General features: G+C 53.3%; 101 protein-coding genes, 1 tRNA gene, 1 other RNA gene, 5 pseudogenes, 1 riboswitch and 2 other annotated features (1 of these 111 cut by a window edge). Of the genes and pseudogenes, 54 read left to right on the forward strand and 54 right to left on the reverse strand.

Features of this window, described 5'->3' with window-relative positions:
• Positions 1-4,585: the 5' portion of an AvrE-family type 3 secretion system effector gene (locus tag I6N93_RS08015; RefSeq protein ID WP_085684068.1), read on the reverse strand. 449 nt of this gene lie to the left of the window's left edge; 4,585 of the gene's 5,034 nt are visible here — the first part of the coding sequence; the start codon lies at positions 4,583-4,585; its stop codon lies off the left edge, out of view.
• A 222-nt stretch (positions 4,586-4,807) separates the two neighbouring features.
• Between I6N93_RS08015 and I6N93_RS08020 the strand changes: the two genes are divergently transcribed.
• Positions 4,808-6,187 carry a pectate lyase gene (locus I6N93_RS08020; RefSeq protein WP_085684066.1) on the forward strand — a complete coding sequence of 460 codons (1,380 nt, stop codon included), beginning with the start codon at positions 4,808-4,810 and terminating at the stop codon, positions 6,185-6,187.
• Position 6,188: 1 nt separating this feature from the next.
• Positions 6,189-6,533: a DNA-binding protein gene (locus I6N93_RS08025; RefSeq protein WP_085684063.1), complete on the forward strand. Its 345-nt coding sequence runs from the start codon at positions 6,189-6,191 to the stop codon at positions 6,531-6,533.
• Positions 6,534-6,702: 169 nt separating this feature from the next.
• On the opposite strand, the gene topA is transcribed toward I6N93_RS08025, so the two are convergent.
• Positions 6,703-9,300, reverse strand: a complete 2,598-nt coding sequence (topA, locus tag I6N93_RS08030) for a type I DNA topoisomerase (RefSeq protein ID WP_085684061.1) — start codon at positions 9,298-9,300, stop codon at positions 6,703-6,705.
• A gap of 433 nt (positions 9,301-9,733) precedes the next feature.
• On the opposite strand from topA, the gene I6N93_RS08035 reads away from it, so the two are divergent.
• Positions 9,734-9,991, forward strand: coding sequence for a YciN family protein (locus I6N93_RS08035; RefSeq protein WP_085684059.1), 258 nt, complete (start codon positions 9,734-9,736; stop codon positions 9,989-9,991).
• 116 nt (positions 9,992-10,107) lie between these two features.
• On the opposite strand, the gene sohB is transcribed toward I6N93_RS08035, so the two are convergent.
• Positions 10,108-11,154: a protease SohB gene (gene sohB / locus I6N93_RS08040; RefSeq protein ID WP_085684057.1), complete on the reverse strand. Its 1,047-nt coding sequence runs from the start codon at positions 11,152-11,154 to the stop codon at positions 10,108-10,110.
• Between the two features lie 319 nt (positions 11,155-11,473).
• Between sohB and I6N93_RS08045 the strand changes: the two genes are divergently transcribed.
• Positions 11,474-12,235, forward strand: coding sequence for a YciK family oxidoreductase (locus I6N93_RS08045; RefSeq protein ID WP_085684055.1), 762 nt, complete (start codon positions 11,474-11,476; stop codon positions 12,233-12,235).
• Between the two features lie 89 nt (positions 12,236-12,324).
• Here the strand turns inward: I6N93_RS08045 and rluB are convergent, their stop codons facing one another.
• The 3 genes from rluB to rnm form a co-directional block, all read right to left on the reverse strand.
• Positions 12,325-13,206: a 23S rRNA pseudouridine(2605) synthase RluB gene (gene rluB, locus I6N93_RS08050; RefSeq protein WP_085684053.1), complete on the reverse strand. Its 882-nt coding sequence runs from the start codon at positions 13,204-13,206 to the stop codon at positions 12,325-12,327.
• Between the two features lie 141 nt (positions 13,207-13,347).
• On the reverse strand, positions 13,348-13,968 hold the full coding sequence (locus I6N93_RS08055) for an L-threonylcarbamoyladenylate synthase (protein WP_085684051.1): 621 nt from the start codon (positions 13,966-13,968) through the stop codon (positions 13,348-13,350).
• 71 nt (positions 13,969-14,039) lie between these two features.
• On the reverse strand, positions 14,040-14,933 hold the full coding sequence (gene rnm / locus I6N93_RS08060; protein ID WP_112092190.1) for an RNase RNM: 894 nt from the start codon (positions 14,931-14,933) through the stop codon (positions 14,040-14,042).
• A gap of 221 nt (positions 14,934-15,154) precedes the next feature.
• Positions 15,155-15,254, forward strand: a sequence feature (Trp leader region).
• A 21-nt stretch (positions 15,255-15,275) separates the two neighbouring features.
• Here rnm and I6N93_RS08065 point away from each other — a divergent pair.
• From I6N93_RS08065 to yciA, 9 genes and pseudogenes are all read left to right on the forward strand, one after another.
• Positions 15,276-16,838, forward strand: a complete 1,563-nt coding sequence (locus I6N93_RS08065; RefSeq protein ID WP_085684047.1) for an anthranilate synthase component 1 — start codon at positions 15,276-15,278, stop codon at positions 16,836-16,838.
• Positions 16,838-18,437 (forward strand): annotated as a pseudogene (gene trpD, locus I6N93_RS17495) (bifunctional anthranilate synthase glutamate amidotransferase component TrpG/anthranilate phosphoribosyltransferase TrpD). Before I6N93_RS08065 ends, trpD begins: the two are co-directional and overlap by 1 nt.
• 3 nt (positions 18,438-18,440) lie before the next feature.
• Positions 18,441-19,829, forward strand: a complete 1,389-nt coding sequence (gene trpCF / locus I6N93_RS08080; protein ID WP_085684041.1) for a bifunctional indole-3-glycerol-phosphate synthase TrpC/phosphoribosylanthranilate isomerase TrpF — start codon at positions 18,441-18,443, stop codon at positions 19,827-19,829.
• Positions 19,830-19,841: 12 nt separating this feature from the next.
• A complete protein-coding gene (gene trpB, locus I6N93_RS08085; protein ID WP_085684039.1) occupies positions 19,842-21,032 on the forward strand; it encodes a tryptophan synthase subunit beta in 1,191 nt (396 codons plus the stop codon).
• Complete coding sequence (gene trpA / locus I6N93_RS08090) at positions 21,032-21,844, forward strand: tryptophan synthase subunit alpha (RefSeq protein ID WP_085684037.1); 813 nt, start codon at positions 21,032-21,034, stop codon at positions 21,842-21,844. The genes trpB and trpA overlap by 1 nt, the downstream gene beginning before the upstream one ends.
• Positions 21,845-22,333: 489 nt before the next feature.
• Positions 22,334-22,708: a YkgJ family cysteine cluster protein gene (locus I6N93_RS08095; protein WP_085684035.1), complete on the forward strand. Its 375-nt coding sequence runs from the start codon at positions 22,334-22,336 to the stop codon at positions 22,706-22,708.
• 112 nt (positions 22,709-22,820) lie between these two features.
• Entirely contained in the window at positions 22,821-23,573 is a 753-nt protein-coding gene (locus I6N93_RS08100; protein ID WP_085684033.1) for a YciC family protein, read from the forward strand.
• 163 nt (positions 23,574-23,736) lie between these two features.
• On the forward strand, positions 23,737-24,309 hold the full coding sequence (locus I6N93_RS08105) for a septation protein A (RefSeq protein WP_085684031.1): 573 nt from the start codon (positions 23,737-23,739) through the stop codon (positions 24,307-24,309).
• A gap of 42 nt (positions 24,310-24,351) precedes the next feature.
• On the forward strand, positions 24,352-24,777 hold the full coding sequence (yciA, locus tag I6N93_RS08110) for an acyl-CoA thioester hydrolase YciA (RefSeq protein ID WP_085684029.1): 426 nt from the start codon (positions 24,352-24,354) through the stop codon (positions 24,775-24,777).
• A 67-nt stretch (positions 24,778-24,844) separates the two neighbouring features.
• Here yciA and tonB read toward each other — a convergent pair whose 3' ends face one another.
• Positions 24,845-25,573 carry a TonB system transport protein TonB gene (gene tonB, locus I6N93_RS08115; RefSeq protein WP_085684027.1) on the reverse strand — a complete coding sequence of 243 codons (729 nt, stop codon included), beginning with the start codon at positions 25,571-25,573 and terminating at the stop codon, positions 24,845-24,847.
• A gap of 192 nt (positions 25,574-25,765) precedes the next feature.
• Between tonB and I6N93_RS08120 the strand changes: the two genes are divergently transcribed.
• The gene (locus tag I6N93_RS08120) at positions 25,766-26,062 is read left to right on the forward strand and encodes a YciI family protein (RefSeq protein ID WP_085684025.1); all 297 of its coding nucleotides are present in this window, start codon (positions 25,766-25,768) and stop codon (positions 26,060-26,062) included.
• Between the two features lie 224 nt (positions 26,063-26,286).
• Here I6N93_RS08120 and I6N93_RS08125 read toward each other — a convergent pair whose 3' ends face one another.
• Positions 26,287-26,463, reverse strand: coding sequence for a YciY family protein (locus I6N93_RS08125; protein WP_099017383.1), 177 nt, complete (start codon positions 26,461-26,463; stop codon positions 26,287-26,289).
• Between the two features lie 196 nt (positions 26,464-26,659).
• On the opposite strand from I6N93_RS08125, the gene cls reads away from it, so the two are divergent.
• Positions 26,660-28,120: a cardiolipin synthase gene (gene cls / locus I6N93_RS08130; RefSeq protein ID WP_085684023.1), complete on the forward strand. Its 1,461-nt coding sequence runs from the start codon at positions 26,660-26,662 to the stop codon at positions 28,118-28,120.
• A gap of 55 nt (positions 28,121-28,175) precedes the next feature.
• Positions 28,176-28,499: an HI1450 family dsDNA-mimic protein gene (locus I6N93_RS08135; RefSeq protein ID WP_085684021.1), complete on the forward strand. Its 324-nt coding sequence runs from the start codon at positions 28,176-28,178 to the stop codon at positions 28,497-28,499.
• Positions 28,500-28,654: 155 nt separating this feature from the next.
• On the opposite strand, the gene oppF is transcribed toward I6N93_RS08135, so the two are convergent.
• The 6 genes from oppF to I6N93_RS08165 all read right to left on the reverse strand — a co-directional run bounded on the left by oppF (position 28,655) and on the right by I6N93_RS08165 (position 35,633).
• Positions 28,655-29,659 (reverse strand): murein tripeptide/oligopeptide ABC transporter ATP binding protein OppF, encoded by a 1,005-nt coding sequence (gene oppF / locus I6N93_RS08140; RefSeq protein WP_085684019.1) that lies wholly within the window; start codon positions 29,657-29,659, stop codon positions 28,655-28,657.
• Positions 29,656-30,648 (reverse strand): ABC transporter ATP-binding protein, encoded by a 993-nt coding sequence (oppD, locus tag I6N93_RS08145; RefSeq protein ID WP_085684017.1) that lies wholly within the window; start codon positions 30,646-30,648, stop codon positions 29,656-29,658. Before oppD ends, oppF begins: the two co-directional genes overlap by 4 nt.
• Positions 30,649-30,659: 11 nt before the next feature.
• Positions 30,660-31,568 (reverse strand): oligopeptide ABC transporter permease OppC, encoded by a 909-nt coding sequence (oppC, locus tag I6N93_RS08150; RefSeq protein ID WP_085684015.1) that lies wholly within the window; start codon positions 31,566-31,568, stop codon positions 30,660-30,662.
• A 12-nt stretch (positions 31,569-31,580) separates the two neighbouring features.
• On the reverse strand, positions 31,581-32,501 hold the full coding sequence (gene oppB / locus I6N93_RS08155) for an oligopeptide ABC transporter permease OppB (RefSeq protein WP_085684014.1): 921 nt from the start codon (positions 32,499-32,501) through the stop codon (positions 31,581-31,583).
• 82 nt (positions 32,502-32,583) lie between these two features.
• Positions 32,584-34,221, reverse strand: a complete 1,638-nt coding sequence (oppA, locus tag I6N93_RS08160) for an oligopeptide ABC transporter substrate-binding protein OppA (RefSeq protein ID WP_085684012.1) — start codon at positions 34,219-34,221, stop codon at positions 32,584-32,586.
• A 767-nt stretch (positions 34,222-34,988) separates the two neighbouring features.
• Entirely contained in the window at positions 34,989-35,633 is a 645-nt protein-coding gene (locus I6N93_RS08165) for a YchE family NAAT transporter (RefSeq protein WP_099017387.1), read from the reverse strand.
• Positions 35,634-36,172: 539 nt separating this feature from the next.
• On the opposite strand from I6N93_RS08165, the gene adhE reads away from it, so the two are divergent.
• Positions 36,173-38,857 carry a bifunctional acetaldehyde-CoA/alcohol dehydrogenase gene (gene adhE, locus I6N93_RS08170; protein ID WP_085684010.1) on the forward strand — a complete coding sequence of 895 codons (2,685 nt, stop codon included), beginning with the start codon at positions 36,173-36,175 and terminating at the stop codon, positions 38,855-38,857.
• Between the two features lie 70 nt (positions 38,858-38,927).
• On the opposite strand, the pseudogene I6N93_RS08175 reads toward adhE, so the two are convergent.
• Both I6N93_RS08175 and I6N93_RS08180 read right to left on the reverse strand, forming a co-directional pair.
• Positions 38,928-39,393: pseudogene (locus tag I6N93_RS08175) on the reverse strand (IS3 family transposase); the annotation flags it as partial.
• A 172-nt stretch (positions 39,394-39,565) separates the two neighbouring features.
• Positions 39,566-40,674 (reverse strand): IS3 family transposase gene (locus tag I6N93_RS08180; protein ID WP_373853693.1). Its coding sequence is split into 2 segments (ribosomal slippage): positions 39,566-40,413 and positions 40,413-40,674, totalling 1,110 coding nucleotides; the frame shifts between segments, so codons are not numbered across the junction.
• Positions 40,675-42,047: 1,373 nt separating this feature from the next.
• On the opposite strand from I6N93_RS08180, the gene hns reads away from it, so the two are divergent.
• Together hns and I6N93_RS17460 are read left to right on the forward strand one after the other, a co-directional pair.
• Entirely contained in the window at positions 42,048-42,455 is a 408-nt protein-coding gene (hns, locus tag I6N93_RS08185; RefSeq protein ID WP_026739418.1) for a histone-like nucleoid-structuring protein H-NS, read from the forward strand.
• A 263-nt stretch (positions 42,456-42,718) separates the two neighbouring features.
• Positions 42,719-43,340, forward strand: a pseudogene (locus I6N93_RS17460) (transposase); the annotation flags it as partial.
• A gap of 37 nt (positions 43,341-43,377) precedes the next feature.
• On the opposite strand, the gene galU reads toward I6N93_RS17460, so the two are convergent.
• The 3 genes from galU to rssA form a co-directional block, all read right to left on the reverse strand.
• A complete protein-coding gene (gene galU / locus I6N93_RS08190) occupies positions 43,378-44,283 on the reverse strand; it encodes a UTP--glucose-1-phosphate uridylyltransferase GalU (RefSeq protein WP_085687540.1) in 906 nt (301 codons plus the stop codon).
• 204 nt (positions 44,284-44,487) lie between these two features.
• On the reverse strand, positions 44,488-45,504 hold the full coding sequence (gene rssB / locus I6N93_RS08195) for a two-component system response regulator RssB (protein WP_085687538.1): 1,017 nt from the start codon (positions 45,502-45,504) through the stop codon (positions 44,488-44,490).
• Between the two features lie 73 nt (positions 45,505-45,577).
• The gene (rssA, locus tag I6N93_RS08200) at positions 45,578-46,483 is read right to left on the reverse strand and encodes a patatin-like phospholipase RssA (protein WP_085687536.1); all 906 of its coding nucleotides are present in this window, start codon (positions 46,481-46,483) and stop codon (positions 45,578-45,580) included.
• A gap of 128 nt (positions 46,484-46,611) precedes the next feature.
• Here rssA and I6N93_RS08205 point away from each other — a divergent pair, with 128 nt between their 5' ends.
• The 4 genes from I6N93_RS08205 (at position 46,612) to I6N93_RS08220 (ending at position 48,407) form a co-directional block, all read left to right on the forward strand.
• On the forward strand, positions 46,612-47,079 hold the full coding sequence (locus I6N93_RS08205) for a YchJ family metal-binding protein (RefSeq protein WP_085687534.1): 468 nt from the start codon (positions 46,612-46,614) through the stop codon (positions 47,077-47,079).
• A 72-nt stretch (positions 47,080-47,151) separates the two neighbouring features.
• Positions 47,152-48,000: a formyltetrahydrofolate deformylase gene (purU, locus tag I6N93_RS08210; protein WP_085687532.1), complete on the forward strand. Its 849-nt coding sequence runs from the start codon at positions 47,152-47,154 to the stop codon at positions 47,998-48,000.
• A 151-nt stretch (positions 48,001-48,151) separates the two neighbouring features.
• Positions 48,152-48,236: transfer RNA gene (locus tag I6N93_RS08215), tRNA-Tyr, on the forward strand.
• 46 nt (positions 48,237-48,282) lie between these two features.
• Positions 48,283-48,407: non-coding RNA, RtT sRNA (locus I6N93_RS08220), on the forward strand.
• Between the two features lie 214 nt (positions 48,408-48,621).
• Here the strand turns inward: I6N93_RS08220 and I6N93_RS08225 are convergent.
• A complete protein-coding gene (locus I6N93_RS08225) occupies positions 48,622-49,242 on the reverse strand; it encodes a trimeric intracellular cation channel family protein (protein WP_085687530.1) in 621 nt (206 codons plus the stop codon).
• Between the two features lie 19 nt (positions 49,243-49,261).
• A riboswitch (glycine riboswitch) is annotated at positions 49,262-49,357 on the reverse strand.
• Between the two features lie 232 nt (positions 49,358-49,589).
• Between I6N93_RS08225 and xthA the strand changes: the two genes are divergently transcribed.
• Positions 49,590-50,396 (forward strand): exodeoxyribonuclease III, encoded by an 807-nt coding sequence (xthA, locus tag I6N93_RS08230; protein WP_085687528.1) that lies wholly within the window; start codon positions 49,590-49,592, stop codon positions 50,394-50,396.
• Positions 50,397-50,436: 40 nt separating this feature from the next.
• Here xthA and I6N93_RS08235 read toward each other — a convergent pair whose 3' ends face one another.
• The 3 genes from I6N93_RS08235 to I6N93_RS08245 form a co-directional block, all read right to left on the reverse strand.
• Positions 50,437-50,742 (reverse strand): DUF1496 domain-containing protein, encoded by a 306-nt coding sequence (locus tag I6N93_RS08235; RefSeq protein ID WP_085687526.1) that lies wholly within the window; start codon positions 50,740-50,742, stop codon positions 50,437-50,439.
• Positions 50,739-52,670: a DNA topoisomerase III gene (locus tag I6N93_RS08240; protein ID WP_085687524.1), complete on the reverse strand. Its 1,932-nt coding sequence runs from the start codon at positions 52,668-52,670 to the stop codon at positions 50,739-50,741. The genes I6N93_RS08235 and I6N93_RS08240 overlap by 4 nt, the downstream gene beginning before the upstream one ends.
• A gap of 89 nt (positions 52,671-52,759) precedes the next feature.
• Positions 52,760-53,311, reverse strand: a complete 552-nt coding sequence (locus I6N93_RS08245; protein WP_085687522.1) for an NAD(P)H nitroreductase — start codon at positions 53,309-53,311, stop codon at positions 52,760-52,762.
• 184 nt (positions 53,312-53,495) lie between these two features.
• Between I6N93_RS08245 and sppA the strand changes: the two genes are divergently transcribed.
• From sppA to pncA, 3 genes are all read left to right on the forward strand, one after another.
• Positions 53,496-55,346, forward strand: a complete 1,851-nt coding sequence (gene sppA / locus I6N93_RS08250; RefSeq protein WP_085687520.1) for a signal peptide peptidase SppA — start codon at positions 53,496-53,498, stop codon at positions 55,344-55,346.
• 91 nt (positions 55,347-55,437) lie between these two features.
• On the forward strand, positions 55,438-56,454 hold the full coding sequence (ansA, locus tag I6N93_RS08255) for an asparaginase (protein ID WP_085687518.1): 1,017 nt from the start codon (positions 55,438-55,440) through the stop codon (positions 56,452-56,454).
• A 14-nt stretch (positions 56,455-56,468) separates the two neighbouring features.
• Positions 56,469-57,119: a bifunctional nicotinamidase/pyrazinamidase gene (pncA, locus tag I6N93_RS08260; protein ID WP_085687516.1), complete on the forward strand. Its 651-nt coding sequence runs from the start codon at positions 56,469-56,471 to the stop codon at positions 57,117-57,119.
• 34 nt (positions 57,120-57,153) lie between these two features.
• Here pncA and I6N93_RS08265 read toward each other — a convergent pair whose 3' ends face one another.
• Entirely contained in the window at positions 57,154-57,435 is a 282-nt protein-coding gene (locus I6N93_RS08265; protein WP_085687514.1) for a YeaC family protein, read from the reverse strand.
• A gap of 143 nt (positions 57,436-57,578) precedes the next feature.
• On the reverse strand, positions 57,579-57,995 hold the full coding sequence (gene msrB, locus I6N93_RS08270) for a peptide-methionine (R)-S-oxide reductase MsrB (protein WP_085687512.1): 417 nt from the start codon (positions 57,993-57,995) through the stop codon (positions 57,579-57,581).
• Positions 57,996-58,351: 356 nt separating this feature from the next.
• Here msrB and gapA point away from each other — a divergent pair, with 356 nt between their 5' ends.
• Together gapA and I6N93_RS08280 are read left to right on the forward strand one after the other, a co-directional pair.
• Positions 58,352-59,347 carry a glyceraldehyde-3-phosphate dehydrogenase gene (gene gapA / locus I6N93_RS08275; RefSeq protein WP_085687510.1) on the forward strand — a complete coding sequence of 332 codons (996 nt, stop codon included), beginning with the start codon at positions 58,352-58,354 and terminating at the stop codon, positions 59,345-59,347.
• Positions 59,348-59,727: 380 nt separating this feature from the next.
• Entirely contained in the window at positions 59,728-60,612 is an 885-nt protein-coding gene (locus I6N93_RS08280) for a D-hexose-6-phosphate mutarotase (protein ID WP_085687508.1), read from the forward strand.
• A 138-nt stretch (positions 60,613-60,750) separates the two neighbouring features.
• Here I6N93_RS08280 and I6N93_RS08285 read toward each other — a convergent pair whose 3' ends face one another.
• Positions 60,751-61,497 (reverse strand): MipA/OmpV family protein, encoded by a 747-nt coding sequence (locus I6N93_RS08285; RefSeq protein WP_373853589.1) that lies wholly within the window; start codon positions 61,495-61,497, stop codon positions 60,751-60,753.
• Positions 61,498-61,943: 446 nt separating this feature from the next.
• Between I6N93_RS08285 and I6N93_RS08290 the strand changes: the two genes are divergently transcribed.
• The 3 genes from I6N93_RS08290 to I6N93_RS08300 all read left to right on the forward strand — a co-directional run bounded on the left by I6N93_RS08290 (position 61,944) and on the right by I6N93_RS08300 (position 67,193).
• Positions 61,944-63,878: a PrkA family serine protein kinase gene (locus I6N93_RS08290; protein ID WP_085687506.1), complete on the forward strand. Its 1,935-nt coding sequence runs from the start codon at positions 61,944-61,946 to the stop codon at positions 63,876-63,878.
• A 37-nt stretch (positions 63,879-63,915) separates the two neighbouring features.
• Positions 63,916-65,190, forward strand: a complete 1,275-nt coding sequence (locus tag I6N93_RS08295; protein WP_085687504.1) for a YeaH/YhbH family protein — start codon at positions 63,916-63,918, stop codon at positions 65,188-65,190.
• Between the two features lie 470 nt (positions 65,191-65,660).
• Positions 65,661-67,193, forward strand: coding sequence for a SpoVR family protein (locus I6N93_RS08300; protein ID WP_085687502.1), 1,533 nt, complete (start codon positions 65,661-65,663; stop codon positions 67,191-67,193).
• Between the two features lie 64 nt (positions 67,194-67,257).
• Here the strand turns inward: I6N93_RS08300 and fadR are convergent, their stop codons facing one another.
• The gene (fadR, locus tag I6N93_RS08305; RefSeq protein ID WP_085687500.1) at positions 67,258-67,977 is read right to left on the reverse strand and encodes a fatty acid metabolism transcriptional regulator FadR; all 720 of its coding nucleotides are present in this window, start codon (positions 67,975-67,977) and stop codon (positions 67,258-67,260) included.
• Positions 67,978-68,597: 620 nt separating this feature from the next.
• Between fadR and dsbB the strand changes: the two genes are divergently transcribed.
• The 3 genes from dsbB (at position 68,598) to I6N93_RS08320 (ending at position 70,323) form a co-directional block, all read left to right on the forward strand.
• Entirely contained in the window at positions 68,598-69,128 is a 531-nt protein-coding gene (dsbB, locus tag I6N93_RS08310; RefSeq protein ID WP_085687550.1) for a disulfide bond formation protein DsbB, read from the forward strand.
• Positions 69,129-69,376: 248 nt separating this feature from the next.
• Positions 69,377-69,832 carry a cupin domain-containing protein gene (locus tag I6N93_RS08315; RefSeq protein WP_085687498.1) on the forward strand — a complete coding sequence of 152 codons (456 nt, stop codon included), beginning with the start codon at positions 69,377-69,379 and terminating at the stop codon, positions 69,830-69,832.
• 236 nt (positions 69,833-70,068) lie between these two features.
• Positions 70,069-70,323 (forward strand): hypothetical protein, encoded by a 255-nt coding sequence (locus I6N93_RS08320; RefSeq protein ID WP_085687496.1) that lies wholly within the window; start codon positions 70,069-70,071, stop codon positions 70,321-70,323.
• 32 nt (positions 70,324-70,355) lie between these two features.
• On the opposite strand, the gene I6N93_RS08325 is transcribed toward I6N93_RS08320, so the two are convergent.
• From I6N93_RS08325 to I6N93_RS08335, 3 genes are all read right to left on the reverse strand, one after another.
• Positions 70,356-70,802 carry a YcgN family cysteine cluster protein gene (locus I6N93_RS08325; protein WP_085687548.1) on the reverse strand — a complete coding sequence of 149 codons (447 nt, stop codon included), beginning with the start codon at positions 70,800-70,802 and terminating at the stop codon, positions 70,356-70,358.
• Positions 70,803-70,908: 106 nt separating this feature from the next.
• A complete protein-coding gene (locus tag I6N93_RS08330) occupies positions 70,909-71,565 on the reverse strand; it encodes a fumarylacetoacetate hydrolase family protein (RefSeq protein WP_085687494.1) in 657 nt (218 codons plus the stop codon).
• 338 nt (positions 71,566-71,903) lie between these two features.
• The gene (locus I6N93_RS08335) at positions 71,904-72,176 is read right to left on the reverse strand and encodes a YcgL domain-containing protein (protein WP_085687492.1); all 273 of its coding nucleotides are present in this window, start codon (positions 72,174-72,176) and stop codon (positions 71,904-71,906) included.
• A 135-nt stretch (positions 72,177-72,311) separates the two neighbouring features.
• Here I6N93_RS08335 and minC point away from each other — a divergent pair, with 135 nt between their 5' ends.
• Genes minC through minE form a run of 3 tightly spaced genes read left to right on the forward strand, consistent with a single transcriptional unit; the run spans position 72,312 to position 74,102 of the window.
• Positions 72,312-72,995 carry a septum site-determining protein MinC gene (minC, locus tag I6N93_RS08340; RefSeq protein WP_085687490.1) on the forward strand — a complete coding sequence of 228 codons (684 nt, stop codon included), beginning with the start codon at positions 72,312-72,314 and terminating at the stop codon, positions 72,993-72,995.
• A gap of 21 nt (positions 72,996-73,016) precedes the next feature.
• Positions 73,017-73,829, forward strand: coding sequence for a septum site-determining protein MinD (gene minD, locus I6N93_RS08345; RefSeq protein WP_026742418.1), 813 nt, complete (start codon positions 73,017-73,019; stop codon positions 73,827-73,829).
• A gap of 3 nt (positions 73,830-73,832) precedes the next feature.
• Positions 73,833-74,102, forward strand: coding sequence for a cell division topological specificity factor MinE (gene minE, locus I6N93_RS08350; RefSeq protein WP_085687488.1), 270 nt, complete (start codon positions 73,833-73,835; stop codon positions 74,100-74,102).
• 196 nt (positions 74,103-74,298) lie between these two features.
• On the opposite strand, the gene rnd is transcribed toward minE, so the two are convergent.
• From rnd to I6N93_RS08380, 6 genes are all read right to left on the reverse strand, one after another.
• Positions 74,299-75,420 carry a ribonuclease D gene (rnd, locus tag I6N93_RS08355; RefSeq protein ID WP_085687486.1) on the reverse strand — a complete coding sequence of 374 codons (1,122 nt, stop codon included), beginning with the start codon at positions 75,418-75,420 and terminating at the stop codon, positions 74,299-74,301.
• 257 nt (positions 75,421-75,677) lie between these two features.
• Positions 75,678-77,351 carry a long-chain-fatty-acid--CoA ligase FadD gene (gene fadD, locus I6N93_RS08360; RefSeq protein ID WP_085687484.1) on the reverse strand — a complete coding sequence of 558 codons (1,674 nt, stop codon included), beginning with the start codon at positions 77,349-77,351 and terminating at the stop codon, positions 75,678-75,680.
• Between the two features lie 250 nt (positions 77,352-77,601).
• Positions 77,602-78,186, reverse strand: a complete 585-nt coding sequence (locus I6N93_RS08365) for a Slp family lipoprotein (protein WP_139829927.1) — start codon at positions 78,184-78,186, stop codon at positions 77,602-77,604.
• A gap of 96 nt (positions 78,187-78,282) precedes the next feature.
• On the reverse strand, positions 78,283-78,984 hold the full coding sequence (tsaB, locus tag I6N93_RS08370; RefSeq protein ID WP_085687480.1) for a tRNA (adenosine(37)-N6)-threonylcarbamoyltransferase complex dimerization subunit type 1 TsaB: 702 nt from the start codon (positions 78,982-78,984) through the stop codon (positions 78,283-78,285).
• Positions 78,985-79,047: 63 nt separating this feature from the next.
• Complete coding sequence (locus I6N93_RS08375; protein ID WP_085687479.1) at positions 79,048-81,003, reverse strand: ATP-dependent DNA helicase; 1,956 nt, start codon at positions 81,001-81,003, stop codon at positions 79,048-79,050.
• Between the two features lie 223 nt (positions 81,004-81,226).
• Positions 81,227-81,418: a YoaH family protein gene (locus tag I6N93_RS08380; RefSeq protein ID WP_085687477.1), complete on the reverse strand. Its 192-nt coding sequence runs from the start codon at positions 81,416-81,418 to the stop codon at positions 81,227-81,229.
• Positions 81,419-81,568: 150 nt separating this feature from the next.
• On the opposite strand from I6N93_RS08380, the gene pabB reads away from it, so the two are divergent.
• From pabB to I6N93_RS08395, 3 genes and pseudogenes are all read left to right on the forward strand, one after another.
• The gene (pabB, locus tag I6N93_RS08385) at positions 81,569-82,933 is read left to right on the forward strand and encodes an aminodeoxychorismate synthase component 1 (protein ID WP_085687475.1); all 1,365 of its coding nucleotides are present in this window, start codon (positions 81,569-81,571) and stop codon (positions 82,931-82,933) included.
• Positions 82,934-82,970: 37 nt separating this feature from the next.
• Positions 82,971-83,569: pseudogene (locus I6N93_RS08390) on the forward strand (CoA pyrophosphatase).
• A 337-nt stretch (positions 83,570-83,906) separates the two neighbouring features.
• A complete protein-coding gene (locus tag I6N93_RS08395) occupies positions 83,907-85,268 on the forward strand; it encodes an L-serine ammonia-lyase (RefSeq protein WP_085687473.1) in 1,362 nt (453 codons plus the stop codon).
• 65 nt (positions 85,269-85,333) lie between these two features.
• Here the strand turns inward: I6N93_RS08395 and I6N93_RS08400 are convergent, their stop codons facing one another.
• The gene (locus I6N93_RS08400) at positions 85,334-86,893 is read right to left on the reverse strand and encodes a TerC family protein (protein ID WP_085687471.1); all 1,560 of its coding nucleotides are present in this window, start codon (positions 86,891-86,893) and stop codon (positions 85,334-85,336) included.
• Positions 86,894-87,488: 595 nt separating this feature from the next.
• Between I6N93_RS08400 and manX the strand changes: the two genes are divergently transcribed.
• The 5 genes from manX (at position 87,489) to mntP (ending at position 91,644) form a co-directional block, all read left to right on the forward strand.
• Positions 87,489-88,445 (forward strand): PTS mannose transporter subunit IIAB, encoded by a 957-nt coding sequence (manX, locus tag I6N93_RS08405; protein WP_085687469.1) that lies wholly within the window; start codon positions 87,489-87,491, stop codon positions 88,443-88,445.
• A gap of 66 nt (positions 88,446-88,511) precedes the next feature.
• On the forward strand, positions 88,512-89,312 hold the full coding sequence (locus tag I6N93_RS08410; protein WP_085687467.1) for a PTS mannose/fructose/sorbose transporter subunit IIC: 801 nt from the start codon (positions 88,512-88,514) through the stop codon (positions 89,310-89,312).
• A gap of 13 nt (positions 89,313-89,325) precedes the next feature.
• Positions 89,326-90,168: a PTS mannose transporter subunit IID gene (locus I6N93_RS08415; RefSeq protein ID WP_085687465.1), complete on the forward strand. Its 843-nt coding sequence runs from the start codon at positions 89,326-89,328 to the stop codon at positions 90,166-90,168.
• A 54-nt stretch (positions 90,169-90,222) separates the two neighbouring features.
• A complete protein-coding gene (locus tag I6N93_RS08420) occupies positions 90,223-90,681 on the forward strand; it encodes a DUF986 family protein (protein WP_085687463.1) in 459 nt (152 codons plus the stop codon).
• A 387-nt stretch (positions 90,682-91,068) separates the two neighbouring features.
• A complete protein-coding gene (gene mntP, locus I6N93_RS08425) occupies positions 91,069-91,644 on the forward strand; it encodes a manganese efflux pump MntP (RefSeq protein ID WP_085687461.1) in 576 nt (191 codons plus the stop codon).
• A 51-nt stretch (positions 91,645-91,695) separates the two neighbouring features.
• Here the strand turns inward: mntP and rlmA are convergent, their stop codons facing one another.
• From rlmA to I6N93_RS08440, 3 genes are all read right to left on the reverse strand, one after another.
• Complete coding sequence (gene rlmA, locus I6N93_RS08430) at positions 91,696-92,535, reverse strand: 23S rRNA (guanine(745)-N(1))-methyltransferase (protein WP_232099970.1); 840 nt, start codon at positions 92,533-92,535, stop codon at positions 91,696-91,698.
• 66 nt (positions 92,536-92,601) lie between these two features.
• Positions 92,602-92,811: a transcription antiterminator/RNA stability regulator CspE gene (cspE, locus tag I6N93_RS08435; protein ID WP_005968829.1), complete on the reverse strand. Its 210-nt coding sequence runs from the start codon at positions 92,809-92,811 to the stop codon at positions 92,602-92,604.
• A 22-nt stretch (positions 92,812-92,833) separates the two neighbouring features.
• Entirely contained in the window at positions 92,834-92,968 is a 135-nt protein-coding gene (locus tag I6N93_RS08440) for a DUF2627 domain-containing protein (RefSeq protein ID WP_085687546.1), read from the reverse strand.
• 440 nt (positions 92,969-93,408) lie between these two features.
• On the opposite strand from I6N93_RS08440, the pseudogene I6N93_RS08445 reads away from it, so the two are divergent.
• Both I6N93_RS08445 and I6N93_RS08450 read left to right on the forward strand, forming a co-directional pair.
• Positions 93,409-93,737 (forward strand): annotated as a pseudogene (locus I6N93_RS08445) (metal ABC transporter permease); the annotation flags it as partial.
• A 124-nt stretch (positions 93,738-93,861) separates the two neighbouring features.
• Positions 93,862-94,734 (forward strand): fructosamine kinase family protein, encoded by an 873-nt coding sequence (locus I6N93_RS08450; protein WP_085687458.1) that lies wholly within the window; start codon positions 93,862-93,864, stop codon positions 94,732-94,734.
• A 33-nt stretch (positions 94,735-94,767) separates the two neighbouring features.
• On the opposite strand, the gene I6N93_RS08455 is transcribed toward I6N93_RS08450, so the two are convergent.
• A complete protein-coding gene (locus I6N93_RS08455) occupies positions 94,768-95,316 on the reverse strand; it encodes a YniB family protein (protein WP_085687456.1) in 549 nt (182 codons plus the stop codon).
• 204 nt (positions 95,317-95,520) lie between these two features.
• Here I6N93_RS08455 and hxpB point away from each other — a divergent pair, with 204 nt between their 5' ends.
• From hxpB to I6N93_RS08475, 4 genes are all read left to right on the forward strand, one after another.
• Positions 95,521-96,186, forward strand: a complete 666-nt coding sequence (gene hxpB / locus I6N93_RS08460) for a hexitol phosphatase HxpB (protein WP_085687454.1) — start codon at positions 95,521-95,523, stop codon at positions 96,184-96,186.
• 241 nt (positions 96,187-96,427) lie between these two features.
• Positions 96,428-97,444, forward strand: coding sequence for an alcohol dehydrogenase AdhP (adhP, locus tag I6N93_RS08465; RefSeq protein WP_176222544.1), 1,017 nt, complete (start codon positions 96,428-96,430; stop codon positions 97,442-97,444).
• A 202-nt stretch (positions 97,445-97,646) separates the two neighbouring features.
• Complete coding sequence (locus tag I6N93_RS08470; protein WP_085687450.1) at positions 97,647-98,249, forward strand: metal-dependent hydrolase; 603 nt, start codon at positions 97,647-97,649, stop codon at positions 98,247-98,249.
• Between the two features lie 115 nt (positions 98,250-98,364).
• The gene (locus I6N93_RS08475; protein ID WP_085687449.1) at positions 98,365-99,756 is read left to right on the forward strand and encodes an L-cystine transporter; all 1,392 of its coding nucleotides are present in this window, start codon (positions 98,365-98,367) and stop codon (positions 99,754-99,756) included.
• 77 nt (positions 99,757-99,833) lie between these two features.
• Here the strand turns inward: I6N93_RS08475 and osmE are convergent, their stop codons facing one another.
• Positions 99,834-100,163 (reverse strand): osmotically-inducible lipoprotein OsmE, encoded by a 330-nt coding sequence (gene osmE / locus I6N93_RS08480; protein WP_085687447.1) that lies wholly within the window; start codon positions 100,161-100,163, stop codon positions 99,834-99,836.
• Positions 100,164-100,384: 221 nt separating this feature from the next.
• On the opposite strand from osmE, the gene nadE reads away from it, so the two are divergent.
• A complete protein-coding gene (gene nadE / locus I6N93_RS08485; protein WP_085687445.1) occupies positions 100,385-101,209 on the forward strand; it encodes an ammonia-dependent NAD(+) synthetase in 825 nt (274 codons plus the stop codon).
• Positions 101,210-101,358: 149 nt separating this feature from the next.
• Entirely contained in the window at positions 101,359-101,760 is a 402-nt protein-coding gene (locus I6N93_RS08490) for a nitrous oxide-stimulated promoter family protein (RefSeq protein WP_085687544.1), read from the forward strand.
• Positions 101,761-101,788: 28 nt separating this feature from the next.
• On the opposite strand, the gene ihfA is transcribed toward I6N93_RS08490, so the two are convergent.
• The 12 genes from ihfA to icd all read right to left on the reverse strand — a co-directional run bounded on the left by ihfA (position 101,789) and on the right by icd (position 115,301).
• Positions 101,789-102,085, reverse strand: coding sequence for an integration host factor subunit alpha (gene ihfA / locus I6N93_RS08495; RefSeq protein WP_026739352.1), 297 nt, complete (start codon positions 102,083-102,085; stop codon positions 101,789-101,791).
• 4 nt (positions 102,086-102,089) lie between these two features.
• The gene (gene pheT / locus I6N93_RS08500; RefSeq protein WP_085687443.1) at positions 102,090-104,477 is read right to left on the reverse strand and encodes a phenylalanine--tRNA ligase subunit beta; all 2,388 of its coding nucleotides are present in this window, start codon (positions 104,475-104,477) and stop codon (positions 102,090-102,092) included.
• A 15-nt stretch (positions 104,478-104,492) separates the two neighbouring features.
• Positions 104,493-105,476, reverse strand: coding sequence for a phenylalanine--tRNA ligase subunit alpha (gene pheS, locus I6N93_RS08505; RefSeq protein WP_085687441.1), 984 nt, complete (start codon positions 105,474-105,476; stop codon positions 104,493-104,495).
• A gap of 107 nt (positions 105,477-105,583) precedes the next feature.
• Positions 105,584-105,707 (reverse strand) — a sequence feature (Phe leader region).
• Positions 105,658-105,702, reverse strand: a complete 45-nt coding sequence (pheM, locus tag I6N93_RS08510; RefSeq protein WP_123225455.1) for a pheST operon leader peptide PheM — start codon at positions 105,700-105,702, stop codon at positions 105,658-105,660. Its footprint overlaps the feature before it by 45 nt.
• 133 nt (positions 105,708-105,840) lie before the next feature.
• Positions 105,841-106,197, reverse strand: a complete 357-nt coding sequence (rplT, locus tag I6N93_RS08515) for a 50S ribosomal protein L20 (RefSeq protein ID WP_026739349.1) — start codon at positions 106,195-106,197, stop codon at positions 105,841-105,843.
• Positions 106,198-106,237: 40 nt separating this feature from the next.
• The gene (gene rpmI / locus I6N93_RS08520) at positions 106,238-106,435 is read right to left on the reverse strand and encodes a 50S ribosomal protein L35 (protein ID WP_085687439.1); all 198 of its coding nucleotides are present in this window, start codon (positions 106,433-106,435) and stop codon (positions 106,238-106,240) included.
• A gap of 96 nt (positions 106,436-106,531) precedes the next feature.
• Entirely contained in the window at positions 106,532-107,074 is a 543-nt protein-coding gene (infC, locus tag I6N93_RS08525; protein ID WP_085687437.1) for a translation initiation factor IF-3, read from the reverse strand.
• 3 nt (positions 107,075-107,077) lie between these two features.
• On the reverse strand, positions 107,078-109,006 hold the full coding sequence (gene thrS / locus I6N93_RS08530; RefSeq protein WP_085687435.1) for a threonine--tRNA ligase: 1,929 nt from the start codon (positions 109,004-109,006) through the stop codon (positions 107,078-107,080).
• Positions 109,007-109,400: 394 nt separating this feature from the next.
• The gene (locus I6N93_RS08535; protein WP_085687433.1) at positions 109,401-109,673 is read right to left on the reverse strand and encodes a YebO family protein; all 273 of its coding nucleotides are present in this window, start codon (positions 109,671-109,673) and stop codon (positions 109,401-109,403) included.
• A gap of 205 nt (positions 109,674-109,878) precedes the next feature.
• Positions 109,879-110,760 (reverse strand): protease HtpX, encoded by an 882-nt coding sequence (gene htpX / locus I6N93_RS08540; protein ID WP_094107789.1) that lies wholly within the window; start codon positions 110,758-110,760, stop codon positions 109,879-109,881.
• Positions 110,761-111,116: 356 nt separating this feature from the next.
• Positions 111,117-113,282 carry a sensor domain-containing phosphodiesterase gene (locus I6N93_RS08545; RefSeq protein ID WP_085687431.1) on the reverse strand — a complete coding sequence of 722 codons (2,166 nt, stop codon included), beginning with the start codon at positions 113,280-113,282 and terminating at the stop codon, positions 111,117-111,119.
• A 765-nt stretch (positions 113,283-114,047) separates the two neighbouring features.
• Positions 114,048-115,301: an NADP-dependent isocitrate dehydrogenase gene (gene icd / locus I6N93_RS08550; protein ID WP_085687429.1), complete on the reverse strand. Its 1,254-nt coding sequence runs from the start codon at positions 115,299-115,301 to the stop codon at positions 114,048-114,050.
• Positions 115,302-115,343 lie beyond the last annotated feature (42 nt).

Genomic DNA, 115,343 nt, shown 5'->3' on the forward strand with positions numbered 1-115,343 from the left:
TACGTTCGGCGTTGGTGGGCGGCAGGTTATCGCTCACCAGCTTGCGCAACGCGTGCAGCACGCCGTTGCTGTCCAACTTCGATAAGTTGGCGTAGCTGGCGCTGTGGCTAACGCTGGAGAGCGTGACCGCCTGCTGCCTGGCCGCTGACTGCTGCCGAACGGCTTTGTCGAGCGACTGAATCGCGCTGTATTGCCCATCGCTCTGCGGCGTTTTGGCGTCAAAGTGTCGATTCATGATGGCCAGTTGCTCGTCGATGTCGTCCAGCTTTTTTACGCCGCCGAGCAGTTGTTGGGTTTCCACATCGCCAAAATCTTTCTCAAGCGAAGCCGTCAGTTCCTCAATGTCGCTCTTCTGTAGCGGCTCCGCCACTTTGATCTTCAGAGCGATACTGTGGCTGGTTTTGGTGTCGACAGACAGTGTGGCCGAGACGCCAGTGCCGAATCCTGCCGGCAGCGTACCTTTGCCCGGTTGCGTTGTCGCCATACCCGCCCAGAGCGCGGCGTTCGCGCCTGCGGAAGCCTGGTTAAAGAACCGCACCCGGTTATTGCTGGTTGTGTTTTTCTCATTCAGATCGCCTCGGATCGTGCTGTGTTCGTGACTGGCGGACAGCACGTTGACGCCCCCGCTGACGCCCAGCGAAGCCCGGGTAGTGGTGGAGAAGGTTTTGTTGTCGTTATCCGTCATGTTGACCGCAGCGCGGCCGTCGAGAGTGAATGCGCCGTCCACATCGAACTTCACGGAAAGCCCCTGCTTAACCTGGTGTTCTGTCCCTTTCTTTACCAGTTCCAGCGGATTGATTTCCCCTCGCGTCAACTCATCAATAAATGACGGCAGCTCTTTTTCGCTCAACGTGAAGCTGAGGCCGTTCTGTCGGGTCGAGCCAATCGTGGCGGAACCGCTGACGCCCATCCTCAGGTCGAACGTCAGCGTATGGTCGCCATCCAGTATGAGATTTTCTTTCGTGGCCTTGGGTTCATGACCGACGATCGCTCCAGCTTTGGCGCTCAGGCCGCCGGTGCGGCCAAAGCTCACATCAATGCCGTTATCCCCCCGGCTGAAACTCAAACTGTAGCCGCGCTCGCCCGTCACTCCGCCGCTGGCGATCAGCGGCGACGGAATATGGTTGATGGTTACCTTGGCCAGTTGAGTCGGCATCACATAGACCGAGCTCACCCCCGCGTTGTAATTCCGGTTGAAGCTGATACTTTCCCCGGCATTCAGCGACAGCACGGTGTCTTTCATTTTTTGGGCCAACTGCCCCTGATCGTCCGCCTGCAACGAGGTGCGCGACGTGACGCTGACGGCATGCCGTTCGTCCTTGAAGGCGCGGGTAAAGGTTTTCACCGCGTCGTAGTCCGCCTCCAGCGATGAGAAGCTGGTAAATCCCATGTCCGTGGCGCGCTTCACTTCGTTATGGCCGTATTGATGATCCCGCAGCAGCGCCAGCGCGTCCTGCATCGGCTGTAGCTCCGCCCTCGTCGGCGAGGCGCCGGAGAATCCCGCCAGCTTATCCACGATGCCATGCAGATCGCCGATAGTCAGCGTGTCCAGCGTCAGCCGCGATTTCGTCAGCGCCATCGCATCATGCACGTCGCGGTGCGCTCCCTGAAGCACCTTGTCGCTCTGGTAGCTCATATCCACCCTCTTCATGATGAACTGCTTTAACAACGCGGTCGCCTTGCTATCCGTCGATGAAGGATGCGCCAGCGTCGCCGTCATCAACGCCTCGCTGAGGTTTTTCCCGGAACGGTGCGAATTCATGCCTTGAATAGCGGATTTCAGCGCAGATGGGGTGAACTGATGGTTAATTTCGCCTTGGGCGTTGATCAGGCCCTGATGTTTGCCCAGCAACCGCGCCGCGTTGCCAGAACTGCGTTCCAAATCCTGATGGAACAGATGCAGCGCCTCCATCATGGGCTTGCCGGCGTCGCCCAGATCCAACTGGCTCAACTTGGTCTTCAGGTCGACGCTGTTTATCTGCGGACTCCGCTGATGTTGCGTATTCAGTACCTCCAGCCGCTTGAAGACCGAGGAATGAGCGGAATAGAGCGGATGCAGCCCCGCCCGGCCTTTAAAGTGGTGCTGAATGCCATCGCCCACGCTCTTGCCCAGCTCAGCCGGCAGCTTGATGACATTCGCGCGCATACGATCGACAAAACTGCTGTTGGTCTTTTTGTTTTCCTGCGCCATTTGCCCCAGAACTTGCGTATCCAGTTTCGCCGTCAATCCGGTTCCCGGGATAGCGATGGCTTTTACGTTGCCGCTCAATCGCTCGTAAACCGTTTCCGCCGCGCGCGGCTGAGTCGAGGTAATTGCCGTGTTCGGCTGATGCTCCTTCCATCCGCCTTGGGTTAGACGTTGCTGACGGTCATTCTGATGTACCAGCAGGTCATGTTCCAGCGTTGTATCCAGCCGTTCAATCTTACCCCCCCCTGGCGTTTCCACCGGTTGCCATCGCGCGCCGGCAGCGCCGGCGTGGTCGCCCTGCCAGGACTCGCGCGGCAAGGTAAATAAAGCGCCCTCTTTGTTGAGCGCGAACAGGTTGCTGTCGCGATCCAGCGCCAGATCGACAATCTCGCCCGTTAGTCCGTCCTTGGGCAACGCCGTGGCAGGCGCCGATTCCCGGTTTGTGCCGGGACGGACCTGATGCAGCTGGATTTCGCCCGCTGAATTGGCGGAGATAAACCGATTAACGTTCACCACGGTTAGCGCGACCGCACCACGCTCCTTTTCCAGTCCCGGCAGCGCATCGCCGGCCTTTGGCGTATTGCGCGCGTGGCTGAGAGCAAATACATTGCTGTCGCCATGAACGACGCTGTCCGCCTTCTGATTGATTGAGAGCGCTTTGACCTGACCGTCATGCAGGACGTAGGGCTGATTATCCAAACCACGTTTGAGCTGACTGGCGGAAATCGAGGTCGGCGTCCAGCTACGGGTGGTGCTGTCCACGTAATGCACTTTGCCTTCATGCAGCGCCATCACGCCGAGGCGTCCCATATCCATGACGGACGACGAGGGCGGCGCAACGTGAAGCAGCCCCATTTTGTGGTCCACCACCAGCGAATCGCTGAGATTCCACCCCGGCTTGAAGCCGCCGCCTTCCTGCGCTGGGGCGGCAAGATGCTTATGCCCGTGCGCATCTTTGACCAGCGCGAGCAGACTGCCTTCGCCGTTGCTGACAAAGCCCTCCGTGTGATGACCTTTTCCCAGAGAGCCCTCCAGATCCGGGCTGTGCAAGGGGGTTAAATCGACCCGCCGCCCTCCATCCTGAGGCAACGTTCCGACAAAAACTTGCCCCTCGTGATCGGCCACCAATAGCTGTTGCCGATCAAGCCCTACGGCTTTGGCATCCACCTGTTCGCTGCCGCGTTCCAACGCGCTCGCGCCGTTCAAAGCCAGTTGCAGCGTGCGGTGCTCGGCCTTGGGGGCGTTCAATGCCGGCAACAAATGAAGCGTGCTCGCCCCACGGTCTGGCGTCGTCAAGACCACCGTCTGTCCGTCAAGGTTGGAGGAGAATGAAGAAATATTGTCGGCAAAGGCCGCCGATTCTACGCCGGTCGACAGGTTGCTCAGCGTGTGACTTTCCTTCACCGCATAAAGTCCGCCGTCCGCCTGACGGGACAGCTGCGCGTGCTTGCGATCGTCTTTCTGCTGCCAGACGCCATCGGGGCTCAGGCTGAACAGTTTGCCATCGTGCAGGCGCAGCGCCTCGTCATGATCGTCCAGAAAAATCCCGGAAAGTTGCGACTGGAGTCCGCCGGGGGGATTCGGCAGCGACAGCGATCCGGCGTCTTTACCGTTGAGCTTGGCCTCGGTGCGCACCTGTGTTTCAGACACATGCAGGGAGTAGCCTGCCGCCCCTTTACTGTGCAGCAGCTCACTGTCTTTTCGCGAGGGTGCGCTGCTATGCAAACCGACCATACCGTGTTTGCCGTAATGAAGGCTAAACACTCGCCCTATTTTATCCATCAACAGATGATGGGTGCCGTTCGGGTTCTTGTGGTGCGCCACAAACGGCAGATCGTGTTTACCAATCGTTTGTGAGAGCACCGTTTTCAGCGGGGCTGGTACATCGTCGCCCATGATGACCTTACCTTTTTTATCCAAAGAGAGCCCCAGACCTACCGCCGCAGGTGCCTGACTGGCGTTCGAGCTCGACGCCTCATCGAAATGAGAAACCGCGCTATGCATGCTTGCCGTTCGGGATGAGCCGGCGCTGGATCCCCCCTCGCGCGACGGAGAACGCTGCAACAGATCTCGTAGCGTGGTGACGGTTTTGACCGGTGGTCCAGCCGCCGGATCGGTTCCGGGCGTGTGCTGCATCGCACGGTCGATGGCGTCTCTCATGTCGCGGAGATTGGGAGAGCGCCCGACCTGCGATCCCATCGCCTCAGGGTGTTTCGCGGGCTGGCTGACGCGAGGCGTTGACGCCAGCCGCATTCCCTCCTGCGCCAACGAGCCGGCCGCTTTCTGTCCGGCGACGGAGGTATGTCCCTGGGACACCGCCCGGCCTTCGCCGGATACGGTCGGCATAGGGACTTCTGCCACCGTCTTATGATCAATGTTTCTGATATTGCCCAACATAGTCGTCTCCCGGAGAGGTTCTTGGATAAAAGGTGATTGCCGAATAAGTGGTTAGGAGATCGCATTCAGTTCCGCAGAAAAAGAAAACGAGGGATGAATGCCATGGGCTTGGGTTTAGGGAACTGGGCGAACGTTTGAGCCACCCATAAAAAAAGCGAACCGCCTGTTCAGAATTCGCTACGGCCTGTTTTTCACTCAACGACATCCTACAAGGCACACGCTATGTCAGACCTGAACATTACGCTTACTCTGCCCAGCCCCGGCATGAATCACGCCAATCTGGACAGCATCACTCCTCAGAACCTCTCAACGGAACGGCAGGACACCGACAGCAACGCGACACAATATCAAACGGCATTAGAGAGCATGGCCAAGCTGCTGGCGGCACTATTGCTGACCCTGCAAGCCGGAAGCCAGACGCCGTCAGAAGGCGCAGGCCGCTCAGATAACAACGGCACCGCCTCAGGGGGCATTGGCGGTCAGGATAGTCAGAACCAGCAAAACCGGCTGGAGACGCTTGGCAAGCTGCTGGATACGCTGATGCCGCAGAGCGGGCAAAGCACACCAGAGTACGGAGCGTCCGCTGCGCATCCACAGGATCTGAGCCGCGACACATTGCAGAACGCCGGAAGCAACGCGCTGGCAGGCAGCCTGTTGCCGACGCTGGACGGCGGAGGCCAGCTTGGCACCGACAAACTGTCTCAAACGCTGCTACAGCTGATTGCCATACTGATGGACCACCAGAAGAGTCAGTTCGGCCAGCCGCAGGACGGAGACGTCGGTAACGGCGGCGCATCAGCCGTCCCCGGCTCGCTGCCGCTCAATAGCGCATCGGGTTCCCCTTCAGCGGCGCTTCAAACCGTAGAGACAGCGCCTGCGGCACGGGGCGAAACATCACTGCCTGGCTCTGATGGCAACAGCCCATCATCAACCCGTCTTCCGAATCAGCCGGGGGCTGCGCCGTCTGCGATCGGTCAGAGCGGAGCCGTCAGTTTTCCAACGGCCGATAACGCCAGTGCGGTCATCGTGAACGAACCGATCAAAGTCGGCGCAGGAGAAACCTTCGACGGTCAGGGCAAGACCTACATCGCCGGGGCTGGACTGGGCAACGGCAGCCAGACGGAAGGACAGAAACCGCTGTTCGAAGTTGCGGACGGCGGCTCGGTCAAAAACGTGATTTTCGGCGATAATGCCGCGGATGGCATTCACCTGTACGGCGACGCCACGATTGATAATGTCCATTGGACCAATGTCGGCGAGGATGCGTTAACCGTGAAGGACAATGCGGGCAGCCCTGCCAATGTGACGATCACCAACAGCAGCGCACAGGGCGCCTCCGACAAGGTCTTCCAATTGAATGCGGACGCCAACTTCACAGTGGATAATTTTAAGGTTAAAGACTTTGGGACTTTCGTGCGGACTAACGGCGGTCAGCAAGGGAACTGGAATATCAACCTCAGCCAGGTGGATGCGGAAAACGGCAAGTTCGCGTTTGTGAAAAGCGACAGTGAAGGGCTGAATGTCACCGCCCAAAATAACAGCCTGACCAACGTCAACCATCCGTTCAAAGTGCCGAGCTCGGCCGCACTCCAGGTGAGCTAAGATGGATGAGAAAACCCCTTCTTTTCCCCGTGATTCTTCCGCCCGTTGGCGTGACCACGTCACGCCGGGCGCTTATCTGTCTCCTGCCGAACGACGCGCATTCGAAAAGGCGATCCATTACGTGTCGGCACGCATTGATCAGGTACTCAGTCACAAGGATAAACCACGGACGGGAATATTTGATTTCGACGCATTCGTGGATTCACTGGAAGCAGACTTTCTGCGTAGTACGGGGGATTGTCTGACGTCGGGCTTGAATCGCGATATCGGGCAAACAGCATTCAGGATCATCCGAGGCATTGCCGACCATCTGATCGCCCTTCAGGCTCAGCGTCACGCGGATTAACGTCGCTGCCCGAAGCCTAACTTACGCTATGACGGCATCGGGTATCGCTTCGGTAATGCACGGGATAATGCGATCGTTCGACAAAAAAACGAGGCCGTCAAAAACGGCCTCGTCATCATCCTCTTGCCTGTCTGACGGAACGGCTCAACGCACACCGTCGCGGTAAAAATTATTTCTTGGTTTCAACCCATTGACCCTCCACATAGAATGCGGACCAGCCGGTCGTCTTACCGTCTTTTTCCGACGAGACGTACTGCTGTTTGGTTTTACGGCTGTAGCGCACCATGGTTTTATTGCCCGCACCGTCGTTGACGGGCGCATCGGCCAGATAGCGCAGTTTTTCCGGCAACCGATCCTTGAACCGCTGTAGTTCTTCCACCAGCGGCGCGCGCGTTTCACGCGATTTCGGGAACGTATTGGCGGCCAGGAACACGCCTGCTGCGCCGTCTCGCAGTACAAAGTAAGCGTCGGACTTCTCGCAAGGCAGTTCAGGCAACGGCACCGGATCCTCTTTCGGCGGAGCGACTTCGCCGCTACGCAGGATCTTACGTGTGTTGGTACAGTCATCGTTAGTGCACGCCATATACTTACCAAAGCGCCCCATTTTCAGGTGCATTTCTGCGCCGCACTTGTCGCACTCAACCACCGGACCGTCGTAGCCTTTCAGTCGGAACTCGCCCATTTCGATTTCATACCCTTCACAGGACGGGTTGTTACCACACACGTGCAGCTTGCGCTGATTGTCGATCAGATAGCTGTCCATCGCCGTGCCGCATTTCGGGCAGCGACGACGCGCGCGCAGCGCATGGGCTTCCGCCTCATCCCCTTCAAGGATATTCAGCACCTCCTCTTCCGGGATCAGGTTGATCGTCGTTTTGCAGCGTTCTTTCGGCGTCAGCGCGTAGCCGGAGCAGCCCAGGAATACGCCGGTGCTGGCGGTGCGGATCCCCATTTTACGGCTACAGGTCGGGCAGTCGATGCTGGTCAGCACCATCTGATTCGGCTTCATACCGCCCGCATCCGGATCCAGCTCGGCGGTTTCCAGACGCTTGGTGAACTCATCGAAGAACTCGTCCAGCACACCTTTCCACTTCGCCTGATTGTTGGCGACCTGATCGAGACTGCTTTCCATGCGTGCGGTAAAGTCGTAGCTCATCAGCTCGCGGAAGTTCTCTTCCAGACGGTCGGTGACGATTTCACCCATTTTCTCCGCGTAGAAGCGACGGTTTTCTACCCGAACGTAGCCACGGTCCTGAATCGTCGAAATGATGGAAGCATAGGTAGACGGACGTCCGATCCCGCGTTTTTCCAGCTCTTTCACCAGAGAGGCTTCGCTGTAACGCGCAGGCGGCTTGGTGAAGTGCTGACTCGGCAACAGTTTATCGAGCGTCAGGGCTTCGCCCACATCCACCGCAGGTAGAGAACGGTCTTCATCATTCTTGCGCAGTGCTGGCATCACTTTGGTCCAACCGTCGAAACGCAGCGTGCGGCCTTTAGCGCGCAGCTGGTAATCGCCAGCGCTGACCGTCAGCGTGGTGGAATCGTACTGCGCCGGCGTCATCTGACAGGCGACGAACTGACGCCAGATCAGCTGATACAGCCTCTGCGCATCCAGCTCCATATCTTTTAACTGTTCGGACTGCACATTGACGTCGGAAGGACGAATCGCTTCATGCGCTTCCTGAGAGTTCTCTTTGCTGCTGTAGTGGTTAGGCGCGTCCGGCAAGTAACGTTGACCAAATTCATCGCTGATAAAACCGCGTACCATGTCCAGCGCGTCCTGACTCAGGTTGGTGGAGTCGGTACGCATATAGGTAATGTGGCCCGCTTCGTACAGACGCTGCGCCATCATCATGGTCTTCTTCACGCCGAAGCTGAGGCGCGTACTCGCCGCCTGTTGCAGCGTGGAAGTGATAAAAGGTGCGCTGGGTTTACTGCTGGTCGGTTTGTCTTCGCGATCGGTTACCACATAGCGGGCTTTCTCCAACAGAGAAACCGCCGCGTGGGTCTGGTTTTTGTTGACCGGTTTGAAAGGCTTGCCGTTGTGATGTGTGACCTGCATTTTCAATGCAATGTCGCTTGACGCCAACAGGTCCGCGTGCAGTTCCCAGTACTCTTCAGGAACGAACGCTTTGATTTCACGTTCGCGATCCACCACCAGGCGCACAGCGACGGACTGGACGCGTCCGGCGGACAGACCGCGAGCGATCTTTTTCCATAGTAACGGCGAGACCATGTAACCCACGACCCGGTCCATAAATCGACGGGCCTGCTGAGCGTTAACGCGGTCGATATTCAGTTCGCCTGGATTTTCGAACGCCTGCTGGATCGCGTTTTTGGTAATTTCGTTAAACACGACGCGGCTGAAGCGCGCTTCATCTCCACCAATGATTTCCCGCAGGTGCCATGCAATGGCCTCACCTTCGCGGTCAAGATCGGTTGCGAGATAGACGTGTTCAGCGTTCTCCGCCAACGTCTTCAGCTCGGCAACCACTTTCTCCTTGCCCGGTAGGATCTCGTAATTTGCCGCCCAGTCATGATAAGGATCGACGCCCATACGATTGACCAACGCGGTCTTCTCGTCCTTCTTAGGCGCTTTTTTGGTTTTTCCCTGTGCAGAATCCGCGCTCTTTTTACTCGCAGAGCCGCTAGTCGGCAGGTCACGTACATGACCGACGCTGGATTTAACCACATAGTTATTGCCAAGATACTTATTGATCGTTTTGGCTTTTGCCGGGGACTCAACTATGACGAGAGCTTTACCCATAATTTATTGTTACCTACTGAATTCTTTGAGAAAAGAAAAAATCTTTACCAACACGGGATGATAACCGTCATCACCCCAGCTCAATTCGCTTTCGGCTGCGAGGAACATCGTTCTGTTCTTGTCTTCACGGGCTCGCAGGCACCACTGATCCGTCGCAACTCTATGATCCCGTGGGAATAGTCGTTTACCGCATTGTAACCATAGTTAACGGTTATCATCCACGGCGTAAATAAATTATTCTGCTTGACTATGGAAAATCCCACACTCTACCTGATAAATGCGACCACGCAACTTAATTAGCATGTAAAGGCGGTTTTCGCCACCGATCGCCCCGCGAGAACTTAAACGAGTAAGATAAAATCTGGCGATTTGCCGTGTAAAGGATCCAGGCAGTACAATGCCGCAGAATTTTACTCGCAGGAGCACAGGCGTTATGCACGCTAATAAAGAAAAGACCCCCATCGATCGCGCCACCTTGCTGGCGGAAGCCAACACCCTCATCAAAAATCACGACGACTATTTACAAGGTATTGAAGCCTCCGACGTCGAGCAAAAAAACGGCGTGCTGGTTTTTCGTGGCGACTACTTTCTAGACGACGAAGGGCTTCCTTCGCGCAAAACCACCGCCGTATTCAATATGTTCAAATACCTGGCGCATGAGCTATCTGAGAAATACATCCTGAAGGACTGAGCATGTCGGCTGGCGGAGACACGGCGGCTGAATCAGCGCGGAAGCGCCGATAAGAGTAAAAACAGGAAGTTTGATTCGGTCGTAGCCCGCCGCTACGACGGGCTACGACAGACAGGTTACAGGAGAGGATGTTGTCCTTTTTGCCACCAGCGCAGCATCAAGCGCTCCAGTGTGGCACCCGCGCTGCCGGTAAAGCGATCCATCAGACGCTTGCGGCGCGTGTAGTGCACTGACAGGACGTTGTAGGAATTCATCTCAGCGATCAGCAAATCGTCGCTGGTGCCAATCGCGTCCACCAGTCCCAACGCTTTTGCCTGAGTACCGAACCAGTGTTCGCCCGTCGCCACCGCATTAATATCCAGGCCAGGACGCATCTCACTGACGAACGACTTAAATAACTGATGCGTGATATCCAACTCTTCGCGGAATTTCTCACGTCCGGCATCCGTGTTTTCGCCAAACAGCGTCAGGGTACGTTTATATTCGCCTGCCGTATGAAGCTCGACATCAATATCGTTGTTTTTCAGCAACCGGTTAAAATTCGGCAGCTGCGCAACCACGCCGATGGAACCGACGATGGCGAACGGCGCCGCCACAATGCGATCCGCCACGCAGGCCATCATATATCCCCCGCTGGCCGCGACTTTATCGACTGCCACCGTCAGACGAATCCCCTTATCGCGCAAACGCCGCAACTGAGAGGCCGCCAGACCATAGCCATGCACCACGCCGCCGGGACTTTCGAGTCTTAACAGCACTTCATCGTTCTTACGGGCCACGGCCATTACCGCAGAAATTTCCTCGCGCAGCGAACTGACTTCAGAGGCGTCCATACTTCCATTAAAGTCGAGTACATACAGGCTAGGTTTGCCCTTGTCCTCATCGCCGCGCCGACTACGCTGCTTCTCCAATCGAGCCTTGGCCTTTTCCTCTTTCTTATGTTTTTTCTCCAGCGCCTTGCGTTCCGCGTCGCCCAGGGCGGCGCTCTCCATCTCCCGCTGCACGCCGCGATACTGCTCGCCGAGGTCGATGACCTGCAGCTCGCCGCCCCGCGGGCGTTTTCGCTGAGACAGCCCTAAGGTCAGCACCACCAGCGCGCCAATGGCGACCACCACGGTCAATGTTTTTGCCAGAAATAATCCATATAAAGCCACTAATTCCATGAATACCGCCTTTTATTCTGTGACTAGCAGGAAACTGACTCGGTCAGCGCTCCTGACTGGGTTGCCTAACATCAGTGTCATAACGTAGCTTATGCCCTGCGTTATGGCGATGCCTTAGCAATGAAATTCACATTTTTGCTGTTTTTTCCAACGCGCCTCCCGGAAATAGCGCCAGTCTGATTGAATATGCCTATCGTTTCAGGCATAAACCCTCCATTTATAGTTGCAAAATCGATATCGGATTCCGGTCGCCGCGCGTGGCCGACAGCAATCCCCTTTCGTTCAGCGTCTGAGTTGACGATGGTAAGAGGACATTGACGTGCACTATCAACCTAAAAATGATCTGCTGAAACAACGTATTATTCTGGTCACCGGCGCGGGAGACGGTATAGGACGCGAGGCCGCGCTGACCTATGCACGCTACGGCGCCCGGCTGGTGCTGCTCGGCCGTACCGAAAGCAAACTTCGCGCAGTAGAGAGGCAGATTCAGGAAGAGTGCGGCGCGCACAGCTATCTGATCCCGTGCGACATGCTGGAAGCTACGCCGGATCAGTCCCGCCAGATAGCGGAAGCGCTGAGTCAGGCGATGCCGCGTCTGGATGGCGTCCTGCACAACGCCGGGCTGCTGGGGCAGATCGCTCCCATGACGGAACAGTCCGTCGACATTTGGCAACAGGTCATGCAGGTCAACGTCAATGCCACCTTTATGCTGACGCAGGCGCTGCTTCCCCTGCTCCTGAAGTCGTCCAGCCCTTCGCTCGTCTTTACCAGCTCCAGCGTGGGGCGCGAAGGTCGCGCGGGCTGGGGCGCCTATGCCGTCTCAAAATTCGCCACCGAGGGCATGATGCAGGTACTGGCCGAAGAGTATCGCCATCGTAATCTGCGGGTGAACTGCATTAATCCCGGCGGAACAAGAACGGCAATGCGCGCCGCAGCCTTCCCTGAGGAAGATCCGGAAAAGCTGAAAACACCTGCGGATATCATGCCGCTCTATTTGTATCTGATGGGGGACGACAGTCGGCGCAAGACGGGTATGAGTTTTGATGCCCAGCCGCGAAGGAAACCCGGGGCGGCGGAATAACGCGGCAGAATGAAACGGTAGGGGGAAAGAACGGCGCGCCAAAGAAAATAAAACGGGATACCGTGTTGAATCGGGTATCCCTTAGTCAATCAGCCGTTACGCCTGGAAGGCGGGTTACGACGGCTTGGAGCCGCGCTTACCTGGCTGTGTCGTTTCACCGCACGGCGGATCTGATGGGCTTTCATCCGACGACGCTCACGCTCAACCGGCAATTTACTCACCGTTTCAGGCGGCAGTTGGACCAGCTCACGCAGATAGTTAACGTCTTCCAACTTCATTTCAGACCAGCCGCCACGCGGAAGACTCTTCGGCAGTTGGATGTCGCCGTAACGGACGCGGATCAGGCGGCTAACCTGAACGCCCACGGCCTCCCACAGGCGACGCACCTCACGGTTACGTCCTTCCGTTAGCGTCACGTTGTACCACTGGTTCATGCCTTCGCCGCCCTGATAGCGGATAGTGCGGAACGACGCGGGGCCGTCATCCAGCGGTACGCCTTTACTCAGCTGTTTGATTTTATCGTCATCGACCGTGCCGAAGACGCGAACGGCATATTCACGCTCGACTTCGCGGCTCGGGTGCATCAAACGGTTCGCCAACTCACCGTCGGTGGTGAACAGCAGCAGACCGGAGGTATTCACGTCCAGCCGACCGACCGCAACCCAACGCGCGCCCTGCATTTTAGGAAGACGATCAAATACCGTCGGACGACCGTCGGGATCGCTGCGCGTACACAGTTCCCCTTCCGGTTTGTAGTACATCAAGACCCGACATACCGTCTCTTCGGTATCGCGTACCGTCACTACGTGACCGTCGATACGCACTTTGGTCGCGTTGGTCACGTCGACACGATCGCCCAACGTGGCGATTTTACCATCGACGCTAATGCGTCCAGCCTGAATCATTGTTTCGATTTCCCGGCGTGAACCATGTCCTGCACGCGCCAGTACTTTTTGTAGCTTTTCGCTCATCGAGCAACCTCTGAGTGTCGCCTTCACAGGCGTCGGGGGGTAAATGCGCCGGCGTCGAAAACGCCCACGCATGAAATTTGCGGCGCGATTATAACTGCATTCGCGCCATTTGTATGCTGAATGTTGCCAAGGTGAGACGCGTCAGAGGAATGGGGTGATATCGCCAGTGCCTTCGCGAATCACCTCCGGCGAATCGCCGGTGAGATCGATAACCGTCGTGGGCTGTTGCCCGATAAAGCCGCCGTGAATAATCAGGTCGACCTGTTTGCCGAGATGTTCCTGGATCTCTTCCGGATCGGACTCGGCGAAGTCGTTGCCCGGCAGCATCAGCGTGGTAGACATCAGCGGCTCGTTCATTGCCGCCAACAGATCCAGCGCAATAGGGTTTGCCGGAACGCGCAGCCCGAGGGTTTTGCGCTTCTCGTTCATCAGGCGTCTCGGGACTTCTTTCGTGCCCTTCAGAATAAACGTGTAGTTACCCGGCGTGTTGTTCTTGATGAGTCGAAACGCCGCATTGTCCACATGCGCATAGGTGGACAATTCCGACAGATCGCGGCACATCAGCGTAAAATGGTGATTGCTGTCCAGATGGCGAATGCGGCAAATGCGCTCCAGCGCCGATTTATCTTCCAACTGACAGCCCAGCGCATAGCCGGAGTCGGTCGGATAAACAATCACCCCGCCCTTGCGCAAGACGTCGACCGTCTGAGCGATCAACCGCGCCTGCGGATTTTGGGGATGAATATAGAAAAATTGACTCATGTACCACCTCATCTCTTCAAAACGTGAAATTCGCGACAGCGATGCCCCGCGTTTTCACGTGCGGCTGACCATCATGCCGTCAGCTCGTCTCTCAGCGTCGGATGTTCCCAAACCGGTTCCACTCCGCCGGGCAACCACAGTTTGCGCCCAAGTTCTATCCAGGCGCAGGGATAGTGAAAGTCCGATCCCTGCGATCCCAGCAAATGATAGTCCTGTGCATAACGCGCCAGTTGCGAACGCTCATCGGGCGCCTGCTGACACTGCGCCACTTCCATCGCATCGCCCTGACATTCGGCAAAGTGCGCCAGCAGTCGTTTTAACCACTTGGTGCTGAGCGGGTAACGGCCGGGATGAGCCATGACCGCCACACCGCCGGACTCATGAATCACGTCGACGGCCTGCTTTATTGTACACCACTGCGGCGGAACGTAGCCGGTTTTGCCCTTCGCCAGATAGCGCTTAAATACCTGGTTAATGGCCGTGGCCTTGCCTTGTTCGACCAGATAACGGGCAAAGTGCCCGCGAGTAATTACCCCGCCATCCGCGAGACGGGTAGCGCCTTCCAACGCACCGGCGACCTGCGCTTTTTCCAGCCGGACCGCGATTTGCTCGGCACGTTGCTGACGATAGTCCGCCTGCCGTGCAAGCAGCGACTCCATCGCAGAATGATGAGAGTTGATACTTAATCCGACGATATGAATTTCATGATTTTCCCACATCGTGGACACTTCGACGCCGGCAACCAGTCGCAGCGGCAGCGCCTCAAGGCGAATCGTCTCCCGCGCTTCAGCCAGGCCAGAGGTGGTGTCATGGTCGGTGATGGCCAGCACGCCAACCCGCATAGCTACCGCGCGGCGCACCAGTTCAGCAGGCGTTAATCCTCCGTCGGAGGCCTTGGTGTGACTGTGCAAATCGTACAGTGGGAATGAAGCAAGGAGGGGGGTTTCTTCTGACACGCAGTGCATCCATCTTGTCGGACAAAGATAAGTTCAAACGGCATGATGCCATCAATAGCAATAAAAAGGTAAGAAAGATAATTATGGCGATGCGCGGCAGCGCCCCGCATCTCATCCTGATTAATTTTTGTTTTCAGGTTGACTTACCTTTGATGTTCCCGTTAACTAGTACGCAAGTTCAGTAACGGATTAGAGACAAACCCATGGCGATTCAATCGAAAGAGTACAGTGTAGGTTGGTGGCGTTTCTCCCTCTGAGGGCGAAACGATCGCGCATAACCATTATTTGGTATGCAGCATCCTTAAGCCCGCTTAACGCGGGCTTTTTCATGGATATAAATGAGTGACCATCATGCCAAAAACAAAACCAGAAATTGAATTACTGCGCGCCGAGACCGAATACCGGGACAACCCGAGCGCGATTTTTCATCAGCTGTGCGGCGCCAGACCGGCCACGCTATTGCTGGAGTCCGCCGAGGTCAACAGCAAGCTTAATTTGCAGAGTCTGCTGATCGTAGACAGCGCACTGCGCATCACGGCGATGGGAACGCAGGTTTCCGTTCAAGCACTGACGGCCAACGGCGCATCGCTACTGCCGTTACTGGACGGCGCACTGCCGCCGGAAGTGATTGTGGAAGCGCGGCCGAATAGCCGCGAGCTGACCTTTCCGGTCATAGACCAGATGCAGGATGAGGATGCGCGGCTGCGCTCGTTGTCCGCCTTCGATGCTTTGCGACAGATGCTTACGCTGGTGACTTGCCCGGGCAATGAACGTGAAGCCATGTTTTTCGGCGGCTTGTTCGCCTATGACCTGGTCGCCGGGTTTGAAACGCTGCCCCCGCTCAATCAACAGCAACGCTGCCCCGATTACTGTTTCTATCTCGCCGAAACGCTGTTGGTTGTCAATCACCAGCGCCAGATGACGCATCTGCAGGCGAGCCTGTTTACGCCGAATGCCGACGAACGTCAGCGCCTGGAGCAACGTCTTGAACAGTTGCAGCACCAGATGACGCAGCCCGCGCCTGCGCTGCCTAGCCAGTACGTTGAAAGCATGACGCTAAACTGTAATCAGAGCGACGAAGACTTCGGTGATGTCGTCAGACAAATGCAACAGGCCATCCGTCAGGGCGAAATTTTTCAGGTTGTGCCTTCTCGCTATTTTTCTCTGCCTTGCCCTTCTCCGCTGGCGGCGTATCAGACACTGAAAGAAAATAATCCCAGCCCCTACATGTTTTATATGCAGGATCAGGACTTCACGCTGTTCGGCGCCTCGCCGGAAAGCGCACTCAAATATGATGCCGCGAGCCGCCAGATTGAAATCTACCCCATCGCGGGAACCCGCCCGCGCGGCCGCCGCGCTGACGGATCGCTGGATCGGGATCTGGACAGCCGCATCGAGCTGGAAATGCGCACGGACCCTAAAGAGCTGGCGGAACACCTGATGCTGGTCGATCTGGCGCGCAACGATTTGGCGCGTATCTGCGAACCCGGCAGTCGCCATGTCGCCGATCTCACCAAAGTCGACCGCTACTCTTTCGTCATGCACCTGGTGTCCCGCGTGGTCGGTCAGCTACGCGCAGACCTTGACGTCTTGCACGCCTACCGCGCCTGCATGAATATGGGAACCCTGAGCGGCGCGCCTAAAGTTCGCGCCATGCAATTGATTGCCGAGAGTGAAAAAACGCGCCGCGGCAGCTACGGCGGCGCCGTCGGTTATTTTACCGCCAGCGGTGATTTGGATACCTGCATCGTTATTCGCTCTGCCTATGTCGAAGACGGCATCGCCACCATACAGGCGGGCGCCGGCGTCGTGCTGGACTCCGATCCTCAGGCCGAAGCCGATGAGACCCGCAATAAGGCTCGCGCCGTTTTGCGTGCTATCGCCAGCGCCCATCACGCCAAGGAGGTGTTCTGATGGCTGATATTCTGTTACTCGATAACATCGACTCGTTTACTTATAATCTTGTCGATCAACTGCGTGCCAGCGGTCATCACGTCGTGGTATACCGCAACATCATGTCGGCGGACGCGATTATTGAACGCCTGAAGGAGATGGAACAGCCGGTGCTGATGCTGTCTCCGGGACCGGGGGCTCCTGCCGATGCCGGATGCATGCCGGAACTGTTGCAGCGGCTGCAGGGACATTTGCCGATTATCGGCATTTGTCTGGGGCATCAGGCCATCGTCGAGGCCTACGGCGGCCATGTAGGACAAGCCGATGAGATCTTGCACGGTAAAGCGTCCAGCATCGAACACGATGGCCTTGCCATGTTCAGCGGATTAAGCAACCCGCTGCCGGTCGCCCGCTATCATTCTCTGGTGGGCGGCGATATTCCCGCAGCGCTGACCGTCAACGCACACTTCAACAATATGGTGATGGCAGTTCGACACGACCAGGACCGCGTTTGCGGCTTCCAGTTTCATCCGGAATCCATTCTTACCGCCCAGGGTGCCCGCTTACTGAATCAAACGCTGGAATGGGCTCTGGCATAAATTGAGCAAGGACACGACCATGCAAACCATACTTCAAAAGCTTTACTCTGCAGAAACATTGAGCCGCGAGGAGAGCCAGCAGTTGTTCGCGGCGATCATCCGGAATGAACTGGAGCCCTCACAGCTGGCTGCCGCACTGATCAGCATCAAAATTCGCGGCGAAACGCCGGATGAAATCGCCGGCGCTGCCAGCGCGCTCTTGCAAGACGCGCAGCCGTTTCCGCGCCCGGATTACCTGTTTGCCGATATCGTCGGCACGGGCGCCGACGGCACCAACAGTATCAACATCTCTACGACAAGCGCTTTCGTCGCGGCGAGCTGCGGCGTAAAAGTGGCCAAGCACGGTAGCCGCAGCGTCACCAGCCGCTCCGGTTCTTCGGACCTGCTGGCCGCCTTCGGCATCAAACTGGATATGTCGGCTGAAGCGTCTCGTCAGGCATTGGACGAATTGGGCGTCTGCTTCCTGTTTGCGCCGCAGTACCACACGGGATTTCGCCATGCGGCGCCCGTGCGCCAGCAGTTGAAAACCCATACGCTGTTCAACGTGCTTGGCCCCTTGAGCAACCCGGCGCGCCCGCCGTTGGCGCTGATCGGCGTTTACAGTCCCGATCTGGTGAACCCCATGGCGGAAACGCTGAAACTGCTCGGCTACCAGCGCGCGGCCGTCGTCCACGGTAGCGGGATGGATGAAGTCGCGATCCACGGACCCACTCAGGTGGCGGAGCTACGCGACGGTCACATTGAAACCTATGAATTAACCCACCGGGATTTCGGACTGGAAAGCTACCCAATGTCGGCGCTGATAGGCGGATCGCCGGATGAAAACCGGGACATGCTGGCGCGCCTACTGCAAGGAAATGGGGAGCCGGCGCACAACACCGCCGTTGCCGCCAACGTCGCGCTGCTGTTAAAACTGTTCGGTCAGGAAAACCTGGCGCAGAATGCGCAGCAGGCATTGGAAGTTATTCACAGTGGTCAGGTTTATCAGCGCGTGAAGGACCTGGCAGCGAGAGGACAGTAAACCATGCAGGACACCGTGTTAACCAAAATCGTGCGGGATAAAGCCGTCTGGCTCGAACAACGTCGTCAACAGCAGCCGCTGGCGGATTTCCAGTCACAGATCGTACCGAGCCAACGCAGCTTTTATCAGGCGCTGAAACAGACTCGACCTGCATTTATTCTGGAGTGCAAAAAAGCCTCGCCCTCGAAAGGGCTGATTCGCGAAGATTTCGATCCGGCGGCGATCGCGCAGGTTTATGAAGACTACGCCTCGGCGATTTCCGTCCTGACGGATGAAAAATATTTCCAGGGCAACGTTGAGTTTTTGGCCCGCGTCAGCGCGGCGGTTCACCAGCCCGTGCTGTGCAAAGACTTTATTATCGCTCCCTATCAGATCTATCTGGCCCGCTACTATCAGGCGGATGCGATTCTGCTGATGCTTTCCGTGCTGGATGATAGCCAATACAGGCAGTTGGCTGAGGTGGCGCATAGTCTGAAAATGGGCGTTCTTACCGAAGTAAGCAACCCGCAGGAGTTGGAGCGGGCGATTGCGCTGAAGGCTCAGGTCGTCGGCATCAATAACCGCGACCTGCGTGACCTGTCCATCGATCTCAACCGGACACGCACACTTGCGCCTCAGCTTCCGCCGGACGTGACCGTCATCAGCGAATCCGGCATCAGCCGCTATGCGCAGATCCAGGCGCTGAGCCGCTATGCCGACGGCTTTCTCATCGGCAGTTCGCTGATGTCGGAATCCGACCTGACTATGGCGGTTCGCCGGGTCATGCTGGGAGACAATAAAATTTGCGGATTGACGCGCGCGGAAGACGCCGAAGCCGCTTATCAGGCCGGAACCGTCTACGGCGGTTTGATTTTCGTCGAGTCGTCGCCACGCTGCGTCACGTTGCAGCAAGCTGCTGACGTGATGGCCGGCGCGCCGCTGCGCTATGTCGGCGTGTTCCGCAACGCGCCGTTAAGCGACATCGCCACCGCCGCCTATGAGCTTCGACTGACGGCAGTACAGCTACATGGCGACGAAGATGCGGCTTACATCGCGGCATTGCGTCAACAATTGCCTGCGGGCTGTCAAATCTGGCAGGCCGTCAGCGTCGGCGAATCCCTGCCCAACCTTGAGCGCGCCCATATTGATCGCATCGTATTGGATAACGCCCAAGGCGGCAGCGGCAAGGCATTCAACTGGCAAGTGATGGAAGGCGCGAAGCTCGATAACGTGCTGCTGGCCGGCGGTATTTCCCCGGATAACGCCGACCGCGCCGCCACGTTCGGGTGCGCGGGACTGGATATGAACTCCGGCGTGGAGTCGCAGCCGGGCATCAAGGATGCGCGAAAAATCCAGTCGGTGTTTAGAACGCTACGAATCGCGCAACAAAATCGTACCTCATTGCATAAATAAGACAGGCTGAATATGACATTACTTAATCCTTACTTCGGCGAGTTCGGCGGGCAATACGTTCCTCAGATTTTGGTCCCCGCCCTGCGTCAGCTTGAAGAAGCGTTCGTCAGCGCACAGCGCGATCCTGAGTTCCAGGCGGAATTCATTGACTTACTACAGAACTATGCAGGGCGGCCCACAGCGCTGACCCTGTGTAAAAATCTTACGGCAGGCACCCGCACTAAACTGTATCTGAAGCGCGAAGATCTGCTGCATGGCGGCGCGCACAAAACCAATCAGGTGCTGGGACAGGCGCTGCTGGCCAAGCGGATGGGCAAAACGGAAATCATCGCGGAAACCGGCGCCGGTCAACATGGCGTAGCGACGGCGCTGGCCTGCGCCCTGCTGGGCCTGAAATGCCGCGTGTACATGGGCAGCAAGGACGTCGAACGTCAATCTCCCAACGTGTTCCGCATGCGGCTGATGGGCGCGGAAGTGATCCCGGTACACAGCGGCTCTGCCACCCTGAAAGATGCCTGTAACGAAGCGATGCGCGACTGGTCTGGCCATTACGACAAGGCGCATTATCTGCTGGGCACCGCGGCAGGTCCGCATCCCTTCCCGACCATCGTGCGTGAGTTTCAGCGGATGATCGGTGAGGAAACCAAAGCACAGATGCTAGAACGTGAAGGTCGTCTGCCGGATATGGTGCTGGCCTGCGTGGGTGGCGGCTCTAATGCTATCGGTATGTTCGCCGACTTTATCGACGAGCCGTCCGTTAAACTTGTCGGCATTGAGCCTGCGGGACATGGCATTGAGAGCGGGGAGCACGGCGCGCCGCTAAAACATGGACGCACCGGGATTTACTTCGGCATGAAATCTCCGATGATGCAGACGGCGGACGGTCAGATTGAAGAGTCTTACTCTATCTCCGCCGGGCTGGACTTCCCGTCCGTCGGGCCTCAACATGCCTACCTTAACAGCATTGGCCGCGCCGACTATGTGTCGATTACCGATGATGAAGCGCTGGACGCGTTTAAAGCGCTGTCCCGCCATGAGGGCATCATTCCTGCGCTGGAGTCTTCCCACGCGCTGGCTCATGCGCTGAAAATCATGCAGTCCGACCCCGAAAAAGAACAGCTTCTGGTCGTCAACGTGTCGGGCCGCGGCGACAAAGACATTTTCACAGTGCACGACATTTTGAAAACACGGGGAGAGGTGTAATGGAACGTTATCACGCACTATTTGGATGTCTGGCAGAGAAAAAAGAAGGCGCATTCGTCCCCTTCATTACGCTGGGCGATCCTTCCCCTGAGATGTCTCTGCGCATCATCGATACGCTGGTAGAATCGGGCGCTGATGCGCTGGAACTGGGGATCCCGTTTTCCGACCCGCTGGCTGACGGGCCAACCATTCAGGGTGCCAATCTGCGCGCGTTAAAAGCGGGCGTCACACCGGACCACTGTTTCGACATTCTGGCGGCGGTGAGACAGAAGTATCCGCAGTTGCCCATCGGACTGCTGATATACGCGAATCTGGTGTTCAATAACGGCATCGATGCCTTCTACGCGCGCTGCGCGCAGGTTGGCGTGGACTCCGTACTGGTGGCGGATGTGCCGCTGGAAGAGTCGACGCCATTTCGCACCGCAGCGATGCGTCACGACGTCGCGCCGATCTTCATCTGTCCGCCCAATGCGGATGACGATCTGTTGCGCGCCATCGCTTCTTTCGGCCGCGGCTACACCTATCTGCTTTCGCGCGCCGGCGTAACCGGTTCGGAAAACCGTGCCGAGCTCCCCCTAAATCATCTCATCGATAAATTAACCGAGTACCACGCGGCTCCGCCGCTGCAGGGATTTGGCATCTCTGAACCTTCGCAGGTCGAGCAGTCGTTGAAAGCCGGGGCCGCCGGGGCGATTTCCGGTTCCGCTATCGTGAAAATCATTGAGCAATATCAGCAGCAGCCGGAAGACATGTTGAAACAGCTGGGCGAGTTCGTCAGCCGTATGAAAGCGGCGACACGCCAGCCGCGTTAAGCGATATCGCTTCCCTCTCGTCGGGCAACGCTGACCACATGGCGACGTTCATCACGTCGCCCTGACGTTATTCACGCAGCCGCGGTCATTTCCAGCCTCTCTCCGCTCGCACCCAATGAGTCCATCGTTCCCCGCTTGATTAGCCGACTGCGCGATTTCCCGTGCGGGAACCGATTCATAGTCTGTTGCCTTAATGCCAATGTCGCGCGACCGTCACAGGCCTAATCGTCACGCCTCCCTGCGGGGCTCTGATTCATCTCGTTGACCGGCATGGGATTACACAGAATGCCGCCCGTTTTTCGTTTCGATGCCCGGCTGATAATGTCAATGCTGCGCGCCCCCCATCAATCAAGCACCGATTTAACGGCGAACATCATAAAGACACAGAACGTGCTTCGCACAAAAATCCCTCTGCCCAATTCCCCGATTCTGAAGTAAATTTTGATTCCTAACCCAAATTTGAGCGGTCAAAGGCCGTAGGGATATTCGATGGCAGAAAGTGTGAATCCGTGTATACGGTGCGGCGCCTGCTGCGGTTATTTTCGTGTATCGTTCTATTGGGCCGAAGGCAACGATGCCGCGGGTCCGGTTCCGGTCGAACTGTCTGAGCCGTTAACCCCGTTTTTGCGCTGTATGCAGGGCACCAACAGCAAAACCCCGCGCTGTGCTGCATTAGACGGTACTATCGGCGAGTCCGTCAGCTGTCGCATCTATGCCAGCCGCCCCTCGCCCTGTCGTGAGTTCACCGCGTCCGGAGAAAACCAGCGTCCGAACGACGCCTGCGACCGGGCGAGAGCGCATTACGGCATGCCGCCGCTGACACTCAGCGATCTGATCCCGCCAGCAGAAGAAAGTCTGGAATAAAAAGAATTAGATAGTTGAGGTCACTGCCGGGGTGCCACTGTCTTGCCGAACCGGTTACAATTAGCGATTAACGACTGAGTTTTACCGCTAACCTTTTTGCCAAGGAGTTGTCATGCCTATCACGGCCAGTGCTTTGTACCGTGACACAATGAATTTCACGCGTAACCAATTCGTCAGCATCCTCCTGCTGTCGCTGCTGGCATCGCTTATTACCGTTGTTTTGGGGCATTTGTTTACTCCGGGAAGTGAACAACTGCAAATACTCAACGATTCTAATATTGGCCTCTCCGCGGGCGAACAGCTGGGTCTTAGCGATCTCATTCAGCAAATGTCTCCCGAGCAGCAAATGGTATTGTTGAAAGCGTCCGCAGCGGGCACCTTTGCCTCACTGGTGGGCAATACGCTGCTCGTTGGCGGCTTACTGCTGCTGATTCAGATGGTATCTGCCGGCACGCCCACCAGCGCATTGCGGGCTATTGGCGCCTCTCTGCCGATTTTGCCTCGCCTTTTACTGCTGATCCTTATCTGCACGTTGCTGATTCAATTGGGCATGCTGTTTCTCATTGTGCCGGGCGTTTTGTTGGCCATTGCCCTCAGTCTATCGCCGGTGATCAGCGGGACGGAAAAGCACGGTATTTGGGCTTCAATGCGACACAGCAGCAAACTGGTCTTCGCCAATTTTCGCATCACCGCGCCAGCCGTGCTGCTGTGGCTGGTCGCTAAAGTGGTATTGCTGCTGTTGGTCGCGCGTCTACCGTTGGCGGCGCCTACCGTGATGGCTATCGTCATTAACGGCCTGAGCAATTTCATCTCAGCGCTGCTGCTCATCTATCTGTTCCGTCTCTATATGCTGCTGCGTAACTGAGACCGGCCCGTCCTCCCGGCCTCTTACCTCTGGGTACGATTGTAATTTTCTGCAAATTATTACGATCTGACAGACGTATTCACACCGGGAGCGGCGATAATGCGCATTGAGCGCCAGCCTCTGGCTGGTTTTCATCGATGCCCCTTAAGTATGGAATCCCTTGATGAAGCAACTTCTTGATTTTCTTCCCCTGGTGGTATTTTTCGTTTTTTATAAGCTGTACGACATTTATGTCGCCTCCGGTGCGCTGATAGCTTCAACCGCGCTTGCTCTGGTGATCAGTTGGTTCATCTATCGCAAAATCGAAAAAATGATGTGGGTTACGTTTGCGATGGTGACGGTATTCGGAACGCTAACGCTGGTCTTTCATAATGATGAGTTCATCAAATGGAAGGTTACGGTGATTTACACCCTATTCGCATTAATCCTGCTGGTCAGTCAGTTCGTCATGAAAAAAAACGTGATTCAGCAAATGCTGGGAAAAGAGATCACGCTGCCCCATCAGGTGTGGGCGCGAATCAATGTCGCCTGGGCGGCCTTTTTCTTCCTCTGCGGACTGGCGAATGTGTATGTCGCCTTCAGACTGCCGCAAAGCACCTGGGTAAACTTCAAAGTTTTTGGATTGACCGGTGCTACATTGGTATTTACTTTACTCTGTGGGGTCTACCTCTACCGCCATTTACCCGCTGACAAAAACGCGGCGGAAGAGAACAGCGAGAACGACCACCATCCTTAAATTTTAACAACACCTTAATCTGGATGATGTATTGAACCCTTTATGAGCGACCAAGACTTTCTACCCCACGGGGAGCTGGTATTACGCACTCTGGCGATGCCTGCCGACACCAACGCCAACGGCGATATTTTCGGCGGCTGGATCATGTCGCAGATGGATATCGGCGGCGCCATTCTGGCCAAAGAGATCGCGCACGGACGCGTGGTGACCGTGCGTGTTGACGGCATGACCTTTTTAAAACCGCTGGCGGTGGGCGATGTGGTTTGCTGCTATGCACACTGTCTGAAGACCGGCCGAAGCTCCATCAATATCAACGTCGAAGTCTGGGTGAAGAAAGTGTCTTCCGAGCCCATCGGACAACGTTACCGCGCCACGGAAGCGTCATTTACCTATGTTGCGGTGGATGAAGCGGGAAAATCACGGGAACTGCCCGAGGGAAAAAGACACTTTATAGCAGGAAACCTTTAGTTAGACACGGGCACCCTCAGGTGCCCGTTTTTCAGTAAACCTCACAACGTACAAATACGTTTCAGCATCACTCCATTGCCGCCCCGCCGTTGATTTTAAAGACAATCGTCACCACCAGATTGTTAGACGGCTTGTTCTCTTCATATCGCCACTTCCGCATCGCCTGCCGGATATCGCGCTCAAACATATTCTTCGGCTCAGCAGACAGAATACGGATGTCGCTGACGCGACCTGAACCATCGATATCAAATTGAACTTTCACCCGACCTTCCACACGCAGGGCAAAGGCCCGAGCCGGATATTCAGGCTGAGAGCGGCTCAAGGGCCGAGGGCCGCTGGCGGGTGCGCTGGCCACTGGGGCTTGACGAACCGGCGCGTTATTCGGCGCCTTCGTCGGTTCGTTGCTGGTGAAAAGTGACGCCTTAGGCACTTCAACAGGCTTCGGGTTTTCCTTTTTCTTCACCGGCTTGGGTTTCGGCTGCGGCTTGGGCTTCGGTTTGGGTTGCGGCACGGGTTCAGGGACCGCGACGGGAACCGGCACAGGCTCCGGCGGCTGAATTTCTGGCTCAGGCTCGGGTTCAGGCTGCGGCGCACTTTCCGGCTGAGGCGCAGGTGCGGCATCAACCGGTGCCGGAGCAACCAGCGTCATGGTGATAGGCTGTGGCGCCTGCTGCACCATAGCCGAGCGATTAGGCGAAGCATACAGTATGGCTGCGACCAAAGAACCGTGAAATGCCACGGAAACGATCACAGGCCATGAATAACGGCGGGTAAGGAAATTCTTTTTTTGCGGCATAGTATTACGGTGTCCTCTCAGGCCGCATCAAGTTTAAATGCAAATAGCAATCATATTCAACATGAAGCCTTCTAATTGTAAAAATAAACCCAAGAACAGAAACATTCATTTTCAAATTCAAGGGGTTGCCCTTCTCCCGACATACCGTAAGATGAACAAACAAACCGCTTCCCGACAATGATAGGGGTCAATATGTTCTATGTTATCTTTGCAACTGACGCAGCAGACACTTCAGAGAAACGTCAGGCGTCGCGTCCAGACCATCTTGCACGACTGCAAACGCTGCGCGATCAGGGCCGTTTGTTGACCGCCGGACCACTGCCGGCCGTAGACAGCAACGATCCGGGCAGCGCCGGTTTTACCGGTTCGGTTGTGATTGCCGACTTCCCTTCTCTGGCGGCAGCCAAAAGCTGGGCAGATGCCGATCCTTATGTCGCCGCTGACGTGTATCAGCAGGTCATCGTGAAACCATACAAACAGGTATTCTAATCGGCTAACGCTTTTATTTTCAGAGAAGCATCCCACAGGCTTAATGAGTATCGTCGACGAGCCGCTCTCATCAAGCCTGTGGGATCACTCTGGAAAAACACGAGCAGCGAGCGAGCAGACACGCCAAGAATTCAGCCTCCCGCCAACGTCATGGAAGACCACCATTCGTCGGAACCTCAGGCCTGCGTTGGCGCTTTGTCGGAAAAACCTCTAGCGTCAGCAGATTACCATTCGTAGGCGACAGCGTAGAGCAGCGAACGGCGCTGTTTTTTCTGCTGTAAATACCGGGCGGAGTGGATATGACGATAGCTGCGGGACTGGGCCTCCAGCCAGCGGCGCCGGCGGCGCTGAACCTGGCGTTGCATGCGCCAGCGGCTGACTTCATTAGGGCTGCGTTTCATGAAAGACTCTTTTGTCAGGAAGCAGAACGACGCACATTATACCCGCCCGCATCATCCAAGTCGCCTTTGCGTTTTTCATCCCGTATTGCCTTCAGACGTCGTCTATTCTATTCAGACTCAAGACATTTCCTCTTTCGGTCAACTATGCGTACACTTTGCTGATAAGCATTCGCTGAAGGAAACGGTGCGCTTTGCCATGACAACTTTTTATACGGTATTGAGCTGGATGTTGGTATTCAGCTATTGGCTGTTAATTGCCAGCGTCACGCTACGCATTTTAATGAAGCGACGGACTGTTCCCTCCGCCATGGCCTGGCTGCTGGTGATTTTTATTCTTCCGCTTTTCGGCATCGTCGCCTATCTGTCTTTCGGCGAACTGCATCTGGGTAAACAACGCGCCGAACGCGCCCGCAAAATGTGGCCATCCACCGCAAAGTGGCTGCGAGAACTCAAAAGTTACAGCCGAATTTTCGCCACCGAAAACAGTGAAGTTGCGAGCGCCCTGTTTCAACTCTGTGAGCGGCGTCAGGGGATCGCCGGCGTCAAAGGCAACCAGCTACAGCTCATCACGTCCTTTCCCGAGACCATCAAAGCATTGGTACGCGACATTGAACTCGCGCGCACCAACGTCGAAATGGTGTTTTATATCTGGCAACAGGGCGGACTCGTCGATGAAGTCATGGCCGCATTGCAAACGGCGGCAAAACGTGGCGTCCATTGCCGCGTTCTGCTGGACTCCGCGGGCAGCAGAACCTTTCTGCGCAGCAGATGCCCGGACATCCTGCGCTCCTCTGGCATTGAGGTGGTCGAAGCGCTGCGGGTAAATATTTTTCGTGCGTTCCTGCGCAGAATGGATTTACGTCAGCACCGCAAGGTCATTCTGATCGATAACCGCATTGCTTATACCGGTAGTATGAACATGGTCGATCCTCGCTACTTCAAGCAGAATGCCGGCGTCGGTCAGTGGATCGACCTGATGGTGCGCGCGGAAGGGCCAGCAGCCACCACGATGGGTGTGATTTACAGTTGCGACTGGGAGATGGAAACCGGCGAACGCGTGCTGCCGCCACCGCCGGACGTCAATATCATGCCGTTTGAGCAAGAGCGCGGCCACACCATTCAGGTGATTGCCTCCGGGCCCGGCTACCCCGAGGACATGATCCATCAGGCGCTTCTGATTTCGGTTTACGCCGCGCGTCGCCGTCTGATTATGACGACGCCCTACTTCGTTCCGAGTGACGATTTGCTGCATGCCATCTGTACCGCGGCACAGCGAGGCGTAGACGTCAGCATTATCGTGCCGCACAAAAACGACTCGGTCCTGGTGGGATGGGCCTGTAAGGCCTTTTTCAGCGAACTACTCAATGCCGGGGTGAAAATTTATCAATTCCAGGGCGGCCTGCTGCATACCAAAAGCGTACTGGTCGACGATCAACTGTGCTTAGTCGGCACCGTCAATCTCGACATGCGCAGTTTGTGGCTCAATTTCGAAATCACGATGGTAATCGACGATGCGGACTTCGGCAGTGATTTAGCCTGTGTTCAGGATGACTACTTCGCCCGTTCGCGCCTGTTGGACGAGGAGAAATGGCAGAAAAGGCCCTATTGGCAGCGTATCGTTGAGCGCCTGTTCTACTTTTTCAGCCCGCTGCTGTAAACCACGCCCCCTTCATGGTCTAATAACCCGCCTTGTGGATGAATAGGACTGTCTCATGGATTTAAATAACCGCCTGACCGAAGACGAAGCGCTGGAGCAGGCATACGACATCTTTCTGGAATTAGCCCCGGATAATCTCGACCCCGCAGACATCTTACTGTTTAATTTGCAATTTGAAGAACGCGGCGGCGCCGAACTGTTTGACCCGTCAGAAGACTGGCAGGATCACGTCGATTTCGATCTGAATCCGGACTTCTTCTGCGAAGTCGTGATCGGCCTGGCCGAGAGCGAGGACGCGGAAATTAATGATGTGTTCGCCCGCGTGCTGATTTGCCGCGAAAAAGACCATAAGCTGTGCCACATTTTGTGGAAAGCGTAATTCCTCTTTTCGGTGCCACTCAGGCCTGAGTCAGGCCGCCACTATCTCCGCGAGACGCTGCCACGTAAGCCCCTGACCTATTCTGTATGACGACAGATCGCCAGGCGGCGACAGACTCTCGCTGCCGACGGGGAGAGTCTAGCGCAAACTGAGAGTTACGATAACGACTCCACTTTCAGACAAGAGACCGCGTGGTCAATCCCCCCCTCCAATTGCGGACGCGTTTGGCTGCACTCAGGTCCGACTATCGGACAACGTGTACGGAATACGCAGCCTGACGGCGGATTGATGGGTGATGGGAGATCCCCTTCCAGCAATTGAATCTGCTTGTTGCGCTCTTTGTCCGGATCCGGGATCGGCACTGCGGACATCAGCGCCCTTGTGTAGGGGTGCAGAGGATTGCGGTATAGCGCGCTGTCCTTCCCCAGCTCCACCGCATGTCCCAGATACATGACCAGAACGCGGTCGGAAATGTGCTTCACCACCGAAAGGTCATGAGCGATGAATATCAGTGCCAGCCCCATCTCCCGCTGCAACTGCTGCAACAGATTCACCACCTGTGCTTGTATAGACACATCCAGCGCGGAAACCGGTTCGTCGCAGATAATCAGTTTGGGCTGCAAAATTATCGCCCGAGCGATGCCGATGCGTTGGCATTGGCCGCCGGAAAACTCATGCGGATAGCGGTTGATGTGACTCGGCAGGAGTCCAACCTTGCTCATCATCGCTTTGACCCGCTCTTTGACCTCCGATCGGGAATGCGCCGGACGATAGGTTCTCAGTGGTTCGGCGATGATTTCACCCACCGTCATACGAGGATTCAGCGACGCCAGCGGGTCCTGAAATATCATCTGGATATCACTGCGCGCATCATGCCATTGCCGGTCGTTGAATCCCTGCAGATCCTGCCCCAGCCAGCTGATTCGGCCGCCACTGGCCTTAACCAGACCGATGATGGCTCGCGCCAATGTCGATTTGCCGCATCCGGACTCACCCACAATGCCCAGCGTTTCCCCTTCATAGAGACGAAATGAGACGCCGTCCACCGCTTTTAATTTTTGGGACGGCTGCCAGAACCCCTGTTTTTCGCTGCGCACATCGAAATGGACTTTCAGGCAATCGACCTCCAGCAGCGTCTTACGTTGTTCCACCGAAATCATAGCGCCATCTCCTCTACACGGCGGAAGCAAGCACGCATCCGCCCTACCTCGAATTCGGTCAATGCCGGCGTCTGCACACACTCCGGCTGGGAGTACGGACAACGCGGCTGGAAAGGACAGCCTAACGGCAAACGGAGTAAGTTCGGTGGATTACCGGGGATAGTCGCCAGCACCTCATTCTCCACATCCAGTCGCGGCACCGCATTTAGAAGTCCTACCGAATAAGGATGCGTCGGCGTATAGAATATGTCGCGCGCAGAACCGTATTCCATCGTGCGCCCGGCATACATCACCAACACCTTGTCGCAGATCCCTGCAACCACGCCAAGATCGTGCGTGATCATAATAATGGCGGTGTTGAACTCTCGCTGTAGTTCGCCGAGCAGCGTCATGATCTGTGCCTGCACGGTCACATCCAGCGCCGTCGTGGGCTCATCGGCAATCAGCAGTTTAGGCCGGCATAACAAGGCCATAGCAATCATCACGCGCTGGCGCATTCCACCGGAAAATTCGTGCGGAAACATACGCATTCGCTTTTTCGCTTCCGGCATTTTCACCGCATCCAGCATCTGTACCGACTGTGCGAAAGCGTCGCGTTGACTCAGCTTTTTGTGCAAAATCAGGACTTCCATCAACTGCTCGCCCACACGCATGTAGGGATTCAGGGAGGTCATCGGGTCCTGAAAAATCATGGCGATCTCTTGGGCGCGCAGGCGATTGAGCTGATGCTCTGGTAGGTTCAATATCTCGCGCCCATCAAAGCGCGCGGAACCGCTCACCTTTCCGTTGACCGCCAACAGCCCCATCAGCGCAAAAGCCGTCTGCGACTTTCCGGAACCGGATTCGCCCACAATACCAAGCGTTTCGCCTGCATTCAGTGAGAAGTTAAGGTCATTCACCGCCGTGGCCACGCCATCCGGCGTATTAAAAACCACCCGCAGGTCGTTGACGCTTAGCAGCGGTTCGCGGGGTTGTGTCGTTGTCGTCATCGCGACTCTCCTCAGCGGTCTTTCGGATCGAGGGCGTCACGTAAGCCATCGCCGATAAAATTGAAACAGAACAGAGTCACCACCAGGAAACCCGCCGGGTAAAACAGCAGCCAGGGCGCCACCTCCATCGAGTTGGCGCCGTCGTTCAAGAGCGCGCCCCAACTGCTCATGGGCTCTTGCGTGCCCAATCCCAGGAAGCTTAGAAAGGATTCAAACAGGATCATGTTGGGCACCAGCAGCGAGGCATACACCACCACCACGCCCAATACGTTCGGGATGATATGCCTGAGGACGATGCCGCGCGTCGAGACCCCGCCGACCAAGGCAGCTTCGATAAACTCTTTCCGTTTGAGGCTCAGCGTCTGGCCCCGGACGATGCGCGCCATATCCAGCCAGGACACCATACCGATGGCCACGAAAATCAGCAGCATGTTCTGCCCGAAAAACGTCACCAGAAGAATAACGAAAAACATAAAAGGAAATGAGTTGAGGATTTCCAAGATACGCATCATGACCGAATCGACGGCACCGCCTATATAGCCGGACAATGCGCCATACAGCGTACCTACCACGACCGCGACCAACGCCGCAGCCACACCCACCATCAGCGATATCCGACCGCCGACGGCCACGCGTACCAGCAAATCACGTCCCGATGAGTCCGTACCGAAATAGTGTCCACTCGCTATATCTGGCGCGGATGACATCATGTTCCAATCCGTATCATCATAACTAAACGAAGAAGACTGCGGCGCGAACGCCACAAACAGCGTGATCAATAGCAGCAACAGAAGGCTCGTCAGCGCCGCGCGATTGTGAATGAAACGGCGACGCGCGTCCTGCCATAGACTGCGGCCTTCCACATCCAGTTGTTCGCTAAAGCGGTCCAACGCGTCACGATTTTTTTTATTCCAAAACATCTGCGCCTCGACTTAATAGCGAATCTTGGGGTCGATTACCGCGTAAAGCACGTCAATAATCGCGTTAAACAAAATGGTCAGCGCCCCGACCAAAATGGTCAGACTCAGCACCAACGAATAGTCACGGTTCAGAGCGCCATTGACGAACAGTTGGCCGATACCCGGCAGGCCGAAAATAGTCTCAATGACCATCGACCCCGTGATGATGCCGACGAATGCAGGCCCCATGTAGGACAACACCGGTAGCAATGCCGGTTTCAGAGCATGGCGCAGGATAATCTTGCGCAAAGGCAATCCTTTGGCGCGCGCGGTGCGAATAAAGTTTGAGTGCAGCACTTCAATCATGGAACCGCGCGTAATGCGGGCGATACTGGCGATATAAGAAAGTGACAGCGCGACCATCGGCAAAATGATGTACCTGGGCATCCCGCCATTCCAACCGCCACCCGGCAACCATTTCAGCATAATCGCGAAGACCAGCACCAGCAGAGGAGCCACGACAAAGCTCGGGATCACGACGCCCGTCATCGCAAATCCCATCACCGTAAAGTCCCATTTCCCATTCTGATTCAGCGCGGCCACCACACCGGCGGACACGCCCAAAATGATAGCCAGCAAAAACGCAGCGGCGCCGAGCTTGGCTGATACAGGAAAAGCGCGTAGCACCAGGTCGTTCACCGAATAGTCTTTGTATTTGAATGATGGCCCGAAATCCCCGTGCGCAAGCTGCGCTAAATAACGCCCATACTGCGTGAGAATGGGATCGTTCAGATGGTATTTAGCCTCGATATTGGCCATGACTTCCGGCGGAAGATTGCGCTCACCGGTGAAAGGACTGCCGGGGGCAAGCCGCATCATGAAGAAAGAGATAGTGATAAGTACGAAGAGTGTCGGTATCGCTTCCAGAAACCGACGCAGAATAAATTTAAGCATGAGCCTTACCTATCAAACCGGTCAAAAAACGGTTTTTTATTATTGCAAGACTGCCGCCCATCATGGCACGGCAGCAATGAGCTTAGTGTTTGATAATGTAAAGATCTTTCACTTTCACATTGTCCAGAGGATCTTTCCCGGTCAATCCACCGACATACGGTTTAACCAACCGCAGATTGGCGTAATGATAAATCGGTGCGATCGTCGCATCTTTATCCAACTGCGCTTCAGCCTGCTGATAAAACCCGGCCCGTTCGGCATCGGTTTTCGCCGCCAGCGCTTTATCCATAAATTGGTCGAACTGCGAACTATTGTAGTGCGAGGTATTATTGCTGCTGTTGGATACCATGCTGTTTAAAAAGCCGGACGGTTCATTGTAATCGGCACACCAGCCTCCACGCGCCAGGTCATAATTTCCCTGATGACGATTATCAAGAAAGGTTTTCCATTCCTGATTTTCCAGTTTTACGTTGACGCCGATATTTTTTTTCCAGATGGAGGCCGCCGCGATCGACATTTTCTTATGCAGATCGGAGGTGTTGTACAGGAGTGACAACGTCAGCGGTTTTTCGGCGCTATAGCCGGCTTCTGCCAGTAATTTCTTTGCTTCTTCGTTACGTTTCTGCTGAGACCATGTCGCCCACTCCGGTTTTAGCACGGTCATGCCGTCGATATATGGCGGGGTATACCCATAGGCTGGCGTATCGCCCTGATTCTTCACTTTGTTGGTCAGAATGTTTTGATCCAGCCCCAGCCGCAGCGCGTTGCGGACTCTGACGTCGTTGAACGGCGCTTTCTGATTGTTGATTTCGAAGTAATAGGTGCACAAATAGGGGTCGGCGTGAACCTCGTTCGGAATCTCCTTTTTCAGCATCTGGAACAGTTCGATGGGCAGGTAGTTGTAGGTCATGTCGATTTCGCCGCTGCGATAGCGGTTGACGTCGGTCACTTCAGAACTGATCGGAAGATAGGTCACCTTGTTGATGACGGTGCGCGCGTTGTCCCAGTAATCAGGGTTTCGCTCCAGCACGATCTTCTCGTTGACGATCCACTCTTTCAGCTTATAGGCGCCGTTACCGACCCAGTTCGCGGGCTGCGTCCATTTTTCGCCGAATTTTTCGACGGCCTTTTTATGGACCGGGAACGTCGCCGGATAGACCAGCAGTTTATAGAAATACGGGACGGGCTGACTTAACGTGACCTGCAGCGTGTGATCATCCAACGCCTTTACGCCCAACGCATCAGTGGGCTTTTTACCAGCAACCACATCGTCGATATTGACGATATGACCGAATTGCAGGTAGGAGGCATAGGGAGATGCCGTTTTAGGATCGGTCACTCGTCGCCAACCATACACAAAATCATCTGCGGTCACCGGGTCCCCATTTGACCAACGGGCATCCTTTCGCAGATGAAAGGTCCAGACCGTGAAGTTCTCGTTATCCCAGCTTTCCGCCACGCCAGGAATGATCTTCCCGTCAGGATCGGTATTGACCAGTCCTTCCAGCAGATCGCGCGACACATTGGTTTCAGGTACGCCTTCAATTTTATGCGGATCTAATGACGCAACTTCTGCGCCGTTATTTCGCACCAACTCCTGCTTTTCCGCCAGTTGCACGCCGGTAGGAACCACGGCAGCCCAGTTCGACATTGATATCAATGCGCTAAACATGCCCAGTGCAATTATGACCAACCGCGGTTTTGATCTGAGTTTTGCCATTGTTGATTGTGCTCCTGTTTGACTTTTCTCATTGCACAACATCTACTCAAGCTGCGGTGCTTACAGGAAACGAGCCTGATTGCCACCACGCGCCAGGTCCTGGAGTTCATCATAAAGGAACGAGATACGTCACTTACCAACGAAATCCGTCCAGTAGAGTAGTCTCCGTCATGCGTCTACCCAAACCTTGCCATTTACAGGGAAACGTAACGGTTTACCACACCGCCGATGCATCCTGCCTCCCCCTGAAAAAACCCAAAAATAACCGGCATCGTAAGTTAAAATTAACTTACCTTTATTAATGATTAAACGCCTAATCAAGCCGAACGTAGCAAAAGAATGACACTTCGCCAATAGAATTCACGCGCTGTTACGTAATTTTCTTTCATGAGAAAGATATGCGTAAAAACCGAACGACACCGTCAACTGCCCCTCTAAAATAATAGCTTTATATAGGTCATGTTTTATATAAAACAGGACATCAGCCTGCCATAAGAAAGGGTTGTCACTGGTTTTACGTATTTAATTTCACAGACTCAATGTGTCAGTTTTGACAATCATTCGTCATTGCCTGTGGGAATAATCACAAAAATAAGGGAATACGCGCTCTACTCCACGCGATAACGTTGATGCTAATACATTAATTTCTTCCCTTTCACCTTAACAGACCATTAATTATTTTTATATTTTCATATAAAAAACCGGCTGCCGCATTGCGACAACCGGTAAGACAAGTGAGCCTATCACTAGGATAAGATAGACGGTGCTTATAATAATCCGGGAAACGTCGATCTCAGGCCGGTCACAATAAATTCGATACCGAGCGACATCAGTAATAGTCCCATGATACGGGTGACGACGTTAATACCGGTCTGACCCAATAACCGGACAATCATCGGCGCGGCGCGAAATAACAGCCAGCAGCAGAAAGAAAACAGCGCGATGGTTAAGGACAGGCCAACCAAATTCGGCCAGCCGTGGTAACGAGAGCTCCATACGATGGTGGAGCTGATAGCCCCAGGCCCCGCCATGAGCGGAAGCGCCAGAGGGACGACCCCAACGCTTTCACGGTTGGCATTTTCCGTTTTCTCCTGCTTGTTCTGCTTATGCTCACCCAGCTTACCGCCGATCATCGACATCGCAATCGTCATGACCAGAATACCTCCGGCAATGCGAAACGAATCAATGGAAATACCGAACAATCGCAGAATGCCATCGCCGAAAAATAAAGAGACCCAGAGAATAAGTACAACGGAAACATTTGCCGTTAAGTTAGTTCTGTCGCGTTCTTTATTATCTTGATAGCTGGTCATCCCTATAAATACGGGTAAAACCCCGATGGGATTAACGAGGGCGAATAAACCGACGAAAAATTTGATAAAGCTGGAAAAATCCAGCACAGAATGCATCACATCGCACCTCAGACAGTCTTCAGGAAGATAAGAGATCACGGGCGCATTGTAATGAAAATAAGACAATACGTCCCTCTCCATAATCGAATATTCCTCTGTTTTTTTCCTTGTAAGGGAAATAAACAGATAAATACACTTCCCAACAAAAAACGCAAACTTTTTTATAAACCATAAAATTAATCGCTAAAAACTATCAATTAAATTATGCTGAATGGAGTCAGCCAACAAAATATCAGACCAAGATCACAAAAACATAGTTGATAACTCTGTAGTCTGAGCGCAATTGCTAAATCAAGACATGCAGAATAAATAGCCAAAATAGTATTTTATTCTATGCCCTCACAAAGGGTAGCAAAGAAGCAGCCAACCACGACTGATGTTGACCACGGTAATGAGTATAGCGAGAGCTCTTTGAGTCAATGGGGCGCGGACAGATGCCACAGCATTGCCCCTTTAATACCCGCATGTCGATAGACGTGACTGCCCGGTTAAGCGGCAACCATTGACTGAAAGAGTTTGAATAATTACAGGAGATCATTATGGCCGTAACCAATGTGGCAGAACTTAACGCTCTGGTCGAACGTGTGAAGCACGCTCAGCGCAAGTTTGCCAGTTTCTCTCAAGAGCAGGTGGATGCCATCTTCCGTGCCGCCGCCCTGGCCGCCGCAGATGCACGAATCCCTCTGGCGAAAATGGCCGTTGCCGAATCAGTCATGGGGATTGTTGAGGACAAAGTGATCAAAAACCACTTTGCCTCCGAATATATCTACAATGCCTACAAGGATGAAAAGACCTGCGGCGTACTGTCCGTCGACGATACTTTCGGCACCATCACTATCGCAGAACCTATCGGTCTGATCTGCGGTATCGTCCCCACCACCAACCCGACCTCCACGGCGATTTTTAAAGCATTAATCAGTCTTAAAACCCGTAACGGCATCATCTTCTCCCCTCACCCACGCGCCAAAGACGCCACGAACAAAGCGGCTGATATCGTGCTGCAAGCCGCCATCGCGGCGGGCGCACCGAAAGACATCATCGGCTGGATCGATGCGCCTTCCGTCGAGCTGTCCAATCAATTAATGCGCCACCCGGATATCAACCTGATCCTGGCGACTGGCGGTCCCGGCATGGTGAAAGCGGCCTACAGTTCGGGTAAACCGGCGATTGGCGTCGGCGCGGGCAATACACCGGTCGTGATAGACGAAACCGCTGACATTAAACGTGCGGTTGCCTCCATCCTCATGTCCAAAACCTTCGATAATGGCGTGATTTGCGCGTCAGAGCAGTCCGTCGTCGTCGTGGATGAAGTCTATGACGCCGTACGTGAGCGTTTCGCCACCCACGGGGGTTACTTACTGCAAGGTCAGGAACTGACCGCAGTTCAGGGCGTCCTGTTGAAAAACGGCGCGCTGAACGCCGCAATCGTAGGTCAGGCGGCGGCAGATATCGCCAAACTGGCTGGAATCACCGTACCCGCGAACACCAAGGTGTTGATTGGTGAAGTCAGTAAAATTGATGAATCTGAACCATTCGCACATGAAAAACTGTCTCCTACGCTGGCCATGTACCGCGCGAAAGACTTTGATGATGCGGTGGTGAAAGCGGAACAGCTGGTGGCGATGGGCGGTATCGGCCATACCTCCTGCCTCTATACCGACCAGGACAACGAGAAAGCGCGCCTCAATACCTTCGGCGACAAGATGAAGACCGCGCGTATTCTGATCAACACCCCGGCGTCTCAGGGCGGGATCGGTGATTTGTACAACTTCAAACTTGCGCCTTCACTGACGCTGGGTTGCGGCTCATGGGGCGGTAACTCAATTTCAGAAAACGTCGGGCCGAAACACCTGATCAACCGTAAAACGGTAGCAAAGCGAGCTGAAAATATGTTGTGGCATAAAATTCCCAAGTCTATCTATTTCCGCCGGGGGTCTTTGCCGCTGGCGCTAGAAGAAGTCGCGACGGAAGGTGCCAAACGCGCATTTATCGTCACAGACCCGTTCCTGTTCAATAATGGCTATGTCGACCAGGTCACCAGCGTGCTGAAACGTCACGGCATGGAAGTGGACGTGTTCTTTGAAGTAGAAGCCGATCCTACGCTGAGCGTAGTACGACGCGGCGTGAAACAGATGAACGTATTCAAGCCTGATGTGATTATCGCGCTGGGCGGGGGTTCCCCGATGGATGCAGCGAAAATCATGTGGGTGCTGTACGAACATCCGGACACGCATTTCGCGGATCTGGCTCTACGCTTTATGGACATTCGCAAACGTATCTATAAATTCCCGAAAATGGGGATCAAGGCAAAAATGGTGGCGATCACCACCACTTCCGGAACGGGTTCAGAAGTCACTCCATTCGCCGTTGTCACCGATGATGCGACAGGTCAAAAATATCCGCTGGCAGACTATGCGTTGACGCCAGACATGGCCATCATTGATGCCAACCTGGTGATGAATATGCCGAAGTCGCTGTGTGCGTTCGGTGGTCTGGATGCGGTAACGCACGCGCTGGAAGCCTACGTTTCCGTATTGGCTAACGAATACTCGGATGGACAGGCGCTTCAGGCGTTGAAACTGCTGAAAGAAAATCTCCCGGCAAGCTACCGAGAAGGTGCCAAAAATCCGGTTGCCCGCGAGCGTGTTCACAACGCGGCTACCATCGCCGGTATCGCGTTTGCCAACGCTTTCCTCGGGGTGTGCCACTCCATGGCTCATAAGTTAGGGTCAGAGTTCCACATCCCACACGGGCTGGCTAACGCTATGCTGATCTGCAACGTCATTCGTTATAACGCTAATGACGCACCGACCAAACAGACCACATTCAGTCAGTATGACCGTCCACAGGCGCGTCGTCGCTATGCTGAGATTGCCGATCACCTTGGCTTGAGCGCGGCAGGCGACCGGACGGCGCAGAAAATTGACAAGCTGCTGGGCTGGCTGGAGTCGCTGAAGAAAGAGCTGGGCATTCCCAGTTCTATTCGCGAAGCGGGCGTACAGGAAGCGGACTTCCTGGCAAAAGTGGATAAGCTGTCTGAAGATGCTCTTGACGACCAGTGCACTGGGGCAAACCCACGCTTCCCGCTAATTGTCGAAGTGAAGCAAATTCTGCTGGATTGTTACTATGGCCGCACGTTCTCGGAACAGGATGACGCTGCACCAAGCGTTGATCATGTGAAAGCGCAGGCTAAAAAGCGTAATAGCGGCAAAGTAGTCAGTTAATTAAACAATCCTCGTTATTATTACTAAACCCCGTGTCGTTGGACTGACTCCATCATTTGGACAGTTCATATCAAGCGGCCTCCAGTGCCTGAGTTCGGTATCCTACCGGACTCAGGCCTTTTAGTTTCTGGCTTATCCGCTCGTAGTTGTAATAACGGATGTATTCCTCTATCGCTTTTTTCAGTTCTTCTATGTTGTTGAACTGACCAGGATAAAAACACTCCGATTTCAGTATTCCGAAAAATTCTCCACAATCGCACTATCCAGACAATTTCCTTTACAAGACATACTTTGCTCGACTCCCTGTGCTTTTCATTTTTCCTGATAGCTCGCCATCCGATACTACCAACCTTGCTTTGAGTGGAGTTTTCGTTAGCTTTTGACGAACTGAAACGACGATTCAGGATATTGGGAGCGGTTTTACCTGTTTCTCCTCTCCATGAGCGATATTTTTTCCTTCTGATCAGAGAGCGAAGCGACAGTTCTGCCATAAGACGTTGTACCGTCCTGTGATTCACTGACATACCCTGTTTTCTCGTTTTGAACTAAAGCCTTCAGCTTTTTTAGATAGGCATTCTCCGCCCGCAGATAGCGAAGTTCGGCTCGGAGTTGACCATGACCCCAAATCTGATCCACCCATAATCAGAAATAACCGGCTTCTGACCATGACCCCAAATCTGATCCACCCATAATCAGAAATAACCGGCTTCAGGTTGGTTGCATATTCTGGCAACCGGCAGATTTTTCGGCGAATTCAGCAGGGGTCATCCATCCCAGCGCGGAATGGGGACGGCCCTGATTATAGTGTATGCGCCAGGCCTCGATTTTGCACCGCGCATCTTCCAACGACATGAACCAGTTCTCGTTCAGGCATTCCTGCCGAAGCCTGCCGTTAAAAGACTCCACCGTGGCATTATCCGTGGGTGTCCCGGGCCGCGAAAAGTCAATCCTTATACCCCGTTCGTAAACCCATTTATCCAGCATTTTCCCTGCAAATTCAGAACCATTGTCGGTTTTCAGTAATAGTGGTAAAGGTCGCTTGAGCGCTATGCTGTTCAGCATCTCTGCAACTTCACCTGAGCGTAGATTCTGACCCACGCAGATCCCCAGGCATTCGCGCGTATAGAGGTCAATGACTGTCAGCAGACGCAGCCGACGCCCGTCGAATAAGGCGTCAGAGACAAAATCCATGCCCCACACGTGGTTCGGATAGAGCCCCTGAGGCTGCGGCTGACGCCGCTGAGCGGATTTATGGCGACGTGGGCGTTTGAGGCGCAGCGACAGTCCCTGTTCGCTGTAGAGCCGGTAGATCCTTTTGTGGTTATCACGCCAGCCTTCTCGCCTGAGCATCACGTGTACCCTGCGGTAACCGTAATGCACCCGGGTTTCGGTGATCTCCCGAATGCGCAAGCGCAGCGCGCTGTCGTCTGCAGCCACAGAACGATAGCGGAATGAGCTGCGACTGACGCGTAGCGCAAAGCAAACCTGCCTCTCGCTGGCTCCGTAACGGGCCTGCAAATCCCTGACCCATTCGCGCAAACGTGCCAGCGTCAGATCTTTTTTGCCAGTACGTCCTGTAGCATGGCTTTATCGAGGCTCAGGTCGGCCACCAGCTTCTTCAGCCTGAGATTCTCTTCTTCCAACTGCCGCATGTGTTTCAGCTCTGAAGGCGAAATCCCGCCGTATTTCTTACGCCACGCGTAAAAAGTGGCGTCGGAGATCCCCAGCTTGCGGCAGACGTCCGGCACAGAGGTCCCAAGCTCTGCCTGCTTGAGGGCAAAAACAATCTGCTCTTCAGTGAATCGTGACTTTTTCATCGGCACCGCCTCCATTCAGGGGAGTTTTTATCATGCCGGAATTCTGTTTCTGAATGGAGCAGGATTTTGGGTCAGGGTCAGTCTGATTTCAAGGGAATATTTAGGCTTTGCCATAAAAAACTGCATCTTACTTAGTTGGGTGTGCAACTTTGGGGGGTGCAGTTCACATTGATGCGGGGTTTTTTATTATTCGTCAGAAAGGGTCTACATAAGCCAATGGCACATCACGGGGATGAAGTGACATCTCCAAGGGAAATGGCGTCAGCATCGTCATTGAGGACGCTGATGGGATAGATTATGTGCGGGAGTAGTATCGACGCATTATTTATTAATCACTAGACTGCCGCCATATTGCGCGAAAAAAGATTTCGTTTTTTGCGATTAGCGGTTAGCGTACGAACTTTTTTTGTACGTGCTTTGAGTGTTAATATCTCAAATCACACCACACCGCTCAAACCGGCTCTGGATCCTTATGTCGGCCCCAAAAATGCGGAATAAAAATACCACAAATTCAGATCGAAGCTGCCAACGTCGAAGATTTATGAGACTTATTAATATGACTTAACTGCAAAGTGTGCGCGGGTTAAAATTTTCTTTGTATCAATAGTTACAAAAGTAAGCATGTCGTAAGGTTACTCAATTATCTCATCAGATTCTCTATAAAACCGTTAACGTGCGGACTCATTTGCATTGCAAATAAAATAGATAAATTAAGGGGGAATGCCGGGTATCAGCCTTCCGCATGCAGGAGGGGAGGATACTGACATATCGTTTATACAGGAATAGTTCCGACCCAATGTTCTTTCATTATTCGATTTAAAATAGACCATCATAGGTTTCACGCTACGTACCCAACCAGACCAAGAAACACGCCCACGACGCAATCTTTTCCAGCGTATTGAAATAGCGGTAACACCGCGGGAATCGCGTTATTAATGCCAGGAACGAATCGGTGGGCTCTGATTAGCCTTAAAATAAATTCGACCGTTATCAAATACAGCGCTGGTTCCAACAACGCGTGTCATGATTTGGAAATGATTGTAACAATCTTACTAAGCATACTTTACGCGAGCAGCATTTACCCTATTCCCTGCGAGGAGGTCGTGGTTAATTGAGCGCGTAAAACAGGAAAAATTGCGATTAATTGTTGGCTAAACAAACCGTGGCAACAGGTCAGACCATAATTCAGCCTGGAGTACGTAACCAAATGTATTAGCAATTCTTAAAGATTTATATCTGTCTGCTGATACGTGATAGCTGTATTAGATTTGTTATTTTTTCCGACAATACAAATCTACCTATTGCAGAAAATAAAATAGCGCTCTATCATCTCTCATACAGCCACTAATTAAATATATTTTGAGACTAATACAATGAGCGAAGCACTAAAGATTTTAAACAACATCCGTACCCTGCGCGCCCAGGCAAGAGAGTGTAGTCTGGAAACTCTGGAAGAAATGCTGGAAAAACTGGAAGTTGTGGTTAATGAACGCCGCGAAGAAGAAAGCCAAGCTCAAGCAGAAATTGAAGAACGTACTCGCAAATTGCAGCAGTACCGCGATATGTTAATTGCAGATGGTATCGATCCCAATGAACTGCTTCAGTCTTTAGGCTCTACTAAGGTTGCCGGTAAAAGCAAACGGGCAGCTCGTCCTGCCAAATACCAGTACACCGATGAGAACGGTGAAGTCAAAACCTGGACTGGCCAGGGCCGCACCCCGGCAGTGATCAAAAAGGCGATTGAAGAACAGGGAAAATCTCTGGATGACTTTCTGCTTTAATAGCATTGAATAATTAAGATTTATGAAATACCCCCTGCTCGCAGAGGGTATTTTTTATTTAATTTATGAAAGAATTATGTCAGGCGGGATAGTCTAAAAGTCATCTGCAATAGAACGAAGAACTGAAATTTATTAGCAAGCCTGTACATAAGTTATGTGCAATGACCTGATTTTGATATGTCCAATCCAACATCAAAACCATGTTGATTTATGGACGAAAAAACAGTTGTAACTTTGGCTCCGAACTGGCCAAATATCCCCCCCTGAAGACAATCAGCGCTGAGGCAACTCTTAACGCCGAAATGTCCCATCTCAGGGCTACGATAGAAATCAGAATAAATCTGGCTCTAATACCCACATGGGTACTCGACAAAGACCGTAACCACTATTAACGATCCACTGGCGCTGCATGCCCCTTCGCTCGAGAAGCCACCTTTGAACGGCTGCTGCGGAAGAAAAACCAGCCCCGGATTCGCGGGAAGGATAACTAAATATTGTCGTTGTACGCCAAGGCATGGCAACCCGCAAGATAGCGCTGCGTTAACGGGCTCAAAGGTTTCTCCGACGCCATAAACGCAGTGTATCGGCGGCTCGGACCCAGCTGCGTTTCCATCCACATGGGACACAAACAGCCTGAGGTGCTTCTGTTGGTGCGACTACGGCAGTCCTGGCCCCCAACGGAAGAGTCGGCGCTACAGGCCCCGGATGTGTGCTATGGCATGTGTTCAAAACATAAGGTGTTGCCGACGGATGACGCGGTGAAAAAGGTGGTGTGGCTGGCAATTCAGGCGGCCTCGCAAAAATGGACGATGCCGCTGAGGAAGTGGCGTAGGCAAGTTGCCTTTTATTATCAAGCTCAATGACCGCCGGAACGGTCACTTCTGAGAAAGGTCATTGACACAGAAGGTGCGTACCGCCTTTATTAGCTATCCTGAACGGCGGTTTTTAACCACTGATTGAATTCAGTGCCCAACGTTTTGTGACGCAATCCATATTCAACGAAAGCCGACATGTAACCCAATTTATTCCCGCAGTCGTGGCTGACTCCTTTGAGGTGATAAGCCTCAACGATCTCTTTGTCCATCAACATGGCGATAGCATCGGTGAGCTGAATCTCATTGCCAGCGCCTGGAGGCGTTTTTTTCAGGAAATCCCAGATTTGATCAGACAGAACATAGCGCCCAACCACGGCCAGATTGGATGGCGCTTCGTCTGCTTTAGGTTTTTCTACAACGCCGACCATTGGCGCGCTATCACCCGGCTTCAGTTCCCTTCCCTTGCAATCCACGACCCCATAGCTGCTGACGTCTTCAACGGGCTCGACCATTATCTGGCTGTGTCCTGTTTCTTCGAAGCGTTGAAGCATTTCGCTGAGGTTGTCTCTCTTCAGGTTGCTCTCGTATTCGTCGATGATAACGTCCGGCAAAATAACCGCCACGGGTTCGTCGCCCACAAGCGGATAAGCGCACAATACCGCATGCCCCAGGCCTTTAGCCACGCCCTGGCGCACCTGCATAATAGTGACATGCTCAGGACAAATAGATTTAACCTCATCCAACAGTTGTCGCTTTACGCGTTTTTCCAACATGGCTTCAAGTTCAAAGCTGGTATCAAAGTGGTTTTCAATCGAATTTTTGGAGGAATGAGTAACTAAAATAATTTCGTTAATGCCTGCCGCAATACATTCATTGACTACATATTGAATTAAAGGTTTATCAACCAGCGGTAACATTTCCTTTGGAATAGCCTTAGTGGCGGGCAGCATGCGCGTACCCAACCCGGCCACAGGAATGACCGCTTTTTTTACTTTTTTATTGACAGCTGACATAAACAACCTCGTATATTTCGTTCAAATAATGAGCTTTATTTAACATGTACACAGAAGCACTCAGTATACCAGTTCCGATACGCATTGCTCGGGACAGACTTCTGCTCGGAAAAATAAAGCGCATTACCCCTTAAATTGTAGAAATCTAAATAATCACAATGCGTAAATACAGGTTGAAGTATGCTTATCTCGATGACCATCAGATTAATCCGTAGAGACCATCAAACGTAACTGCCCACCACTTCCCCATATCTGGCACTGCCACGATTCGCACTGATAACCGAGTTGATTTAGATGAGCGCTATCCTTTGCCCCAAGCGGAATACCGCTGTGTAGCATCAACTGATTTTCTTTTACGCTGAGCGTCGCATGTAATCCTGCAGAAATAAGAATCAGCTTTTTCACACTGTGGTGGTAATACCCTACCAATAGTGGAAACTCGCCCTTAAGCCCGGCATGACGCAGTAATTGATTTACTTGTCTTAACAACATGGATAATTCAGGTTGCTTGCGCTGTTGGTTGGCGAGGTGCTCGCGTAACAGTCCGTTAAATAATGCGCGTAATAACAATGCAGCCACCACACCATTATTATGATCGGCCTGCGTTACATCCAGGCAGTAAAACGCCAGTTCATCTTCCGACAACGCAACGATGTCTAATACCAACCCTGGGTGGTCCGCAACGGTTAGCTGCCGATAATTAATACGGCACTGTGCAATCGTTTGATTAACAGGCGGCTGTAATTGCTCCAGCAGCTTGTTCACATCTGCCGGACATTGATTCAGCGATTCCATATCCTGCATTAATTTGTCGACTTCACTGACCTGGGAAGTGAACATATCGGGATAAAGGCATGACATTACCGTTTCACGTAATCGGTTATAATCATTGACTGGTTTGAGTAAGACGTCCTGAACGCCGAGCCGTAATATTTTAGCCACATCCGCCATATGACTGGTTGCCGATATGACCAAAATGGGCGTATCCGTATTCTGCTGACGAAATTGATCGACAAACTGAAATCCGCCCATCGTAGGCATATTTAAATCGCAGATGATCAGATCCGGCTGTTGGTGGGTAATCATATCGAAGGCATTCTGACCGTTGTCCGCCTCTATGACGTCGGCACCCAATGAGGTTAGATAACCAGCCAGTACAGAACGAAAAACAGCCTCATCCTCAACGATTAAAATATCTTTCCCCGTCAATGGTTGTGCCATTAGTTACCCCTTAAAACTCAGTCTGTTCATATTCATCTTGCTGGTGTTGTCATTCAGGCTACTCGACGGAGAGTCAGGTAGCCCGGTAAACCAATGGCAATAACATCTCTCGTTGTTTTTCCACCGCCAGTCTACCCGCGTCTATCGCTTCTTGAGCGCGATGGAAATCCAGCGTCGCTATCTGCGGACAGTAGGGTTGAATCAATACATCCGGCGGATCTCCGGCCATACGACTCATTTTCAGACGGTTCTCGAGCACCTGAATTGAGGTGCTCATAATCTCCATTGCCTTTGGTCTGACTTCCGCCGGCTGCCGCCCTCCCAAGTGAAGTCGTTCGCGTATTCGTTGCGACCACCCTCCCCCGGACACGACCTCCATCTCGGGTTGCGGCGGCTTTACGGAGAGCAAATCGTGACTCTTCAGACTTGCATCATGTTGTAAATCAACGGCAATCACGACATCCGCGCCCATCGCCCGCGTGAGGGATACGGGTACGGGATTGACAACAGCACCGTCCACTAGCCAAAAACCGTTGAACGAGACCGGGGATAACAAGCCCGGCATACTGCAAGAAGCACGTATAGACAAGTGCAAGTCTCCCTCTGTCAACCAGAGCTCACGACCTGTACTCAAATTGGTGGCGACCGCGCCGAACTTGATGGCGCAATCCTCAATCCGCTGGGTACGCAACAGCTGACGAACATGTTCGAAAACGCGATCGCCCCGCAACAATCCCCCGCGACGCCAGGACAGATCCATCAGTCGTATCACATCCCAATAGCCGAAACCACCGACCCAACGGGCCATGCAGTCCAACTGGTTGGTTGCATAAGCTGCGCCGACCAACGAGCCGACCGAGCATCCGGCGACAATCTCAGGCTCGATACCGAGATCTTTTAACGCGTTGATGACGCCAATATGTGCCCATCCTTTTGCAGCACCGGACCCCAAAGCTAATCCGATCTTGACCTTACGCATGCTTTCTCCCCTGCCTGCTTTATTCTAGACTACATTGCCATGCGTCAAACTCGCTGGGTACTATATGAAGCGTTTTTAAGATACGTCTCAATTATTTAATTCATTAAAAAATTATTAAGGTAGATATTGTGTCCGAATGTTGCATTTGCGGCAATCAACAACCTTTTTCGCGCTGCTGCCAAATTTATCTCCAGGGTGTAAAGGCTGCGCCCTCCCCCGAATCATTGATGCGATCGCGGTATAGCGCCTACGTTCAGCAAAACGTTGACTACCTAATCGCTACATGGCATCCGACATGCCATGCTGAGAACTTCAGAACAGAGATCGCGTTAACCTGCAATAACACTGAATGGCAGGGCCTTAACGTATTGACGAAAAGTGGGGGAAAAGAGGCCGATGAAGGATTCGTCGAGTTTGCGGTACGCTATGCAGACAGAGAGACGCCTCGGCACAGCATGTTGCTGAGAGAGCGCTCACGCTTCCTTCGCCATCACGATCGCTGGTACTATGTCGACGGCGTTCATCTGCCGACCGGCAGAAATGGAGGCTGTCCCTGTGGCTCAGGTAAAAAATACAAAAAGTGCTGCGGACAATAGAGTAACAGCCCGCAATTTCGGCGCGGCTGAATAAAATGATTGATATTTGCTTTAGACAGGATCGACACCCCCATGCAATTCCATAATATACAAAGAAAAATTCTACGAACTATCTGCCCTGATTCAAAAGGGTTGATCGCAAAAATCACCAACATTTGCTACAAGCACGAACTGAACATCGTGCAAAACTCCGAGTATGTCGACCATCGTACCGGGCGTTTTTTCATGCGCACCGAACTGGAGGGCATCTTCAACGATACTACGCTGCTGGAAGATCTGGACAGCGCCTTACCAATAGGCTCAGTACGTGAACTAAGCAACGCAGGCCGCCGCCGCATTGTGATTTTGGTGACCAAAGAAGCCCACTGTCTCGGCGATCTATTGATGAAAAACGCCTACGGTGGTTTGGATGTCGAAATTGCTGCAGTGATCGGTAACCATGAAACACTGCGCACGCTGGTTGAACGGTTTGGTATTCCGTTCCACCTGATCAGCCACGAGGGATTATCCCGCGACGAGCACGATCAACAAATGATCGCTCAGATCGACCCGTATCAGCCGGACTATGTTGTATTGGCGAAATATATGCGTGTCCTGACACCGGCATTCGTACAGCACTACCCGAATCAGATCATCAATATTCATCACTCATTCCTGCCCGCATTCATTGGTGCCCGTCCTTACCATCAGGCTTACGAACGTGGCGTTAAAATCATCGGCGCCACCGCTCACTATGTGAACGACAGTCTTGATGAGGGTCCCATCATCATGCAGGACGTCATTCATGTCGATCATACCTATACGGCTGACGACATGATGCTTGCAGGTCGCGATGTCGAGAAAAATGTGCTCAGCCGAGCACTTTATCAGGTGCTGGCTCAGCGTGTTTTCGTTTACGGAAATCGCACGATCATCCTGTAACGCATAGCCTCATGCCATCAAGCCGCTTAAGGCGACGGCAGACGGCATAAAAAACCGGCAAACGAATCTGATTTTACTGGTTCAGACTTTACAGGGGCGCGGTATTTGGTATGATGCGCCCCGCTTAACGAAAAACACGGTTCAGGCCAGTGGTGGGGTTCCCGAGCGGCCAAAGGGAGCAGACTGTAAATCTGCCGTCACAGACTTCGAAGGTTCGAATCCTTCCCCCACCACCATCTCGCAAAGAATGACTTCCCAGATGAATCCAACACGCTGAAGTCGCCTATTCCCGTTGGGGGAAGGTGAGAACCTTCGACAAGGTTCGAGTCGAGCGCAGCGAGACAACGTGCGCAGCACGGCCCGAAGGGCGAGGAACGTAGTGACGAGTCATCCTTCCCCCACCGCCCTACTCTAAGAGCCACTCCTTAAATTAATCCCACGCCTCAAAGTTACCTGTTCCCGTTGGGGGGAACCGAGATCCTTCGACAAGCTTCGCGTCGAACCCGATGACAATTATCGACCTGCTTTATAAAAGCATTCCCCGCTGGTGTTTCCGAGAAATACTATCTTTTGCCCCATGCAGTCCCGAGCATATATCCCGGGAGAACAGGTGATATTGGTTTACCCTTTCCATCGTCCGGGCATGTAGGTGAATACCGGTAATTGCCATGACCAACGAATGGCCGCCAGCCGTACAGCGAGCCCAATCAAAAAGGAAAGCAGTTGATTGAAATCGTGCTGGAGGCCGACATGCTGAAAACCGAGATAAAGGAGCGCCACCAGCAGAGAAACACTGGCATACAGCTCTTTACGCAGCACCATCGGCGTGCGGTTGCAGAAGATATCCCGCAAGATCCCGCCGAAAATCCCTGTCGTTACACCCGCGATGACCACAATCGTCAACGAATAATTCAGATGAAGCGCCACATTACAGCCAATAATGGTGAATGCGATGAGCCCCATCGCATCCAATACCAAAAACAGGCGATGCAGATGCTGCATGAAGCGCGCGATGATAACGGTGAACAGACCAGCGCTGACCGTGAGATAGATGTAGGCCGGATGTTGTGTCCAACCGATAGGGAAATTGCCGAGGAGAATGTCTCGAACGGTGCCGCCTCCCAACGCCGTGATGAAAGCGATCAGCGAAACGCCGAAAATGTCCATATTGCGGCGGCCTGCCGCCAGCGCACCGGACATCCCTTCAGCGGTAATGGCAATAAGATAGATATAGGTCAGCACACGAGCCTCTCGTGGTTGTGCCCCTCCCTCTGTCCTTTTACCTGAGAGTTTGTGCAGCTTACGCCGCTTGCCCCTTCGGTGGGTTGCCTGGCAACCGCTCTCCAGTTGGCGTCAATAGAATATGCAGTAAGGTGACCTGAGCGATTATGGGAGTTTGCGCCTTCGGCGGGATGGCCTGAAATGACCTCTTCTCTCCTGCGAAACGCGGAGTATACGGACTCTCCCGGCCGCCATCAACCCTCCAGCATCGATGGGTACTATCGGTGTTTACGCTGGGTCATGACCGTGACTCGCCGACGCCATTTCTGCTACCATCACGGCACATTTTCATTACAACGGCAGCGAACATGAAGTTTGTTTCTTTTAACATTAACGGCCTGCGGGCACGGCCTCATCAATTAGCCGCAGTGGTCGAACAACATCAGCCGGACGTCATTGGTTTACAGGAAACCAAAGTGCACGACGATATGTTTCCGCTGGAAGATGTCGCTCAGCATGGCTATCACGTGTTCTACCACGGACAGAAGGGCCATTACGGCGTGGCGTTGCTGACGAAGAAAGAACCGCTGGCGGTCCGACGCGGATTTCCGACCGATAAAGAAGACGCGCAGCGACGCATCATCATGGCGGATATCGACACCGCTCAGGGTCCGCTGACCGTCATCAACGGTTATTTTCCTCAGGGAGAAAGCCGCGACCATCCGACGAAATTCCCTGCGAAATCGCGCTTTTATCAGGATTTGCAGAACTATATCGAACACCATCACCCGCATGGACAACCGCTGGTGATCATGGGCGATCTGAATATCAGCCCGACCGATCTGGACATTGGAATTGGGGAAGAAAACCGTAAGCGTTGGCTGCGCACCGGTAAGTGTTCTTTCTTGCCGGAAGAGCGTGAGTGGCTGGCCCGACTGCAAAATTGGGGACTGGTGGACACGTTCCGCGCCGCCAATCCATCCTGCAACGACCAGTTTTCCTGGTTCGACTACCGTTCCAAAGGCTTTGATACCAACCGCGGTCTGCGTATCGACCTGATTCTGGCGAGCCAGTCTCTGGCGGAAAGCTGCACCGCAACCGGTATTGACCACGTCATCCGGGCGATGGAAAAACCGTCGGATCACGCGCCTATCTGGGCGGAGTTCTCACTCTAAAGCGCACGTTGGCGGGGCCGTCATTCAGCCCCGCCGGAGGTTATTTCACCATCCGCCACACCAAATTATTGGTGCTCAGCCGCTGCTTATCCTCAGCGCATTGCAACAGGGCGCCCTCCATCTTGATGACCGCCCCTTCGGAATACTGCTTATTTTGGTAGGTACAGCAGCGAATACATACCGGGCCATTATCCTGTTGACCCGTATTGTTGCCGTTGCCCCAAATCACCTGCGGTGGAACCGGCACCACGATATCGGTATTCGTATGACTCCCCGGATTGGCCTTCCCCCAGAGAGGCAGAACCACCAGCGTTGCCGCCAGAATCTGTCCCCATCGTACCGTCATGAATTATGCTCCTTAGCCTTGGGCGGCGACTTACGCCGCTTATTGGGTTTCGATTTACCGGGCGCGGGCGGCAGGCCTCGTAATAACGGCATACTGCCACGATGCCTGACCTGCTGGATGATGTCGCACAGCGACTCCGTCAAAGGCTGCATAAAGTCCTGATAGCGACACTGCTTTTCGCTGATTTTAGTCAGCGTGGACTCCCAGTGCGCTGTCATATCCGGATGCGCCGCACTGGGCGGCAACGAATGAATCAGCGCTCGCCCGGTTTCACTGGCGTGAATGTAACGCCCTTTTTTCACCAGGAAAGCGCGCTTGAACAGGAGTTCGATAATTCCGGCTCTCGTCGCTTCCGTTCCTAAACCATCGGTCGCACGCAGAATTTTCTTGAGTTCTTTATCCTGCACGAACCGGGCGATGCCCGTCATGGCCGACAACAGCGTCGCATCGGTAAAATGCCGCGGCGGCTGAGTCTGGCGTTCTACCACCTCCCCCCGCTCACACCATAGTTCATCGCCCTTGCTGACCACTGGCAGCGGCGTACCTTCGTTCTCTTCGTCCCGCTCTTTACCGCCCAAGAGCGCACGCCAGCCTGCTTCCGCCAGAAAACGCGCTTTAGCCACGAACTTCCCGCCAGCGATATCTAGTTCAATTACGCACTTGCGGAAGACGGCATCGGCGCAGAACTGCATCAGATATTGTCGGGCGACGAGTCCATATACCTGACTTTCCGGCTGCGTCAGCGTCGTCTTGGCCGTTCTCGCCGTCGGAACGATCGCGTGGTGAGCATCCACCTTGCCGTCATCCCAGCATCGGTTGCGACGTTCGCTATTGAAAATCGGTTCCGGCGGCTGTAAACCGGGCTGATGAACCCCAATAGCCTGCAACACCGCCTGTCGTCCTGCAAAGTGCTCTTCGGGCAGATAGCGGCAGTCCGAACGTGGATAGGTGATTAGCTTGTGGGTTTCGTACAGCCGCTGGCAGGTATCCAGCACCTGCTGCGCGCTTAAACCAAAGCGCCTGGCGGCTTCTATCTGCAGCGTGGACAGAGAATACGGCAACGGGGCGATTTCTGATTCCCGTTTATCATTATTGTCGGTGACTTGCGCAGGCTGTCCGGCAATGCGGCTCACCACATGTTCCGCCAGAGGCCGGTGCAGCAAACGTCCTTCTTCGTCTTGATAAGGTTCGCAGGATTCGCTGGGCTGCCACAGCGCCGTAAAGCGCTCATCCTCCGGCGTCACGATGTGCGCTTTGACGTCAAAAAAGTCTTTAGGCACGAAATTTTCAATCTCTTCATCGCGCCGAACGACCAGCCCCAGCACGGGCGTCTGCACCCGGCCCACCGACAGCACGCCGTCGTAGCCGGCATGGCGGCCGAGCAGAGTATAGGCGCGAGTCATATTGATGCCATACAGCCAATCCGCGCGCGAGCGGGCCAGCGCGGAGACGCAAAGCGGGATAAATTCACGGTTTTCACGCAGACGGGCGACGGCTCTTTCAACCGCCTGCGGGTTGAGATCGTTGATCAGGCAGCGCTGTACGCGCTGCCGTTTTTCGCTGGGCAGGTCGAGGTATTCCAGCACTTCATCGATCAACAGTTGCCCCTCTCTGTCGGGGTCGCCGGCATGAATGATGTCATCCGCCTGCTGTAATAGTTTTTTGATGGCATTGAGCTGTTTGCTGACGGAAGGCCGCGGCTGCAGCCGCCACTTCAGCGGCACAATCGGAAGATCGTCCAGCGCCCAGCGCGCATAGCGGGGATCGTAGGCGTCCGGCTGGGCCTGCTCCAGCAAATGACCCACGCACCACGTCACGACGTCGTGTTGCCCGCAGGCAATATATCCCTCACCCCGCCGATGGGGCTTAGGCAAAACATCGGCGATAGCTCGCGCCAGACTGGGCTTTTCGGCAATAAAAAGTCGCATGATTCACCGCACTACCGGCAGTTGTTATCGAGGTTCCCCTTATCTCGAGATAAAGAGAACGGCATAGCGATTCGCCGCAGCGAAGCGCATCAGAAATAGCGGACAATCCGATCCGGATCGATCGGCGTCAGCGTCGAGGAGGCTTTCAATTGAGGAGTACCCAAGTAGAGGAATCCGACGATTTCATCCTGTGGACGACAGTCGAAGGCATCGCGCACGCGCGCGCTGTGCGTCCAGGCGCCGCTGCGCCAGATGCCGTTGAACCCCTGCGCCTGCGCCGCCATCTGCATGGCATGGACGGCGCAGCCCGCCGATACCACCTGCTCCCACTCGGGAACTTTGTGATTCTCCTCGCAATGCGCGATGACGGCAATGATCAGCGGCGCCCGGAACGGCGACTTGCGCGCCTTTTCGATAGCAGACTCATCCAGATGATTCTGCTGCGCCGCCTCGACCAACACATCGCTGAAACGACTGAGCCCCTCGTCCTGAATGACAAAGAAGCGCCACGGCTGCAATGCGCCGTGGTCGGGAGCCCGCATGCCGGCATGAATGATATTTTCCAGCACCGTGCCTGTCGGGGCCGGCGCGGTCAGTCGGGAAGCCGAACGACGATTAAGCAATAATTCCAGGGCATCCATCACACATCTCCTGTATTTCGTCCGGTAGCAAAGATTGAGACGAGATTGCGCGCAACGGTAGCACAGCCAGAAGTTTTGTTACAAGTTAACAACCTACCGCACCGCGCCGGGCAAGATAAAAAGCTGACTTTTACCTGTCCGCTCATTAGGATACTAAACTGCTTTTTCCATTTTCGGAGTTATCATGCGCACGATGTGGCGGATTTTCAGCGGATTCTTTAAGTGGGGTTGGTGCCTGCTTAATTTCATCCGGGAATTCATCCTCAATATTTTTCTTATCATGCTGATCCTGGTCGGCGTGGGTATTTACACTCAGTTCAAGACGCCCCCTCCGGAAACCGCCAAGGGCGCGCTGATGCTGAACATCACCGGCGTCGTCGTCGACAAACCGTCAGTGAATAATAAACTGCGGCAGTTTGGCCGCGAGTTTTTTGGCGTTTCCGCCAATCGCAATCAGGAAAACTCGCTATTTGACGTGATTGACGTGATTCGGCAGGCCAAAAACGACCGTAACATCAGCGGCATGGTGATGGATCTTTCAGACTTCGTCGGCGCCGACCAGCCGTCTTTGCAGTATATCGGCAAGGCGCTGCGTGAATTCCGTGACGCGGGCAAACCGATTTACGCCGTAGGCGATAACTACGACCAGCCGCAGTACTACCTGGCCAGTTACGCCAACAAGATTTTCCTGACGCCGCAAGGCGGCATCGACCTGCATGGCTTCGCCACCAACAATCTTTATTATAAAACGCTGTTGGATAAGCTGAAGGTCACCACGCACATCTTCCGCGTCGGCACCTACAAATCCGCCGTCGAACCCTACATTCGGGATGATATGTCCCCCGCCGCACGGGATGCTGACGCTCGTTGGGTCAACGGCCTGTGGCAAAACTACCTCGCGACGGTCGCGGCAAATCGCAAGATCACGCCTCAGCAGCTCTTCCCCGGCGCTGAAGGCCTGCTCACCGCGCTGCGCGCTGCGGATGGCGACACCGCACGCTATGCGCTGGATAACAAATTGGTGGATGAAGTTGCTTCCCGCACAGTCATTGAGCAAAAGCTGATCAAAACGTTCGGCTGGGATGCTAAGAACAAAAACTTTAACTACACCTCCCTCTATGACTACACGCTGTCCGACCCTCAGCCAGATAACAACCAGATTGCCGTAATCTTCGCCAACGGGATGATCGTCGATGGTAATGAAGCGCCCGGCTATGTCGGCGGCAATACGACGGCCGGACAGATCCGCGACGCCCGGCTCGACCCCAAGGTGAAAGCCATCATCCTGCGGGTGAACAGCCCGGGGGGCAGCGTCACCGCATCCGAGAAAATCCGCGCCGAGCTGGCTACCGCACGCCAGGCGGGCAAACCCATTGTGGTTTCAATGGGGGGCATGGCCGCCTCCGGCGGTTACTGGATCTCCACGCCCGCTAACGCCATTATCGCCAGCCCCAGCACGCTCACGGGTTCCATCGGCATCTTCGGCGTGATTAACACGGTTGAGAATACGCTGGACAGCGTCGGCGTCCATACCGACGGCGTCGCCACCTCTCCTCTGGCCGATTTGTCCATGACTAAAGCGCTGCCGCCTGAATTCGGCCAGCTGATGCAGATCAACATCGAGCGAGGCTACAAAACTTTTCTTTCTTTGGTGGCCAAGTCCCGCAACAAAACCCCGCAACAGGTGGACGAAATCGCACAAGGCCACGTCTGGATCGGCCGCGATGCGAAAGCCAACGACCTGGTCGACACGCTTGGCGACTTCGACGACGCGGTGAAGAAAGCGGCTGAGCTCGCCAAGTTGGACCGTCATCAACTGGTGTGGTTCGAAGAGGACGAAGGGTTGATAGACGCACTCTTCAATCAGGTTCGGAGCTCGGTCTATGCCCAGTTCCCGGACGCCTTGCAGACGCTGATCCCCGCACCTGCCGCGGAGCTAAGCGAGATGCTTCGCGCTCAACCGTCCTTGTCGAATAAACTGACCGACCCGCAACATCGCTATGCCATGTGTCTAAGCTGCGGCAACGTTCGCTAATAACTAAGCCAGCCCGGGGGACTATCGTCGGGCTGCTTTTCACCTCGCTTCGCTTTATAATCCATTTTTTGATTTTGACATAATCACCTCCATGCAAAAGAAATCCATTTATGTCGCCTACACGGGCGGTACGATCGGCATGCAACACTCCGCTCAAGGCTATATCCCGGTGTCGGGCCATCTCCAGCAGCAACTGGCGCAGATGCCGGAATTTCATCGGCCGGAAATGCCGTCCTTCACCATTCATGAATACACGCCGCTGATCGACTCCTCGGACATGACGCCGGAAGACTGGCAGATCATCGCCAACGACATACGGCAACACGACGATGACTATGATGGTTTCGTCATTTTGCATGGGACCGACACGATGGCCTTCACCGCGTCGGCGCTCTCGTTCATGCTGGAAAATCTGGCTAAGCCCGTTATCGTGACAGGGTCACAAATCCCGTTGGCCGAACTGCGCTCTGACGGGCAAACCAACCTGCTGAACGCGCTGTATGTGGCGGCCAACCATCCTATCAATGAGGTCAGCCTGTTTTTCAACAACAAGCTGCTGCGCGGCAACCGCACTACCAAAGCCCATGCCGACGGTTTCGATGCGTTCTCCTCCCCCAATTATCCTGTGCTGCTGGAAACCGGTATCCATATTCGCCGTCTCTCTTCGGCACCACTGTTGGCGTCGAGCGAGCCGCTGATTGTTCATGACATCACCCCTCAGCCCATCGGCGTTATCACGATTTACCCCGGCATTTCCGCCGACGTGGTGCGCAATTTCTTGCTTCAGCCGGTCCGGGCATTGATTCTACGCTCATACGGCGTCGGCAACGCCCCCCAGAATAAAGCATTTCTGAAAGAGCTGCGGGAAGCGTCCGATCGCGGCATTATCGTCGTCAATCTGACGCAGTGCATGTCCGGCTGCGTCAATATGGAAGGCTATGCGACGGGTAACGCATTATCGCAGGCCGGCGTGATCGGCGGATTTGATATGACCGTTGAGGCGACGCTCACCAAGCTGCACTATCTGCTGAGCCGAGACGACCTGTCTCCTGATGATATCCGTCTTCTGATGCAGCAGGATCTTCGGGGTGAACTCAGCAATAGCTAATTTCTGGAGGTGATATGACGAAAGCGCTGTTACTGATCGATTTGCAGAATGACTTTTGTCCCGGCGGCTCACTGGCCGTTAGTGAAGGCGATTGCGTGATCCCAGTAGCCAACCGGGTCATTTCCGCCTGTCAAACTGCACATGCCGCCGTCGTAGCCAGCCTCGACTGGCATCCGGCCGACCACCGCAGCTTTGCCGTCAATTCTGGTACGACTATCGGTGAGGTCGGCGAGCTGGAAGGGCTGCCTCAGGTATGGTGGCCCGCGCACTGCGTCGCGGGCGAACCGGGCGCGGAGTTTCACCCCGCCCTGGAGCAGCAGGCCATTGACTGGATTGTCCGTAAAGGAACCGATAGTAGCATCGACAGCTATAGCGCCTTCTTCGATAACGGGCACCGGGTAAAAACAGAACTGGACGACTGGCTGCGCGCCCGCCACATCGACTCGCTCACCATTATGGGATTGGCGACGGATTATTGCGTGAAGTACACGGTGCTGGATGCGTTGGCGCTGGGGTATCATACCGAGGTCTTGGTTGACGGCTGTCGCGGGGTCAACCTGCAACCCGCAGACAGCCAAGAGGCGCTTCAGGAGATGCGGGCGCGTGGCGCGATCCTGACGGACTCACACGCATTCATCAGCGCGCTCGCCTCCTCACAGGGCTAGACCGGCTGTGGCGGAGACGATAACGTCAACGCCATTAGTCCTGTGGTTTCAGCACCGCAATCGACTCGGCTGTAGAGGCAAAACGCTGCTTGAGAGCCTGTTTGCTTTTGATTTCGATTTCTCCCTGCTGATTGACGCTCATATGATCGGCCTCCATGTTATGCCGTGACTGCCAGAGTAGAACCATCTGCATGGCGTTGTCTTTCTGATCTGAAGTCAGCGCCACGCCGTCGGGCCATTTACCCAACTCCACCGCAGTGACTAACCGCTGATAGACCTCCGGCGTCATCGCCTTCAGCACATCCTCAATCTGCATTCCCAGATGCCTCCTCGGTGCGTTTTTAGATTGTTATTGATACCCTCTGCAGGGCAGATTTTTCCCTCTGGTTTATCCTGCATTTCCGCCTCGAAAGCCCATAAAATTCATTATTAGCTGAAACGTTTCAATTAAATGGACATCTAGCCATCTATTTCCTGTTTGTTTTCAGCATCGATGAAACTCAGTGAGGCCGAATTCACGCAATAACGCTCACCGGTCGTCTCCTTAGGGCCATCAGGAAACACGTGTCCAAGATGGGCATCGCAATTGCCGCAACGAATTTCCATTCGATGCATATTGTGCGAATTATCATCCAGATAACGAATGGCCTCCGCAGATACGGGCTGATCAAAGCTGGGCCAGCCGCAGCCGGAGTCAAACTTGTTACCCGAATAAAACAACGGTTGCTTACAACATAGACAGTGGTAAAAGCCGGACTGCTTGTTATGCAACAATTTGCCGGAGAACGGCGGTTCAGTCCCCCGCTGTTGAGTGACATATTGTTGTATTTCGGTAAGATTATCGCGCTTAGGAGCGTCGGGAAGGTGCTTGTTCATAACATCGCTCATTAAAGAAGTTAAAACAGGTGTTAAACAGTATAGACTGTCAGCGCTACAAAAAATTAACACTCAAAGCGTTATTCGGTCTCTCATTACGATAGGCGAGAGTCTGACAGGGTACTAATTGTGATCTGGGTCACAATAATACCCCCGTCGGGTGTTCTCATCCCCGCCCAATGCTCCTATCATGATGTCCAACAACTTTAATGTCCCAGTAGATGATTTATCGTGCAAGGGTTGCCCATAGTTTTGACATACAGCAACTATTGACACGATTCCGCTTGACCCTCGGGAAGGTTTTTGTAATTTTACAGCCAACCTTTTATTCACAAACCAAATAGCTGGTGGAATATATGACTATCAAAGTAGGTATCAATGGATTTGGCCGTATCGGCCGTATTGTTTTCCGCGCTGCCCAGGAGCGTTCAGACGTTGAAATTGTTGCAATCAACGATTTGTTAGATGCGGATTACATGGCTTACATGCTGAAGTATGACTCCACTCACGGCCGCTTCAACGGTACTGTTGAAGTGAAAGACGGTCATCTGGTTGTTAACGGCAAAACCATCCGTGTTACCGCAGAAAGAGATCCGGCTAATCTGAAATGGAACGAAGCGGGTGTTGATGTTGTTGCAGAAGCTACAGGTATCTTCCTGACTGACGAAACTGCACGTAAACACATCCAGGCTGGCGCGAAGAAAGTCGTGCTGACTGGTCCTTCCAAAGACAGCACTCCGATGTTCGTTATGGGTGTAAACCATAAAGAATACGCTGGCCAGGATATCGTTTCCAACGCATCTTGCACCACTAACTGCTTGGCACCGCTGGCTAAAGTTATCAACGACAAATTCGGTATCGTTGAAGCGCTGATGACCACTGTTCACGCGACTACCGCTACTCAGAAAACCGTTGATGGCCCGTCTCACAAAGACTGGCGCGGCGGCCGCGGCGCATCTCAGAACATTATCCCGTCTTCTACCGGTGCTGCTAAAGCAGTAGGTAAAGTTATCCCGGCACTGAACGGTAAACTGACTGGTATGGCGTTCCGTGTTCCTACTCCGAACGTATCCGTAGTTGACCTGACTGCACGTCTGGAAAAAGGCGCTTCTTACGACGCCATCTGTGCTGCAATCAAAGAAGCTTCTGAAGGCGAACTGAAAGGTGTTCTGGGTTACACCGAAGACGCCGTCGTTTCTACCGATTTCAACGGTGAAAAACTGACTTCCGTATTCGATGCTAAAGCCGGTATCGCTCTGAGCGATAACTTCGTGAAACTGGTTGCTTGGTACGATAACGAAACGGGTTACTCCAACAAGGTCTTGGATCTGGTTGCTCACATCTCCAAATAATGAGCTGAAGATCGGTAACTGATATCAAGGGCGACGCAAGTCGCCCTTTTTAATGCGCGCTTGTCTTGAATGCGCGACCGCATGCCTCGCGCCCTACACCACGCTCCGTTTCAACGCTTCTACCGACTCACCCGACTGGCTCGTCGTTTTCATCAACTTAACCATGTCATTTTCCTGCCGCTGCGATTGTCTTGATTCGCCAGCAGCCTCGAACGCAGTCTGTCATGTCCTGGCTGAGGCAGCCCGATGGAGTAGCGTGATAGCTGATGATGCTGTTTTTAACGTGGTTCGACGAGACGGCGAATTCCTATTGGGCAACGGCGTTATGAGTGCCACAATAATCACTATCGATTTCTACTCATAGATGAATAGGACCGCCCATGACTGATGCTATTTTCTCCCTTCCCGTCAGCAAAACGATTTCCCCCCATATTACGTTACGCCAGCAGGATCAACTGCCGATTGTCGTCATTGACCATCCGCAGCTGAGAGCCGCCGTCGCACTGCAAGGAGCTCATCTGATCGCCTGGCAGCCCACCGACGCCGCACCGGTCATTTGGCTCAGCGACAACACGCTGTTTCAGGAAGGGAAAGCGATTCGCGGAGGCATTCCTATCTGCTTCCCTTGGTTTGGTCCCGTCGCCGAACCGAGCCACGGCTTCGCGCGCATTATGCCCTGGGCCTTCTCATCCCATATCGATGATGCAGACGGTGTTACGCTGACCCTGACGCTGCGAGACAACGAGGAAACGCGCGCCATCTGGCCGCAGGCGTTCAAAATAGATGCCCGCTTCGTATTAACCCAAACCTCGTGTGATGTGGAGCTGGCGTTCGAAGGGGAATACAGTATGACTAGCGCCCTGCACACTTATTTTAATATTGGGGACATTCGCCGTGTTCACATCAGCGGGCTGGGCGAGCGCTTTATCGATAAGGTCGACCCGGATAATACCGGCATCGAACGGGGCGATCTCACCTTCTCCGACCGCACCGACCGGATCTATACCGAGCCTGAAGCGATCAGCGTAATCCACGATCCGGTTCTTCAGCGCACTATACAAGTGCACCACTTTAACCACAGCGATGTCGTGGCCTGGAACCCGGGAGAGCAGCTGTCGAAGTCGATGTCGGATCTCACCGACGAGGGGTATAAGACGTTCGTGTGCGTGGAAACTACCCGTATCAGTCAACCATTTAACATGACACGCCATGCGCCAGCCAAATTGGCCACCTCTATACGCGTTCATTCCACCCATGCGAAATAACCCCTTTTAAAGCGCGAAACGGCACGGTCACGTTATACCGTGCTGGCTATCCAGACAGACCGCGCCTTATCATAAAGCAAACGCACCGTAAACTGACGTTTACGGTGCGTTTAAAGCACAAAAATAGTGCATTCTAACTTAAAAGGCGTAGCTGATTCCGCCTCCGAGCATCACACTATCGCTTTTCTCAACCATCGGGCTGCTTTTCACTTCATCGCTAAAACGGGTGTAGCGGCCGATAATCCAGGTGTTCCAGCGCGGAGTAATTGAATACCCCACGCTCAGTTCCAGATAGGGGTCCCAACTGTCTCCCGGACGGTAGCGTTGAATGCCCGAACGCGATGATTCTCCATTGCTGACACCGTAGTAGTAGCGGTTCTGACGCGCGCTCGACCAGTTAACGCCGATCCCCGGCGTGATATGCCACTGGTCGGCGTCAATGCGATAGAGATAGGCGGTATCCCACACGATGCCATCGCTGTTGCCCAGCGCGTCGGCGGTCAGGACGCTGCGGATAGCCCCCCATTGCGCATCATGACGATAAGCCAGGCCGCCCATCAGCGTGCCGCGGCGCTTGTCCAGCTGCTTCATACTGCCGTCGTCACTGTCGCCTGGCTTGAATCCGAACGGATTATAGTAGGCAGTCAGCGAAAGTTTATTTTGCGCGTCGTTCCACAGATAGTAGCCGCCGCCCAGCCCTCGAAAATAGACGTTATCGCTTTCATAGACCACCTGCGGGAATGGATAAATGTGGTTATCGTCGCCGCGATAAACCGACGTTTTTCCGATGGCCCCCATCCCCAGAGAAAAGGTATCCGCCTGTGCGGGCAACGTCGCGGTAACGCCTAGCATCAGCACGACACCTAATGATTGAAGTTTTTTCACTGCTGGCCTTCTCCTGTTCCGATCTGGCCTCCCGTAGGAGTAAGCTGACATCATGATCATGCCGGGAAATAACGCTACTACAGCCTGAAGCAGATAACTTATAACCATTTTTTTTAGTGTCAAAAGGGAGGTCTGTCATACTCGTTCAGACCCGCTGCAAAGGGGAATAGCCTCTACCTCGACGGACTGAGTCATTGAAATATATTAAAAAGCCCAAGGAAGAATAGAGGAAATTTCATCGTGACAAACTACGCTTTAAAGTGAAGAGGACATTCCCTTGCGGCGCACGTCGATGTTAAACCTGCGCGGTGCGTCACAAGTTGGCATAAGGGTTGCTGTACTCTGAGGGGGAATTCTTCTTTAGGAGAGCCAACCATTATATAGACGATATTCATACTCTCGCTCTCTTATTCTGTGTTGTTAATCGACGAAGGACGGGCATCGCTATGAACATATTTGATCATTACCGTCAGCGTTATGACGCTGCCAAGGACGAAGAGTTCACACTGCAAGAGTTCCTTAACATCTGCCAGCAAGATCGCAGTGCCTATGCAAATGCTGCCGAAAGATTGTTAATGGCTATCGGTGATCCAGTCATGGTGGACACCGCGCAAGAACCACGTCTTTCCCGTTTATTTTCCAACCGGGTCATAGCCCGCTACCCTGCTTTCGAAGAGTTTTACGGTATGGAAGAAGCGATAGAACAAATCGTCGCTTATCTCCGCCATGCTGCTCAAGGTCTGGAAGAGAAGAAACAGATTCTGTATCTGCTCGGCCCCGTGGGCGGAGGGAAATCATCTCTTGCCGAACGATTGAAAGCCCTAATGCAACGGGTGCCCATTTATGTACTCAGCGCCGACGGCGAACGCAGCCCGGTGAACGACCATCCGCTGAGCCTGTTTAATCCGCATGAAGACGCCGCCATATTGGAAAAAGAGTATGGCGTGCCGCGTCGTTATCTCGGCACCATTATGTCGCCGTGGGCAGCTAAGCGGCTTCAGGAATTTGGCGGAGACATCACCAAGTTCCGCGTCGTCAAAGTCTGGCCTTCCATCCTGGCGCAGTTGGCCATCGCCAAGACCGAACCGGGCGATGAGAATAACCAAGATATTTCCGCGCTGGTCGGGAAAGTGGATATCCGCAAACTGGAGCATTTCGCCCAGAACGACCCCGATGCTTACGGCTACTCCGGCGCACTTTGCCGCGCCAACCAAGGCATTATGGAATTCGTGGAAATGTTCAAGGCCCCGATCAAGGTGCTCCATCCCCTGCTGACCGCGACGCAGGAAGGTAACTACAACGGGACAGAAGGCATTGCCGCCCTGCCGTTCAACGGCATCATACTGGCTCACTCCAACGAATCGGAATGGGTACAGTTCCGCAACAACAAGAACAACGAGGCCTTCCTCGACCGTGTGTATATCGTCAAGGTGCCGTACTGCCTGCGCGTCTCGGAAGAGGTCAAAATCTACGATAAGCTGCTGCAAAACAGTGAGCTAAGCCAATCGCCATGCGCCCCTGGCACTCTGGAAACACTGGCGCGCTTCTCTATTCTGTCGCGGCTGAAAGACCCCGAAAATTCCAGCACCTATTCGAAGATGCGGGTTTACGACGGGGAAAGCCTGAAAGATACGGATCCGAAAGCTAAGTCTTATCAGGAATACCGGGACTATGCCGGCGTCGACGAAGGCATGCAGGGGTTGTCCACGCGTTTCGCCTTTAAGATTTTGTCACGCGTGTTCAACTTCGATCACAGCGAAGTCGCCGCCAACCCAGTGCACCTGTTCTATGTTCTGGAGCAGCAGATTGAACGCGAACAGTTTCCGCAGGACGTTGCTGAAAAATATTTGGAGCACTTGAAAGGCTATTTGATTCCTAAATACGCGGAATTTATCGGCAAAGAGATTCAGACCGCCTATCTCGAGTCGTATTCGGAATACGGTCAGAACATCTTTGATCGCTATGTCACCTACGCTGACTTCTGGATTCAGGATCAGGAATATCGCGATCCCGATACCGGCCAGTTGTTCGACCGCGAGGCGCTCAACAGCGAGTTGGAAAAAATCGAGAAGCCGGCAGGCATCAGCAACCCTAAAGACTTCCGTAACGAAATCGTCAACTTTGTACTGCGCGCTCGCGCGGGCAACAACGGTCGCAATCCGAACTGGACCAGCTACGAAAAATTGCGCACGGTGATCGAGAAGAAAATGTTCTCCAACACCGAAGAGCTGTTGCCGGTGATTTCATTCAACACCAAAACCTCTACCGAGGAGCAGAAAAAACACGATGACTTCGTCGACCGTATGATGGAAAAAGGCTATACCCGCAAGCAGGTTCGATTGTTATGCGAATGGTACCTGCGCGTAAGAAAGTCGTCTTAATGCGACAGACCGACAGGCAACGTCGTTTGGGGGAAACATGGCTTATTTCATCGATCGCCGGCTAAACGGTAAAAACAAAAGCGCGGTTAACCGCCAGCGTTTTTTACGCCGCTATAAGTCGCAGATAAAACATTCGATCGCCGATGCCATTAACAAGCGCTCGGTAACCGATGTGGACAACGGAGAGTCGATCACGATCCCTAATTCGGATATCAGTGAGCCGATGTTCCATCAGGGCCGCGGCGGCATACGCCACCGCGTACACCCTGGCAACGACCACTTCGTGCAGAATGATAAAATCGAGCGGCCGCAGGGAGGCGGTGGCGGCGGTTCCGGTCAGGGTGACGCTAGCCAGGACGGCGAAGGTCAGGACGATTTCGTTTTTCAGATCTCCAAAGACGAATATCTTGACCTGCTGTTCGAAGACCTGGCGCTTCCGAACCTGAAAAAAACCGAACACCGGCAGATGGCGGAGTACAAGAATCATCGGGCGGGCTACACCTCTAACGGCGTGCCCGCCAACATCAGCGTCGTGCGTTCGTTGCAGAACTCTCTCGCCCGCCGCATGGCGATGACGGCGGGGAAACGCCGTGAATTGAATGCGTTGGAGAAAAGTCTCGCGTTGCTGGAGAACGCCGAGCCAGCCCAACTTTTGGAAGAGGAACGGCTGCGCACGGAGATCGCCGAACTGCGGCAGCGCATTGCGCGCGTGCCGTTTATCGACACGTTCGACCTGCGTTACAAGAACTTTGAGCGCCGGCCGGAGCCTTCCAGCCAGGCAGTGATGTTCTGCCTGATGGATGTTTCCGGCTCCATGGATCAGGCCACCAAGGATATCGCCAAACGTTTCTACATCCTGCTGTATCTGTTTCTCAGCCGGTCTTACAAAAACGTGGACGTGGTTTATATCCGGCACCATACGCAAGCTAAAGAAGTGGACGAGGAAGAGTTTTTCTACTCGCAGGAAACCGGCGGCACGATTGTGTCGAGCGCACTGAAATTAATGGAGGAAGTCGTCAAAGAGCGCTACGACCCCGCGCTGTGGAACATCTATGCCGCGCAGGCGTCGGATGGCGATAACTGGGCGGATGACTCGCCGCTATGTCACGATCTGCTGGCCAGTCATTTGCTGCCGTTCGTGCGCTACTACAGCTACATCGAGATCACGCGGCGCTCTCATCAAACGCTGTGGCGCGAATACGAACGCCTGCAGGAAAAGCACGAAAACTTTGCCATGCAGCACATTCGCGATCAGGACGATATATACCCTGTATTCCGCGAACTGTTTCAGAAGCAAACCGTCAATAACTGACCTTTTTTCAGCCAGCCGCTTCTGCGCTGGCTGATTTTTCACCCTCGATCCTACGCAGAAAATCCTTTAGGCCTCCCTCACCATCGCCGTGAACGACTTTATCTTGCACGAATTAATTGTTGTGTTATCACATATCGATAGCAACCTATGTGAGATCGCCTTGTGCTTTAAGGAATGGGACGTCGTCAGTACCTGCTGCGCGAGCCATCCTCCCGTCTCAATAGCGCCAATGATCTCCGCGCACCGGCACTCACACGACAGGCTCAGCTCACCTCCCGACGCAGCACCCCGATAAAAGGATTATCTTTGATATAGCTTTTATTTATTACATGGATGAAACGGCGTCGACGTAAGATGAATCATTCGCCAACCGAATCATGCATATCCACGCCACTGATTTTTCAGATTGAACTACGATTAAAAAAGTGTCACACGCTAATGTGGTGACAAGTCATTGTGAGGGCGCGCAGATGGCTGTATCGATTAATGATCGGGTAATAAACCCACAATGTCTGAGCGATGGGCCAGACTGGACGTTTAATTTGCTTCAGGCCTATCTGGATGAAATCGACCGGATCGCCAAGTCATACCGGTTAGACACCTACCCCCACCAGATTGAAATTATCACTTCCGAGCAGATGATGGATGCCTATTCCAGCATCGGCATGCCCATCAACTATACGCACTGGTCTTTCGGTAAGAAGTTTATTGAGACCGAACAGCTTTATAAGCACGGGCAGCAGGGGTTGGCTTACGAAATCGTCATCAATTCAAACCCGTGTATCGCCTACCTGATGGAAGAGAACACCATGACCATGCAAGCGTTGGTTATCGCGCACGCCTGCTACGGTCATAACTCCTTTTTCAAAGGCAACTACCTGTTCCGCAGTTGGACCGACGCTAGTTCCATCGTGGATTATCTGATTTTCGCCCGTCAATACATTGCCCGCTGTGAAGAGCGCTATGGCGTGGTGGAAGTGGAACGTCTGCTGGACTCATGTCACGCCCTCATGAATTATGGCGTAGACCGTTACAAACGTCCGCAAAAAATCTCGCTGGAAGAGGAGCAACTGCGGCAGAAAAGTCGTGAAGCCTATCTGCAAAGTCAGGTGAACGATCTTTGGAAAACTCTGCCGCGCCGCGAACTCGAATCCGCGCCGGAAAAAATGCCGCGCTTTCCCGTAGAGCCGCAGGAAAACCTGCTCTACTTTATGGAGAAAAACGCGCCGCTGCTGGAGCCCTGGCAGCGAGAAGTTCTGCGCATCGTGCGCAAGGTCAGTCAATATTTTTACCCGCAGAAGCAGACTCAGGTCATGAACGAAGGCTGGGCCACCTTCTGGCATTACACCATCCTCAATCACCTGTACGACGAGCGCAAAGTCTCCGATCGCTTTATGATGGAGTTTCTGCACAGCCACACCAACGTGGTTTATCAGCCGCCGTATAACAGCCCTTACTACAGCGGCATTAACCCCTATGCGCTGGGCTTCGCCATGTTTCAGGACATCAAGCGTATCTGTCAGGAACCCACGGAGGAAGATCGCCACTGGTTCCCGGACATCGCCGGCACCGACTGGCTGGACACGCTGCATTTCGCGATGCAGAACTTCAAAGATGAAAGCTTTATCAGCCAGTTCCTGTCGCCGAAAGTGATGCGTGATTTTCGGTTGTTCACCGTGCTGGATGATGACAGCAATAACTACCTGGAGATTGCGGCAATCCACAACGAGGAAGGCTACAAGAAAATCCGTCAGGAGCTCTCCGCTCAGTACAACCTGAGCAATATCGAACCCAACATACAGATTTGGAATGTCGACCTGCGTGGTAGCCGTTCTATGACGCTGCGCTACATCCCGCAAAACCGGGCCCCACTCGACAAAAGCAGCCATGAGGTGATGAAACACGTTTATCGGCTGTGGGGATTTGAAGTGTTTATGGAGCAGTTAAATGACGATGGCAGCGTAGAACTTATTGACCGCTGCCCGCCACGCAATCAGCCCTAACCGTCCGACAGATAAAGCAACGGGTAACCGCTTTGACAAGGTTACCCGTTTTTATTTGTCCAGATCAGCGGGCTACCCCGGCCAGATCGTGAGGGATGGAGCTCTGCATGCCATGCCAGATGGCACCGCTCTCTTTACCGTACTGACGCACGGTCTCCTGAACCTGTTCGTAGCGCCCTTCGCGGCACAGGGTGCCGAGTTGGCGGTAAAACTTCAGCGCCAGCTCTCGGGCGTCAAGATTGGAAAAGTAGTAACGAGCAACGCGGAGGTACAACCCTCTCAACCCATTCAGAATCAGGCTGTAAATCGGGTTGGACGAAACAAAAGCCAGTCCTTGAAATATCGTGTAATCCAGCTCCGCAAAAGCATCGGCGGTATCGCTGACGGAATCAGCCTGCTGCAAAATCTTCAACGCCTGTTCGGGGTGTTGACGGACCGCAGTCCGAATGAAAATACCCGCGATATTGGTTCGGGCTGATAGGAGGTTATCGATCAACTGCGGCACGCGATCATGGTCGAGACGCGCCAGCGTTTCCAGGATGTTCAGCCCGGAGGTTTCCCAGAAATTATTGACCTTGGTCGGTTTTCCGTGCTGAATGGTCAGCCAGCCGTCACGAGCCAGACGCTGCAGCACTTCCCTCAGCGTGGTACGCGTTACGCCAATCAGCTCGGATAATTCCCTTTCTGCTGGTAGGAGAGTCCCGGGGGGGAAACGATTATTCCATATACTTTCAACAATATACTCTTCCGCGAATCCTGCCGGACCTTGCGCCTTTATAACCATAAATTTATATTCCGTAGCGATGTTTACCTATGAAAGTGGACACCATCATAACAAACCCCTTTACCATCACATAGTTTCCGGGAGTGACAAACCAATCCGGTAGCAACCCCCCCGCACACCGGCTCACACAGCGGCACTGAGGCTCACATCACCGAAAAATTCGTACTGAAGCATTATTTTATATTGTAAGAAGTTTTAAGGGGGAGAAAAATGCCGAGTTATGACATGAAACACATCCTGGTCAGCTTTTCTTTATTAGAGCGTCGTCAGGGTTGATTTATGCCTATTCTTGGACATGCCTTTGCAGTGAGACGGTAAGGACGCAGCCGTTACCTAAGCCGTTATTTGAGAATTTACAGCCTGACACATATTTGTTGTGATCGCCGCCGATATAACCTGCCCCTTTGATCCATCCAGCAGCCTATATCGTGTATAGTGATTCTCAGGTGAAAACAGCCTGTTCTTCCTGATATCACCTTTAAAAACAAAAGAGTATGGGCTATACGGCGAAAGATTTCCGCCCTGAAAAATTGCTGAGAGTACAACTCTTTGTCAGGACAGCGAAATCGATAGCGCTGTTATAATTCGAACGTTTTGCATGGAATACTTTTATGCTGCTGATGTTGCAATATTTAAACCGTTGCTCGCATGGCCGGGCGGCCTGGCTGCTTCTAGCGCTGACCAGCCTAATCTTCGAACTGATTGCGCTCTATTTCCAGCATATAATGCTGTTGAAACCCTGCGTTCTCTGCATTTATCAACGTAACGCCATTTTCGGCATCATGGCTGCTGGACTCCTCGGCGCTATCTCGCCGGGCAGCGTCGTCATCCGTTTGCCCGCCATCGCGCTTTGGCTCTACAGCGGTTTCGAAGGACTGCTCCTCGCTATAAAACATACTAATATTCAGCTTCACCCCTCACCGTTCGTCACCTGCGACTTCTTGGTCAACTTCCCCTCTTGGCTCCCGTTGGACAAATGGGTCCCGGCCGTGTTCAGCGCCTCGGGGGACTGCGCCGAACGTCAGTGGCACTTTATGGGGCTGGAAATGCCGCAGTGGATGATCGTTATTTTCGGCTTCTATCTGCTGGTTTGCGCGCTGGTGCTGAGCGCACAACTGTTTAGACCCAAACGCCGCGACCTTTTTCATTAATCATCACTTCTTTCGCCCGGCTGCCTGTCGACGTCCAGCCGGGTTGTTTTCGCCCCGATCAACATTCTTCTCTCACGCTCTATCCCCTTCTTTTACGTACCGTTATTAAGTCATCGACCGACTCTCGCTTCATCGGTTTTACCACTAGCAGCAATTAATAGCCTTTTTATCGCTTTGCTCTAACATCCTCCGCCAACCTGAGCACGATCAGGCGAATAAAACCACTATCCTTTTTTAGGCTTAAGTAGATGAAAAAAGCAAAAGCGTTTCTATTGATGGCGGCAGCTCTGGCCGTATCCGTGCAAGGCTACTGTGAATCTGGCAAGGTCACAGGCAGCGAAGAAGTTAGGATCCCTGCAATCAAACTCATTAACACCGAAGGCGACAATTCCAGCTTTGTTAAAGGCAGCATTCCTGCACTGGAAAAAATTCCCGCGCAGAAATTTTGGATTAGCAACTCGACCGAGGACTGGGAAAAAAATACCCATGCCGCTCCGAGAAAACAGTATGTGATCACGCTGAAAGGCACGCTGAAATTCAAAGTCAGCAATGGCTCTACCTTCATCATCGCGCCGGGTACCATCCTGTTGGCGGAAGATCTGAAAGGTCCAGGTCATAGCTGGGAAATCATTGACGGCAACGAGTGGGTTCGCGCTTACATTCCGATGGAAGGCGATAAAGACTACTTCACGTCTGACAAATAAAACTCGACATCGTAGAGGTCCTGAAATTTGGGGCTTTTTTATCACGTTATTCGTTGAAACAAAGCGCTGAGCCTTTCGGCCTCTGCAATCCAGTATATCCCTCTACTGACCCTGCCCCTTCTTACACTCGGCTGGTCTCACCCACGATCACAGCTACTCCCTGTGTTAATAACTCTTGAATTTATTGGCTATATTGAGGATTACACTCTATCGCCACGCTATGGGACATACCGACCATGATTACTGCCGATCTTTATCTGCTGAAAGAAGTCACCGCGCTCCGAACCGTCATTGGATTCATGATTTCCATCATGAACGACGAGCAAAGGGACAGCCTGCGAGAGCTGGCAGAAACGCGGGTGGTGAAATCCGATCATAAGCATTTGTCCAAGCTGGACGATGGAGATGCTGCCGCAGTGGCGGAAAATATCAACGATTTGATTGTTGCAACCACCAAACTGGGAACGGTCAATAAAGCCTCCCAGGATTAATAGCGCGCGGCTCGAACGCCGCGCTCAATACCTTATCGCGCCCAGTCAGGTTTGTTCAGGATATGGTCCTGCCAGTCAACCACGTCACGCTCGCGAACAGCAATATTGCGCACCGAGATACGTTCCTGATGCATCGTCTGTTTCGAACCGGCAATCAGCGGATGCCAGCTTGCGAGACCTTTGCCTTCGTGGATCCGGCGATAGGCGCAGGTTTCAGGCAACCATTCGAACGACAACAGATTTTCCCTTGTCAGCTTGATACAGTCCGGCTCGTATTCGAAGCGGCGGGCGTAGTTGCGACATTGGCAACTTTTGATGTTCAACTGATTACAGGCGACATTCGTGAAGTACAGATCTTCGGTATCAGCATCAATAAGCTTATTCAGGCAACAGCGGCCACAGCCGTCGCAGAGAGCTTCCCACTCTTCGTCAGACATTTCAGCCAGCGTTTTATGTTGCCAAAAAGATGATTGATTCATTGCAATAGTATCCAAGGTGACGGGAAACAGCCCGCCTAACAATTTTAACGAGGTCGTTGAGTAGGGATAAGCCACCTGCCACACCGGACAGATGGCCTGGGTATGACTAAATCACGCGGGTTTCCAGCGCATTATCGTTCAGGACAATTTTCAGCGTATCGCCCGACTGCAGCGGCCCGACGCCCTGCGGTGTCCCGGTCAGAATGATGTCCCCTGCACGCAGGGTGAAGAAGCGGCTCATGTAGGCAATCAACGGTAAAATCGGCGTTATCATATCGCGTGTATTTCCCTGTTGCCGGACTTCGCCATTGATACTCAATGTCAGATCCGTATTCTGCGGGTCGCCGAATTGTGCGACAGGAATGAAACCGGATACCGGACACGAACCATCAAACCCCTTTGCTTTTTCCCACGGCTGACCAGCCTTCTTGAAGGAAGACTGTAGCTCGCGCAGCGTCAGATCCAGCGCCACGCCGTAGCCCGCGATAGCCCGAGCGACGCGTTCTTCGTTTGCCTGCTTCAGCGGCGTGCCGATCAGGACGGCCAGTTCGATCTCATGGTGTACCGCGCCCAGATCGTGAGGAATGGATAAGGGCTGACGGAGATTACAAATCGCCGTTTCAGGTTTGATAAACAACACCGGCTCCGAAAAAGTGGCGCTGCCCATTTCCCGGACGTGTTCGGAATAGTTGCTGCCGACACACACTACTTTGCTTGCAGGGAAGTCCAGTAACGCGCCCTGCCAGTCTCTGTGCTGATACATGCATTATCTCCTGACCTGTCTGTTGAGATATTGACCCCGACACGCCCGCGGTGCCAGGTTCCCCATCATACCGATACTGATGACAAAAAGATAAGCACGCAAACGTGAGCGAATGCGTCGTCGGATTTCGTCTTTGCCCGTAGGAAAAAAAGCCGTTAGATAAATTTAAAGAGGCCTGATAAACAATTAATCCGATAAATTACTGTATATAAAATCAGGAAATAAATGCAGTCTGAATAAAAGTCAGCCTGTAGATTAATTTGCGACCTGACTATTTTTCGCCACATGGTCATTAATATCTCGTGGCGATAAGGTCTTGTCTGAAAATAATAACCCTATTATTTTTCAACTGCCGACTGATGTATATTTAGCAGATTTTCCGGCGGAGGCGGCACCTGGAGATAAAACCCTTGTTCTTTAAGCGATTGCCGCACCTTGTCGATGTCTGCCGAAGCCAATTTTTTCCTGCCATCCAGCGGTAAAAGCATCACGAATGTCGGCACGCCGAAGCTTTTCATCAGCGTTTCAGGAATGCGCGAAAAATCGTCTTTTTTTTCGACATAAAGATATGTCTGATCCCGTTTGTTACTTCTGTAGATCGCACAAAACATATTTTTACTCTAAATTAAATGGGTGTCATGTATTGCCTGTATATACATGTGACTATAACATGCTTATAGCGCTCTGGAATATCACAGTTAAATGTTACTCTGGGGTTTAAAGATGCCGAAACTGAGTCAGGATAGATGTCACAATCGCCCATTGAGTTAAAAGGCAGCAGCTTTACCTTATCGGTGGTTCATTTGCATGAATCTCAACCCGAGGTAATTTATCAGGCCCTGCAGGAAAAAATCGAACAGGCTCCCGCGTTTCTTAAAAACGCGCCCGTTGTCATCAATGTCTCAACACTGACCGCCGACACCGATTGGGTGACGCTGCAGCAAGCCGTCGCCGCTTCCGGTTTGCATGTGGTCGGCGTGAGCGGATGCAAGGACGAACAGCTCAAACAAGCTATCATCCGCGCGGGTCTCCCGCTGTTGAACGAAGGTAAAGAGCGCCGCCCCGCTGAACCCGCCGCCCCGCCTCAGGAACCGGTGAAAACCAAGGTGATCAGCGCCCCCGTTCGTTCCGGGCAACAGATTTATGCGCGCAACTGCGACCTTATCGTCACCAGCAGCGTTAGCGCGGGCGCCGAAATTATCGCAGACGGCAATATCCACATATACGGCATGATGCGGGGCCGAGCCCTGGCAGGCGTTTCTGGCGACGTTGACAGTCAGATCTTCTGCACCCATCTGGCCGCAGAGCTGGTATCCATCGCGGGCCGTTATTGGCTCAGTGACCAGATACCGCAAGATTTTTTTGGGCAGGCTGCACGGGTAAATCTCAACCTGCTGGACAATGTTCTGAACATTCAAACTCTAGACTAAGCCCTTGACAAGGAATCATTTATGGCACGCATCATCGTTGTTACATCGGGTAAAGGGGGCGTTGGCAAGACTACTTCAAGCGCGGCCATTGCTACCGGTTTAGCCCAAAAAGGCAAAAAGACAGTTGTCATCGACTTTGATATTGGCCTGCGCAACCTTGACCTGATCATGGGATGCGAGCGCCGCGTCGTTTACGATTTCGTCAACGTCATTCAAGGTGACGCAACGCTAAATCAGGCGCTGATTAAAGATAAACGCACTGAAAATCTTTACATCCTCCCCGCCTCTCAGACCCGCGACAAAGACGCACTGACACGCGAAGGCGTTGAAAAAGTGCTGGATGGCCTGAATGAAATGAATTTCGACTTCGTGGTCTGCGATTCGCCGGCGGGGATTGAAACCGGCGCGCTGATGGCGCTCTACTTTGCGGATGAAGCGGTGATAACGACCAACCCGGAAGTATCATCAGTACGCGACTCCGACCGCATTCTTGGTATTTTGTCATCCAAATCTCGTCGCGCCGAACGTGGCGAAGAACCGATTAAAGAGCATCTGTTGTTGACCCGTTACAATCCGGGGCGCGTCAGCCGTGGCGATATGCTGAGCATGGAAGACGTGCTGGAAATTCTGCGTATTCCCCTGCTGGGCGTGATCCCGGAAGATCAGTCGGTGCTACGCGCCTCTAACCAGGGCGAACCGGTAATTTTAGACGACTCGGCCGATGCCGGTAAAGCCTATGCCGACACTGTAGATCGCTTGCTGGGTGAAGATCGCCCTTACCGCTTTATCGAGGAAGAGAAGAAGAGCTTCCTCAAACGACTTTTTGGGGGGTAAACCATGGCCTTACTCGATTTCTTTCTGTCCCGCAAAAAAGCGACCGCCAATATCGCCAAGGAACGGCTGCAAATTATTGTCGCAGAGCGGCGTCGTGGGGATAGCGAACCCCATTATCTGCCACAGTTGAAACGAGACATTCTGGAAGTGATCTGCAAATACGTGCAGATTGACCCGCAAATGGTGTCCGTCCAGTTGGAACAGAAAGGCGACGATATTTCCGTTCTGGAGCTTAACGTCACCTTGCCGGAAACGGAAGAAACGCCGAAGTAACCATCGCGCTGCGGCTGCGCCCGACACCTGCTAACCGCATTCGGGCTCGGTCGCGGCGATCATCCTCTCTCCATTGTTCCCCGCACTCCTCAACACACTACCGATGCAAGAAATTTGGTCAAATATCCCCTTTCCGGCGAGGTTAGGCCCATCGCAGCCGTTAGTCAAAAACCGTCGACCGCAACGGCCTCGGCCCTCAATCGCGGTTCAAAATCGCCCGCAAATCGTCGCCAAACAGCGTATTGCGCCAGCCGCTGACCAGTTCCGGCGTATTCCCTCCGGTGGACAGTTTCCAGTACCAGTTGAGCAGACGATTAATCTGACGACGGGAAGCCAGCAGTTCCGCTGATAGCCCACTGCTGGCGCTGGTCGCCTGTATTAATGCTTTAATATCCTTGAAAACAGCCTTGTAACCAGGGTAATCGAGCAGGTTCGCTACCGGTGACGGGAAGTCGGACTCATTCAGTTCAGCGGTCTCCGCCACGAGCGTGAGCAACGTTTTGCCGTGATAGCGGATTTCCGGACCGCTCAGCCCCAGCGAATCCAACTCGGCCAGCGAAGTCGGCAGATGACGTGCAACCTGCCACAGATGTTCCTCGCGCACGACGAAATTGACCGCACTATCACGTTCGCGCGCTTTGCGCAGACGCCAGTCAGCCAGACGTTGTAGACACGCCAGCTGTCGGCCGCGCAGCTGCCAGGCGTTGCTTATCTCGCGGTAAGCGAGCTCCGGTGCCAAAATGTCCTGACGTCGGCGGCACAGCAGCAGACATTCGTCCAGCGCCGCCGCCATCCAACCGGCCGCCTGAGTCTGCTCCACCAGCGTTTTCGCCATCGGCAGCAGGTAGAAGACGTCGGCCGCCGCATAGTCGCACTGTTTTTCGCTCAACGGGCGCGCCATCCAATCCGTGCGGGACTCGCTCTTATCAAGAGTCACCTGCTGGTAGTCCGCCACCAGCGTGGCAAATCCATAAGACAACGGTTTGCCTAAAAAAGCGGCCAGAATTTGCGTATCGATAAACGGCGTCGGCACACAGCCGAACGCGTTCAGGAACACTTCCAGATCTTCACTTCCGGCATGCAGAAATTTGGTCACATTGGCGTCGCCCAGCAGTGCTTTAAACGGCGCCCAGTCCCCGATCGGGAGGGGGTCGATCAGCGATAGCGTTTCGCCGTCATACAGTTGGATCAGCCCTAACTGCGGATAATAAGTGCGTGTCCGGACAAATTCGGTATCCAGCGCCACCTGCGTTGTAGCGCGCGCCTGCGCGCAAACCTGTAATAACCCGGCGTCGGTAGTGATCAACTGATAATTCAAAACATGATTCTCTTGGTTATTGTCCAACAATGGTCATGACGATAAAGAAACGCCGGTGAAAGCCGCCGTACCTGACATGAAAGCGCAAAATCGCAAAACGTAAGAAGACAAAACAGCAGCATCCCAACATGACGAAAGGATGCCGGGCATTATATTCAGATCAACCGTGGTCGTTTATCACGGTGTCCGAAAATAAAAAGCACTAAAGTAAACCATACCCTGCTAACGACTTGCAAACAATCCGATATATCAATACCCTAGGACGCCTTCGTCTCATTCCGAAGTTCACGCCGCAGGATTTTACCGACGCTCGATTTCGGTAATTCGTCACGGAATTCGAACAGGCGAGGCACCTTATAGCCCGTCAGATAGCGACGGCAATGGGTAATCAGCGCCTCCGTTTCCAGCGCACTACCGGGACGAAGGACAATGAACACTTTCACCGCTTCGCCCGAAATCTCGCTCGGTACGCCGACGGCTGCAGCTTCCACCACATCGGGATGACGGACGATGACATCTTCAATTTCGTTTGGATAGACGTTGAATCCCGAAACCAGGATCATGTCTTTTTTGCGGTCGACGATACTTAAGAAGCCCTGCGAGTCGGACGTGACAATGTCACCTGTAGCCAACCATCCGTCTTTCAGCACCGCCGCCGTCTCTTCAGGCTGATTCCAGTAGCCTTTCATGACCTGAGGCCCTCGAATCCACAATTCTCCCGCCTCTCCCAACGCCACATCGTTCCCATGCTCATCCACGATGCGGACTTCCGTCGAGGGTATGGGTAAACCGACGCTGCCCGTATATTGCTGCGTGTCGTAGGGGTTGCCGGTTACCAGGGGCGAACTTTCGGTCAGTCCGTATCCTTCCAGCAAATGGTTGCCGGTCAGCGCCTCCCAACGTTTGGCGACCGGCTGCTGGACCGGCGCGCCGCCGCCCACGGACAGATGCAGCGTTGAAAAATCCAGCCGATGAAAATCGGCGTTGTTCAAAAGCGAGTTAAACAGCGTGTTGACGCCGCTAAATACGTTAAATGGATGACGAGCCAGCTCTTTGACCATACCGGGAATATCTCTCGGGTTGGTAATGAGCAGGTTTTGACTGCCCATTTCGATGAACAGCAAGCAGTTCACCAGAAGCGCAAAGATGTGGTACAGCGGCAATGCCGTCACCACTAAATCGTGGCCTTCATGCAGCAACGATCCATAGGCGGCGCGAATTTGGGTCAGGTTAGCCAGCAGATTGCGATGCGTGAGCATGGCGCCTTTCGACACGCCGCTGGTTCCGCCAGTGTATTGCAGAAAGGCCAAATCGCCGCGATCCAGTTCTGGGCGCACGTAGGGCATCTGCTTGCCCTGCAGCAGCACGCTGCGGAAGGCGATGGCGTGGGGAAGATGGTATTTCGGCACCAGTCGTTTGACGTATTTGACGACAAAATTCACCAGCGTGCCTTTTGCGGCCGAAAGCTGATCCCCCATTCGGGTCAGGATCACGTGCTTCACCGGGGTATTGAACACCACTTTTTCCAGCGTATGGGCAAAGTTGGACACAATCACCATCGCGCTGGCGCCGCTGTCGTTCAATTGGTGCTCCAGCTCTCGCGGCGTATAGAGCGGATTGACGTTCACCACGACCATCCCCGCCCGGAGGACGCCGAACAGTGCCACCGGATATTGCAACAGGTTGGGCATCATCAGCGCGACGCGGTCGCCCTTCTGCAATTTAAGCTGATGCTGTAAATAGGCGGCAAATGCCCGGCTACGCTCATCCAACTGACGAAAGGTCATTGTCTCGCCCATATTGATAAACGCAGGCCGCTCGGCATTTCGCGCCATCGAATTTTCGAACAGTTCCATCAATGACGAATAGCGATCCGGATCAATCTCTGCGGGAACATCGGCCGGATAGCGCGCTAACCAAATTTTTTCCAAGACTTAACTCCATAGGTCTTCTTAGACGGCGAACGGACCGGCGAGATGTCGCATTACCCAGTCCCCGACAAAGAGAGCGTCTCGCCCTTCAACAAACGTTCAACCGCCTATGTCATCATCCACAAAAAATAAGGTGACCGGAGTCACCCTAGTTAATCATTGCGTCGGTAATGGCTACCCAGAGGTCCCTCACTCGAAAGATAGTGCCGCACATCATTCTTCGTGCGAGGGACTACGGTTGGCAGCGCTATCATTCCGTGACTAACATTTCCAGTCTGGCCGGTCCCGGCCACTCGTCCCATCCCCATCGAGGCCCCCAGCCGGGACGGCCGCGATACCCCCACCACGGATCGTACATACCGGCAGACGGCGCCAGTTGCTGCACAACACGCCAGCGTTTATAGCGGTCGGCCTGCACGACGACAAAGCGGTATGGGCGGTTGCCGATCTTACCCTGTTCGGAGCCGGTGATAGGCCCCACGACGGTGACCAGTTGATTGGTGTAATCCGTCGGCTCAAGGAAGCCATTAACATAAGCCACGAAACGGCCTTCCGACGGCGCGCCTAAAACAGGTCTGGCGCCGGCATCCAGCGGCATGCTGCTGATTTCGAGACGGGTGCGATTCGCCTCGTTGCTTACCGCCACCACTTTGCCCCCCAGACGCGACTCCTGGCCGACGTAAACCGCGGGCGCGCTCATCACCCTGACCAAATCCATCTGCGGCGTCTCCGATGTGCCACGCAAGGACTCGGGTACGGTCACGCACGCGCTCAGCGTGCCCAGCGAAAGCAGCAGCAGGCCACAACGGCCCGACCTGCAGACAACGCGTTTCATCCGACGACTCCACTGCCGTTCACTCGACATAGCATGCCTCTTCTTTAATAGCCTGGTGATTTGACTATAAGCCATGCAATAAGTTGCGGTTATCGGTTATTCACGCCCCGGCAATTTTTTCCATGCGACCTCATTACGCAGGTAACGCGGCTGCGCCTGCTCTACGCGCAATGTCGCGCCTGACTGCCAGCGCTGCAACGCCAGCGGTAGCATATCTTCCGCCTGCGGTAATAAACAGTGGCTATCTTGCAACACCGCGTCGGCGGGTTGGGCCAAATCGGGGTACGTCTGCCAGCCGGTGCCGGCCGTCGCCCATTCACCGTTGAGAGCTGCCGTCTGCGTCTGCACCTGCGAGGGCGCGAGCACGGCTTCCGTCTCCTCACCGCGCCAGATACCCTGTTCGTCGCGGCGATACTGCGCCCAGTAGACTTCGCTCATGCGCGCATCTATCGCCGTGAGCGCCTGGGTCGCGCCGGTCAGACGGAAAGCGCCCTGCGCCAGGGTGGCCAGCGTGGAGACGCCAATCATCGGCAAGTCGGCGCCCAGCGCCAGCCCTTGAGCGATGCCGATACCGATACGCACGCCGGTAAAACTGCCGGGGCCAAGGCCAAACGCCAAGGCATCCATATCGCTCAGCGTGAGGCCGTGTTCGCTCAGGATCTGCTGAACCATCGGCAAAATACGCTGGGTATGTTCGCGGGGACAAACTTCAGATAATGCGTGGATTTCACCTTCATTCCACAACGCAACGGAACAGGCTTCCGTTGCGGTATCAAGCGCTAAAATTCGCGTAGACATGCCAACCTCAGGCGGGAAATAAACCTATAACGGCGCGCATGATAGCACAGAGTCGGAACGCCGCTACGCTTTGCGCGTCAGGAAAGCCACCGCCTGCGGCAGGCTTCGCGTGCGCGGCGCGGGCGGTAAACTATTGAGAAAGACTTCGCCGTAGGGACGCATGACCAGCCGATTATCGCAGATCACCAACACGCCGCGATCGTCGACGTCGCGGATCAACCGTCCCACGCCCTGCTTGAGAGTAATCACCGCGTCCGGCAACTGCACATCATTAAAGGGATCGCCGCCGCGCAGGCGGCAGTCCTCCATCCGCGCCTTCAGCAGCGGATCGTCGGGCGAGGTAAACGGCAGCTTATCGATGATGACGCAGGACAACGCATCGCCGCGCACGTCCACCCCTTCCCAGAAACTGCTGGTCGCCACCAGCAGCGCGTTGCCCGCCGCCAGAAACTGCGACAACAATTGGGTTTTGCTGGTCTCGCCCTGCAGTAATACCGGCAGGGTCAGACTGGCGCGAAACTCCGCCGCCAGCTCACGCATCATCAAATGCGAGGTGCACAGCATAAAGCAGCGTCCCTGATTCGCCTGAATCAGCGGCGTCAACATCTGCGCCAGCTGCTTGCCGCTGCCCCGACGCCCGGTTTCCGGCAGAAAACGCGGGACGCACAGCAGCGCCTGGCGGGCATAGTCGAAGGGGCTCGGCAGCAGCAACGTTTCCGCCTCTTCCAGCCCCAATCGCGCAATGAAATGATCCATTTTCTCGTTCACGGACAAGGTGGCGGAGGTGAAGATCCAGCTCGCGGCTTTCTCTTTCATCACGTCATGAAAGCGGTCAGATACCGACAGCGGCGTCAATGCCAGCACAAAGTGACGACGGGTGCATTCATACCAATAGCTGTAGCCGGGCTGTTGCACATCCTGCAGCCGTTTTAGCCGATTGCGATAAACAGTGACGCGCTCAAACGCGGCATCCAGCAGCGTGGAGCGCCCAAGCGAGAGTTTTACGACGTCGTAACACAGCTCTAGCGCATCATCGAGCCACAGGAGTGCGCGCTGCAGCCCGGCATCCGTGACAACGTCACGAAGGTTGCCGCGATAACCGGGATCGCCGAGCGCCAGGCGAAAATCCTGCGTGCTTTGCGACAGCCGATCCGCACTTTTCTGCAACTGAGCCGCGTCGCGCACTTCGGTGCGATAGGCGATGATCATATCTCGCGCCAAATCGAACAACTGCCGGCTGCTCAACTGCTGACCGAAATACTGGCTGGCGATATCGGGAATCTGATGGGCCTCATCGAAAATCACGACGTCGCCGTCGGGGATCAGCTCAGCAAAACCGCTCTCCTTCACCACCCGGTCCGCCAGATACAGATGGTGGTTGACCACCACGACATCGGCGTCCATCGCCCGGCGGCGCGCTTTGACCACGAAACACGCTTTATAATGCGGGCAGTCATTGCCGAGGCAGTTGTCATTGGTGCTGGTGACCAGCGGCCAGATGTGGCTATCTTCCGGCACATCGCGGCAGGCGCTGGTATCGCCATCGTCAGTCAGCGAGGACCAGCCGCGCAGCTTGACCAACTCGCGCAGGTTATCTTTGGAAAGATCGCCCCCCGTCATTGACTGCTGTTCCAGCCGTTCAATGCACAGATAGTTGGAGCGCCCTTTCAGCAGCGCCAGTTTGCCGGGATAGTTGAGCGCACGCGCCACGGTCGGCAGATCGCGGCTGTAGAGCTGATCTTGTAACGCTTTAGAACCGGTGGAGATGATCACCTTCTTTTCGGCGCGCAGCGCGGGCGCAAGATAGGCATAGGTTTTTCCCGTCCCGGTTCCCGCTTCGACCACCAGCGGCTTCTGCCGGGCGATGGCGTCGGCGACGGCAGCCGCCATTTGCCGCTGCGGTTCTCGGGGTTTAAATCCCTTGATGGCCTTTGCCAATGCGCCCTCCGGGGCAAAATCATCGTTCTCGATTGCTGCTGCAGCCACGCTCTCTCTCTTTGCTGGGGAATAGGTCGGCATCGGAGGCTCCAATGCGAGTGGGAGGATTATGCCAAGCCCGCCCCCCGGCCTCCACCTTAATATGTTTGATCGCCGCATTAGGAAGCACGCAAAGAGTACGCATTGCCTGCGTTAACTCAGGGCATTATCCAGGCGTGACACGGGCAACGCCGAGCGATCAGTGGCCGAGAGGATAGTCAGCCTGAGGCGTTATTCCCCAGAGCGGAGAGATCAATGGCGGCGCTTACTGCGATTCATCCTCCTCGTCATCTTCAAAACGCGCGACAACGCGCTCTCCCTGATGTTCCTGGCGGAGTGCCTGCGCCACGCGGGTGATAGCTTCGCCGCTGCTCATCCCTTCTGAAATCAAGCGGTGGATTTCTTCTACGGCCTGCTGCTGCTGTTCATGCGTGAGCGACGGAATACCTGCAAACATTGTTATCTCCTGAATCTGGCGGGATCGTCCCGGCATCATAGACGTCGCGCTTCTCACGCGTGTGGTACGCTTGCATTTTATGATGCCTTCGTGCCTGTGCGACAGGTATAATTCCGGTCACTACCCGTATGAGATCGCCCGAAAATCTATATGCCAATGTCGTTAGTCTACCATGCTCTGCCTTATCAACCGGACGCTTTGTTAACCCAATTCGCCTCGCTCTCCGAGCAGCCCTGGGCGATGCTGCTGCACTCCGGCACCGCTGAACATACTCATAATCGGTTCGATATCCTGGTCGCCGATCCGCGCGTCACATTACAGACCCGTGGCGATACCACAGAGATAACCGAAGATGGCAAGGTTCGGGTTTCACCGGCAGATCCATTCGAGCTGCTGCAACAGCAGGTGGAACGATTAGGTCTGGCCGCAGCGCCCTCGCCGGATCTGCCGTTTCAGGGCGGCGCGCTGGGACTGTTCGGCTACGATCTGGGCCGACGCGTGGAACGCCTGCCGTCGCGGGCCGCGCAGGATATTGATATCCCCGATATGGCCGTAGGCCTGTATGACTGGGCGCTGGTTGCCGACCATCATCAGCACAGGCTGACGCTGATCACACGGGGCGACCCGGCGCCGCGTTTGGCGTGGCTGAAAGCGCAGCGGAATACGTCTAACGACGCCTTTACGCTGACTTCCGAATGGCAGGCCAACATGTCACGAGAGGAGTACGGTGCCAAGTTTCGTCAGGTTCAGGATTATCTGCACGCAGGCGACTGCTATCAGGTCAATCTGGCGCAACGCTTTCAGGCCCGCTATGCAGGCAGCGAGTGGCAGGCGTTCCTGCGTCTTTCCGCCAGCAATCGCGCGCCCTTTTCGGCCTTTATCCGGCTGCCGCATAACACGGTCATCAGCGTGTCGCCCGAGCGTTTTTTATGGCTGAACGACCGTCATATTCAGACTCGCCCGATTAAAGGCACGCTGCCCCGGCTACCCGATGCCGCTGACGACGCCAGGCAAGCGGAGCGTTTGGCGGAGTCCACCAAAGATCGGGCGGAAAACCTGATGATCGTCGATCTGCTGCGCAACGATATAGGCCGCGTGGCCTTGCCCGGCAGCGTGAGCGTGCCGGAATTGTTTGTGGTAGAACCGTTTCCGGCGGTTCACCACCTGGTGAGCACCATTGAGGCCCAACTGCCCGTGGAGCTGCATGCGGCCGATCTGCTGCGGGCCTGTTTCCCCGGCGGCTCGATTACCGGCGCGCCAAAAGTCCGGGCGATGGAGATCATTGAAGAGCTGGAGCCTCAGCGCAGGACCGCTTATTGCGGCAGCATCGGTTACCTAAGCGTCTGCGGCACGATGGATACCAATATCACCATCCGCACGCTCGTCACCGACCGGGGTTCGATTTACTGCTGGGCCGGCGGCGGGATTGTCGCGGACAGCGAAGAGCAGGCGGAATATCAGGAAACCTTCGATAAGGTCGGACGTATTCTGCCGTTGCTGGCGTCCCACTCTTAATGACTCTTCGGCGAGGAGCGGCGTGACACACTTCATCCTGCAAAACCATTCGGCGGCCGCAGAGACCGTGCCGTCTTTCAATCTGGCGCAGTTCATCACCCGCTTTCAGTTGCAAGCACCGGAAGAGACGCCGCCCAGCCGCTATCAGCGGCAGGCCGCCGTGCTGGTGCCGATTATACGCCGTCACGAACCCACGCTGCTGCTAACCCGCCGCGCAGCGAATCTTCGCACGCATGCGGGCCAGGTAGCCTTTCCCGGCGGCGCGGCCGACCGGGAAGATCGTTCCCTGATCGCCACCGCGTTGAGGGAAGCGTATGAAGAGGTCGCGATCCCGACGTCCCGCGTTCAAGTGCTAGGTACGCTACCCTCTCAGGACAGCATTAGCGGTTTTCAAGTCACGCCGGTCGTCGGCCTGTTGCCCCCCGATATCACGCTGACGGCGCAGGCGGACGAAGTGGCCGCCTTGTTCGAGATGCCGTTGCGGGAAGCCTTCGCCTTGCATCGTTACCACTCTCTGGAATTCGAGCGCGAGCACCGTCGACATCGCGTTTATCTCCGCAGCTATCAGCATCAGTGGGTCTGGGGCTGACCGCGACGATTATCCGCCAGTTAGCATTGCAGGTCGCGGCACCTTAAATTATCGACGCGCTTTTCTTATTTTTGCCCCATCCTCCCCTATTTACTTCGATCGAGGGCCAGTGCGGCCGCAGCTGCACTGCGCGTTTTTCCGCGAAGCGTATCGTCTTGGCCCTACTTTACGTAATGACTGCTTTTTATCTGGATAACTCGCACAGCCGCTGCACATCCCGCTGTCTTGCCCTGTCCGACATTAGATTTTTGTGCTCTTCATTGCGGAGTTAAATAAATTTATTTCATGCGAAAAGACGCCTTCAGACCATGTATTGCCACTACAATAGCGCCCATATTTAGCCGCCTGACAAAGGCGTTCGATAGACGTTTGAAGGAGTGGTACGTGATAAGCGTTTTCGACATGTACAAGATCGGCATCGGCCCTTCCAGTTCTCATACTATTGGACCGATGAAGGCCGGTAAGCAGTTCGTCGATGAATTAGAACAGGCCGGTCTTCTCGCCAACGTTGATAGCGTAAAGGTTGATGTTTATGGGTCGCTGGCGCTGACCGGCAAAGGCCACCACACGGATATCGCGATCATGCTGGGGCTCGCCGGCAATCAACCGGACACCGTAGATATCGATGCCATTCCTACGTTCATTCAGGATGTCGTCCTCCACCAGCGTTTGCCGCTGAACGGGCGGCATGAAGTGACGTTTTCCCAGGCCGACGGCCTGACGTTCCACTCGGACAACCTGCCGTTGCATGAAAATGGCATGACGCTAAGCGCATACGCGGGCGCTGCGTTGATTTACCGCCAGACTTATTACTCTATCGGCGGCGGATTTATCATCGACGAGGCTCACTTTAGCCAGCCCGTCATCACCCCCGTGGAAGTGCCCTATCCGTATCATTCGGCACAACAGCTGCTCGCATTGTGTAAAGCCAACGGTCTGTCCATCTCCGCGCTGATGTTACGTAATGAGCGCGCTATTCGCCCGCAGGCCGAGATCGATGACTATTTCGCGGCTGTTTGGCGCGCCATGAGCCAGTGCATCGACCGCGGTCTTAATACCGAAGGACTGTTACCCGGGCCGTTGCGCGTACCTCGCCGTGCCGCCGCGCTGCGACGCATGCTCATGTCGACCGATGCCCTGACCCGCGATCCCATGTCCGTCGTGGACTGGGTCAATATGTTTGCTCTGGCCGTCAATGAAGAAAATGCGGCAGGCGGTCGCGTCGTGACGGCGCCGACCAACGGGGCCTGCGGTATCGTTCCCGCCGTACTGGCCTATTACGATCGCTTCATCGAGCCCGTCGGTACGCAGGTGTTCCTGCCCTATTTCATGACGACGGGGGCTATCGGTATTCTGTACAAAATGAATGCCTCTATTTCGGGAGCAGAAGTCGGCTGTCAGGGCGAAGTGGGCGTAGCCTGTTCGATGGCCGCCGCCGGTCTGACCGAACTGCTGGGCGGCAGCCCTGAACAGGTCTGCGTCGCGGCGGAAATTGGAATGGAGCACAATCTGGGTCTGACCTGCGATCCCGTCGCCGGTCAGGTACAGGTGCCCTGTATTGAGCGCAATGCGATTGCGGCCGTTAAAGCGATCAATGCGTCGCGTATGGCGATGCGGCGTACGTCCGAGCCTCGCGTGTCATTAGATAAAGTGATCGAAACGATGTATGAAACGGGTAAGGATATGAATGCAAAATATCGGGAAACATCACGTGGCGGGTTGGCGATCAAAGTCCAATGTGATTAAACGGCGCTGAATATAAAAGGCTGTGCGCGAACGCGCACAGCCGATAGCACCGATAGCAAAGCGATTTACGCTTCTTCGTCCTGAGCCTGCTGGTCGACAATGCGCTCAATATGTACCAGTTCGATACGGTATTCGCTGGCCGCCATAATGGTAAATCTTAGGTGGCTGAACTCCAGCACTTCCCCGATATGCGGGAACTCATTGCTGTGCGCCAGCAGCAGTCCGGCGAGCGAGGTGTAATCCTCTTTCGGGTCCACCAGATCTTGCATGTCCAACGCCTGCTGCAGCGAATGTAAATCGGTGCTGCCCTTCACCAGCCAGCCGGTAGCATCGGCGACAATCTCTGGCGTTTCATCCTCGTCGGGGAATTCACCGGCAATCGCTTCCAGCACGTCCAGCGGCGTAACCAGACCCTGCACGACGCCAAATTCGTTGGTCACCATCACCAGGCTGCCTTTTGCACGTCGCAATACCGGCAGCAAATTGATGACATCCAACGTTTCCGGCACCACGATGGGCGATGTCACGGCGGCGAAGGTTTCCACATCCCGTCCCTCTTCCAGCGCTACCAGCAGATCCTTCGCGCGCACGACGCCCACCAGCTCATCCAGATCCCCACGGCAGACAGGAAAGAGGCTATGCGGCGTATCCAGCAGTTGAATGCGGATCTCTTCCGTGGAGCGTTCGCTATCGACCCAGGAAATTTCGGTCCGCGGCGTCATGACGCTGCGCAGTGAACGCGAGGCCAGCGTCAAAACGCCGCTGATCATATAGCGCTCTTCCTCGGCGAACGTCTCTTCGATGTGCTGCTGAGGTTCTTTTTCATCATCCTGTTCGCGGTTTTTTGCCCGTGCGCCCATTAGCCGCAAAATCGCTTCGGCAGTACGCTCACGCATAGGGCGATGCGACTGGTGCTTGGCGAAGTTGTGACGCGCAATTTGATTGAACAGTTCGATGATGATGGAGAAGCCAATCGCTGCGTAGAGGTATCCCTTGGGAATATGGAAACCAAAGCCTTCGGCCACCAGGCTAAGCCCGATCATTAGCAGGAAGCTCAGGCACAGCACGACTACCGTGGGGTGTTCGTTTACGAAGCGCGTCAGCGGTTTCGACGCCAGCAGCATCACCCCCATGGCGATGATCACCGCGGTCATCATGATACCCAGGTGGTTGACCATACCGACGGCGGTTATCACTGCATCGAGCGAGAACACCGCATCCAGAATCACGATCTGAATCACGACAGCCCAGAAATTTGCGTGTTCACGGCTGGCATTGGGATCGTGCGGACGGTTTTCCAGCCGCTCGTGCAGCTCCATCGTCGCCTTGAAGAGAAGGAATATCCCCCCGGCAAGCAGGATCAGGTCTCGGCCGGCGAAGCTAAACTCGCCGACGTGGAACAGCGGACGCGTCAGCGTCACCATCCAGGAAATCAACGAAAGCAGCCCCAGACGCATCAACAATGCGAGCGACAGGCCGATGATTCGAGCCTTGTCACGCTGTTTTGGCGGGAGTTTATCCGCCAAAATAGCAATAAATACCAGGTTATCGATGCCCAGAACAATTTCGAGTACCACCAACGTCAGTAAGCCTGCCCAGATTGAAGGATCTAGCAAAAATTCCATGTCAGACTCCGAAAAAATGAACCAGCTAATGACATTAATGCCACAGCGTTTTTGAATAAGGTTGAGATGTGTGCACGATCGGCTTGAGGCTGATGTGGGCCAGAATGGCCAGTTAAGAAGTACCTATCACCTGCCGCAGCCGGTGTAATAGAAATGAATCTTCGATGACGGTCCATAGGAAAGGCGTTCGCCTGTAACTCCTCTTTCATTGTAAGAAAGTTAACTTTAGCAGGTTGTTTCTGGTTTTAACAAAGTTTTCTATAGACGTACCTTCTTCGTCAATATTGATAACAAGGCCACACTTTTAAGTATTCGAATAACAGATCGCATTCTGCCCCCAAGAATTGGGGAGCAGCGTCACACTTTTTATTTTTTCGCAACATAAAATAATTCACGGCTGGGCAAGACACTTCCGAACAGTTTGAATCGATTCACAGTACGTTCCAGGCCGGATCCGCTTTCCTAGTGAAGCAGACTAAGAAAAGCATTTTTGAACTATTGTCAACAAGACGGGAAACCATTCATTGAGATGCGTTTCCCTGCACTCTCTGTACACAGCACACCTGATAAAGGGTGTTAAACGAGGAGGTAGCAAGTGAGTATCGCAATTGTCTTATGCACTCACGGTGCCACTGCCGGGCCCCTGCTCAATACGGCTGAAATGATCCTGGGAAAGCAGGACAATGTCGGCTGGATTGATTTTGTTCCCGGTGAAAACGCAGAAACGCTGTTGGAAAAATACGAGACCAAACTCAGCGAGCTGGATACGGCTCAGGGCGTTATTTTCCTGGTCGATACCTGGGGAGGAAGCCCTTTCAACGCAGCCAGCCGTCTGGTGACGGATAAAAACAACCATGACGTGGTCACCGGCGCCAACATCCCCATGCTGGTCGAAACCTTTATGGCACGTGACGATGACCCGGACTTTGCCAATTTGGTGGCTATCGCACTCGAAGCGGGCCGCGCGGGCGTCAAGGCGCTTAAAACGGTGGATGCTGCCCCAGCTAAACCCGCAGCGAAACCATCCGCCGCGCCCGTAGCCGCCCCTGGCCCCGGCGGCCACATGAAAATCGGTCTGGCGCGCATCGACGACCGGTTGATTCATGGTCAGGTAGCTACCCGCTGGACTAAAGAGACCAACGTCAACCGCATTATCGTCGTCAGCAATGAAGTTGCTGCGGACAATGTGCGCAAAACGTTGTTGACGCAGGTGGCGCCTCCCGGAGTAAGCGCACATGTGGTGGATGTCGCAAAAGCGATTCGTGTCTACAACAACCCCAAATACGCGGGCGACCGCGTCATGCTGCTGTTTACCAATCCGACCGATGTCGAAACGCTGGTGGAAGCCGGTGTGGATTTGCCGTCGGTCAATATTGGCGGCATGGCCTACCGACAAGGAAAAATACAGGTCAATAACGCCGTATCCATAGATGAAAAAGATATTGAGGCATTCCGCAAGCTGGCTGAGCGCGGTATTGAATTGGAGGTCCGTAAAGTTTCCAGCGATAGCAAGATCAATATGATGGATTTAATCAATAAGGCGGCTCGCTAATATACCCGAAATAGTGATGCGTAACGATTTAAAGACTCAGAACGCTATTCATACAGGAGAAGTACAATGGAGATCACCACGCTTCAGATTGTGCTGATATTTATCGTAGCTTGTATCTCAGGGATGGGTTCCATTCTTGATGAGTTCCAGTTTCACCGTCCTTTGGTCGCCTGTACCTTAATTGGTTTTGTTCTCGGCGATATTAAGACCGGTATTATTATCGGCGGGACATTGGAAATGATTGCCTTGGGCTGGATGAATATCGGGGCCGCCGTGGCGCCCGATGCCGCCCTGGCTTCCATCATTTCCACCATTCTGGTTATTGCTGGCGGACAGAGCGTCGGCGCCGGAATCGCGCTGGCTATCCCACTGGCGGCGGCCGGTCAGGTGCTGACGATTATCGTGCGTACCATTACCGTGGCTTTCCAGCATGCGGCGGACAGCGCGGCCGAGCGCGGCAACCTGTCGGCCATCAGTTGGCTCCACATCTCCGCTCTGCTGTTGCAGGCCATGCGTATCGCTGTCCCGTCCGTACTCGTCGCGATTTCCGTCGGGACCGAAGTGGTGCATACCCTGCTTTCCTCTATACCGGACGTCGTGACCAACGGCCTGAATATCGCGGGCGGCATGATTGTCGTGGTTGGTTACGCGATGGTAATCAACATGATGCGCGCCGGCTATCTGATGCCTTTCTTCTATCTCGGTTTCGTCACTGCGGCCTTCACCAACTTCAACCTGGTGGCGCTGGGGGTGATTGGCATCGTGATGGCCGTGCTGTATATCCAGCTCAGCCCGAAATACAACAAGATTCAAGGCGCGGCGGCTCCCACCCAAGGCAATAACGATCTCGATAACGAACTGGATTAACAGGAGTGAAATTATGACTGATTCAACCCAAGTAAAAAAACTCACTGCCAGCGACATACGGGGCGTGTTTATTCGCTCTAACCTGTTTCAGGGATCGTGGAACTTCGAACGTATGCAGGCGCTCGGCTTTTGTTTCTCGATGGTGCCCGTCATCCGCCGCTTGTACCCAGAAAATACGGATGAACGCAAGCAGGCCATCAAGCGTCACCTGGAGTTTTTTAATACCCATCCTTTCGCCGCCGCCCCAATTCTGGGTGTGACGATGGCGATGGAAGAACAGCGGGCAAACGGCGCCCCCATCGACGATGGCGCCATCAACGGCCTTAAAGTCGGACTGATGGGACCGCTGGCCGGCGTCGGCGATCCTATTTTTTGGGGAACCGCCCGCCCGGTATTCGCCGCACTTGGCGCCGGGATTGCCATGACGGGGAGCCTGCTCGGCCCGATCCTGTTCTTCGTGCTCTTTAATCTGGTACGTCTGCTGGTGCGCTACTATGGCGTCGCCTACGGTTACAAAAAAGGCGCGGACATCGTTAGCGATATGGGTGGCGGCTTCCTGCAAAAAATGACGGAGGGTGCGTCGATTCTCGGTCTGTTCGTCATGGGGGCGTTGGTGAACAAATGGACGCACGTTAACATCCCTTTGGTCGTGTCACGCGTGACCGGTCAGGATGGGAAGATCACGGTCACGACCGTGCAATCCATTCTGGATCAGTTGATGCCGGGCTTGGTGCCGCTGCTGCTGACTTTCGGCTGTATGTGGCTGCTTCGCCGCAAGGTGAATGCGCTTTGGCTGATCATGGGGTTCTTCGCGATCGGCATCTTCGGTTACTGGATTGGTCTTCTGGGTCTGTGACGCTGTCCAGCCGGGGATGGTTGCCGCTGTCCCCGGCCTATTTATGGAGTCCTCATGAGTTTCACCGATATCGTCATCATCCTCTGTATCGCCCTCACCCTCATTTATGCCATATATGATGAATTTATAATGGACCGCTGCAAAGGCCCTACGCGCCTGCGAATTTTATTACGCCGCCGTAGCCATTTAGATGCGTTGATTTATATCGGGTTAATTGGAATTTTAATATATAAAAACGTCACGAGTTACGGGAGCACATTAACAACTGTATTACTGTTCTCGCTGATATTAATGGTTATTTATCTTTCCTTCATTAGATATCCCAAACTGTTATTTAAACCGCAAGGTTTCTTTCATGAGAATATCTTTATTTTTTATAGGAGAATAAAAAACATCATGTTATCTGAAGACGGTACTCTGTTTATTTCTCTAGAGAAAAAATCGTTGAAAATCAGCGTCAGAGAATTAGATGACCTGGAAAAAATATACCATTTTTTGATTGAAAATCAATGAATTGAAAACGTTTAGACCAATGAGGAATGACTGAAAAATAATCAGCACCATGTTTTCCGGTTATAATCCCTGCGGTTTATGCTGTCATTTATCTAAATTGTTTCACAGATGTCAAAGGTGAAAATAATTATCAGTTGCATTTATTTTCCTCAATATGTTTAGTGTTGTTTATCCCGGAAATAATATGTTAAGGTTGCGCGGTCATTTGGGGAGTAGCCAATTCCTGACTCTTTTTTATCAGGATTGTTCGTGTCAACATGCTCGTTTTTCTAAAAAACGTGGTGCGAACGGCCAGACAGGCAGGCGAGACCATATGCACGCGATCTATTATCTGGTTGGGGGATAGATAGCGTGATATGGAGAAACGCCCCGCCGAGGCTATTTACAATGAATCTATCCGCAACGTTAGTTCTTGCCTTTGGCATGTCTATGGATGCTTTCGCCGCTTCAATCGGTAAAGGCGCCGCCTTACACAAGCCTCGCTTCAGCGAAGCCATCCGCACCGGACTCATTTTCGGTCTCATAGAAGCCATTACGCCTTTGATCGGTTGGGGCCTCGGCTTTTACGCCAGTCGCTTCATCATCGAATGGGATCACTGGGTCGCTTTCAGCCTGCTGTTTATCCTCGGCGCACGCATGATTGTCGAAGGATTCAAGGGTGAAGGCACGTCGTCTCAATCTGTAAAAATCCGCAAGCACGGTCTCTTCACGTTAGTCTGCACCGCTATCGCCACCAGTCTCGACGCCATGGCGATAGGCGTGGGACTCGCTTTCTTGCAGGTCAATATCGTTCACACTGCAATGGTGATTGGATGCGCGACCATGATTATGGTGACCTTCGGAATGATGATTGGCCGATACGTCGGACCATTGCTCGGCAAAAAGGCCGAAATTGTGGGAGGCGTGGTGTTGATTGGTATCGGCTGTAATATTCTCTACAGCCATCTGTTCAGTCTGGCCTGATTAACGAGGCAGGTGGCGTGGTTCTTACGCTCGCCTGCCTATCCATTGCCGCTACGATTTGCGGTGCGTTCGAATCAGAAAATCAGTTTCACATTCAAACAATGATTCTGTAGTTAATGACGTCATCACTTCCGACGTCGCCTTCCACGCAAAAGGCGTCATTTGCAGCAGTGCCGCCGCTTCCTCTCCTGTCAGCGACAGGGTATAGCGAAGCGTCGTGGTGTCTTCCAGCTCAAATCCCTCCAGCATTTCTTCCTTCGTCAGATGCAGTTTTACATCTCGATAAATGCGCTCTTTCAACTGATATAAATGCCGTGGTCCGGGAGAGACCGTCATCACCAATCCACCCGACTTCACGACGCGCCCCAGCTCTTTATCGTTACACGGGGCGTAAATCTTCAACGCTGCATCTAATGAGTCCGCGTTGAACGGCAGACGCTGACTGGATGCAACACAAAAATTCACCTGACGATAGCGGCGAGCAGCGCGTTGGATCGCGACTTTTGAGACATCCAAGCCAAAAACCTGTACGCCGATATCGGCCAAACACGATGACAATGCATCGGTGTAATACCCTTCGCCACAGCCAATATCCAGTACCGATTCAACTTGCCCCGACAGTCGTCTCATCAGCGCCTCACAAAGATGATGGCGTAGAGGCGAATAATGGCCCGCATCCAGGAAGGCGCGGCGGGCCTTCATCATCTCCGCGTTGTCTCCGGGCTGTTTTGAGCGCTTGAACTGCACCGGTAGGAGGTTGACATACCCTTCTTTCGCGCGATCAAAATGGTGTTGTCCACAAGTCCAGCGGGAGGGTTCTGGTTGAAGGGGCTGATGGCACAGGGGGCATTGATACGGCGCAGACGACATTTTGTTACCTTTTTGTTGCATACTTCGGCTGACGACAAAAACAAAAAACCCGCATCGAGGCGGGTTTTATTACGCAGAATGTGTAAATTACAGTGCAGTCACGTTTACTGCTGAAGGACCTTTCTGACCATCCTGAATTTCAAACTCAACGTTCTGGCCTTCAGCCAGAGTTTTGAAGCCATTACCCTGAATTGCAGAGAAATGTACGAATACATCTTTGCTGCCGTCAGCCGGAGTAATGAAGCCAAAACCTTTAGACTCGTTGAACCACTTAACCTGACCTTTAATCTTTGCCATTTCAATATTTCCTTTAAACGTTCTAGACCGCCCGAAAGCGTTGTACAGATAAACTTGAGTCGTTGCTGCTTGAGGCACCAAAGTAAGGATCGACAGAGAAGTGGTATTCAACGTGAACGTTAGTACTCAAGACTTCTTTACGGAAAATGCCATTCATATACAGAACTGAACCTCGTTTCATCCAAATGCGTTATCACATACTCTGTGATCCTTGGCAAGCCATTTTTTACCAATGCCCGGCACAACGCACAGATTCGTCTATTTTCTGCTTCATTCGCATATCTATTTCTAATACCTAGCATTATTAGCGCACAGTTTGATGACGAAAATGAATATGCGAGATAACCTCACCTTGGATAATATTATTATGGCACCCTAACGGCAGGTCGCCACCATCCTGATTAATTAAATTTTAATTATTGGTAAATGGCATGAAATGTGATTGAACATTAAAATATCAGCGACTAGAAGCACTAAAAAATGCCTGGTCTTAAATACAACTTCCTCTCCTTCTTCTTCCATTACACGGTCATTTCACCTTTGACAGAATCGATTCACATTAAAGCCGGCACCTTCGTATTTCGATAACGATACACAAGAAATCAGCATCAGTTGTACTGCTTTGATCCTAACCACGCCCGCACGATAGGACTGCCGCTAATCTGACTGCTCTATGGAATGCTATGCCTGTTGTCACTGACTATCTTCACCACCACGGTGTCCGTTTATCGTGCGTGTCCGAAACGCTGTTCAGCTTTTATATCGATGGCTCAACCGGTCCTTGCATCGTCATTATTCAGGCATGTTTATTTGCTGCCGCACTGAGTTATCACCAACTGAAGTCTCACCGCCCACGCATCAGCATTAAACCGCACAAATTCAGACCGTCGACCGTGACAAGCGATCAAGGTTGGCGGTATGGTTAAGCCAGTGCCGTTTCTTTAATCACCCGCGCTTTTATACCCAAACCGTAGCGACGGTGACGAATTTCAGGGGACATAAACCGCTAGCGTAACGATATATCGCATCATTCCAACAGGAGGTTTCTCTATGTGGCACTCGATCGGTCAATTATTGGCAGAACACCTGGGGCCGGGAGAATTAAAGGATCGCAGGGAACTGCCGGGCGGGGAGATTCATTCCGCATGGTATCTCCGTTATGGCAAGCACGATGTCTTTATTAAGAGTGACTCTCGGGATATGTTGCCGAAATTTCGGGCGGAAGCAGAGCAGCTTGAGCTACTCGCCCGCAGCGAAACAGTACACATTCCACAGGTGTATGGCGTTGGCAACCATCGGGATGTCAGCTTCCTTTTAATGCAATATATCGAATTTAAACCCATGGATGCGCACGGAGCATGGCGTCTCGGCGAACAGTTGGCGCGCCTGCACCAATGGAGCGAGCAACTCCAGTTCGGTTTTGACTTCGATAATGACCTTTCCACCACCCCGCAACCCAATGCCTGGCAACGCCGCTGGTCAAGTTTTTTCGCCGAACAGCGTATCGGCTGGCAACTACAGCTGGCCGCAGAAAAAGGGATGTCTTTCGGAGATATTGATAGGTTAATCGCCGCCGCAGAACAGAGACTGTCCGGCCACCAACCGCAGCCTTCGCTGCTGCATGGCGATTTGTGGTCCAACAATTGGGGGAACAGCGCCGGCGGCGTCTATTTGTTCGACCCGGCCTGCTATTGGGGCGATCGGGAATGCGATCTGGCGATGCTCCCGCTCCACCCGGAACTGCCCCCGCAAGTCTATGATGGTTACCAGAACGTCTGGCCCTTGGAAAAAGGGTTTGTAGAGCGGCAGCCGGTTTACCAGATCTACACTCTGCTCAATCGGGCTAATCTTTTCGGCGGGGAGTTCATCGCCGCGGCTCAACGGGTGATCGATGCCCAGTTGCACTCCGTTGACTCCCATTGACGGAGTGGGGCTCGCCCACTCCCATTTGCGTCATCAGGCAATCAGGCCGATGACTTTTAACACGACATAGCCAATCGCAGCGACGATAATCGGCAAAATATATAGCGGGAAAAACTGCAGCAGAACGGTGTTACGAGGAAGTTTGACCCGATGTTCCAACTCTTTACGGGTTTTGCCGTCATTACCTTTGGCATTTTCCAGGATCATCTGATCTTCCAGGCCTTCACGAATATGCTTCACCTGCCGCGAAATACGTGCGCCGGACACCTGCAACGCCAGCCCGACAAAGATCAGGATATAAATCAGCCAGAACATCATGTTCGGAGAGGAGAATACCCGGTTAAAGTCCGGCACCGGCGAGTTATACCAGAAGAGATTGAAAAACGGCGTGTTGAAGCGAAGCACTTCCACGACCAGATGCAAAAAGTCCTGAATCACCCCATTAATCCCCTGCTTTCTCTCGGTGAAATCATAAATGACATTCGCCAGCGAAATGATCGTTGAAAGCACGGCCGGAATAAAGATGATCCATCCCGCGATACGTTTAACCACGGCGATGAGCCCTGCCTGTTGATACGTCATAGGTTCCCCTTGATGAGTGACGCAGCCTAAATATCTCAACGAGATAACACAGAGTGTAGACACAAAAAACTCGTTAGCAGGGTACTTGAGGTTTCTTATGAGTCAACGTTTTCTTGCGGGATGGCCTTTTGAAGCAATGATTTAGCGTATAACTGGTTTATAATTGCAGCTCTTTTGATTACCCCGCCACAGGAACCCAACCCTATGCCTGCTATTTACCCCATTGACGCGGCCATTTTTGACATGGACGGATTGCTGATTGACTCCGAACCGTTCTGGGAGCGTTCTATACATGAAGTCATCAGCAGATTGGGCGTGGACATGTCATCGACCGACGGCATGCCGGACCTGCTGGGTCTGCGCATCGATATGGTCGTTGCGCTCTGGTATCAGCACTCTCCCTGGAAAGGCCCCAGCAAAGAAGAAGTAACCACCCGCATCATCAATCGCACCATTCAGTGCGTGGAAGAAACACGCCCTTTATTGCCGGGCGTGGAGCAGGCTTTGCGGCTGTGCCGCGGTCAAAACCTGAAGATCGGTCTGGCCTCCGCCTCTCCGCTGTTTATGCTGGAACAGGTACTGGAGATGTTTAACCTGCGCGGTTACTTTGACACGCTAATGTCCGCCGACTTACTCCCCTACAGCAAACCTCATCCCGAAGTGTATCTGCGCGCCGCAGAAGCGCTAGATGTTAATCCACTCTCCTGCGTCACCCTGGAAGATTCGGTCAACGGCATGATCGCGACCAAGGCCGCCCGCATGCGCTCGATCGTCGTTCCGGCGGCAGAGATGCGCAACGACGCGCGTTGGGCATTAGCTGACGTCAAACTGGAGTCGTTGCAACAGCTCACCGCCGCCCATATTTCCTGAACAACCTTGCGGTGCTCAGTCAGTCGGGAGCACCCGCTCATTCCGTTTCTCTCCAGCATTCCTGCACCCGGCGTTTCCTTACAAAAGCAGTAATGTGATCTTCATCGTCAAAACGGTTTTAACATATATATCAAACTGTTAATGAGAATGAATTTGCTTCTTCTTTCACATTTTTTATCTCACCGATATGCTACGCTTACTGTCGATATACCACCAATACAACGGAGATGGTTTCATGATGATGAAAGCAGCAGTCGCAAAAGCCTTTGGACAGCCTCTGGTTATCGAGCAAGTGCCAGTGCCGGAAGTGGGTCCGGGTCAGATATTGGTTAAAATTGCCGCAACCGGCGTATGCCACACCGATCTCCACGCCGTTGAAGGCGACTGGCCGGTTAAACCCAATCCCCCTTTTATTCCAGGTCACGAAGGTGTCGGGCACGTGGTTAAAATCGGCGCGGGCGTCACTCACCTGAAAGAAGGCGATCGTGTGGGCGTTCCCTGGCTGTATTCCGCCTGTGGACACTGTGATTACTGTCTGGACGGTTGGGAAACGCTGTGTGAAAAACAGCAGAACTCCGGATATTCCGTTAACGGCAGCTTCGCCGAATATTGCCTGGCCGATGCCGACTACGTCGGTATCCTGCCGGACGACGTCGAGTTCAACGAAATCGCCCCGATTCTCTGTGCAGGCGTAACGGTCTATAAAGGTCTTAAAATGACCGACACCAAACCGGGCGACTGGGTGGTCATTTCCGGTATCGGCGGTCTGGGCCATCTGGCGGTTCAGTACGCTAAAGCGATGGGCCTGAACGTTGCCGCCGTCGATATCGACGACAGCAAGCTGGAGTTCGCCAAACGTCTTGGCGCTACCGTCACCGTCAACGCCAAAAACACCGACCCGGTTGCGTATCTGAAAAAAGAAATCGGCGGCGCGCACGGCGTGCTGGTCACCGCGGTCTCACCGAAGGCGTTCGAACAGGCAATCGGTATGGCCCGCCGCGGCGGCACCATTGCTCTCAACGGTCTACCTCCGGGCAAGTTCGACCTGTCGATCTTCGACATGGTGCTGGACGGCATTACCGTTCGTGGTTCCATCGTGGGCACGCGTAAAGACCTGCAGGAGTCACTGGACTTCGCCAGCAAAGGCAAAGTGAAAGCGAATATCGCCGTTGAACCGTTAGAAAACATCAACGACATTTTCGCACGTATGCATGCCGGTAAGATTGAAGGCCGTATTGTCATCGACCTGGCGCTATAACGTCTCTTCCCCGTGGATTTCACCACGGGGATAGCATTTCCCTGTCATTCCGACGTCCTTTTTTGTTCCGTAGGCCTCAGTACCTCTGCTCAAACTCGCCTGCTAACAATCCCTATTGTCACAAAGAGTTACGCCGTCACGTCTTTCGCTTCTCGTCACATTCTTTTATACTGTATAAAATAACAGTCTCCTGAGATATCGCATGACCGCCGAAGGCCACCTTCTATTCGCTGTTGCCTGCGCCATTTTCGCTAGAAAAGCAGAGCTTTCTCCCGCGCTTGCGGCCGGAGATTGGTGGCACATCATTCCTGCGGCTATGTTGACGTCACTGCTGCCGGATATCGACCACCCCAAGTCGGTACTGGGCCAACGCTTGAAGTGGATATCGATTCCAGTGGCGCGCCTGTGTGGACATCGCGGCTTCACCCATAGCCTGTTGGCGATTATCGCCGGGCTATACATTATCCACACTCAGCTCCCCGCGAGTTGGCCCATTCCGGGCGACGTCTACCATGCTATGATCGTGGGCTATCTCAGCCATATCATGGCGGATATGCTGACGTCCGCAGGCGTACCGCTTCTGTGGCCGTGCCGCTGGCGATTTCGCTTTCCTATACTCCAAAGCGAAAAAGGCAATCAGCTCGAACGAATGCTGTGTTCGGGCCTTATTGTATTGTCGTTATGGCAGCCCCAGCGGTCGCTGGAAAGCTGGCTCCCCCCGCAGCCGACAAACTGGCTTCAGGGTTTCAGTTTAAAACTTCACCAGTTGCTCACACCGCAACGCAGCACCTTGCTTCGTTTCTAAGTGCAACCTTCCCAGTTTGCCGGTAACACCTACCGATAAGACCTGCTATTCTAGCGCGCCTGTATCCCCACGCCGGGGAGCAAGATAAAAGATAACCAACGAGGGAGAAGTAGAGATGAATTTTCCGCTCATACTGAATATTATCATTTTCGCCCTGCTGCTGATTACGCTGAGTTACTGCGGCAACGCACGCTGGAGTCTGGCAAAGAAAGTGCTGCTAGGTCTGGTGCTCGGCGTGTTATTAGGTCTGGGGCTGCACCTTATCTACGGTAGTAACGCACCGGTCATTACTCAGTCGATAGCCTGGTTCAATATCGTCGGCATTGGCTATGTTCAATTGTTGCAGATGATCGTTATGCCGCTGGTTTTTGTGTCTATTCTCAGTTCGGTCGCCAAATTGCACAACGCTTCGTCGCTCGGGAAAATCAGCCTTCTAACTATCGGTACGCTGCTTTTTACCACGTTGATCGCCGCGCTGGTCGGAGTTTTCGTCACCAACCTGTTCGGACTGAACGCTTCGGGACTCGTGCAAGGGGCACAGGAAACGGCCCGGTTGTCAGCAATTGAAAGCAACTATGCGGGTAAAGTCGCCGATCTTTCCGTGCCGAAGTTAATCCTGTCTCTTCTCCCCAAAAATCCCTTCGCCGATCTAACCGGCGGCAGTCCGACAGCCATTATCAGCGTGGTCATCTTCGCCGCGTTTCTGGGTGTCGCCGCGCTCCAATTGCTGAAAGAAGACGCCGAAAAAGGCCAGCGGGTTTTAACCGCTATCGATACGCTTCAGTCGTGGGTGATGAAGCTTGTGCGACTGGTTATGCGCCTGACGCCATACGGCGTGCTTGCGTTAATGACCAAGATGGTGGCCAGCTCAAACCTGCAGGACATCATCAAGCTTGGCAGCTTCGTGGTTGCCTCTTATCTGGGGCTGGCCATGATGTTCGTCGTTCACGCCCTGCTGCTCTCGCTGACCGGCATCAACCCGGCTCGCTTCTTCCGTAAAGTTGGCCCGGTACTGTCTTTTGCCTTTACCAGCCGCTCCAGCGCGGCCACGATTCCACTGAGTATTGAAGCGCAAACCCGACGTCTGGGTATACCGGAGTCTATCGCCAGCTTCGCCGCCTCTTTCGGCACCACCATCGGTCAAAACGGTTGTGCGGGGTTGTATCCGGCCATGCTGGCGGTGATGATCGCGCCAACGGTTGGCATGAACCCGCTGGACCCGGTTTGGATTGCCACGCTGGTGGGCATCGTCACCATCAGTTCCGCCGGCGTCGCTGGCGTGGGCGGTGGCGCGACCTTCGCGGCACTGATCGTCCTGCCTGCGATGGGGCTTCCGGTCACGCTAGTGGCTCTGCTTATTTCAATCGAACCCCTGATTGATATGGGGCGTACTGCGTTGAACGTCAGCGGCTCGATGACGGCGGGGACGGTGACCAGTCAGTTACTGAAACAAACCGACAAGCAGGTGTTTGATTCGCGGGAAGACGTGGAATTGAAGCAGCAGTAAGTCTGCTGGAAAGCGTTTAAAAACCAAAAAGCCGAACAATACGTTCGGCTTTTTTTGTCACGCTGACCCGTCCTGCATTAGCGCTGAGGGTGGGTATCGTATTCCTGACAGCTCTGGAAGCCCTTGTTCAGGACATGGCCGGTTTCATCGAAGCTGACGAAGTAGTACTGTATTTTCTTATCTTTTGTGCCCAGGATGTAAGTGTTACAGGTACCCCGCGCATTGATCATTGTGGCCTCTGTGGAGGCTGGACCTGCTATTTGATTGACCTGCTGTTTGGTCATCCCTTTTTTGACGTCTTTTACCACCGGCTTGGTAAAGTAATTCTCCGCACGATCATATGCCGTACAACCCGAAAGGAGCACCAGCCCTGCAGCAATACACATTAATAATCGATTCTTGTTCATTGCATTACCTCTTTTGGTATTAGTTAGCTTAAGGCTAGATGGCAAGAGGCGCTTTTTCAACCCGGTCTCAATGCTTTAGTGAACTGATTGTGAGTAAGAAAATAGGCTACCGAGAGCAATCCTATCCCGCCCACTGGTTCTTTTACTCCGTGGGAAGTCACGTTAAACTGGAACAATCGTTCTAATTATGCTGCCGTATCAATAGGTTCAGGAGAGACGAAATGTCATTACAGCAGAGTATCATTCAGGCACTCGGCGTCAAAAGCACGATCGATCCCGCACAGGAGGTCCGTGTTAGCGTTGATTTTTTAAAGAATTATCTTAAGGAGCATCCTTTCGTCAAAAGCCTGGTGCTTGGCATCAGCGGCGGCCAGGATTCCACGCTGACGGGTAAAATCTGCCAAACCTCCATCAATGAACTGCGTGCTGAAACCGGCAACTCAGCGTATCAGTTTATCGCTGTCCGCCTGCCCTATGGCGTGCAGGCCGACGAGCAGGACTGTCAGGATGCCATTCAATTTATCCAGCCGGACCGCGTGTTAACCGTCAACATCAAACCCGCCGTCGATGCCAGCGAAGCCACGCTCCGTGAGCTCGGCATTGAGCTGTCTGATTTTGTGAAGGGTAACGAGAAAGCGCGTGAGCGTATGAAAGCGCAATACAGCATCGCAGGAATGAATGCCGGGATCGTCGTGGGTACGGACCATGCTGCAGAAGCAGTTACAGGTTTTTTTACGAAATACGGCGATGGCGGTACGGATATCAACCCTATTTTTCGCTTGAACAAGCGTCAGGGTAAAGCACTACTGAAATTTCTTGGCTGCCCTTCCCATCTCTATACCAAAGCGCCTACCGCGGATCTGGAAGAAAATCGTCCTGCATTACCGGACGAGGTTGCGTTGGGCGTCACCTACGAGAGTATCGACTATTATCTGGAAGGTAAAATTATCGATCAGCGCGATGCGGCGATTATTGAGGAGTGGTACCGCAAAACGGAGCATAAACGCCGTCCACCGATCACGGTTTTCGACGATTTCTGGAAATGATCGGAGTTTTACCTGCAGTCTAATCAGCGTTATCTCTTAAACATTCACGGCAGCCTGACTGCCGTTTTCTTTTCTGTGCGTACCGTAGGCTTCAAGTCATACAATTCCGACTACACTGTGAGTTAAAGCACTAACGTGAGATAACAATGATGCGCCGCCCTCCTCCGGGGAAACGAATTCAGCGCGAGATTCGCACTGTCGAACAGATGATCACACTGTATGCGAAATGTCATCCAGTCCCCGACGGCAATGACCGCTATACGGTGCTGTTTCGCTATGCGATAAACCGTCTCAATAAGTGTTATTTCGGAGAAGAAAAACCGGCCTGTAAGCAGTGTCCCATCCACTGTTACCAACCGGCCCAACGCGAAATGATGAAACTCATCATGCGTTGGTCAGGACCAAAAATGCTACTGCATCATCCGGTGCTCGCCATCCTACACCTTTGGGACGACCGTCGCCCGGTTCCGGATCTCCCACCAGCCAAAACGAAAATACCGAGTCTACCAGACAACTTTTCAGAGGATTCCGCAAAAGAAAAAGGCCGCTAAAGCGGCCTTTTCGTTTACTTAAACTTACTCAGTCTTTAGGTGAAGCATTCTCAACCCGACTTTTTAACTTCTGCCCCGGACGGAATGTGACCACACGGCGCGCCGTAATCGGAATATCCTCGCCTGTTTTTGGGTTACGTCCCGGCCGTTGGTTTTTGTCTCGCAGATCAAAATTGCCGAACCCTGACAACTTGACCTGCTCGCCATTTTCCAAAGCGCGACGAACTTCTTCAAAAAACAACTCGACTAGCTCTTTGGCATCCCGTTTACTCAGCCCAAGCTTTTCAAACAGGTATTCTGACATTTCAGCTTTTGTAAGCGCCATAGGTTTAATCCCTCAAGGATGCTTGGAATCGCTGTTTCAGTGCTGCCACGCATTTCGCGACTGTGGCGGCAATTTCCTCTTCTGCCAGTGTACGAGCGGTATCCTGCAATACCAGACTGATAGCCAGACTCTTATATCCGTCTTCCACGCCCTTACCTCGGTACACGTCAAACAAGTTTACGCCAACTAACTGATTTGCGCCAACTTTCTTGCACTCAGCCAGAATATCTCCCGCAGGCACGTTTTCAGCGACGACAACGGCGATATCACGACGGTTAGCCGGGAAGCGAGAAACATCCGCAGCTTCAGGCAAAACTCGGTCTGAAATTTTGTCCCAGAGAACTTCAAATACGACGGTACGACCATTTAAATCTAACTTACGTTCAAGTTCTGGGTGAATAACCCCAATGAAACCAATACGTTGTCCATCCAGATAAATTGCAGCGCTTTGGCCCGGATGCAGCGCGGCATTCGCTTCAGCTCTGAATTCAACGGCAGAAAGTTTACCCGTCAAAGCCAGTACAGATTCAAAATCACCTTTTAAATCATAGAAGTCAACTGGCTGTCGTGCCAGGTCCCAATGTTCTTCAAATCGGGAACCGGTGATCACACCGGCTAACATCATTTCCTGACGGATGCCCTGCTCCGCATCGCTGTCGGGAACAAAGCGCAAACCGCTCTCAAAAATACGGATACGGCCCTGTTGACGATTCTGGTTATACACAACCGCGCCCAGCAAACCGGTCCACAGCGACAAACGCATAGCCGACATATCAACCGAGATCGGGCTAGGCAGAATCAGCGCTTCTTCGCCAGGATGTACCAGCGCTTGAATTTTAGGGTCCACAAAGCTGTAGGTGATCGCTTCCTGATAGCCGTGGTCCACCAGCATCGTTTTCACACGTTTCAGCGACAAATTGGCTTCACGGTGGCTCGTCATTTTCAGCGGCGCCAGTGCGGCTTCGTTAGGAATATTGTCATAACCGTAGATGCGAGCGACTTCCTCGACCAGATCTTCTTCAATTTCCATATCGAAACGCCAGCTCGGCGCCGTCGCCTGCCAGCCGTCATCGGTGCGTGCAACCTGGCAGCCCAGATGTTCCAGAATATCGCTCACCTTGTCGTCAGCAATGTGATGGCCGATCAGGCGATCTAATTTTTCACGACGCAGCGCGATAGTAGCGCGAACAGGCAGATTTTTATCGTGAGTGACATCGACAACCGGACCGACTTCGCCGCCGCAAATATCCAGCAGCAAACGAGTCGCGCGCTCCATTGCCTGATACTGCAGCTCGGGGTCAACGCCACGCTCATAGCGATGAGAAGCCTCCGTGTGCAAGCCGTAGCGGCGCGCACGACCGGTGATCGCCAACGGGTTGAAGAAGGCGCATTCAAGCAAAATGTCCTGCGTTTCTTCATTTACGCCGGAGTGTTCACCGCCGAAAATACCGGCCATTGCCAGCGCTTTGCTGCTGTCGGCAATAACCAGCGTCTCTGCGTTCAGTTTCGCATCGTTACCGTCCAGCAAACGCAACGTTTCGCCTTCCTGAGCGGTGCGCACAGTGATGTTCCCATCCAGGCGGCCGAGATCGAAAGCGTGCATCGGTTGGCCGAGCTCTAACAGAACATAGTTGGTGACATCGACAACCGGATCGATAGACCGGATGCCACAACGACGCAGTTTTTCACGCATCCACAGCGGCGTAGTCGCCTTCATATTGATCCCTTTCACCACGCGACCGAGATAACGAGGACAAGCCTCTGAGGCATCAACGTTGATGGGGAAAGTATCGGTGATTGTCGGTTTGACGGGCGTGATTTCCGGAGCGGTGAAGGCAACGCCATTTAACACAGCAACATCGCGAGCGACGCCCTGCAGGCTCAAGCAGTCTGCACGGTTAGGCGTGACGCTGATCTCAATGATGTTGTCATCCAGTTTCAGGTATTCACGCAGGTCGGTTCCAACTGGCGCATCGGCAGGCAGTTCTAGTATTCCGTTATGGTCGTCGGCAATACCGAGCTCGGAAAACGAGCACAGCATCCCTTCGGAGGGTTCACCGCGAAGTTTGGCGGCTTTGATCTTGAAATCGCCCGGCAATACCGCTCCGATGATCGCAACGGCAACCTTCAAACCTTTACGGCAGTTAGGCGCGCCGCAGACGATATCCAAGAGGCGTTCGCCACCCACATTCACTTTGGTGACGCGCAATTTGTCGGCATTGGGATGCTGACCGCATTCAACCACGTCACCCACAACCACACCGCTAAACGCACCGGCTGCAGGCTCTACGCCATCGACTTCCAAGCCGGCCATCGTGATTTGTTCAGATAAGGCTTCGCTGCTGATAGCTGGGTTAACCCATTCCCGTAACCAGAGTTCACTGAATTTCATAATGCTATTCCTGCCTTATTTAAACTGTTTGAGGAAGCGTAAATCATTTTCAAAAAATGCGCGCAGATCGGTCACGCCGTAGCGCAGCATGGTTAGTCGTTCCATCCCCATGCCGAATGCGAAGCCGGAATACACATCAGGATCGATGCCAACATTACGCAGAACATTAGGATGCACCATCCCACAGCCCAGTACTTCGAGCCATTTGCCATTTTTACCCATGACATCCACTTCCGCGGACGGTTCGGTGAACGGGAAATAGGAAGGACGGAAACGAACCTGTAAATCTTCCTCAAAGAAGTTACGCAGAAAATCGTGCAGCGTGCCTTTCAGGTGGGTAAAGCTGATGTTTTTATCGAGGATCAGCCCTTCCATCTGATGGAACATCGGGGTATGCGTCTGGTCGTAATCGTTGCGATAGACACGGCCCGGCGCAATAATGCGAATAGGCGGTTGTTGCTTTTCCATCGTTCGGATCTGTACGCCAGAGGTTTGCGTACGCAACAGACGTCTGGCATCAAACCAGAAAGTGTCGTGGTCGGCACGGGCAGGATGGTGACTGGGTATGTTGAGCGCATCGAAGTTATGATAATCATCTTCAATCTCAGGGCCCGATACCACGGAGAAACCCAACTCGCCGAAGAAGGTTTCAATGCGATCGATGGTGCGAGTAATCGGATGCAAACCACCGTTTTCGATGGTACGACCCGGCATAGATACATCAATAGTTTCCGCAGCAAGGCGAGCATTCAGTTCAGCGCTTTCCATTGCCTGTTTACGGATATTCAAAGCCTCCTGTACTTCCTGCTTAGCCTGGTTGATAACCGCACCCGCTGCAGGACGCTCTTCAGCAGGCAGCTCGCGCAGCGAAGTCATCTGAAGGGTTAAGTGACCTTTTTTGCCCAGGTATTCTACGCGCACATTTTCCAATGCCGCGATATCCTGCGCCTCTTCTATGGCTGTTCTGGCTTTAGCAACCAGTTCTGCGAGATGTTGCATTACATTCCTCTTCTTCTGCCTGTACGGCCACGGTGATAATTGGAAAAGTATGATTCTCAGTGCATCTGACAACACGACTTAATATGGTCCCGGCCCTTTCCCTGACCAATAAAAAAGCCTCCGCACGGGAGGCTTAAGCGCTACTTTTCGTTTCTTTTTTTACGCGCAAAGCCTCCTGAATTCAGGCGCTAAAGTAAAAAAAGAAACGGAATATAGCAGTTTTCATACTTGCGTTACCTTGTCGTTATCAATACCTGAGGGGTTAAACGCTACGATCAAACATCTAAGATTTTATGACGAATGACTGGCGCGTCTTACCAGCCCAAAAATCAAAAGAGGGAGCAAGCTCCCTCTTCTAACCGGCTTAGGCCAGGGCTGCTTTCGCTTTTTCTACCAGTGCGCTGAAGGCCACTTTATCGAAAACTGCGATATCAGACAGAATCTTACGATCAATTTCAACAGAGGCTTTTTTCAGGCCATTGATGAATTTGCTGTAAGACAAACCGTTCTGACGGGCTGCTGCGTTGATACGTGCAATCCACAACTGGCGGAACTGACGTTTCCGTTGACGACGGTCACGGTAAGCGTACTGACCAGCTTTGATGACTGCCTGGAAGGCAACACGATAAACGCGCGAACGGGCACCGTAGTAACCTTTCGCTTGTTTTAATACTTTCTTGTGACGTGCACGAGCAACCACACCACGTTTTACGCGAGCCATATGCTCTCTCCTAAAATCTTATTCTGAATGAAAAGGTAACTTATGCGTAAGGCAGACAAGCTATGACCAGACCCAGATCGCCTTTGGCAACTTGAGCTTTAGGACGCAGATGACGTTTACGTTTAGTCGCTTTTTTGGTCAGAATATGACGCAGGTTAGCATGCTTACGCTTAAAACCACCGCCAGCGGTTTTCTTAAAGCGTTTAGCGGCGCCACGTACTGTTTTGATCTTTGGCATTATTATTTCCACTTCGCATTGTTAATAAAACGAATCAGATAAGGCGAACGGAACCGCGCTACGCGAGCATAACGCGGACTCGATTACTTGAATGCCTTACTGTTTCTTCTTCGGTGCAAGCACCATGATCATCTGACGGCCTTCGATCCTTGATGGGAAGGATTCAACGACTGCCAGTTCACTCAGATCGTCACGAACACGGTTAAGCACTTCGATACCAATCTGTTGGTGCGCCATTTCACGTCCACGAAAACGCAGAGTAATTTTGGCTTTGTCACCGTCTTCAAGAAAGCGAATCAGGTTGCGTAGTTTGACCTGATAGTCGCCATCATCGGTACCAGGTCGGAATTTGATTTCCTTGACCTGAATAACTTTTTGTTTCTTCTTCTGCTCTTTAGTGGCCTTACTCTTCTCATAGAGGAACTTACCGTAATCCATGATTCGGCAAACCGGCGGTTCGGCGTTCGGGCTGATTTCTACTAAATCAACGCCTGCTTCTTCGGCTTTCTCTAGCGCTTCATTCAGGCTGACAATGCCGATCTGTTCGCCTTCGACGCCTGTCAGGCGTACCTCTTGTGCGCGAATTTCTTTGTTGATGCGATTAGGACGCGCCGGTTGAACTCGTTTTCCGCCTTTAATACCTTATTCCTCCAATTGATGAAGACTACGGCTGCGAATCTCTTGTTGCAGCTTACTGATAACTTCGCTGACATCCAGACTCCCCAAATCTTTGCCCCGGCGTGTGCGGACAGCAACTTTACCTGCCTCCACTTCTTTATCGCCACAGACCAGCATATAGGGAACACGCCGCAATGTGTGCTCGCGGATTTTAAAGCCAATCTTCTCATTTCTCAAGTCTGCTTTGACGCGAATGCCCGCTTCTTGCAATTTTTGTGTCAATTCGCTGACATAATCAGACTGACTATCGGTGATATTCATAATCACCACCTGTACCGGAGCCAACCAGGTCGGGAAGAATCCCGCAAATTCTTCGGTAAGAATCCCGATAAAGCGCTCCATTGAACCTAGTATAGCCCGGTGAATCATGACCGGGACCTGACGTTCGTTGTTTTCGCCAACGTAAGACGCACTTAGACGGTTCGGCAACGAAAAGTCGAGCTGTACAGTACCACACTGCCACGCACGATCCAGGCAGTCATGTAAAGTAAACTCGATTTTCGGACCGTAAAAGGCCCCTTCTCCCGGCTGATATTCGAATGGGATCTCATTTTCAGCCAGCGCCGCCGCCAGATCTTCTTCCGCACGGGCCCACGTTTCATCAGAGCCGATACGTTTATCCGGACGGGTAGACAATTTCACCTCGACTTTTTCAAAACCGAAGGTGCTATACACATCATAAACCATTTTAATACAGTTATTTACTTCAGAACGAACCTGATCTTCCGTACAAAAGATATGAGCATCATCCTGAGTAAATCCACGAACGCGCATCAAGCCATGCAGAGAACCCGAAGGCTCGTTACGATGGCAGCTACCGAACTCAGCCATACGCAGTGGCAGATCCCGGTAAGATTTCAATCCCTGATTGAATATCTGTACGTGACCCGGGCAGTTCATCGGCTTGATGCAATATTCACGGTTTTCAGACGAGGTGGTAAACATCGCGTCTTTATAATTGTCCCAGTGGCCGGTTTTTTCCCACAGTACGCGGTCCATCATGAACGGACCTTTAACTTCTTGATACTTGTACTCTTTCAGCTTGAGGCGAACAAACGCTTCTAGCTCACGGAAAACCGTCCAGCCGTCATTGTGCCAGAACACCATACCCGGCGCTTCTTCCTGCATATGATACAGATCAAGCTGCTTACCAATCTTACGATGGTCACGCTTAGACGCCTCTTCCAACCGCTGCAGATATGCATTCAGCTGTTTTTTATCTGCCCATGCAGTACCGTAAATACGCTGCAGCATTTTATTGCTGCTGTCTCCGCGCCAATACGCACCAGAAGTTTTCTGCAGTTTGAAATGATGGCAGAAACGCATATTGGGAACATGCGGGCCGCGGCACATATCGATATATTCTTCATGATGATACAGGCCCGGACGGTCGTCGTGACTGATGTTTTCATCCAGAATAGCAACTTTATAGATTTCGCCGCGTGATACGAAAGTATCGCGCGCTTCCTGCCAGTTCGCGGTCTTCTTGATAACGTCATAGTCTTTATTGGACAGCTCATGCATCCGCTTTTCGAGCAGTTCCACGTCTTCCTGCGTCAGCGTATGGTCCAAATCGACATCGTAATAGAAACCGTTATCAATCACCGGACCGATGGCCATTTTGGTATCCGGCCATAGCTGTTTAATTGCATGGCCCAGCAAATGCGCGCAGGAGTGTCGAATGATTTCAAGACCCGCTTCATCCTTTGCCGTGATGATCGCCAGTTGCGCATCAGATTCAATCAGATCTGTTGCATCGGTCAGTTCACCATTAACCCGGCCGGCAATACAAGCTTTTGCCAGACCCGGACCGATATCCAAGGCGACATCAAGAGGGGAGACGGCGTGGTCATAATGACGCTGGCTGCCGTCGGGAAGCGTAATAACAGGCATGATAATTCCCTTATTTGCAGTGGTGACCCACACGCAAGATCACATACAAAAGATAATTGTGTTTATTTCAGTTGTCGGCAGCGTGTTTAACCCACAATTGTTAAAACGCGGCCACGACAGTTGTTAGTAGCGGGATAACAAAGACGGCAACATCATTAATGATATTCGCAGCAAGCCCCTATAACCCGACGGCGTAGAGTACCATCATGGCTCCACACATGCCACCAGCGGCCGGAAATAGGCTGATAAAACAGTGAAGTATTTGAGCGACTGACGACGGTAAGAGGAAGGAATAATGCTGATGACACCCGCCGTTTTTTCTTTGATACCTATAATAGACAAAATCAAAGGCTATATTCCACTTTACGGCAGACAGCCTATGAACAGCCGCCAATCAACGCTCAGGAATAACGTTCCTAAAGTAAACGTCCGTATCGTTGTCTTCATGCTTAGTCTCAGTCACAGGCTCTGCGCTCGACGTAACAGGAATAAGGGTTTGCATCAAAGAAAGCTGCTGCTTTTGCTGTTTGACGATTTCCTGCAGAAGTCTGATTTGCTCATTGGCCCGCACGCTCGCGCGGTTCATGAAGAACCATACCACCAGCGCCAGCAAAATGATCAGCATCACCAGAACCATTTCTAACATGTTCGATACCACCCCACTCATGCTTAAAACCTACGACGTTTTGACTAAGAGCGCATTTTACCATTGAGTTCACCAGCAATTCGATAACAGCACGATAATTTACATCTCAAACGGTTAGCGGCGAATGATTACGGACGCAGAGAACACGGCATACGAACCCCGCAGCAATCACATCCCACGAATAACAAAGGCCCCGCAGGGCCTTTGTACAAATCACAAAGTGAAATTACTTCAGATAAGCTCCGCTACGCAACGCCTCAATACGTTTGTCCAGCGGAGGATGCGACAGGAATAATTCGCTGAAGGACTTCGATTTGCCGTTGATGCAGAACGCCATCATGCTGCTTTCTTCCTGAGGCTCATTACTGGTTTTCAAGCGCTGCAACGCCGCAATCATTTTCTCACGGCCCACCAGCTTGGCGGACCCGGCGTCCGCATGAAATTCCCGATAACGAGAGAACCACATGGTGATGATACTGGCCAAAATACCAAACACCAATTCCAGCACGGTCGCCACGGCAAAATAGATCAACGGATTGCCGTTGCTACTTTCGCTATTATCACGGTTTCCGGACAGGAAGCCCGACGCCACTTGGGCAAGCAAGCGCGAAATGAAAATCACGAAAGTGTTCACAACCCCCTGAATCAGCGTCATAGTTACCATGTCGCCATTAGCCACATGGCTGATTTCATGTGCGATAACTGCTTCTGCTTCATCGCGGCTCATATTCTGGAGCAACCCGGAGCTCACGGCCACCAGGGACGAATTCCGACGGGCTCCGGTCGCAAAGGCATTAATATCAGGTGCCTGATAGATCGCAACCTGCGGCATGGCAATCCCTACCTGCTGAGACTGCGCACGCACCGTTTCGACTAACCAGCGCTCGGTTTCATTACGCGGCTGCTCAATGACTTCACCGCCCACAGAGCGCAGCGCCATCCATTTTGACATCAGCAATGAAACGATCGCACCGCCAAAGCCAAACAGACCGGCCATAATCATTAAGCCGTAAGTACTACTGGGCCGAATGCCCGTTAAGCTAAGTACTAGCCCAAAAACCAACATCACCGCCAGGTTGGTGATTAGGAAAAGCGCAATACGCATCATATAAGTCTGATTTCCTCTCTCAGGCAAAAACAACAATTGGGATGCAACGCTAACATGGTATGGGCTGCTATGGCATTTTCAAGCATTCTTAACATCTAATTCACCGAATTAACATAACTTTACGTTTTAAGATTTTGCATCGCATAAAAGGTCGGCAATCCGCGTAAAATCGATGCGCTACGGACAATAAGGCAGGGGAGGCAGTCAGCAGACGTCGCAGGATCACCAGAGACATCCTGTAAACACCGCCAGTCCCGCCAATAAGCAATAACGATAAGGTTTTTACACGTTACCGAGGACATGAATCCTTTCGTGTCGACGCCACTCAATACCGTTATTAATGAACGACTAAGAAATCAGGGCTTCGCCACACCTAATTGGCGCGCAAATTCAGAGGCTGACATCGGACGTCCAAACAGATACCCCTGCGCCTGCTCGCATCCTTTATTCCTCAATCGTTCACACTGCTCCTGCGTTTCCACTCCCTCAGCAATAACATCTAGCCGAAAGCTTTTGCCGAGATATAAAATGGCCCTCACGATGGCCGCATCCGGCGGAGACTCGCACATAGCACGCACGAAAGTCTGATCGATTTTGAGGCGGGTAACCGGGTAGTTCTTCAACATACTCAATGAAGCGTATCCCGTACCGTAATCGTCAAATGCGATGCCTATACCTTCATTTCGCAACTCATTGAGGGGACTAAGCATATTTTCGTCGTACCGAATGATGATGTTTTCAGTGATCTCGAGCTCCAAAGCGCTCGGAGGCAGTCCGGTCTTTTCCAGCACGGACCTGATTTTCTGTGACAACATGCCGGAGCGGAACTGGGCGGCGAACAGATTGATACTGATACAGAAATTATCGGCTCCCGCCTTGCGCCATTCCGCCGCCTGCTGACAAGCCTGCAGCACAACCCAATCGCCAATGCGCTCCGCCCAGGGACCTTTCTCAAGCGCGGTTAAAAAAGCGCCGGGCGCCAACAGGCCTTTATAGGGATGCTGCCAGCGCAGCAATGCTTCAGCGCCGACGATTTCATTATTCATCAAACTCACTTGGGGCTGGTAGAACACCTCGAATTCATTTTTTTCATAGGCGCGTATGAATTCCAGATGGAATGCATGTTTGGCCTGAAAGATTTCTCGCAGTTCGCGCGTGAAAAAGCGGTGGCAGTTGCGCCCATCGGCTTTCGCCTGATAGAGGGCCAAATCAGCGCTGGTCAACAACTCCTGAGTCGTAACGCCACGGGAACGAAACATCACCAGTCCTATACTGGCGCTAGTGATGACTTGCTTATCTCCGACAACAACCGTCTGGGAAATATCGTGATTAATCTGCCGGGCCATTTTTTCCACCACCTGGAGATCTTCCAGTTGCGGAAATAATATCGCGAATTCATCACCGCCCATACGGGCCACCACATCGCCCTGCCTGACGTTGGCCAACAGTTTTTTCGCCACGCTGACCAGAATTTCGTCCCCGCTGGCATGGCCCAGACTATCATTAATATCTTTGAAGCCATCAATATCGACGATCATGAGGCAACCGGAAGGATGCTGTTTTAGGAGTTGATTCAGCGACGTGGCCAATAACGAACGGTTGATGAGTCCTGTAAGAGGATCACGATGCGCCTGTAAGAACAGCCTTTCTTCGTAACGCCTGCGTTCGGAGGTATCGCGCAGAATCAGGCTGTAATTCTCCTCCTCCCCGTTTTGCCACATGCCGACGGACAGCCCGACCGACAGCAGAGCGCCACTTTGGGTCGCCACATCCAGCTCAATTTGGTTGCCTTTCGACTGCGCGGTTTCGTCAGTAGACAAATGATGCAACTGCACAATAAACATATCCGGCACAACGCTGCTGATATGTTGTCCCACTATCTGCTCTTTGGAATATTCCAGCAGATTTTCGGCTGCCTCATTCCAGAAAGTAATAATTCCCTGGTGATTAACACACAGGATGGCATCGGGCGACAACCTGGCCACCCGTTCAAAGCTTGTCTGGTCCGTTTTTCTGGCCACCTCAAGACGCCGCATTTCCAGTTTGTCCATGACCAGCGAGGACAAATCCTGCAGGTTATGAGCATCACGCGCACTCAAGCCGACTCTCGGCTTGAGATCGATGATATTCAACGTGCCGATAGTTTGGCCCAAAGGTGATCGCAAAGGTATGCCGGCATAAAACCGGATATGAGGGTCGCCGGTCACTAACGGATTATGTTTGAATCGGGGATCTCGGCGCGCATCGGGCACCACAAAAATACCTTTCTTTAGGATGGCATAGTTGCAAAAAGAGTCGTCCCGCGCCGTTTGGCAAACGGGAAAACCCACGCTTGCCACAAAAAATTGACGATCTGCATCCAGAATAGAGACAGCAACGATGGGGACATTAAACACATTCGCCGACAGTGTGATCAGATTTTCCAGTTCAGAGTTATCAGACAACGGGCCATCGATGCCGTACTCACGCACCGCGTCGAGTCGACTACTCTCATCTTTTTTATTCACTGGGGCTCGGCTCATGGGGGGTTCCCCTTACTGTTCCATTATTATTACTGTCAAAAATATCGGTTGTCACGGCGAGAGGTAACTTGATGTATTAGCACACCTCAACGCCATTCAATGAAGAGAATCCCGGCGTCGTTCAAGTCAATACCGTGTTCTTATACCAGCCCGGCGTCATTCCCTTGTCTGGCAGAAAGCGTTCGCTTCATATATAGAATTTTTCTTTTCCACAATAAAGAATAGCAAATTGCCGTCACAGAGGGAGCGCAGCCTAAAGAATTTGTGTACCTGCACAATATCGAACCGGAAATTGCTCTGGTTTCACCCGCGTATACTTTGGCGCGCTTCCATAATAGACCGTGTGTCATATTTAGATGGGTAGCACACGATGACTTTGCGAGCAGACATCGTAAATCAAATGGAAATAGCTAGTCAGTCCAATACTCACGGGGTAGAACCTTTTAATTGCAGATTTAAGACTATCAACAGACCTTCGTGAAGCTCTGCACAAAATAGACAGTACCTAAAGTCTGAGGGACGCCCCTTTAGGGATAGCCCTCGCGGGCGCTGTGTTCCGACACGGGGATAGACAAATCAAAATCATCATCGCCGGTGGGTTGAGGCACGAGACGAGATTGTGACTCGCCAAACACCTTGTCGCTACAACCAGCATGATTGGGTTACGTTGAGAGGAATTCACTCTGGCGATAGGTTGTAAGGGGCAAGCGACAAATAATTTGGGGACCACGCAGGTCCCCAAGGCTTCATTCTGCACGATCAATATCACATGTGTTCGATGATAGCGTCGCCGAATTCAGAGCATTTCAACAGATTAGCCCCATCCATCAGACGTTCAAAATCATAGGTCACGGTTTTATTTTTAATCGCGCCTTCTACGCCCTTGATGATCAAGTCCGCCGCTTCGAACCAACCCAAATGACGCAACATCATTTCAGCTGAGAGAATAACGGAACCCGGATTCACTTTATCCTGACCCGCGTATTTCGGCGCGGTACCGTGCGTAGCTTCGAACAGTGCGCATTCATCGCCGATATTCGCGCCGGGCGCGATGCCGATCCCCCCCACCTGTGCGGCTAATGCGTCAGAGATGTAATCACCGTTCAGGTTCATACAGGCGATAACGTCGTATTCCGCCGGACGCAGCAAAATCTGTTGCAGGAACGCATCCGCAATCACATCTTTGACGATGATGTCTTTGCCGGTGTTTGGATTCTTGATTTTCACCCATGGACCGCCGTCAATCAGCTCACCGCCGAACTCTTCGCGCGCCAGCTGGTAGCCCCAGTCTTTGAAAGCGCCTTCGGTGAATTTCATGATGTTGCCTTTGTGCACCAGCGTCACGGAGTCGCGCTCGTTGGTGATAGCGTAGTGAATGGCTGCCCGAACCAGGCGTTTGGTGCCCTCTTCGGAACACGGTTTGATCCCAATACCGCACTGCTGCGGGAAACGGATTTTAGTGACGCCCATCTCATCGCGCAGGAATTTGATGACCCTGTCGGCTTCGGGTGAACCCGCTTTCCACTCGATGCCCGCATAAATATCTTCGGCATTTTCACGAAAAATAACCATGTCCGTGAGTTCAGGGTGTTTCACTGGGCTTGGCGTGCCGTCAAAGTAGCGAACCGGACGAAGGCAGATATACAAATCTAGCTGCTGGCGCAGAGCGACGTTGAGAGAGCGGATGCCACCGCCGACGGGCGTGGTCAATGGGCCTTTAATGGCGACGCGGTATTCGCGAATGAGATCCAGTGTTTCTTCCGGCAGCCACACATCTTTACCGTAGACCTGAGTCGATTTTTCGCCGGTGTAAATTTCCATCCAGGAAATAGCGCGTTGGCCCGAGTAAGCCTTTTTCACTGCGGCATCCACAACATTAATCATTGTTGGCGTGACGTCAACGCCGATTCCATCCCCTTCAATGAAAGGAATAATCGGGTTATCCGGCACAATCAGTTTTCCTTCTATATCTGCCGTAATTTTCTGACCTTTAGCCGGTACAACTACTTTGCTTTCCATTAACCTCTCCTTAGAGCGCATTTTGTTAATGAGATGTAATAT

It is taken from the genome of Lonsdalea populi (assembly GCF_015999465.1).
GTDB lineage: Bacteria > Pseudomonadota > Gammaproteobacteria > Enterobacterales > Enterobacteriaceae > Lonsdalea > Lonsdalea populi.

Excerpts from the sequence above, each read along its gene's own strand:
- I6N93_RS08020 (WP_085684066.1), top strand. The coding sequence starts at position 4,808 with ATGTCAGACCTGAACATTACGCTTACTCTGCCCAGCCCCGGCATGAAT.
- I6N93_RS08025 (WP_085684063.1), top strand. The coding sequence starts at position 6,189 with ATGGATGAGAAAACCCCTTCTTTTCCCCGTGATTCTTCCGCCCGTTGG.
- topA (WP_085684061.1), bottom strand. The coding sequence starts at position 9,300 with ATGGGTAAAGCTCTCGTCATAGTTGAGTCCCCGGCAAAAGCCAAAACG.
- I6N93_RS08035 (WP_085684059.1), top strand. The coding sequence starts at position 9,734 with ATGCACGCTAATAAAGAAAAGACCCCCATCGATCGCGCCACCTTGCTG.
- sohB (WP_085684057.1), bottom strand. The coding sequence starts at position 11,154 with ATGGAATTAGTGGCTTTATATGGATTATTTCTGGCAAAAACATTGACC.
- rluB (WP_085684053.1), bottom strand. The coding sequence starts at position 13,206 with ATGAGCGAAAAGCTACAAAAAGTACTGGCGCGTGCAGGACATGGTTCA.
- I6N93_RS08055 (WP_085684051.1), bottom strand. The coding sequence starts at position 13,968 with ATGAGTCAATTTTTCTATATTCATCCCCAAAATCCGCAGGCGCGGTTG.
- rnm (WP_112092190.1), bottom strand. The coding sequence starts at position 14,933 with ATGCACTGCGTGTCAGAAGAAACCCCCCTCCTTGCTTCATTCCCACTG.
- I6N93_RS08065 (WP_085684047.1), top strand. The coding sequence starts at position 15,276 with ATGCCAAAAACAAAACCAGAAATTGAATTACTGCGCGCCGAGACCGAA.
- trpCF (WP_085684041.1), top strand. The coding sequence starts at position 18,441 with ATGCAGGACACCGTGTTAACCAAAATCGTGCGGGATAAAGCCGTCTGG.
- trpB (WP_085684039.1), top strand. The coding sequence starts at position 19,842 with ATGACATTACTTAATCCTTACTTCGGCGAGTTCGGCGGGCAATACGTT.
- trpA (WP_085684037.1), top strand. The coding sequence starts at position 21,032 with ATGGAACGTTATCACGCACTATTTGGATGTCTGGCAGAGAAAAAAGAA.
- I6N93_RS08095 (WP_085684035.1), top strand. The coding sequence starts at position 22,334 with ATGGCAGAAAGTGTGAATCCGTGTATACGGTGCGGCGCCTGCTGCGGT.
- I6N93_RS08100 (WP_085684033.1), top strand. The coding sequence starts at position 22,821 with ATGCCTATCACGGCCAGTGCTTTGTACCGTGACACAATGAATTTCACG.
- I6N93_RS08105 (WP_085684031.1), top strand. The coding sequence starts at position 23,737 with ATGAAGCAACTTCTTGATTTTCTTCCCCTGGTGGTATTTTTCGTTTTT.
- yciA (WP_085684029.1), top strand. The coding sequence starts at position 24,352 with ATGAGCGACCAAGACTTTCTACCCCACGGGGAGCTGGTATTACGCACT.
- tonB (WP_085684027.1), bottom strand. The coding sequence starts at position 25,573 with ATGCCGCAAAAAAAGAATTTCCTTACCCGCCGTTATTCATGGCCTGTG.
- I6N93_RS08120 (WP_085684025.1), top strand. The coding sequence starts at position 25,766 with ATGTTCTATGTTATCTTTGCAACTGACGCAGCAGACACTTCAGAGAAA.
- I6N93_RS08125 (WP_099017383.1), bottom strand. The coding sequence starts at position 26,463 with ATGAAACGCAGCCCTAATGAAGTCAGCCGCTGGCGCATGCAACGCCAG.
- cls (WP_085684023.1), top strand. The coding sequence starts at position 26,660 with ATGACAACTTTTTATACGGTATTGAGCTGGATGTTGGTATTCAGCTAT.
- I6N93_RS08135 (WP_085684021.1), top strand. The coding sequence starts at position 28,176 with ATGGATTTAAATAACCGCCTGACCGAAGACGAAGCGCTGGAGCAGGCA.
- oppF (WP_085684019.1), bottom strand. The coding sequence starts at position 29,659 with ATGATTTCGGTGGAACAACGTAAGACGCTGCTGGAGGTCGATTGCCTG.
- oppD (WP_085684017.1), bottom strand. The coding sequence starts at position 30,648 with ATGACGACAACGACACAACCCCGCGAACCGCTGCTAAGCGTCAACGAC.
- oppC (WP_085684015.1), bottom strand. The coding sequence starts at position 31,568 with ATGTTTTGGAATAAAAAAAATCGTGACGCGTTGGACCGCTTTAGCGAA.
- oppB (WP_085684014.1), bottom strand. The coding sequence starts at position 32,501 with ATGCTTAAATTTATTCTGCGTCGGTTTCTGGAAGCGATACCGACACTC.
- oppA (WP_085684012.1), bottom strand. The coding sequence starts at position 34,221 with ATGGCAAAACTCAGATCAAAACCGCGGTTGGTCATAATTGCACTGGGC.
- adhE (WP_085684010.1), top strand. The coding sequence starts at position 36,173 with ATGGCCGTAACCAATGTGGCAGAACTTAACGCTCTGGTCGAACGTGTG.
- hns (WP_026739418.1), top strand. The coding sequence starts at position 42,048 with ATGAGCGAAGCACTAAAGATTTTAAACAACATCCGTACCCTGCGCGCC.
- galU (WP_085687540.1), bottom strand. The coding sequence starts at position 44,283 with ATGTCAGCTGTCAATAAAAAAGTAAAAAAAGCGGTCATTCCTGTGGCC.
- rssB (WP_085687538.1), bottom strand. The coding sequence starts at position 45,504 with ATGGCACAACCATTGACGGGGAAAGATATTTTAATCGTTGAGGATGAG.
- rssA (WP_085687536.1), bottom strand. The coding sequence starts at position 46,483 with ATGCGTAAGGTCAAGATCGGATTAGCTTTGGGGTCCGGTGCTGCAAAA.
- purU (WP_085687532.1), top strand. The coding sequence starts at position 47,152 with ATGCAATTCCATAATATACAAAGAAAAATTCTACGAACTATCTGCCCT.
- xthA (WP_085687528.1), top strand. The coding sequence starts at position 49,590 with ATGAAGTTTGTTTCTTTTAACATTAACGGCCTGCGGGCACGGCCTCAT.
- I6N93_RS08235 (WP_085687526.1), bottom strand. The coding sequence starts at position 50,742 with ATGACGGTACGATGGGGACAGATTCTGGCGGCAACGCTGGTGGTTCTG.
- I6N93_RS08240 (WP_085687524.1), bottom strand. The coding sequence starts at position 52,670 with ATGCGACTTTTTATTGCCGAAAAGCCCAGTCTGGCGCGAGCTATCGCC.
- I6N93_RS08245 (WP_085687522.1), bottom strand. The coding sequence starts at position 53,311 with ATGGATGCCCTGGAATTATTGCTTAATCGTCGTTCGGCTTCCCGACTG.
- sppA (WP_085687520.1), top strand. The coding sequence starts at position 53,496 with ATGCGCACGATGTGGCGGATTTTCAGCGGATTCTTTAAGTGGGGTTGG.
- ansA (WP_085687518.1), top strand. The coding sequence starts at position 55,438 with ATGCAAAAGAAATCCATTTATGTCGCCTACACGGGCGGTACGATCGGC.
- pncA (WP_085687516.1), top strand. The coding sequence starts at position 56,469 with ATGACGAAAGCGCTGTTACTGATCGATTTGCAGAATGACTTTTGTCCC.
- I6N93_RS08265 (WP_085687514.1), bottom strand. The coding sequence starts at position 57,435 with ATGCAGATTGAGGATGTGCTGAAGGCGATGACGCCGGAGGTCTATCAG.
- msrB (WP_085687512.1), bottom strand. The coding sequence starts at position 57,995 with ATGAACAAGCACCTTCCCGACGCTCCTAAGCGCGATAATCTTACCGAA.
- gapA (WP_085687510.1), top strand. The coding sequence starts at position 58,352 with ATGACTATCAAAGTAGGTATCAATGGATTTGGCCGTATCGGCCGTATT.
- I6N93_RS08280 (WP_085687508.1), top strand. The coding sequence starts at position 59,728 with ATGACTGATGCTATTTTCTCCCTTCCCGTCAGCAAAACGATTTCCCCC.
- I6N93_RS08290 (WP_085687506.1), top strand. The coding sequence starts at position 61,944 with ATGAACATATTTGATCATTACCGTCAGCGTTATGACGCTGCCAAGGAC.
- I6N93_RS08295 (WP_085687504.1), top strand. The coding sequence starts at position 63,916 with ATGGCTTATTTCATCGATCGCCGGCTAAACGGTAAAAACAAAAGCGCG.
- I6N93_RS08300 (WP_085687502.1), top strand. The coding sequence starts at position 65,661 with ATGGCTGTATCGATTAATGATCGGGTAATAAACCCACAATGTCTGAGC.
- fadR (WP_085687500.1), bottom strand. The coding sequence starts at position 67,977 with ATGGTTATAAAGGCGCAAGGTCCGGCAGGATTCGCGGAAGAGTATATT.
- dsbB (WP_085687550.1), top strand. The coding sequence starts at position 68,598 with ATGTTGCAATATTTAAACCGTTGCTCGCATGGCCGGGCGGCCTGGCTG.
- I6N93_RS08315 (WP_085687498.1), top strand. The coding sequence starts at position 69,377 with ATGAAAAAAGCAAAAGCGTTTCTATTGATGGCGGCAGCTCTGGCCGTA.
- I6N93_RS08320 (WP_085687496.1), top strand. The coding sequence starts at position 70,069 with ATGATTACTGCCGATCTTTATCTGCTGAAAGAAGTCACCGCGCTCCGA.
- I6N93_RS08325 (WP_085687548.1), bottom strand. The coding sequence starts at position 70,802 with ATGAATCAATCATCTTTTTGGCAACATAAAACGCTGGCTGAAATGTCT.
- I6N93_RS08330 (WP_085687494.1), bottom strand. The coding sequence starts at position 71,565 with ATGTATCAGCACAGAGACTGGCAGGGCGCGTTACTGGACTTCCCTGCA.
- I6N93_RS08335 (WP_085687492.1), bottom strand. The coding sequence starts at position 72,176 with ATGTTTTGTGCGATCTACAGAAGTAACAAACGGGATCAGACATATCTT.
- minC (WP_085687490.1), top strand. The coding sequence starts at position 72,312 with ATGTCACAATCGCCCATTGAGTTAAAAGGCAGCAGCTTTACCTTATCG.
- minD (WP_026742418.1), top strand. The coding sequence starts at position 73,017 with ATGGCACGCATCATCGTTGTTACATCGGGTAAAGGGGGCGTTGGCAAG.
- minE (WP_085687488.1), top strand. The coding sequence starts at position 73,833 with ATGGCCTTACTCGATTTCTTTCTGTCCCGCAAAAAAGCGACCGCCAAT.
- I6N93_RS08365 (WP_139829927.1), bottom strand. The coding sequence starts at position 78,186 with ATGAAACGCGTTGTCTGCAGGTCGGGCCGTTGTGGCCTGCTGCTGCTT.
- tsaB (WP_085687480.1), bottom strand. The coding sequence starts at position 78,984 with ATGTCTACGCGAATTTTAGCGCTTGATACCGCAACGGAAGCCTGTTCC.
- I6N93_RS08375 (WP_085687479.1), bottom strand. The coding sequence starts at position 81,003 with ATGCCGACCTATTCCCCAGCAAAGAGAGAGAGCGTGGCTGCAGCAGCA.
- I6N93_RS08380 (WP_085687477.1), bottom strand. The coding sequence starts at position 81,418 with ATGTTTGCAGGTATTCCGTCGCTCACGCATGAACAGCAGCAGCAGGCC.
- pabB (WP_085687475.1), top strand. The coding sequence starts at position 81,569 with ATGCCAATGTCGTTAGTCTACCATGCTCTGCCTTATCAACCGGACGCT.
- I6N93_RS08400 (WP_085687471.1), bottom strand. The coding sequence starts at position 86,893 with ATGGAATTTTTGCTAGATCCTTCAATCTGGGCAGGCTTACTGACGTTG.
- I6N93_RS08410 (WP_085687467.1), top strand. The coding sequence starts at position 88,512 with ATGGAGATCACCACGCTTCAGATTGTGCTGATATTTATCGTAGCTTGT.
- I6N93_RS08415 (WP_085687465.1), top strand. The coding sequence starts at position 89,326 with ATGACTGATTCAACCCAAGTAAAAAAACTCACTGCCAGCGACATACGG.
- I6N93_RS08420 (WP_085687463.1), top strand. The coding sequence starts at position 90,223 with ATGAGTTTCACCGATATCGTCATCATCCTCTGTATCGCCCTCACCCTC.
- mntP (WP_085687461.1), top strand. The coding sequence starts at position 91,069 with ATGAATCTATCCGCAACGTTAGTTCTTGCCTTTGGCATGTCTATGGAT.
- rlmA (WP_232099970.1), bottom strand. The coding sequence starts at position 92,535 with ATGCAACAAAAAGGTAACAAAATGTCGTCTGCGCCGTATCAATGCCCC.
- cspE (WP_005968829.1), bottom strand. The coding sequence starts at position 92,811 with ATGGCAAAGATTAAAGGTCAGGTTAAGTGGTTCAACGAGTCTAAAGGT.
- I6N93_RS08440 (WP_085687546.1), bottom strand. The coding sequence starts at position 92,968 with ATGAATGGCATTTTCCGTAAAGAAGTCTTGAGTACTAACGTTCACGTT.
- I6N93_RS08450 (WP_085687458.1), top strand. The coding sequence starts at position 93,862 with ATGTGGCACTCGATCGGTCAATTATTGGCAGAACACCTGGGGCCGGGA.
- I6N93_RS08455 (WP_085687456.1), bottom strand. The coding sequence starts at position 95,316 with ATGACGTATCAACAGGCAGGGCTCATCGCCGTGGTTAAACGTATCGCG.
- hxpB (WP_085687454.1), top strand. The coding sequence starts at position 95,521 with ATGCCTGCTATTTACCCCATTGACGCGGCCATTTTTGACATGGACGGA.
- adhP (WP_176222544.1), top strand. The coding sequence starts at position 96,428 with ATGAAAGCAGCAGTCGCAAAAGCCTTTGGACAGCCTCTGGTTATCGAG.
- I6N93_RS08470 (WP_085687450.1), top strand. The coding sequence starts at position 97,647 with ATGACCGCCGAAGGCCACCTTCTATTCGCTGTTGCCTGCGCCATTTTC.
- I6N93_RS08475 (WP_085687449.1), top strand. The coding sequence starts at position 98,365 with ATGAATTTTCCGCTCATACTGAATATTATCATTTTCGCCCTGCTGCTG.
- osmE (WP_085687447.1), bottom strand. The coding sequence starts at position 100,163 with ATGAACAAGAATCGATTATTAATGTGTATTGCTGCAGGGCTGGTGCTC.
- nadE (WP_085687445.1), top strand. The coding sequence starts at position 100,385 with ATGTCATTACAGCAGAGTATCATTCAGGCACTCGGCGTCAAAAGCACG.
- I6N93_RS08490 (WP_085687544.1), top strand. The coding sequence starts at position 101,359 with ATGCGCCGCCCTCCTCCGGGGAAACGAATTCAGCGCGAGATTCGCACT.
- ihfA (WP_026739352.1), bottom strand. The coding sequence starts at position 102,085 with ATGGCGCTTACAAAAGCTGAAATGTCAGAATACCTGTTTGAAAAGCTT.
- pheT (WP_085687443.1), bottom strand. The coding sequence starts at position 104,477 with ATGAAATTCAGTGAACTCTGGTTACGGGAATGGGTTAACCCAGCTATC.
- pheS (WP_085687441.1), bottom strand. The coding sequence starts at position 105,476 with ATGCAACATCTCGCAGAACTGGTTGCTAAAGCCAGAACAGCCATAGAA.
- rplT (WP_026739349.1), bottom strand. The coding sequence starts at position 106,197 with ATGGCTCGCGTAAAACGTGGTGTGGTTGCTCGTGCACGTCACAAGAAA.
- rpmI (WP_085687439.1), bottom strand. The coding sequence starts at position 106,435 with ATGCCAAAGATCAAAACAGTACGTGGCGCCGCTAAACGCTTTAAGAAA.
- thrS (WP_085687435.1), bottom strand. The coding sequence starts at position 109,006 with ATGCCTGTTATTACGCTTCCCGACGGCAGCCAGCGTCATTATGACCAC.
- I6N93_RS08535 (WP_085687433.1), bottom strand. The coding sequence starts at position 109,673 with ATGAGTGGGGTGGTATCGAACATGTTAGAAATGGTTCTGGTGATGCTG.
- htpX (WP_094107789.1), bottom strand. The coding sequence starts at position 110,760 with ATGATGCGTATTGCGCTTTTCCTAATCACCAACCTGGCGGTGATGTTG.
- I6N93_RS08545 (WP_085687431.1), bottom strand. The coding sequence starts at position 113,282 with ATGAGCCGAGCCCCAGTGAATAAAAAAGATGAGAGTAGTCGACTCGAC.
- icd (WP_085687429.1), bottom strand. The coding sequence starts at position 115,301 with ATGGAAAGCAAAGTAGTTGTACCGGCTAAAGGTCAGAAAATTACGGCA.